Annotated in this window: 97 protein-coding genes and 9 pseudogenes (2 of these 106 running past the window's edge); 56 read left to right on the top strand and 50 right to left on the bottom strand. The window is 63.7% G+C overall.

Features of this window, described 5'->3' with window-relative positions:
* From ACSQ76_RS16490 to ACSQ76_RS16470, 5 genes are all read left to right on the top strand, one after another.
* Positions 1 to 367, top strand: the final stretch of a protein-coding gene (locus ACSQ76_RS16490; protein WP_437157446.1) for a homocysteine S-methyltransferase family protein. Its footprint begins 542 nt before the window's first position; the window shows 367 of its 909 coding nt (coding positions 543-909); the start codon falls outside the window, past its left edge; it ends in the stop codon at positions 365 to 367.
* 110 nt (positions 368 to 477) lie between these two features.
* Positions 478 to 1,080, top strand: coding sequence for a GNAT family N-acetyltransferase (locus ACSQ76_RS16485; protein WP_437157445.1), 603 nt, complete (start codon positions 478 to 480; stop codon positions 1,078 to 1,080).
* A gap of 172 nt (positions 1,081 to 1,252) precedes the next feature.
* Entirely contained in the window at positions 1,253 to 1,774 is a 522-nt protein-coding gene (locus ACSQ76_RS16480) for a GNAT family N-acetyltransferase (protein WP_437157444.1), read from the top strand.
* An 8-nt stretch (positions 1,775 to 1,782) separates the two neighbouring features.
* On the top strand, positions 1,783 to 2,460 hold the full coding sequence (locus ACSQ76_RS16475) for a GNAT family N-acetyltransferase (RefSeq protein ID WP_437157443.1): 678 nt from the start codon (positions 1,783 to 1,785) through the stop codon (positions 2,458 to 2,460).
* A 15-nt stretch (positions 2,461 to 2,475) separates the two neighbouring features.
* Positions 2,476 to 2,871 carry a hypothetical protein gene (locus ACSQ76_RS16470; protein ID WP_437157442.1) on the top strand — a complete coding sequence of 132 codons (396 nt, stop codon included), beginning with the start codon at positions 2,476 to 2,478 and terminating at the stop codon, positions 2,869 to 2,871.
* Between the two features lie 21 nt (positions 2,872 to 2,892).
* Here the strand turns inward: ACSQ76_RS16470 and ACSQ76_RS16465 are convergent, their stop codons facing one another.
* Entirely contained in the window at positions 2,893 to 3,069 is a 177-nt protein-coding gene (locus ACSQ76_RS16465) for a hypothetical protein (RefSeq protein ID WP_437158258.1), read from the bottom strand.
* Between ACSQ76_RS16465 and ACSQ76_RS16460 the strand changes: the two genes are divergently transcribed.
* Together ACSQ76_RS16460 and ACSQ76_RS16455 are read left to right on the top strand one after the other, a co-directional pair.
* Complete coding sequence (locus tag ACSQ76_RS16460; protein WP_437157441.1) at positions 3,028 to 3,171, top strand: PhzF family phenazine biosynthesis protein; 144 nt, start codon at positions 3,028 to 3,030, stop codon at positions 3,169 to 3,171. The genes ACSQ76_RS16465 and ACSQ76_RS16460 overlap by 42 nt on opposite strands.
* Positions 3,172 to 3,183: 12 nt before the next feature.
* Positions 3,184 to 3,741, top strand: coding sequence for a DUF5946 family protein (locus ACSQ76_RS16455; RefSeq protein ID WP_437157440.1), 558 nt, complete (start codon positions 3,184 to 3,186; stop codon positions 3,739 to 3,741).
* A gap of 180 nt (positions 3,742 to 3,921) precedes the next feature.
* Here the strand turns inward: ACSQ76_RS16455 and ACSQ76_RS16450 are convergent, their stop codons facing one another.
* Entirely contained in the window at positions 3,922 to 4,647 is a 726-nt protein-coding gene (locus tag ACSQ76_RS16450) for an NAD(P)H-dependent oxidoreductase (RefSeq protein WP_437157439.1), read from the bottom strand.
* 76 nt (positions 4,648 to 4,723) lie between these two features.
* Between ACSQ76_RS16450 and ACSQ76_RS16445 the strand changes: the two genes are divergently transcribed.
* Positions 4,724 to 5,638: a LysR family transcriptional regulator gene (locus ACSQ76_RS16445; RefSeq protein ID WP_437157438.1), complete on the top strand. Its 915-nt coding sequence runs from the start codon at positions 4,724 to 4,726 to the stop codon at positions 5,636 to 5,638.
* Between the two features lie 340 nt (positions 5,639 to 5,978).
* Here the strand turns inward: ACSQ76_RS16445 and ACSQ76_RS16440 are convergent, their stop codons facing one another.
* The 4 genes from ACSQ76_RS16440 to ACSQ76_RS16425 form a co-directional block, all read right to left on the bottom strand.
* Positions 5,979 to 6,140, bottom strand: a complete 162-nt coding sequence (locus ACSQ76_RS16440) for a hypothetical protein (RefSeq protein ID WP_437157437.1) — start codon at positions 6,138 to 6,140, stop codon at positions 5,979 to 5,981.
* 315 nt (positions 6,141 to 6,455) lie between these two features.
* The gene (locus ACSQ76_RS16435; protein WP_306127802.1) at positions 6,456 to 6,692 is read right to left on the bottom strand and encodes a hypothetical protein; all 237 of its coding nucleotides are present in this window, start codon (positions 6,690 to 6,692) and stop codon (positions 6,456 to 6,458) included.
* On the bottom strand, positions 6,689 to 6,895 hold the full coding sequence (locus ACSQ76_RS16430; protein WP_306127803.1) for a cold-shock protein: 207 nt from the start codon (positions 6,893 to 6,895) through the stop codon (positions 6,689 to 6,691). The genes ACSQ76_RS16435 and ACSQ76_RS16430 overlap by 4 nt, the downstream gene beginning before the upstream one ends.
* 311 nt (positions 6,896 to 7,206) lie before the next feature.
* Positions 7,207 to 7,791, bottom strand: a complete 585-nt coding sequence (locus tag ACSQ76_RS16425; RefSeq protein WP_437157436.1) for a TetR/AcrR family transcriptional regulator — start codon at positions 7,789 to 7,791, stop codon at positions 7,207 to 7,209.
* 173 nt (positions 7,792 to 7,964) lie between these two features.
* On the opposite strand from ACSQ76_RS16425, the gene ACSQ76_RS16420 reads away from it, so the two are divergent.
* The 5 genes and pseudogenes from ACSQ76_RS16420 (at position 7,965) to ACSQ76_RS16400 (ending at position 11,282) form a co-directional block, all read left to right on the top strand.
* On the top strand, positions 7,965 to 8,513 hold the full coding sequence (locus ACSQ76_RS16420) for a carboxymuconolactone decarboxylase family protein (RefSeq protein WP_437157435.1): 549 nt from the start codon (positions 7,965 to 7,967) through the stop codon (positions 8,511 to 8,513).
* 86 nt (positions 8,514 to 8,599) lie between these two features.
* Complete coding sequence (locus ACSQ76_RS16415) at positions 8,600 to 9,064, top strand: DUF1348 family protein (RefSeq protein WP_437157434.1); 465 nt, start codon at positions 8,600 to 8,602, stop codon at positions 9,062 to 9,064.
* A gap of 86 nt (positions 9,065 to 9,150) precedes the next feature.
* Positions 9,151 to 9,423 (top strand): hypothetical protein, encoded by a 273-nt coding sequence (locus ACSQ76_RS16410; RefSeq protein WP_437157433.1) that lies wholly within the window; start codon positions 9,151 to 9,153, stop codon positions 9,421 to 9,423.
* 222 nt (positions 9,424 to 9,645) lie between these two features.
* Positions 9,646 to 9,990: pseudogene (locus tag ACSQ76_RS16405) on the top strand (aldehyde dehydrogenase family protein); the annotation flags it as partial.
* Complete coding sequence (locus ACSQ76_RS16400; RefSeq protein WP_437157432.1) at positions 9,987 to 11,282, top strand: NAD(P)/FAD-dependent oxidoreductase; 1,296 nt, start codon at positions 9,987 to 9,989, stop codon at positions 11,280 to 11,282. The pseudogene ACSQ76_RS16405 and the gene ACSQ76_RS16400, both read left to right, overlap by 4 nt.
* Before the next feature lie 72 nt (positions 11,283 to 11,354).
* On the opposite strand, the pseudogene ACSQ76_RS16395 reads toward ACSQ76_RS16400, so the two are convergent.
* The 5 genes and pseudogenes from ACSQ76_RS16395 to ACSQ76_RS16375 all read right to left on the bottom strand — a co-directional run.
* A pseudogene (locus tag ACSQ76_RS16395) lies at positions 11,355 to 12,041 on the bottom strand (SDR family NAD(P)-dependent oxidoreductase); the annotation flags it as partial.
* A gap of 385 nt (positions 12,042 to 12,426) precedes the next feature.
* Complete coding sequence (locus tag ACSQ76_RS16390) at positions 12,427 to 14,022, bottom strand: hypothetical protein (protein WP_437157431.1); 1,596 nt, start codon at positions 14,020 to 14,022, stop codon at positions 12,427 to 12,429.
* Positions 14,023 to 14,026: 4 nt separating this feature from the next.
* The gene (locus ACSQ76_RS16385) at positions 14,027 to 14,962 is read right to left on the bottom strand and encodes a hypothetical protein (protein WP_437157430.1); all 936 of its coding nucleotides are present in this window, start codon (positions 14,960 to 14,962) and stop codon (positions 14,027 to 14,029) included.
* Positions 14,959 to 15,696 carry a class I SAM-dependent methyltransferase gene (locus ACSQ76_RS16380; RefSeq protein ID WP_437157429.1) on the bottom strand — a complete coding sequence of 246 codons (738 nt, stop codon included), beginning with the start codon at positions 15,694 to 15,696 and terminating at the stop codon, positions 14,959 to 14,961. The genes ACSQ76_RS16385 and ACSQ76_RS16380 overlap by 4 nt, the downstream gene beginning before the upstream one ends.
* Positions 15,680 to 16,702, bottom strand: a complete 1,023-nt coding sequence (locus tag ACSQ76_RS16375) for a glycosyltransferase family 2 protein (RefSeq protein WP_437157428.1) — start codon at positions 16,700 to 16,702, stop codon at positions 15,680 to 15,682. Before ACSQ76_RS16375 ends, ACSQ76_RS16380 begins: the two co-directional genes overlap by 17 nt.
* A gap of 266 nt (positions 16,703 to 16,968) precedes the next feature.
* Here ACSQ76_RS16375 and ACSQ76_RS16370 point away from each other — a divergent pair.
* The 3 genes and pseudogenes from ACSQ76_RS16370 to ACSQ76_RS16360 all read left to right on the top strand — a co-directional run.
* A pseudogene (locus ACSQ76_RS16370) lies at positions 16,969 to 17,217 on the top strand (hypothetical protein); the annotation flags it as partial.
* A gap of 358 nt (positions 17,218 to 17,575) precedes the next feature.
* Complete coding sequence (locus ACSQ76_RS16365) at positions 17,576 to 18,475, top strand: ParB N-terminal domain-containing protein (RefSeq protein ID WP_437157427.1); 900 nt, start codon at positions 17,576 to 17,578, stop codon at positions 18,473 to 18,475.
* Between the two features lie 26 nt (positions 18,476 to 18,501).
* Positions 18,502 to 19,691, top strand: a protein-coding gene (locus tag ACSQ76_RS16360; RefSeq protein WP_437155805.1) for an IS3 family transposase whose coding sequence is annotated in 2 segments (ribosomal slippage) — positions 18,502 to 18,763 and positions 18,763 to 19,691 — 1,191 coding nt in all. Because the reading frame shifts where the segments join, the coding sequence is not laid out codon by codon here.
* A 220-nt stretch (positions 19,692 to 19,911) separates the two neighbouring features.
* Here the strand turns inward: ACSQ76_RS16360 and ACSQ76_RS16355 are convergent.
* The 5 genes and pseudogenes from ACSQ76_RS16355 to ACSQ76_RS16335 all read right to left on the bottom strand — a co-directional run bounded on the left by ACSQ76_RS16355 (position 19,912) and on the right by ACSQ76_RS16335 (position 25,931).
* The gene (locus ACSQ76_RS16355; RefSeq protein ID WP_306130225.1) at positions 19,912 to 21,267 is read right to left on the bottom strand and encodes a TRAP transporter large permease; all 1,356 of its coding nucleotides are present in this window, start codon (positions 21,265 to 21,267) and stop codon (positions 19,912 to 19,914) included.
* A 5-nt stretch (positions 21,268 to 21,272) separates the two neighbouring features.
* Positions 21,273 to 22,583 (bottom strand): TRAP transporter small permease subunit, encoded by a 1,311-nt coding sequence (locus tag ACSQ76_RS16350; RefSeq protein ID WP_437157426.1) that lies wholly within the window; start codon positions 22,581 to 22,583, stop codon positions 21,273 to 21,275.
* Between the two features lie 79 nt (positions 22,584 to 22,662).
* Positions 22,663 to 23,763 carry a TRAP transporter substrate-binding protein DctP gene (gene dctP / locus ACSQ76_RS16345; protein WP_437157425.1) on the bottom strand — a complete coding sequence of 367 codons (1,101 nt, stop codon included), beginning with the start codon at positions 23,761 to 23,763 and terminating at the stop codon, positions 22,663 to 22,665.
* Positions 23,764 to 23,975: 212 nt separating this feature from the next.
* Positions 23,976 to 24,939 (bottom strand): annotated as a pseudogene (locus ACSQ76_RS16340) (ABC transporter ATP-binding protein).
* Positions 24,936 to 25,931, bottom strand: coding sequence for an ABC transporter ATP-binding protein (locus tag ACSQ76_RS16335; RefSeq protein ID WP_437157424.1), 996 nt, complete (start codon positions 25,929 to 25,931; stop codon positions 24,936 to 24,938). The pseudogene ACSQ76_RS16340 and the gene ACSQ76_RS16335 overlap by 4 nt, the downstream one beginning before the upstream one ends.
* A gap of 158 nt (positions 25,932 to 26,089) precedes the next feature.
* Here ACSQ76_RS16335 and ACSQ76_RS16330 point away from each other — a divergent pair, with 158 nt between their 5' ends.
* A complete protein-coding gene (locus ACSQ76_RS16330; protein WP_306130221.1) occupies positions 26,090 to 26,257 on the top strand; it encodes a hypothetical protein in 168 nt (55 codons plus the stop codon).
* 38 nt (positions 26,258 to 26,295) lie between these two features.
* On the opposite strand, the pseudogene ACSQ76_RS16325 reads toward ACSQ76_RS16330, so the two are convergent.
* The 3 genes and pseudogenes from ACSQ76_RS16325 to ACSQ76_RS16315 all read right to left on the bottom strand — a co-directional run bounded on the left by ACSQ76_RS16325 (position 26,296) and on the right by ACSQ76_RS16315 (position 29,908).
* Positions 26,296 to 27,253 (bottom strand): annotated as a pseudogene (locus ACSQ76_RS16325) (ABC transporter permease).
* Positions 27,253 to 28,239, bottom strand: coding sequence for an ABC transporter permease (locus ACSQ76_RS16320; RefSeq protein ID WP_306130219.1), 987 nt, complete (start codon positions 28,237 to 28,239; stop codon positions 27,253 to 27,255). Before ACSQ76_RS16320 ends, ACSQ76_RS16325 begins: the two are co-directional and overlap by 1 nt.
* 88 nt (positions 28,240 to 28,327) lie before the next feature.
* Positions 28,328 to 29,908, bottom strand: coding sequence for an ABC transporter substrate-binding protein (locus tag ACSQ76_RS16315; protein WP_306130218.1), 1,581 nt, complete (start codon positions 29,906 to 29,908; stop codon positions 28,328 to 28,330).
* Between the two features lie 186 nt (positions 29,909 to 30,094).
* Between ACSQ76_RS16315 and ACSQ76_RS16310 the strand changes: the two genes are divergently transcribed.
* Positions 30,095 to 30,274 carry a DUF2256 domain-containing protein gene (locus ACSQ76_RS16310; RefSeq protein WP_437157423.1) on the top strand — a complete coding sequence of 60 codons (180 nt, stop codon included), beginning with the start codon at positions 30,095 to 30,097 and terminating at the stop codon, positions 30,272 to 30,274.
* On the opposite strand, the gene ACSQ76_RS16305 is transcribed toward ACSQ76_RS16310, so the two are convergent.
* From ACSQ76_RS16305 to katG, 4 genes are all read right to left on the bottom strand, one after another.
* On the bottom strand, positions 30,271 to 31,599 hold the full coding sequence (locus ACSQ76_RS16305) for an ABC1 kinase family protein (protein ID WP_437157422.1): 1,329 nt from the start codon (positions 31,597 to 31,599) through the stop codon (positions 30,271 to 30,273). The genes ACSQ76_RS16310 and ACSQ76_RS16305 overlap by 4 nt on opposite strands.
* Positions 31,596 to 31,994, bottom strand: a complete 399-nt coding sequence (locus ACSQ76_RS16300) for a thiol-disulfide oxidoreductase DCC family protein (protein WP_437157421.1) — start codon at positions 31,992 to 31,994, stop codon at positions 31,596 to 31,598. Before ACSQ76_RS16300 ends, ACSQ76_RS16305 begins: the two co-directional genes overlap by 4 nt.
* Position 31,995: 1 nt before the next feature.
* Positions 31,996 to 32,550, bottom strand: a complete 555-nt coding sequence (locus ACSQ76_RS16295; RefSeq protein ID WP_437157420.1) for a response regulator transcription factor — start codon at positions 32,548 to 32,550, stop codon at positions 31,996 to 31,998.
* Positions 32,551 to 32,703: 153 nt separating this feature from the next.
* Complete coding sequence (katG, locus tag ACSQ76_RS16290) at positions 32,704 to 34,923, bottom strand: catalase/peroxidase HPI (protein WP_437157419.1); 2,220 nt, start codon at positions 34,921 to 34,923, stop codon at positions 32,704 to 32,706.
* A gap of 187 nt (positions 34,924 to 35,110) precedes the next feature.
* Here katG and ACSQ76_RS16285 point away from each other — a divergent pair, with 187 nt between their 5' ends.
* On the top strand, positions 35,111 to 36,010 hold the full coding sequence (locus tag ACSQ76_RS16285; RefSeq protein WP_437157418.1) for a LysR substrate-binding domain-containing protein: 900 nt from the start codon (positions 35,111 to 35,113) through the stop codon (positions 36,008 to 36,010).
* Here the strand turns inward: ACSQ76_RS16285 and ACSQ76_RS16280 are convergent.
* Both ACSQ76_RS16280 and ACSQ76_RS16275 read right to left on the bottom strand, forming a co-directional pair.
* Positions 36,004 to 37,032: a translocation/assembly module TamB domain-containing protein gene (locus ACSQ76_RS16280; protein ID WP_437157417.1), complete on the bottom strand. Its 1,029-nt coding sequence runs from the start codon at positions 37,030 to 37,032 to the stop codon at positions 36,004 to 36,006. The two genes, ACSQ76_RS16285 and ACSQ76_RS16280, sit on opposite strands and share 7 nt — an antisense overlap.
* 3,222 nt (positions 37,033 to 40,254) lie before the next feature.
* Complete coding sequence (locus tag ACSQ76_RS16275; RefSeq protein WP_437157416.1) at positions 40,255 to 42,048, bottom strand: autotransporter assembly complex protein TamA; 1,794 nt, start codon at positions 42,046 to 42,048, stop codon at positions 40,255 to 40,257.
* Positions 42,049 to 42,420: 372 nt separating this feature from the next.
* Here ACSQ76_RS16275 and ACSQ76_RS16270 point away from each other — a divergent pair, with 372 nt between their 5' ends.
* On the top strand, positions 42,421 to 43,491 hold the full coding sequence (locus ACSQ76_RS16270) for an AI-2E family transporter (protein ID WP_306130209.1): 1,071 nt from the start codon (positions 42,421 to 42,423) through the stop codon (positions 43,489 to 43,491).
* Between the two features lie 33 nt (positions 43,492 to 43,524).
* Here the strand turns inward: ACSQ76_RS16270 and ACSQ76_RS16265 are convergent, their stop codons facing one another.
* Positions 43,525 to 44,451 (bottom strand): isoaspartyl peptidase/L-asparaginase family protein, encoded by a 927-nt coding sequence (locus ACSQ76_RS16265; RefSeq protein ID WP_437157415.1) that lies wholly within the window; start codon positions 44,449 to 44,451, stop codon positions 43,525 to 43,527.
* Between the two features lie 189 nt (positions 44,452 to 44,640).
* On the opposite strand from ACSQ76_RS16265, the gene ACSQ76_RS16260 reads away from it, so the two are divergent.
* The 5 genes and pseudogenes from ACSQ76_RS16260 to ACSQ76_RS16240 form a co-directional block, all read left to right on the top strand.
* Positions 44,641 to 45,501, top strand: coding sequence for a cyanophycinase (locus tag ACSQ76_RS16260; protein ID WP_437157414.1), 861 nt, complete (start codon positions 44,641 to 44,643; stop codon positions 45,499 to 45,501).
* A complete protein-coding gene (gene cphA / locus ACSQ76_RS16255) occupies positions 45,488 to 48,130 on the top strand; it encodes a cyanophycin synthetase (protein ID WP_437157413.1) in 2,643 nt (880 codons plus the stop codon). The genes ACSQ76_RS16260 and cphA overlap by 14 nt, the downstream gene beginning before the upstream one ends.
* A gap of 65 nt (positions 48,131 to 48,195) precedes the next feature.
* Positions 48,196 to 49,494: an ATP-grasp domain-containing protein gene (locus ACSQ76_RS16250; protein WP_437157412.1), complete on the top strand. Its 1,299-nt coding sequence runs from the start codon at positions 48,196 to 48,198 to the stop codon at positions 49,492 to 49,494.
* Positions 49,495 to 49,677: 183 nt separating this feature from the next.
* Positions 49,678 to 51,690 (top strand): CocE/NonD family hydrolase, encoded by a 2,013-nt coding sequence (locus ACSQ76_RS16245; protein WP_437157411.1) that lies wholly within the window; start codon positions 49,678 to 49,680, stop codon positions 51,688 to 51,690.
* Positions 51,691 to 52,232: 542 nt separating this feature from the next.
* Positions 52,233 to 54,740 (top strand): annotated as a pseudogene (locus ACSQ76_RS16240) (phosphoenolpyruvate carboxylase); the annotation flags it as partial.
* A gap of 132 nt (positions 54,741 to 54,872) precedes the next feature.
* Here the strand turns inward: ACSQ76_RS16240 and ACSQ76_RS16235 are convergent.
* Positions 54,873 to 55,703 carry a LysR family transcriptional regulator gene (locus tag ACSQ76_RS16235; RefSeq protein ID WP_437158223.1) on the bottom strand — a complete coding sequence of 277 codons (831 nt, stop codon included), beginning with the start codon at positions 55,701 to 55,703 and terminating at the stop codon, positions 54,873 to 54,875.
* A 106-nt stretch (positions 55,704 to 55,809) separates the two neighbouring features.
* On the opposite strand from ACSQ76_RS16235, the gene ACSQ76_RS16230 reads away from it, so the two are divergent.
* From ACSQ76_RS16230 to ACSQ76_RS16150, 17 genes and pseudogenes are all read left to right on the top strand, one after another.
* Positions 55,810 to 56,409: an amino acid synthesis family protein gene (locus ACSQ76_RS16230; protein WP_437157410.1), complete on the top strand. Its 600-nt coding sequence runs from the start codon at positions 55,810 to 55,812 to the stop codon at positions 56,407 to 56,409.
* Positions 56,381 to 57,169 (top strand): alpha/beta fold hydrolase, encoded by a 789-nt coding sequence (locus ACSQ76_RS16225; RefSeq protein WP_437157409.1) that lies wholly within the window; start codon positions 56,381 to 56,383, stop codon positions 57,167 to 57,169. Before ACSQ76_RS16230 ends, ACSQ76_RS16225 begins: the two co-directional genes overlap by 29 nt.
* Entirely contained in the window at positions 57,166 to 58,080 is a 915-nt protein-coding gene (locus ACSQ76_RS16220) for a flavin reductase family protein (protein ID WP_437157408.1), read from the top strand. Before ACSQ76_RS16225 ends, ACSQ76_RS16220 begins: the two co-directional genes overlap by 4 nt.
* A gap of 2 nt (positions 58,081 to 58,082) precedes the next feature.
* Positions 58,083 to 59,117 (top strand): LLM class flavin-dependent oxidoreductase, encoded by a 1,035-nt coding sequence (locus tag ACSQ76_RS16215; RefSeq protein ID WP_437157407.1) that lies wholly within the window; start codon positions 58,083 to 58,085, stop codon positions 59,115 to 59,117.
* 8 nt (positions 59,118 to 59,125) lie between these two features.
* A pseudogene (locus tag ACSQ76_RS16210) lies at positions 59,126 to 60,603 on the top strand (aldehyde dehydrogenase).
* 111 nt (positions 60,604 to 60,714) lie between these two features.
* Positions 60,715 to 61,632, top strand: a complete 918-nt coding sequence (locus ACSQ76_RS16205; RefSeq protein ID WP_306130196.1) for a diacylglycerol/lipid kinase family protein — start codon at positions 60,715 to 60,717, stop codon at positions 61,630 to 61,632.
* Positions 61,629 to 62,453, top strand: a complete 825-nt coding sequence (locus ACSQ76_RS16200; RefSeq protein ID WP_437157406.1) for a metallophosphoesterase family protein — start codon at positions 61,629 to 61,631, stop codon at positions 62,451 to 62,453. Before ACSQ76_RS16205 ends, ACSQ76_RS16200 begins: the two co-directional genes overlap by 4 nt.
* 324 nt (positions 62,454 to 62,777) lie before the next feature.
* The gene (locus tag ACSQ76_RS16195) at positions 62,778 to 63,950 is read left to right on the top strand and encodes an ABC transporter substrate-binding protein (RefSeq protein ID WP_437157405.1); all 1,173 of its coding nucleotides are present in this window, start codon (positions 62,778 to 62,780) and stop codon (positions 63,948 to 63,950) included.
* Positions 63,951 to 64,042: 92 nt separating this feature from the next.
* The gene (locus ACSQ76_RS16190; RefSeq protein ID WP_306130193.1) at positions 64,043 to 64,825 is read left to right on the top strand and encodes an ABC transporter ATP-binding protein; all 783 of its coding nucleotides are present in this window, start codon (positions 64,043 to 64,045) and stop codon (positions 64,823 to 64,825) included.
* A complete protein-coding gene (locus ACSQ76_RS16185) occupies positions 64,822 to 65,529 on the top strand; it encodes an ABC transporter ATP-binding protein (RefSeq protein ID WP_437157404.1) in 708 nt (235 codons plus the stop codon). The genes ACSQ76_RS16190 and ACSQ76_RS16185 overlap by 4 nt, the downstream gene beginning before the upstream one ends.
* Positions 65,530 to 66,540 (top strand): branched-chain amino acid ABC transporter permease, encoded by a 1,011-nt coding sequence (locus ACSQ76_RS16180; RefSeq protein WP_437157403.1) that lies wholly within the window; start codon positions 65,530 to 65,532, stop codon positions 66,538 to 66,540. It begins immediately after the preceding gene.
* The gene (locus ACSQ76_RS16175; protein ID WP_437157402.1) at positions 66,537 to 67,835 is read left to right on the top strand and encodes a branched-chain amino acid ABC transporter permease; all 1,299 of its coding nucleotides are present in this window, start codon (positions 66,537 to 66,539) and stop codon (positions 67,833 to 67,835) included. Before ACSQ76_RS16180 ends, ACSQ76_RS16175 begins: the two co-directional genes overlap by 4 nt.
* A gap of 267 nt (positions 67,836 to 68,102) precedes the next feature.
* Positions 68,103 to 68,900 (top strand): sterol desaturase family protein, encoded by a 798-nt coding sequence (locus tag ACSQ76_RS16170; protein WP_437157401.1) that lies wholly within the window; start codon positions 68,103 to 68,105, stop codon positions 68,898 to 68,900.
* A 74-nt stretch (positions 68,901 to 68,974) separates the two neighbouring features.
* The gene (locus tag ACSQ76_RS16165; protein WP_306130188.1) at positions 68,975 to 69,346 is read left to right on the top strand and encodes a hypothetical protein; all 372 of its coding nucleotides are present in this window, start codon (positions 68,975 to 68,977) and stop codon (positions 69,344 to 69,346) included.
* A 58-nt stretch (positions 69,347 to 69,404) separates the two neighbouring features.
* Entirely contained in the window at positions 69,405 to 69,599 is a 195-nt protein-coding gene (locus ACSQ76_RS16160) for a hypothetical protein (RefSeq protein ID WP_306130187.1), read from the top strand.
* The gene (locus ACSQ76_RS16155; RefSeq protein ID WP_437157400.1) at positions 69,596 to 69,901 is read left to right on the top strand and encodes a DUF6166 domain-containing protein; all 306 of its coding nucleotides are present in this window, start codon (positions 69,596 to 69,598) and stop codon (positions 69,899 to 69,901) included. Before ACSQ76_RS16160 ends, ACSQ76_RS16155 begins: the two co-directional genes overlap by 4 nt.
* Positions 69,902 to 70,188: 287 nt before the next feature.
* A complete protein-coding gene (locus tag ACSQ76_RS16150; protein WP_437157399.1) occupies positions 70,189 to 70,878 on the top strand; it encodes a GntR family transcriptional regulator in 690 nt (229 codons plus the stop codon).
* Here ACSQ76_RS16150 and ACSQ76_RS16145 read toward each other — a convergent pair.
* The 9 genes from ACSQ76_RS16145 to ACSQ76_RS16105 all read right to left on the bottom strand — a co-directional run bounded on the left by ACSQ76_RS16145 (position 70,859) and on the right by ACSQ76_RS16105 (position 80,654).
* Complete coding sequence (locus ACSQ76_RS16145; protein WP_437157398.1) at positions 70,859 to 72,001, bottom strand: NAD(P)/FAD-dependent oxidoreductase; 1,143 nt, start codon at positions 71,999 to 72,001, stop codon at positions 70,859 to 70,861. The genes ACSQ76_RS16150 and ACSQ76_RS16145 overlap by 20 nt on opposite strands.
* Entirely contained in the window at positions 71,991 to 73,307 is a 1,317-nt protein-coding gene (locus ACSQ76_RS16140; protein WP_306130183.1) for a TRAP transporter large permease, read from the bottom strand. Before ACSQ76_RS16140 ends, ACSQ76_RS16145 begins: the two co-directional genes overlap by 11 nt.
* A 3-nt stretch (positions 73,308 to 73,310) precedes the next feature.
* Positions 73,311 to 73,826, bottom strand: coding sequence for a TRAP transporter small permease subunit (locus ACSQ76_RS16135; RefSeq protein WP_437157397.1), 516 nt, complete (start codon positions 73,824 to 73,826; stop codon positions 73,311 to 73,313).
* 76 nt (positions 73,827 to 73,902) lie between these two features.
* Positions 73,903 to 74,982 (bottom strand): TRAP transporter substrate-binding protein DctP, encoded by a 1,080-nt coding sequence (gene dctP, locus ACSQ76_RS16130; RefSeq protein ID WP_437157396.1) that lies wholly within the window; start codon positions 74,980 to 74,982, stop codon positions 73,903 to 73,905.
* A 328-nt stretch (positions 74,983 to 75,310) separates the two neighbouring features.
* Entirely contained in the window at positions 75,311 to 76,594 is a 1,284-nt protein-coding gene (locus tag ACSQ76_RS16125; protein WP_437157395.1) for a TRAP transporter large permease, read from the bottom strand.
* A complete protein-coding gene (locus ACSQ76_RS16120) occupies positions 76,587 to 77,114 on the bottom strand; it encodes a TRAP transporter small permease (protein WP_437157394.1) in 528 nt (175 codons plus the stop codon). The genes ACSQ76_RS16125 and ACSQ76_RS16120 overlap by 8 nt, the downstream gene beginning before the upstream one ends.
* 52 nt (positions 77,115 to 77,166) lie before the next feature.
* The gene (locus ACSQ76_RS16115; protein ID WP_437157393.1) at positions 77,167 to 78,147 is read right to left on the bottom strand and encodes a TRAP transporter substrate-binding protein; all 981 of its coding nucleotides are present in this window, start codon (positions 78,145 to 78,147) and stop codon (positions 77,167 to 77,169) included.
* A gap of 89 nt (positions 78,148 to 78,236) precedes the next feature.
* Positions 78,237 to 79,118 carry an NAD(P)-dependent oxidoreductase gene (locus ACSQ76_RS16110; RefSeq protein WP_437157392.1) on the bottom strand — a complete coding sequence of 294 codons (882 nt, stop codon included), beginning with the start codon at positions 79,116 to 79,118 and terminating at the stop codon, positions 78,237 to 78,239.
* 48 nt (positions 79,119 to 79,166) lie between these two features.
* Positions 79,167 to 80,654, bottom strand: a complete 1,488-nt coding sequence (locus ACSQ76_RS16105) for an aldehyde dehydrogenase family protein (RefSeq protein WP_437157391.1) — start codon at positions 80,652 to 80,654, stop codon at positions 79,167 to 79,169.
* A 390-nt stretch (positions 80,655 to 81,044) separates the two neighbouring features.
* Between ACSQ76_RS16105 and ACSQ76_RS16100 the strand changes: the two genes are divergently transcribed.
* Positions 81,045 to 82,049 carry an AraC family transcriptional regulator gene (locus ACSQ76_RS16100; RefSeq protein ID WP_437157390.1) on the top strand — a complete coding sequence of 335 codons (1,005 nt, stop codon included), beginning with the start codon at positions 81,045 to 81,047 and terminating at the stop codon, positions 82,047 to 82,049.
* A 108-nt stretch (positions 82,050 to 82,157) separates the two neighbouring features.
* A complete protein-coding gene (locus tag ACSQ76_RS16095; protein WP_437157389.1) occupies positions 82,158 to 82,985 on the top strand; it encodes an NAD(P)H-binding protein in 828 nt (275 codons plus the stop codon).
* A gap of 331 nt (positions 82,986 to 83,316) precedes the next feature.
* On the opposite strand, the gene ACSQ76_RS16090 is transcribed toward ACSQ76_RS16095, so the two are convergent.
* Complete coding sequence (locus ACSQ76_RS16090) at positions 83,317 to 83,571, bottom strand: hypothetical protein (protein ID WP_437157388.1); 255 nt, start codon at positions 83,569 to 83,571, stop codon at positions 83,317 to 83,319.
* Between the two features lie 34 nt (positions 83,572 to 83,605).
* Positions 83,606 to 84,214, bottom strand: coding sequence for a 2Fe-2S iron-sulfur cluster-binding protein (locus tag ACSQ76_RS16085; protein ID WP_437157387.1), 609 nt, complete (start codon positions 84,212 to 84,214; stop codon positions 83,606 to 83,608).
* 75 nt (positions 84,215 to 84,289) lie between these two features.
* On the opposite strand from ACSQ76_RS16085, the gene ACSQ76_RS16080 reads away from it, so the two are divergent.
* Positions 84,290 to 84,478 (top strand): hypothetical protein, encoded by a 189-nt coding sequence (locus ACSQ76_RS16080; protein ID WP_437157386.1) that lies wholly within the window; start codon positions 84,290 to 84,292, stop codon positions 84,476 to 84,478.
* A gap of 40 nt (positions 84,479 to 84,518) precedes the next feature.
* Here ACSQ76_RS16080 and ACSQ76_RS16075 read toward each other — a convergent pair whose 3' ends face one another.
* From ACSQ76_RS16075 to ACSQ76_RS16055, 5 genes are all read right to left on the bottom strand, one after another.
* Complete coding sequence (locus tag ACSQ76_RS16075) at positions 84,519 to 85,553, bottom strand: siderophore-interacting protein (protein WP_437157385.1); 1,035 nt, start codon at positions 85,551 to 85,553, stop codon at positions 84,519 to 84,521.
* Positions 85,550 to 86,371 carry an ABC transporter ATP-binding protein gene (locus ACSQ76_RS16070; protein ID WP_437157384.1) on the bottom strand — a complete coding sequence of 274 codons (822 nt, stop codon included), beginning with the start codon at positions 86,369 to 86,371 and terminating at the stop codon, positions 85,550 to 85,552. Before ACSQ76_RS16070 ends, ACSQ76_RS16075 begins: the two co-directional genes overlap by 4 nt.
* Positions 86,368 to 87,324, bottom strand: coding sequence for a FecCD family ABC transporter permease (locus ACSQ76_RS16065; RefSeq protein ID WP_437158222.1), 957 nt, complete (start codon positions 87,322 to 87,324; stop codon positions 86,368 to 86,370). Before ACSQ76_RS16065 ends, ACSQ76_RS16070 begins: the two co-directional genes overlap by 4 nt.
* Positions 87,325 to 87,410: 86 nt before the next feature.
* Positions 87,411 to 88,451 (bottom strand): FecCD family ABC transporter permease, encoded by a 1,041-nt coding sequence (locus tag ACSQ76_RS16060; protein ID WP_437157383.1) that lies wholly within the window; start codon positions 88,449 to 88,451, stop codon positions 87,411 to 87,413.
* Entirely contained in the window at positions 88,448 to 89,425 is a 978-nt protein-coding gene (locus ACSQ76_RS16055) for an iron-siderophore ABC transporter substrate-binding protein (protein ID WP_437157382.1), read from the bottom strand. The genes ACSQ76_RS16060 and ACSQ76_RS16055 overlap by 4 nt, the downstream gene beginning before the upstream one ends.
* Positions 89,426 to 89,830: 405 nt before the next feature.
* Between ACSQ76_RS16055 and ACSQ76_RS16050 the strand changes: the two genes are divergently transcribed.
* A complete protein-coding gene (locus ACSQ76_RS16050) occupies positions 89,831 to 91,909 on the top strand; it encodes a TonB-dependent siderophore receptor (protein ID WP_437157381.1) in 2,079 nt (692 codons plus the stop codon).
* 56 nt (positions 91,910 to 91,965) lie between these two features.
* Here ACSQ76_RS16050 and ACSQ76_RS16045 read toward each other — a convergent pair whose 3' ends face one another.
* Positions 91,966 to 92,841, bottom strand: a complete 876-nt coding sequence (locus ACSQ76_RS16045) for a helix-turn-helix domain-containing protein (RefSeq protein WP_437157380.1) — start codon at positions 92,839 to 92,841, stop codon at positions 91,966 to 91,968.
* Positions 92,842 to 93,148: 307 nt separating this feature from the next.
* On the opposite strand from ACSQ76_RS16045, the pseudogene ACSQ76_RS16040 reads away from it, so the two are divergent.
* From ACSQ76_RS16040 to ACSQ76_RS16010, 7 genes and pseudogenes are all read left to right on the top strand, one after another.
* Positions 93,149 to 94,848 (top strand): annotated as a pseudogene (locus tag ACSQ76_RS16040) (ABC transporter ATP-binding protein).
* Positions 94,849 to 95,157: 309 nt separating this feature from the next.
* Entirely contained in the window at positions 95,158 to 96,189 is a 1,032-nt protein-coding gene (locus tag ACSQ76_RS16035; RefSeq protein WP_437157379.1) for a BMP family protein, read from the top strand.
* The gene (locus ACSQ76_RS16030; protein WP_437157378.1) at positions 96,190 to 97,737 is read left to right on the top strand and encodes an ABC transporter ATP-binding protein; all 1,548 of its coding nucleotides are present in this window, start codon (positions 96,190 to 96,192) and stop codon (positions 97,735 to 97,737) included.
* Positions 97,727 to 98,776 (top strand): ABC transporter permease, encoded by a 1,050-nt coding sequence (locus ACSQ76_RS16025; protein ID WP_437157377.1) that lies wholly within the window; start codon positions 97,727 to 97,729, stop codon positions 98,774 to 98,776. The genes ACSQ76_RS16030 and ACSQ76_RS16025 overlap by 11 nt, the downstream gene beginning before the upstream one ends.
* A gap of 3 nt (positions 98,777 to 98,779) precedes the next feature.
* Positions 98,780 to 99,723 (top strand): annotated as a pseudogene (locus ACSQ76_RS16020) (ABC transporter permease).
* The gene (locus ACSQ76_RS16015; RefSeq protein ID WP_437157376.1) at positions 99,723 to 101,003 is read left to right on the top strand and encodes an amidohydrolase family protein; all 1,281 of its coding nucleotides are present in this window, start codon (positions 99,723 to 99,725) and stop codon (positions 101,001 to 101,003) included. Before ACSQ76_RS16020 ends, ACSQ76_RS16015 begins: the two are co-directional and overlap by 1 nt.
* Positions 101,004 to 101,320: 317 nt before the next feature.
* Positions 101,321 to 103,357 (top strand): metallophosphoesterase family protein, encoded by a 2,037-nt coding sequence (locus ACSQ76_RS16010; protein ID WP_437157375.1) that lies wholly within the window; start codon positions 101,321 to 101,323, stop codon positions 103,355 to 103,357.
* Between the two features lie 96 nt (positions 103,358 to 103,453).
* Here ACSQ76_RS16010 and ACSQ76_RS16005 read toward each other — a convergent pair whose 3' ends face one another.
* Genes ACSQ76_RS16005 through ACSQ76_RS15980 form a run of 6 tightly spaced genes read right to left on the bottom strand, consistent with a single transcriptional unit; the run spans position 103,454 to position 111,740 of the window.
* Complete coding sequence (locus ACSQ76_RS16005; RefSeq protein ID WP_437157374.1) at positions 103,454 to 105,553, bottom strand: acetate--CoA ligase family protein; 2,100 nt, start codon at positions 105,551 to 105,553, stop codon at positions 103,454 to 103,456.
* A gap of 13 nt (positions 105,554 to 105,566) precedes the next feature.
* The gene (gene sauS, locus ACSQ76_RS16000; protein ID WP_437157373.1) at positions 105,567 to 106,970 is read right to left on the bottom strand and encodes an acylating sulfoacetaldehyde dehydrogenase; all 1,404 of its coding nucleotides are present in this window, start codon (positions 106,968 to 106,970) and stop codon (positions 105,567 to 105,569) included.
* Between the two features lie 20 nt (positions 106,971 to 106,990).
* Positions 106,991 to 108,175, bottom strand: a complete 1,185-nt coding sequence (locus ACSQ76_RS15995) for an acyl-CoA dehydrogenase (protein ID WP_437157372.1) — start codon at positions 108,173 to 108,175, stop codon at positions 106,991 to 106,993.
* Positions 108,175 to 109,377: an acetyl-CoA C-acyltransferase gene (locus ACSQ76_RS15990; protein WP_437157371.1), complete on the bottom strand. Its 1,203-nt coding sequence runs from the start codon at positions 109,375 to 109,377 to the stop codon at positions 108,175 to 108,177. Before ACSQ76_RS15990 ends, ACSQ76_RS15995 begins: the two co-directional genes overlap by 1 nt.
* 60 nt (positions 109,378 to 109,437) lie before the next feature.
* Positions 109,438 to 110,964, bottom strand: coding sequence for a 3-hydroxyacyl-CoA dehydrogenase (locus ACSQ76_RS15985; protein ID WP_437157370.1), 1,527 nt, complete (start codon positions 110,962 to 110,964; stop codon positions 109,438 to 109,440).
* Between the two features lie 2 nt (positions 110,965 to 110,966).
* Positions 110,967 to 111,740, bottom strand: a complete 774-nt coding sequence (locus ACSQ76_RS15980; protein WP_437157369.1) for an enoyl-CoA hydratase-related protein — start codon at positions 111,738 to 111,740, stop codon at positions 110,967 to 110,969.
* Positions 111,741 to 111,910: 170 nt separating this feature from the next.
* Between ACSQ76_RS15980 and ACSQ76_RS15975 the strand changes: the two genes are divergently transcribed.
* From ACSQ76_RS15975 to ACSQ76_RS15965, 3 genes are all read left to right on the top strand, one after another.
* Positions 111,911 to 112,669: a GntR family transcriptional regulator gene (locus tag ACSQ76_RS15975; RefSeq protein ID WP_437157368.1), complete on the top strand. Its 759-nt coding sequence runs from the start codon at positions 111,911 to 111,913 to the stop codon at positions 112,667 to 112,669.
* Between the two features lie 71 nt (positions 112,670 to 112,740).
* The gene (locus tag ACSQ76_RS15970; RefSeq protein ID WP_306130433.1) at positions 112,741 to 113,724 is read left to right on the top strand and encodes a Bug family tripartite tricarboxylate transporter substrate binding protein; all 984 of its coding nucleotides are present in this window, start codon (positions 112,741 to 112,743) and stop codon (positions 113,722 to 113,724) included.
* 4 nt (positions 113,725 to 113,728) lie between these two features.
* Positions 113,729 to 113,910 carry the 5' portion of a tripartite tricarboxylate transporter TctB family protein gene (locus ACSQ76_RS15965; RefSeq protein ID WP_306130432.1) on the top strand. It continues 397 nt past the right edge of the window, so 182 of the gene's 579 nt are visible here — the first part of the coding sequence; it begins with the start codon at positions 113,729 to 113,731; its stop codon lies off the right edge, out of view.

Genomic DNA, 113,910 nt, shown 5'->3' with positions numbered 1-113,910 from the left:
CGGCCGTCTGCCCGACGGCACCCCGTTGGGCCGCGCCTTCGAGGAAACGGACGCGCGTACCGACTGCGCCGCCGCCTACTTCATGGTCAACTGCGCCCATCCCGACCATTTCCGCGGGGCGCTGGAGGCCGGCTCCGGCTGGCTGAAGCGGATCGGTGGCGTGCGCGCCAATGCCTCTCGTCTCAGCCATGCGGAGCTGGACGAGGCCGAGGAACTCGACGCCGGCAATCCGGCCGAGCTGGGTCGCGACTATGCACGGCTGCGTCGCCTGCTGCCCAACCTCACGGTTCTGGGCGGCTGCTGCGGGACCGATCACCGTCATGTCGAGGCGATGGCCGATTGCTGCGTGGGGATCCACGCCGCCTGACCCGAACCTGACCGCGCTTCACCCTGAACCGCCTCTGATGATATGGGGTGCCGGCACCTGCCGGCACCTTCAACCGCCAAAGGGCCGCAACGCGGTCATAGGACAGGACAATGATACAGACGACACTGGCGCCGCACGCCATCTCGGCCACGCCCGGCGACCAAGCGCTTTCCATCATCCAAAGCGCATTTGAACAGGACCCGCCTGTGCGATGGCTCTACCCCGATGACGCGGATTACCTACGGTACTTTCCCGACTTCGCCGCCGCCCTTGGCGCGCCCGCCTTCGCGGAGGGAACCTTGACCCTTAACACGGCCGCCGCGGCGCTTTGGGTTCGGCCCGGCTCCGAACCGGACGAGGCAGCCTTGGGCGCGCTTGTCGAACGATCCATTCCGGCGCATCGTCAAGCAGACGTTTTCGCCGTGATCGAGGAAATGGGCGCACATCATCCGGAAGAGCCGCACTGGTATCTGCCCGTCTTCGGCACGCGACCCGAGATGCAGGGCAGGGGACATGGCACGGCGCTACTGCGTCCCGTGCTCGAGGTCTGCGACCGCACCGGCGTGCTTGCCTATCTCGAGGCGACGACCGAGCGCAATCGCGCACTCTATGCCCGCCACGGGTTCGAGGCGACGGCAGAAATCAGGATAGTCGATTGCCCACCACTGACGGCGATGGTCCGCAAACCCCCGGTAAAAGGAGCACTGCCATGACCGTCTTACACGCTCTGCAGTATCTTGGCCGGGCGGGCCACCGTGACAAACCTCGCCTGCCACGAAGGGGCTGCTGGCCGATCGCGCCCGGGCGCGTTCCTGAAAGCCGGAACGCCGGCACGGGCCCCCTGGCGGGGTGTCCGCCGATCCACCCGGCGGTGAGGCAACCGCGATGACATCAGGACTGACGCTGCGGCCCTACGAAAGCTCCGACGCGGAAGCCCTCGCCGCAATCTATTGCAAGGCCGTGCTTCACCTGGGGCCGCGCGCCTATGGGGTTGACCAGGTCGCGGCGTGGCTGTCCATCGCGCCGGACGCCACCACGTTGCACCAGCTCTACACCGACGGTCGGCACGCCATTGTCGCGGTCAATGGGGCGAATGAGCCGATCGGGTTCGGAGATCTGGCCGACACCGGTCACATCCGGTTTGTCTATGTGGATCCCGAGCACGCGGGTCGCGGCATCGGCTCTGCGCTTGTCGCAACGCTGTTGAAACACGCACGGGAGGCCGGAATTCCCAACGTGTTTTCCGACGCCAGTGAATTGGCGCGTCCCGTGTTCGAGAAGGCCGGCTTCACCTGCGTCTCACGCCAAGAGCACGAGATTGGCGGCTCCCGGATCCACAATTTTCACATGCGCATCAGAGTGTCGCGCGACATACCCTCGCCATCGCGGTCACGGGATCAAGGTTAGGCAGACTCATGGAGACAAACACGCAATTCGAGATCCGGCAGGCCGAACAACGCGATGCCGCCGAGATCGCCCGGCTCTTTCTCATCTCGTCGGGCGGGCTGGCGACATATATCTGGCGCAGGCTGGCCGGAAAAGGCACGACGCTCGAAGCGGTCGGTGCCGCCCGCTATGCCCGTACCGGAACCGCCTTTTCCTATCAGAACTGCCTGCTTGCGACTCTGGGCGAACAGATCGCCGGAATGGTCCACGCCTTCGAGATGCCGGAAACGGACGCAGAGGAACCGGAAACGGACCCGGTGCTCGCTCCCTACGCGGCGCTGGAAGATCCGGGCTCGCTCTACATTTCCGGCCTTGCCGTGCATGCTCCGTTCCGATCTCACGGGATCGGAGTCGCCCTTCTCGACTGTGTCGAGGCCCTGGCTTTCACCCGCGCCCTGCCGCGCCTGTCACTCATCTGCTTCGAGCGAAACACGCGCGCAGTCGACTTTTACCAGCGCGTCGGTTTCCGCGTCGCGGATCGGCGGCCCATCGTTCCGCACCCGGATTTGCACTACGCGGAAGGTGACGCGCTTCTCATGACCCGAAGCATCACAGGGGTGCGAGCCGACGGTGGGTCGGTTCACCGCCGCGATGTGGCTGACAGTCAAGTCGGCAGCACCGACACGCAAATTACTGCCGAAGACTGAACAAGGAATAACCCGATGACCTCCAGAACGCTGCAAATCTGTCTTGCCGCGATTTTTCTTTTCCTGGGCGCGTGGTGCCTTTTGTTTCCGGGCATGGTGGTGCGCGTCACCTTCCGCCCCGAGCTCGCGACCGCGACCGAACAAGCGCGTTTCCTAATGGGCTGTTTCGGCGCGCAGGCGGTGCTGTGCGGCACGATCATTGCCACCGCCCGATTTACTCCCACGACTTTCCTCGTCTTCGGGCTGGTCGGTTCGGTCCCCTTCTTTGCCTTCAATATCTGGTTCTGGCTGATCGAGCCGGTTCTGAACACTTGGATGCTTTTGGACCTTGCGGGAAATGTCGGAATTTTCGTGACCGGCATTTGGGGATGGCGTCTTTCGCGAAGAGAACAGGCATGCGCATCCGATTGACATCCCGGCTTTTCGACACACTCACAAAGGATCAATTCCTATGAAACTTACTGAAAAACGATCGACGCCTTCGACGGCCAGTTCGACCCGCTTTCCGCGATCGGGCGTTATGCGGCATTCTCTCTTGGTGAAACCGGTGGCAACCCCGCCGGCGTGATGATCGCGGATGCATTGCCCGCGGATGCCGAAATGCAGCATCTCGCGGCCCAGGTCGGCTACTCCGAAACCGTCTTTGCCGCCCGGCAGGGCGACGGCCGGTGGAGGGTGCGCTACTTCTCGCCCGAGGCCGAGGTTCCCTGAAAGGCGGCCAAGATGAGCAGGCACACCGACACCTCGCGTTGCCCCGGTTGCGGCGCAGTCCTCAGGGACATCGATGGTCCGGTTCATGCCTACATGACATCCTCGCCGGCCTGTTTCGAACGTTTCAACCGCATTCTTGCGCCGGAGTATAGCCAGCCGTCACTTCGTGACACGCATCGCCTGACCGTCGATACCTACGCGGTTCAGCACCCGGGAGAGGGCAGTGACAGACGCCGGATCCAATCCGTCGGTCTGCACCTTGCACGTCTGTGCCTGCAACTCGCCGATCCGCGCCCCCCTCGTGAGACGAACGACGTGATGCTCGGCCTCTCGAAGTACAAGGAGACCCTGAAACAATTGCAGCCGCCGGCCCGCTTCACCGAGACCGCTGCGGATGTTGCGCCATTCGCCGGCTCAGCGCATCACGCCGGGAAGGTCCGCGATTGGGCTGCCGCGACGTGGAACGACTGGGCCGAGCACCACGAGTACATTCGAGAATGGATTGCCGAGAGAAGAGGGGATTTGAAGCCTCGGGCCAAGCGTCTGCCCTCGACGAGACGGAAGAACTGACGCCATTCGAGGAAGGTCATCGTAGATTCTTCGAAGAAGAGCTGGCGCGTTGGAATCAGCGCCTGAACCATACGCGGAACATCGCCGTGTTATGTGTCTGCGCGGAAAGTGGTGGCATGAACCGATACGCCGCATTTGATCGAAATCACTTCCAGCCTACGGACCCGGCGATGGGCGTCCCTAACCGGTTGCGCTGCCGTCCTCGTTCCAGTCGGGCCAGTCAGGGAAGCAAAGCGGTTCGACGTCCCCCAGATATGTGAGGTGTGAAGACCAGGCTGCGAGGTTTCCCCTCAGCCTCTCTTCCAGGCTGCTTTGGTCTTCGTAGCTGTAGCCATGCCCCTGCACTCCATAGGAAATGAACGGCGGCAGAACCGAGAAGCCCATGTAGTGCAACGAATACTGCACTGGCCAGAGCATCGTTTCGAAATCTCCGCCCCGGCTTGCTGGGCCGAAGGCGGCGCGCGGCGCGCCGGTGGTCACGGATACAAGGGCGCGTCGTCCCTTGAAGTAGCCCGTGCCGTAGCGCATCCGGCTGGTGTAGAGCCCTCCACTCACGAAGACGCGGTCCATCCACCCTTTGAGAATCGCAGGCGGGCCATGCCACCAGAGCGGGAACTGAAGGATGACGAGATCCGCGCGTTCGAGATGGCCGATCTCCTTCAGGATGTCTTCGGGCAAGCTGTCGGCGTGCCAGGCGTGGCGTTGCTCGGCAAGGGGCGCGAACCGGTCCGATTGCACGCGGTCCGCGTAGTGCTGCGCGCTCTCGACCGGGTCGAAGCCCGATCCGTGAAGGTCACTTGTCGTGACGGTGGCGCCCTGATTTTCGAGCGTGGTCTCGGCCACTCGCGTGAGGGCGCCGTTGTATGAGGCCGGCTCGGGATGAGCATGAACGATATGGGTGTGCATCTGCGTGTCTTCCTTGATCCTTTTCGGAGCTTGACCTGACACTGGGCTTTCATTTCTGCTATGTCACCTAAAGATATTGCATATCGGGATTTCACAGATGAACAATCGGCTCGACTGGAACGACTACCAGACCGTACTCCGGATCGCGGAAGCGGGCTCGCTTTCAGGCGCGGCGCATCGGGCCGGGTCGAGCCATCCGACCATGTTCCGCAGGATCAACGCGGTCGAGGAGAAGCTTGGCGTGCGGCTCTTTGAGCGATTTCGCACGGGGTATCGCCTGACGGCCGCAGGGGAAGAAGTCGCGAAGACCGCGCGCGAGATGGAAGACCTCGCCATCGTGACCGAGCGTCGCGTGGCGGGCCGCGACCTGAGGCCCTCGGGTATCGTGCGCCTGGCGACGACCGACACGCTGCTACACGGCCTGCTGGCACCTCAGATTGCCCGTTTGCGGCATTCGGAACCCGAGATCGTGCTCGAGGTCGCTGTATCGAACGAGATTGCCGATCTCTCCGTCCGGGAGGCGGATATTGCAATCCGGCCCGCGGCGTCGCCCGAGGAGCACTTGGTCGGACGCCGCCTCGGCCGAATCCGGCAAGCCATCTACGGGGCGCGGTCGCTTGGCCTCGGCGAGGTTGATCGACGGGAATTGTCAGGCCTGCCTTGGATCGGCCCGAGCACGTCGATGGCCTATCCTCAGCTTCACCTATGGATGCGAAAGCGCGGGTGTGAACGATCTTGCATCTGCAGGATGGATAGCGTCCTGGGTATGCATGCTGCGGTCCGTGCCGGCATCGGCGTCGCGCTGCTGCCGTACTATTTGGCCGAACCGGATGCTGACCTGCAACGCCTTATGGAGGTCGACGACCTCGCCGCGGACCTTTGGATGCTGACCCATCCCGACCTTCGCTATACCGCCCGCATTCGCGCCGTGCTCGATTTCTTCGGCACCGCACGGGCAGACTTGGTTGAAACGATTGACGGCTCCGAGTAGCGGCCGTTCCCTGCTGTCCAGGGAACGGGCAAGACGGGCTCAAAGCCGTCACGCGGCGTCGCAGCAGGTCGGACATCCGGCAGGCAGCAGCGGACGTCGCTCAGGGCCCATTCCGGTCCTTCGCTCTATCATCAAGATGCTTCGGTCGCAGCCTGCATTGCTGCATTGGCAGCTTTTCTCGGGTCTAAGCGGTGGGAAGCGTTTGAACCGAGACCGAGGCAAAGGCGCACAAAAACACCGGGCGCTGTCCGTCGCGAGGGTTGTCCTGCATCGCTGTCAGAACTCCTTGATGAACGCGGAAATGCGCCAGTCGCTGCCGCTAACGGCAGACGTGCGGGCCTCAGCTTTCGGTGGAGTCGGTCTGCGCCGGGCGGCTTTTGGACCCTGTTCCGGGCTTGATCGGCGCGCTGCGCATGCCGAACTTTCGGAAAGGCAACTTCTTGGCCGGCTCGCTCAGAAATTCCTTCAGGTCCAGTTGTTTCTTCGGGGTCGAATATCCCATTTTTTCTACTTTCATTTGAATGCGTTGAAGCCGCCCGGGTTCGCATGGGAACCGGAGCTGCCGTGCCTGGTCTTCGCGGCGCAGCGTGCGGCGCGTTTTGTCGAATTTTCTGACAACGCGTCCCGATCACGCCCCGCGTCGAGGCCGTGATCCCGGTCTTCGGCAAAGGACTCGGTGAGGCCAAACCAGCAGCCGGTGCGTTGTCAGTGGCAGAGGCTGCTCCGATTGCGGTGTGTTCGCCGCTCCCGACCATCGCGTGAGCCGGTCGGAAGCGTTTCTGGCACGATCAGGGGACGCGCGACCGCGGGCGATCCCTTACCGGGAAAGCCCTGCGTCGCGTGCCTCTCGGGCTAGTTTGAGCTTGGCGCTCTTTTCCACCCGTTCGTTGGCCTCGGCTTCCAGTATCTCTCTGGCCGCCGCTGTGGTCTTGTCCAGCCGGGTGACTGGCGCAACTGGCGCGTTCTTGAAAACGCTGGAAGGCGTCAGGTGCCGCCCGCCATTGCCGGTTTGCGGCGGGACCTCCTTGAAGACGTCCTCGAGGGAAAAGCTCATGCGATTTCCAGCGCGCTGGCGGACTCGCGCCCGTCACGGCCGGTCTCGGTCTCGAACTTGACCTTCTGGCCGTCATCCAGACCGCGGATGCCAGCGCGCTCCAGCTCGGAGATGTGAACGAACACGTCCTTGCCGCCGCTCTCCGGCTGAATGAATCCGAAACCTTTGGTTGAGTTGAACCATTTCACGGTGCCATTGGCCATATCCGTGTACTCCTGTTTGGGTGCTGCCCACAGGATGCGGCAGCCCGGCATAGTCAGACTGAATCGATCAACTGAGAGCCGGGTAAACGGAAGCAGCGGTTCGAGAGAACAACATAAGCATCTTACAAGTAAGCCTGCGACGCATGAAATACAAGCCGCATTGGGCTGGCCGCCCCTCTATTCGCCAGTTGATGCTGCCATCTTGGGTATTGCGGTCACCGACCAGTATCTCGGGGTTGAGCTCGAGGACGCTCTGGAAATCTTTGAAAGTGTAGAAATCTAAAAGCCAGGGCTGCCTTCACAGGCGGCAACTATGCCTCGGCGAGGGCTGCATCGATCATCCGCGCGGCCATTTCCTTGGCGATCTGCGCCGCGTCGGGCATGCCGCGCACATGGGCGGTGGCGATGGCACCCTCCTTGAGCAGGGCCAATTGCTCGGCCAGCTTTACCGGGTCCGGGGCTCCGGCGCTGGCACACTGCCGTTCGAGATATTCCAGGATGCTGCGCTTGTGCTCGGCGGCGACGCGATGGGCGGGATGTGACTGATCGCTGAATTCGCCGGATACGTTGATGAAGGCGCAGCCGTGAAAGCCCATCCCCCTGAACGCGCGTCCCTCGAACCAGGTCTCCAACGCGTCGAACATTGCCAGCAGACGCGCGCGCGGCTCGGGCGAGGCCTTTTCCATCTCGCCCATGAGCCAATTGCGAAACTGTTCGTCACGCCGGTGCAGCACCGCGAGAATCAGTTCGTCCTTGGATCGGAAATGGTTGTACAGCGTCATCTTCGCGACGCCGGATTCCTCCAGGATCTTGTCGATCCCGGTGGCATTGAAGCCGCCCGCGTAAAAAAGTTTCAGGGCAGTTTCTACAAGATCGTCGCGACGAGACTTTGCCATAATAACCTAACATATTCAGACTGTTCTGTATATATGTGGCAGGGATTTCTGTGCTTTACAAGCCCTGGAGCGGTGACGCGTCAACAAATCCGACGCTATTTCGAGGCTTGAAATAAACAGACCGGTCTGTATGTAATTTGAACATTCGAACCAGAATAGAGTGAGACAACCACATGACCCGTATCGCACTTCCCGCTTCGATCGAAACCGCTCCGGCCGCAGCACAACCGCTTCTCGAAGCCGTCAAGAAAATGCTCGGCAGCGTGCCGAACCTCTTCCGCATTACCGCCAACAGCCCTGCCGCGCTCGAAGGCTATCTCGGCCTCAACGGCGCGCTCGCCAAGGGCAGCCTCGATGCCCGAACCCGCGAGGGTATCGCGCTGGCCGTGGCGCAGATCAACGGCTGCGACTACTGCCTTGCCGCCCATACCTATCTCGCCACTCACGTGGCCAAGCTCGACGAGGCGGAGATCGCCGCGAACCGGGCCGGCGGGTCTGAGGATGAAAAGGCCGATGCCGCCATCCGCTTTGCCACCGCCCTCGTGAACGCGCGCGGCCATGTCTCCGAGAACGGTGTCTCGGCCATCAAGGCCGCGGGATACTCGGAGGCTGAAATCGTCGAGATCGTGGCTCATGTCGCGCTCAACACGCTGACCAATTACCTGAATTCGGCGCTCGACACGCCGATCGACTTCCCGGTCGTCAACGCCAAGGTGGCCTGACCCCGGAGGCGCCCCGGCATCCTTCCCCCGGATCCCTACCTGCCCCCTGTCGGGGCGCCAGAATTCCATCGTAACGGAGATAGTCCATGACCCGTCCTCCTCTTCCGCCCTTCGACGAAAGGGCCGCCATCACCAAGGTCCGCATGGCCGAAGATGGCTGGAACAGCCGCGACCCGGAAAAGGTCGCGCTGGCCTACACGCCCGACTGTCAATGGCGCAACCGTGCCGAGATCTTTCAGGGCCGCGAGCGCATCACGGAGTTTCTGACCCGCAAATGGGCAAGCGAACTGGGGTATCGGCTGATCAAGGAACTCTGGGCCCATCAGGGCAACCGGATCGCCGTGCGCTTCGCCTATGAATACCGCGATGACAGCGGATCTTGGTTCCGCGCCTATGGCAACGAGAACTGGGACTTCGCTCCGGACGGCCTGATGCAACGGCGCATCGCCTCGATCAACGAATTGCCCATCACCGAGGACGCACGGCTGTTTCACTGGCCGCTCGGACGGCGGCCCGACGATCATCCGGGTCTTTCGGACCTGGGACTCTGAGACAAGCGCGGTGTCATGCGTTGTTCACGGCATCGCCGCGCCAGCCGGGCCGCAACCATAATTTTAAGCCATAAGGTCTTAGTAGAATGAAAACCACTTACATGCTTCGCATTTCCACCCTGGCCCTGGCGATTGCCGCCAGCAGCCTTGCGGTCCCGCCAGCCCTCACCGAGGCCGGTCCGGCCCTCGTGGAACGCGCCGCCCAAACCGTCGCCGATAGCCCCGAGACCATTAGAGCCGCCTGCGCGCTGTCATTGGCCGATTTTCCGACCGACTGTCCGTTTCCGGAAGCGCCCCCGCGCCGCCTGCGCCGCCTGGCCCCAAGGAACGCGGACATCGCACTCTCCTGCGCGGCGTGACCCCGTGCCGTGAACGGCTGATCTGTGTCTTTTGACGCGACAGAGGCGATCCCGCTGCCCGAAATCTTCCTGTTTCCAGCAGACCCGATGCGTAACCTCATCGCGTCTCACGTAGGAGGGCCTGTGCTTGATGCCGCATGTCGCGTTCTACAGCGCGTGAGTGTCGGAGCAGGCCGTTTTCATGCCATCCGCCCTCTTTGGGCGCTCGGGGTGGCGTCCAGCGACGACGCGCTGGCCCGCGAGGAGATCTTCGGGCCGGTCCTTTCGGTCATCACCGTCGGCAGCTTCGACGAGGCGATCCGGGTGGCCAACGATACCGACTACGGGCTCGCCGCCTCGCTCTTCACGGCCAATGCAAAGCGGGCGATCCGGGGGGCACGGATGCTGCGGGCCGGGACCGTGACCGTGAACAGCTTCGGCGAGGGCGACATCTCCACCCCCTTCGGCGGCTTCAAGCAGTCGGGCTTCGGCGGGCGGGACAACTCCATTCACGCGCATGACCAATACACGCAACTGAAAACGATCTGGATCGACCTCTCCGACGACGAAGACGAGGCCGTCGATTGATCGCCCATCGCGCCCGGCGTCTGCCGGTCCAGCTCGGGCCGGCGGCGTGGAACACGATCCTCGGGCCGCAGCCCCCGGCTCGTATGCTGGAGGGCGACCGCACCGCTGATTTCGTCGTGGTCGGCGCAGGCTTCGCCGGTCTTTCGGCGGCCCGGCGCCTCTTGCAGCTTCAACCCGGTGCGCGGATCGTGATGCTCGAAGCCGGGCGCGTTGCCGAAGGTGCTGCGGGCCGGAACTCCGGCTTCATGATCGACCTGCCGCATGACCTTCAGTCCGATGACTACGCGGGCGAGGGAGATGACCGGGTGATGATCGACCTCAACCGTCACGCGATCCGGTTCGCGGGCGAGGCGGTCGAGGAATACGGGATCGACCGGAACTTCTTTGACCGGGCAGGGAAGGTGAACGGCGCGGTGAGCGTGGCCGCCGAAGCCCATAACGCCAGCTATGCAAGCCATCTTCGCACGCTCGGCGAAAGCTGCGAGATGCTCGACGCACAGGCCATGCGCGAGATGACCGGGTCCGGCCACTACCGCTCCGGCCTCTATTCGCCCGGCACGGTAATGCTCCAACCCGCCGGCTACATCCGCGGCCTGGCGGCGGGCCTGCGTGAACAGGGCGTGGACCTCTGCGAAGAAACGCCCTGCACCGGGTTCGAGCGCGCCGGGTCAGACTGGCGCGTGCGGACACCCCGTGGCACGATCACCGCTCCGCGGGTGATCCTGACGGTCAACGGCCATCTCGAAAGCTTCGGGTTCGCGACCGGACGGCTCATGCAGCTTTTCCTCTACGCCGTGATGACGAAGGAGCTGGACGAAGCGGCGCTGAAGCGCCTCGGCGGGAAGGAAAGATGGGGGATCACGCCGGCAGACCCGATGGGCACGACGGTGCGCCGGATCGACGTCGGACAGGGCGGCAACCGCATCGTGGTGCGCACCTGCGCGACGCTGCGCCCGAACATGCGGCCGACAAGCGCCGACCTCGCCCGTGCCGCCCGGACCATGCGCCGCAAGTTCGATCAGCGGTTTCCGCAACTCGCCGGGATGAAGATGGAACATGCCTGGGCCGGACATCTCTGCCTCATCCTGAACGGCGTCTCCGTGACGCGACAGCTTGAGGAAGGCATCTACTCGGGCTGTGTCCAGAATGGCCTTGGCACGACCCGCGGCACTCTCACCGGCATTGCAGCGGCAGAAATGTCGGTGGGGCAGACAAGCTTTGTCACTGAGCATTTCGGAGCCGAGGAGCGGCCGAGACGCCTCCCCCACAGCCGTTTCGGCAGATCGGGGTGAACGCGGTGCTGCGGCTGAAAGAGTGGCGCGCGCGGGAGGAGTGAGGGCGATGCTACCCACCGTGTAACGGATTCACGGCAGACTCAATTGCACCATTCGTCCCCCGTCCACCGTGTAGACCTGCCCAGTGATGAACCCGCTTTCCTCTGCCGCAAGGAAGGCGACGAGGGCTGCAACCTCCTCGGGACGCCCCGTCCGTCCCACGGGATGGATGCGCCCCAGCCCCGCACGGAAGGCCTCCGCATCGCCGGCGGCACCGACCATCCCCGCATTCAGCTCCGTCTCGATCCAGCCCGGGGCCACGGCGTTGCAGCGGATGCCCTCGGCCCCGTGATCCACAGCGACTGACCGGGTCAGTCCGTGCAGCCCGGCCTTGGAGGCGGAATAGGCGGCGTGGTTCGGGTTGCTCCCCAGCCCCTCGATGGAACCGACATTGACGATGGCGCCACGGGTCGACCGAAGATGCGGAAGCGCGGCACGGATCGTCACGAAGGGTGCGGTCAGGTTGACCGTGAGGGTGCGCTGCCAGTCCTCGACAGACATATCCTCGACCCGCGCCTCTTGCATCATGCCGGCGCTGTTGACCAGCACGTCGAGGCGCCCTGCGCGCGCTATTACCTCTTCGACCGCCGCGGCCGGGCCTTGCGGGTCCAGAAGGTCCATCGCGACAGAGTCGAACTCAGGATCGTCGCGCCGTTGTGCCGTGAAGACTTTTGCGCCTTCCTCGGCCAGGCGCCGGGCGATGGCCTGCCCGATACCACTGCGCGCTGCAGGAACCTCACAACCGGATACTGACCGGGCCTTTTGCTGGGGTGGTGCGCGAAACGGGTCGCCGTGGTGGAACTTGAAGCTACGCTACCTGCGTTAATGACTTCGCTTTCTGGGTCGTCATATCCCCATGACCATCTCTTCGATATCGACCCGCGCGCCGCGTACCGGCCATACACTCGGACCTATTCACGTCGCATCCGAAAATAGTCTTCATCGCACTTGGCGCTTTTGTAGTGATCACCAGGTCCCGACTGGGATCATGCCGGAATTGGTCACATTGGTCAGTTCTCGCGACGCTGAGACCGCTTAGGCGCGGCGCTTCCAGATTCCGTTCTGTCGGCCCGCCCAGTTACCACCGCGTTCTCGACGGTCTCTACCAATCGCCCGATGAGATCTCGAAAAGGCGGAACATCTTATTGCTGGCAACCAGGTTCAACTGCGGGAAACCCGGCCCTGGTCCGCCCGGTTCCGTGAACCAGAGCAGCGCGTCGAATTTCTGCGGCCACCCGTGGTAGAAGTCATCTTGGATGCCATCCGACGTGGCGGTCGTCGGCGGATCGTGGCGAGCCCCATGCACAAGCTGGTTTCGGTCGAGCGGCCAGGCTTGGGGCCGGTGCGGCGGCATCGTGCGCGCGTTGACGCCGACAGGCGAGGTGTTGGTGAACAGGTTAGCTACGTAACCATCGGTCTCGATCACGACCAAGGCTGGCGCATGCTGCAGGCGATAGACGTCCCGCGTTAAGGAATCCCTTCCGATGAGCACGCGCGCGCCCTCCGGCAGTTCGGAAACCGCCGCCCGGATCTCTCCTTGCGTGCGGTCGAGATCAGCCATTCTGTCATGGACGAAGACTTGCTGGAGCGCAAAGAGGCCCAAGAAGGCCGCGAACAAGGGGACCGCGCGAGACCGTCCGGCCGGGGTCAGGGAAGCGCCGGCCAGCAGGATCGCCACCGGAATTGCCCCGAATCGGATATGCAGGAACGAGATCCCCAGAAAGGCCGCAGGGACTGCCAAGACGAGCACGACGCTTGCAAGGAAGACAGGCCGCAGCGCGGGCGCCAACGTCATCCAGCCTCGGCGGAACGCAATCACCAGCAGCAGGCCGACGCAGACGAACAGCGATTTCCCCTCGACCGAGACATGCGAGCTGTCGTAATCGAAAGGCGCCACGAATGCCTCCAGGCGACTCTGCAAGCCACCGAAGCCGGCGATCTCCGTGTCCAGGCCCGTCAGCCGGTCCGGAAAGCTCGCCGCGAACAGCACGAGCGGTACAACGGCGATCAGCCCGTCGCGCAAGATCAAGCGGGTGGCGAACTGCGAAAGTCGCCCGCGCGCGCTGGCCGCGAACTGGCCAATCTCATAGGCCAGCATCAGGAAGCCGAACAGCAAGAAGCCAAGGATATGGCTGAAGAAAAGCACGGGCATCAGGAGCACGAATAGCGCGGTGCGGCGCCATCCCGGGCGCAGCCAGATCCACAGGGCGAGCAGGCAAAGGGCCAGCCCGGACGAAAAGACGAAGTTGATGAAGCCCCACGCCAGCGGTTTGCCGTAGATCAGCAGGACAGCTGCTGCCACGGGAAGGCCGACGCGTCCCGTAGTCACTAACGAAAGGAGCGCCACACCGAGCGGCAGCATCGCTACGGACAGGACGTTGAACAGCGCCCCCGCAGAATAGGGATCCATCACCGCCATGAGGGGGCGCATGAAGAGATCCATAGCCAGATCGGGATAGATGCCCCATTCGACCGTGAAATGCTCCTGCAAGGCCGCAGATCCGGCGAGGCGGTGCTCGATGTAAACGCGCGCCAGATGGTTTGGGTAATCGCCGGAAATGCCCAGCGAGTACAGAAGCATCGGCGATAGCGCCGCAACCAGTACGGCGAGCAGAAAGATCGGCCGGATCCAAGCGGATACGAGCATCGCGGGCATGTAGCCTCCAGGGCCGACGCGGAATGTTTCGGACACGTTCATCGATCTATCCTCCATTCCGGATCGCGGTGCCGGGCAGGTCCGATGCATTCGCCAGAAGAGAGAACCACAGATCACCTAGCGTGGTCACCAGACGCGTGAGAAGCGCGAGGGCCAGGGCGGTTGGTGCCGCAACCGTTGCAGCCACGAGATACAGAAAAACTGCTTCGCGCACGCCGATTCCGCCGGGGGCGCCGGGAACCAGGAAGCCGGCGATCCAGCCCACGAGGTAGGCTGCGGCGATAACGGGCAGGTCGGCCGGCCCGGTGGCGTTCATCGCCGCCGCCATCCCAGCGACCAGGGCAGCGCTCGCCGCGAAGAATGCGATTTCGAGCGCGGCCATCGCAGTGAGCGACGTCGCCGCAACGCCCAGACGACGGGCCACCGCCACGATCACCGCCGCCGCAAAGCCGGCGAGGATGAGCCCCAGCGCCGCTGCGGCTGGCGTCAATTCGACAGTTCCAAGCGCGCCGAATAGGTCGCGGGAGAGGTCGCCGGACCCATACGGGCCCGACAGCGCTAAGGCGATCAGGGCGACGCCCCCAGCCGCTAGCGGCAGCGCCACAATCTCCACCGCCGTAGCCACAAGGGCGATGCGATGGCTCCATCCCGCCCGGCGCGCCATCAACTGCCGCCCGCCGAAGTGGAAGACGTTTCCAGGCAGGTATTTCAGGACGTTGCAACGGGCGTAGATGATCACGGCCGTCCTGGAGACGAACGCTGCGTCGTCACCCTCGCGAAGCACACAGCTCCACGCTGCGGCCGGCAGAGTCAGAAGGACGGCATAGCCGAGGGATGCGCCAAGCGCGAGCGCCAGCTGGCCTGGCTCGGCCGCGATCTGCAGGGCTTCCGGGCCGAACAGCATCAGTTCCCGCAGCAGAAGGCAGAAAGAAAGCACGACCAACCCTGCGCCGAGCCAGCGAAGCCACGTCCGCACGCTCATGCGGCGAACCTGTGGTTTGCTTGCCCGGGACGGCACAGGAGAGCGGTGCCATCGCGATAGGGCAGGCACGGCTTCAGGCCGCGCAGATGCCTAACGTCGAGGTTGCAAGACGCGAGCGCGGCGCGGTACCGGGCGCGGTGGGGGTCGTCGAACACGATGAGGCCATCAGGTGCTAGGCGATCGTGGGCATGGTCGAGGCAGGCCGCCCGGCTGCGACCGTCGATCACGATAAGGTCGAATGTCCCAGTCACCTCGTCTATTTCGCGGACGTAGTCGGCAAAGTCCACGGCGGCATAGCCGCGGCGGCCGGAAGGCGCCTCGGCGATCGCGGCGTGGCGCGGCGTCGGCGGGATGGCGCGCAGGCGAACATTGGGAACGTCGGCCAACTGCATGCGCATAACCTCAGCCCAGGACAGGTCGTGCTCGACTGAATGAACCTCGGCGGCACGTCGCGCGAGCCAGACGGTGCTCGCGCCGCTGCCATACTCGAACACCCGAGCTCCTGGCCGTGCAGCCAGATGGGCTGCAACGGCGTCCTGAGCAGCGAACGTCCACCAGCACAAATCCAAAGCGACGAGACCCTCGACCCGGTAGATTTCGAACAGCGTCCTCAGCCAGAGCGCGCGGTGATGCTCTCGACCACGAGCCTCGAGCCAATTGAGGAGCCCAAGCCTCTCGGCGAGGGGCCGCGCACTGTGGAGGGTGTGCGTGTAGGCTTCAGCAAGCAGTTGCATTGTTCTCTTCTTCCCGATGGGCGACTGCGCGGCGTTCGTCGAGCACGTAGGGGGCGTCCTGATGCCCTTTGGAGACAACGACCAGTTCGCCAATGAGGCCGACCCCGATCAATTGAAGCCCCGCCAGCGTCGAAAGGATACTGAACAGCAAGAGAGGCCTATCCCCGATCGGCCCCAGCCCGAGGAACCACAGCGCCGTCAAATAGACGAGGCCCAGAACGCCTAGGGCGCCGAAACCCAAACCAATCCCGCCGAAGAAATGCAGCGGACGCGAGCGGTAGCGCGTAAGCAGGACCACCGTAAGCAGGTCGAGCAGACCTCGCATCAGCCGCCCCGAGCCGAACTTCGAGTGGCCGAACCGCCGGGGCTCGTGCTTGACCGGAAGCTCCGTGATACGGAAGCCCGCGCTGTGCAGTAGCGCTGGGGTGAAGCGATGCAGATCGCCATATAAGCGACGTTGCAGATAATTCGCCGCCTCGCGCGTGTATGCTTTGAAGCCGCAGTTGAAGTCATGCAGCCGCAGCGAGAAGGCTCTGGACAGCACGAAGTTGAAGACTTTGGAAGGCAAGGTCTTGGAGAGCGGATCATGGCGCTTGCGCTTCCAGCCGCTGACCACGTCGAAGCCTGCGTCGATTTCCGCGAGGAAGCCGGGCAGTTCCTCGGGCAGGTCCTGCAGGTCCGCGTCCATAGTCACGATAACGTCTCCGCGAGCCGCCGACAGCCCGGCCGACAGCGCGGCTGCCTTGCCGAAATTCCGTTTCAGCGTGATCAGGCAAACGGGCGGGCACCGCCGCTCCAACTCCGCAGCCTCAACCCCGCTGCCGTCGGTACTTCCGTCATCGACGAGGATAATCTCGAATGCCTCGCCTTGGGTCCGGAGCACATCTGATACACGGGCAACGAGTGTCTTGAGCGTGTCGCGCTCGTTTAGGAACGGGACCACGACGCTGATCACGCGCCTGCGCGCGTCCTCACCCAGCAGGCTCGGTACGAAAGTTGCGTTCATTGCGCCGCGCCTCCGACGGTCGGAAGTGACTGCGACCAGGCGCAGAACCATTTTGAGTGGGCATTGGGTTGAGCATTGACCACGGTCGTCTCCCTAATTCTTTACTGTTTCCAAAGTACCCGGGAAATGTGGACACCTTTTGTCTGCGAGGTGTTTCAAATACGACCGCTAACGATTTCTTGGAATGCGCCCTGGAGCAATAGCCGCTGAGGTTCTCATGTACCTGAACGTGAGCCGCGTGATGCGGGTGCAACGCAAGCGTTGAGTATTGGCATTTCTTGCTTGGTGGTCATGAGGTTGTCAGATCGAACGGGATCCTGACTGAAAGTCTTCATCCCGGAGATGTCGCTTTGAGCAGCATGGCTCGCGCGTCTCGCTCGGAATTGTTGGGGATTTTGAGCTGTCAAAAGTCGGCGTATCTGGCACAAGGGCGAAGTACCGTTACCTTCGAAGGTTCGAAGCAGAGGTGCTTTTCCACTTGGGCGCATTTGGGCGTTCACCTGCACAGGCAATAATCAACTGAGTTCCGAGAGCATCCTTTTTGCGAGAGCTTTGACGATTGCCAGATCAGACCCAGCAAAGTGACTTTAACCCAGGGTCCGCTTCCGAACACGTCATTGAAAAGTCCGGCACAGTTCTTCTGCCGGATCAAGGCTGGAGACGCTGGGCCGCGCCCACTGAGGCGCTAAAGTCGGGTGGACTGCAATATACCTTCATCGACTGGCGTCACACAAAAGAGTTGTCTGCGGCGCTCGAACGGATCGGACTGGAGCAGATCCAGCTTTGTGTCTGGGTCAAGGACCATCCCGGCATGGGGTCGTTCTACCGGTCTCAGCATGAACTTGTTTACATCGCGAACTCCGTAATGATTTGTTGCCAAATGTCATTGTGGAAACGATACCAATTTCAAAGCTCGTCTCCGCGAAGCAGCGTGTCAGGAAGGTAAGCAAGCGGCAGATTGCTCGGGCGGCTCGGTCAATCAGTTCCTTCGGATTTTGCGACCCGCCGCTGATTGGCAAGGAACGCGAGATCATTGATGGGCATATCCGTGTTGAGGCCGCACGGTCGCTCGGGCTCAAGGAGATCCTCTGCATCATCGCGGAAGATCTGTCCGACGAGGAAATCCGTCTTCTTCGGATCGCGGTAAACCGGATACAAGAACGTGGCGAGTGGGACGAACCGGCCCTTAAGCTTCAAATCGCATATCTTCTGGAACTTGAAACGGACCTGACGGTGACTGGTTTCGAGGCTCCCGAGATTGACCGGCTCGTCGTGCTGGACGACGTAGGCTCCGACGAGGCAAATCCTCTCGACAAACTGTCGGACCTTCCAGACCCTGATGCGCAGGCTGTCACCCGACCGGGCGATTTGTACCATCTTGGCGTGCATCGCGTTCTTTGCGGCAATGCCCGCAATGTCGATGATATTTGCCGAGCCACAGCAGGGCTTGAAACCGCCGTGGTGTTTACCGACCCCCCTTACAATCTTTCCATCAAGAAGGACATCACAGTCGGCGCAGGCAAGTTCTCCGAATTCGCTGAAGGGTCAGGGGAGATGTCTGACACTGCGCATGAGGACTTCCTCAAGCTCACGACGGGCAACATGGCTAAGGCTCTCAAACAAGGCGGCGTCCTCTTTCTTTGCATCGACTGGCGCCATGCCGAGGTCTTGATGCGTGTTGTGAGGACGTTGGGTCTGCAGCTGATCAACACCTGTGTCTGGGCAAAAGACAAGCCTGACCTGCCACGGGATTTTTCCTCCATTTGGAATTAGAGTCCGCCCCAACGAAGGGACGGACAATGAAGCGAACGAGATACAGCGAAGAACAGATCATCGGCATCCTTACCGAGCATGAGGCAGGCGCGAAGTGCGCCGATCTGTGCCGCAAGCACGGGATGTCGGAAGGCACCTTTTATGCCTGGAAAGCCAAGTTTGGTGGGATGACGGTTTCGGACGCCAAACGACTGAAGGCGCTGGAGGACGAGAACGCCAAGCTGAAGAAGTTGCTGGCGGAGCAGATGCTCGACGCTGCGGCGATGAAGGAACTGCTCTCAAAAAAATGGTGAGGCCCGCCGTGAAGCGCGAAGCCGTTGCGCATCTGCGGGCCAGGCTTGGCCTGTCGGAACGGCGGGCCTGTCAGATTGTTGGAGCGGACCGCAAGATGATCCGCTACCGGTCCGCGCGACCGCCCGAGACCGGGCTGCGCCAGCGGCTTCGGGATCTGGCCAATGAACGCCGCCGGTTCGGTTATCGGCGGCTATTTGTGCTGCTGCGCCGGGAGGGAGAACCCTCCGGGATCAACCGTATCTACCGGCTGTATCGAGAAGAAGGTCTGGCGGTGCGCAAACGCCGGGCCAGGCGCAAGGCGGTAGGAACCCGGGCACCGATCCTGGTCGAGGCCCGGCCCAATGCGCGCTGGTCGCTGGATTTTGTCCATGACCAGCTCGCCTGTGGCCGGCGGTTCCGCATCCTGAACGTGGTCGATGACGTGACGAGGGAATGCCTGGCGGCCGTTCCGGACACATCGATCTCGGGGCGGCGTGTCGCGCGGGAATTGGCGGCCCTGATCGAACGGCGTGGAAAGCCCGGCATGATTGTCTCGGACAACGGCACCGAACTGACCAGTAACGCGATCTTAACCTTCGCTACCGCGCAGGGGATCGAATGGCATTACATCGCCCCGGGCAAGCCGATGCAGAACGGGTTTGTGGAGAGTTTCAACGGGCGCATGCGCGATGAACTCCTCAACGAAACCATGTTCCGCAACATGCCCCATGCGCGCGCCGTGATCCGTGCCTGGGCAGCAGATTACAACGAGGAGCGCCCACATTCGGCGCTTGGCTATCAGACGCCCAAGGCGTTCGCCGAGCGCCTGTTCACCGCAACCGACACCCGCGCTGCGCCATCTGAAAGCTCCGCGCGGATGTCGGTTGCTCCACCTGCGCCAATCGGCGTATCAACCCGAAGGGCTCTGGTTCCGGATGGGTGAAAGTTCAGTGGCAGGTCATTACCCCTTGATTTGCTGGGGAGTGCCTGTAACGGGAACTGAACGAGGCAAGACCTCCGCCCCCGGGCACCACTATTTCCAGATTTGACGGAGTGATACGCTCGTTGAACGCGTCGCGTGGCAATTGGCGTTTCATGGATGCGAAAACGGCCCCCGCAGTGCGGAGGCCGTTTGAGAGGGCCAGCCGAGTTTCGGCCCAGTATCAGCCGTAGATTAGCCTTGGCAGCCAGGTGATGATCTGCGGAAAGACCATGCAGAGCACCAGCCCGACGATTTGCAGGAAGAGGAAGGGCAGGGCGGACTTGAAGATGTCCGTCATCGGGATTTCCGGCGGCGCCACACCGCGCAGGTAGAAGAGCGCGTAGCCGAAGGGTGGCGACAGGAAGCTCATCTGCATGTTCACAAGGTAGAGCACGCCGAACCACAGCACCAGGTCCTCGGGGCTGTCGAGGCCGAAGGCTGCCGCGCCAAGCGCCTTGATGATCGGCACGAAGATCGGCACGCAGAGCAGCAGGATGCCGACCCAGTCGAGGAACATGCCCAGGATCACCAGCAGGATCTGCATCAGGATCAGGATGCCCCAGGGGCCGAGGCCGGTGGCCGCCAGCGCGTCCTGCACGAATTGCTGCCCGCCTTCCAGCACGTAGAGGCCGACGAAGATCGTGGCGCCGAACATGATCCAGATGACCATGGCCGAGGCCTTGAGCGTGGTGGTGCAGGCCTCGCGGATGGTGGGCCAGTCGAGCTTGCGGTGGATGGCGGCGACTATGAAGGCGCCGAAAGTGCCGATGCCCGCGGCCTCGACCGGCGTGGCGACACCCGAGAAGATGATGCCGAGGACCACGGCGACCAGCGTGATGGGGGCGGCCATCTTGCCGATCAGCTGTACCTTTTCGCGGTTCGACACACGTTCCTCGACCGGGATGGCGGGGCCAAGCGCCGGGTTGATGTAGCTGCGCATGACCACGTAGGCGATATACATGCCCGACAGCATCAGGCCGGGAATGACCGCACCGATGAAGAGCTCGCCCACAGATTGTTCCGCCACCACCGCGTAGATGATGGCGAGGATCGAGGGCGGGATCAGGATGCCCAGCGTGCCGCCGGCCATGATCGAGCCCATGGCGATCTTGGGGTCGTAATGCCGTTTCAGCATGGCGGGCAGGGCGATGATGCCCATGGTCACGACCGCCGCGCCGATCACGCCGACCATGGCAGCGAGGATCGTCGAGGCGATGATGGTCGCCGCGGCCAGCCCGCCCTTCAGCCCGCCCATGACCTTGTAGATCACGTCGAACATGTCGTTGATGATGCCTGCCCTTTCCAGCATCGCCGCCATGAAGATGAAGAGCGGGATCGCCGAAAGCTGATAGTTGGTCATCAGCGGGAAGATGCGGCTGGGCACGATGTTGAGCGCGCGTTCATCGCCGAGGATGAACAGGAATACGCAGGCCAGACCGCCGGTGACGAAGGCCAGTGGCAGGCCCGCCATCAGGAGCGCCAGAAGGCTGCCGAACATGATGAGCGTGAGCCACGCGATGTCGATTTCAATACCCATGTGACTCAGTTCCCCCGTGCGATTTCACGGATGTCTTTCGACAGTTTCGAGATGCCTTGCAGGACGAGCAGCAGCCCGCCCATGACCATGACCCATTTCATCGGCCAGAGCGGCACTTCCCATTCGTTGAAGCTGATCTCGCCCCAGCGGATGTTCGGGTTGGTCCACTGGTCGAGGCCGAAGCCCGAGACCATCTCGCCAAAGGTGATCTGGCCGCGCGCCCAGTCGGAAATGACCGCGTTGCCCGACGGCACCGCGATGGCGTCCATGGCGAAGATCCAGGAGGTGACCAGCAGCGTGCCGGCGAAGATGAAGAAGAAGATCGAGGTCAGCAGGTCGACCCACGCCTTGTTCTTTTTCCGCATCGGGGCATAGAAGATGTCCACGCGGACGTGGGTTTCGGTCAGCATCGCGTAGGCCCCGGCGATGAGGTACTGCATCCCGAACATCAGGTACATCGCCTCGTGCGCCCAGTTGGTGGGCGAGCCGAAGACATAGCGCGCCAGAACCTCGTAATAGTAGACGAAGACGGCGATCACGGCCCAGTAGGCCACGAATTCCCCGCAGAAGAGCGAGAGCCGGTCGATCCAGTTCTCGGCATAGTCGCTGTCGTGTTTGGGGCCTTCCTCCTGCTCGTGGGCGGCGAGGGCCTTTTCGGTCTCGGACACTTCCTCGGGCGGGATCTGCCGGTTCGCGCGGCGCACCAGCATGGGCATCAGCAGCAGGTCGATGGCCAGAAGGGCGAGGATGGCGTAGAAGGCGTAGCCTGCGGCGTTGTCCCACCAGGCGCGGGCGCGGAACGCCTCGACCTGTTGCGGGCGGATCTCTTCCAGCGAGGCCTGGGCCTCCTCAAGCCGGGCCGCGCCGCTGTCTAGCGTCTCCTTCGCCCGGTCCAGGCGGCGCTCGGCGGCGCGTTGGGTGAAGCTGCCTTCCTCGGCCTCGTCATAGGCGGCCTGAAGGTCGGGCAGGTCGGCACGGGCCTCTTCGACGCGGCCCTGTTCGCGGTCGATCACCCGCTGGGCCACGCGCAGCTCGTTGTCGAAGCCCGACAGGATGGTGCGGGCGTCCTGGGTCTGCGCGTTGGCGTAGAGGATGAACAGGAAGATCGGGATGAAGACCAGGCCCCACAAGCTTTTGAGATAAAAGCGGTGCAGGCCGAGGATGCCGCCGGTGACGGCGATCATGTAGGCCAGTGGCAGGGTATAGCGTTTCTCTTCGGGCTGTGGTCGGCGCGACAGGATCATCGCGATGATGGGGAAGATTATCAGTCCCACCCAGTACAGCCAATGCGGCAGCGTGAAGCTGAGCCCCGGCATTGCGGTCCTCACTCGTTGAAAGCGTTGGAAAATGCCGCCCGCGGGCACGTGGCCCCCGGGCGGCGGGTCTGTTGCGCGATCAGAGCTTGAGCTCGAGTCCCTCGGTCAGGGCCGGGTCGACATAGCCCAGCGAGCCGGACTGCATGTAATCAAGCTGAATCTTGAAGACGCGCGCGGCCTGTGGATCGCGGTTGGCGTAGTCGAACCAGATCGGCACGGCGACCTCGGTCATCAGTTCCACGTCGTCCTGGCTGAGCCGGGTAACCTCTGTGCCGTCGGCCTCGAACTTTTCCCAGGCTTCCTGGTCGGCGGCCTGGATCGCGGCGTGGTGCATGTCGGAATAGACATGGGTTTCCATCTCGACGAATTTCTTCATCTCGGGCGAGAGGGCCTCCCACGCGTCCTGACCCACGGTGATGTCCATGGTGTCGACCGGCTGGTAGAGCGACATGAAGCCCGGAGGGCCCATGACGATGTAGTCGGTGACCTGGCTGAAGCCGAGGGCGTAGTTCACCGCCGGACCCACATAGTCGGCCACGTCGATGGTGCCTTTCTCCAGCGCCGGGAAGATTTCCGAGCCGGGCAGAACGGTGGTCTCGGCGCCGATCTCGTTGAAGATCTCGGCGACCATGCCGCCGGGCAGGCGCATCTTGCGGCCGGCGAAATCGTCGATCGAGCGGATCGGAACCTTGGAGTGGATGATGTTCGGACCGTGGTGCACGGGGCCGACGAAGTGCAGGCCCTGAGCCGCGTAGAGCTCGCGCGCGATGTCGATGCCGCCCAGGCCGTAGTAGAACACGTCGAATTCATGCGGGTTGCGCATGCCGAGCGGGATGGACGTCAGGAACGTCGCCGCCGGGATGATGCCCTGGGCGTAGATGGTGAAGGGGTTCACAGCTTCCAGAACGCCGTTCTTGACCGCGTCGTAAAGCTGGAAGTCGCCGACGACATCATTGGCGCCGAAGGGCTGGAACGTCAGTTCGCCGCCGGTTTTCTCGGCGATGGTGCCACACCAGTCGCGGAAGATCTGAAGTCCGGCGCCGCCGGGCCAGCTTGTCTGGATTTTCCAGGTGGTGCCGTTGGCCTGAGCGCCTGCGACATGGGGCGCGGCCAGGGTGGCGGCACCCGCACCGGCAATCGTGCGCAGCGCGTTGCGCCGCGTGGTCAATTTGTTGGTCATGTGTTTCCTCCCATTCGTGCCGGTCCTGTATTTTCAGGTTTCCGACGCTTCCGAGCGTAATGGCAAACCGGCAAATTGGTAAAGTGATATTTCCAATATGCGGTAAAGGCGCACTATGTCCTGCCTTGAAAACAAGGTCTTGCGCGCGGGGCGGGGGGCGGACATTACGTGCACGGGCGGGGCGGCGTGGGACGCCTCGGCCTTCGCGCCGATTATTCTGCCCGGTGGCAGGCGACGCGGGTCTGGCCCAGCAGGCGCATCTCCGGGCGTTCCTTGCTGCATCTGTCGATGGCGATGGGGCAGCGCGGGTGGAAGGCGCAGCCCGACGGCGGGTTGATCGCGTCGGGAATCTCGCCCTTCGGGGGTCGACCTCGCGCCCGAAGGCATCCATGCGGGGGCCGCATCAAAGAGCATCTGCGTATAGGGATGCTTGGGGTCGGTGAAGAGCGCCTCGCGGGGCGCTTCCTCGACCAGGCGGCCCAGGTAGAGCACGCCGATGCGGTCAGCCATGTGGCGCACGACGGTCAGGTCGTGGCTGATGAAGAGATAGGTAAGGCCGAATTCCTCGCGCAGGTCGGACATGAGGTTGAGGACCTGGCTTTGGACCGAGACATCAAGCGCCGAGGTGGGCTCGTCGCAGACGATGATCTTGGGTTCGGAGGCAAGCGCGCGGGCGATGCAGATCCGCTGGCGCTGGCCGCCGGAGAATTCGTGCGGGTACTTGGAGGCGTCCGCCGCCGAAAGCCCCACCTGTTCCAGCAGGCGTTCGGCAAGGCCGGAGGTGTCGCCGCCCTTGGCCGCGACGGGTTCGGCGATGATGTCGCGCACCCGCCAGCGCGGGTTGAGCGAGGCGTAGGGATCCTGGAAGATCATCTGGATCTCGTCGCGCACCGCCTCGATCTTGGCGGCGTCGGTTTCGGTGGCCAGATCGGTGCCGTTGATCTTCACGCTGCCCTCGGAGGGGGGCGTGAGGCCGACGACGATCTTGCCGATGGTGGACTTGCCAGAGCCGCTTTCACCGACGAGGGCGTAGACGCTGTTTTCCTCGATATCGAAGGAGACGTCGGACACGGCCGTCAGATAGGCCTTGGGCAGCCGCTCGATCACGCGATTGAGCCAGGGTTTCGAGACGTCGAAGCGGCGGGTGAGGTTGCGGATGGAGATCAGGGCGCTCATGCGACGGTGTCCTCCTTTTGCGTGGTGCCGAGGGGGAACCAGCAGGCGGCGCGGCCATCGCAGGCCTGAAGGCTGGGGCCCGGATCGCGGCGGCATTTGTCCTGCGCGTATTCACAGCGGGGATGAAAGGCGCAGCCGTCGGGCAGGGCGCCCAGGCGGGGCATAGCGCCGGGGATCTGTTTCAGGCGCTTCTGGCCAACGCTGGCGAGCGGGGTCGAGGCCATGAGACCCGCGGTATAGGGGTGGTGGGCGTTGGTGATGACCTCGCGCACCGGGCCAAGTTCGGCCAGGCGGCCGGCATACATGACGGCGACGCGGTCGGCGGCCTCGGCGATCACGCCCATGTCGTGGGTGACCAGCATGACGGCGACGCCGCGTTCGCGACAGAGGCGTTTCAGCAACGAGACGATCTGGGCCTGGACCGAGACGTCGAGCGCGGTGGTGGGCTCGTCGGCGATGACCAGTTCCGGCTCGGCGCAGAGGGCGAGGGCGATGACGACGCGCTGGCGCATGCCGCCGGAAAACTCGTGCGGGTAGCTGCCGATGCGGGCGGAGGCGGCGGGGATGCCGACCTCGTCCAGCGCCGCGATGGCGCGTTTGCGGGCCTCGTCCTGGCCCACGTTCAGGTGTTCGGTGATGGTTTCGGTCAGCTGGTCGCCGATGGTCAGAAGCGGGTTGAGCGAGGTGAGCGGGTCCTGGAAGATCATGCCCATATGCTTGCCCCGGAGGCGGCGTAGCCTGGCGCGGGGGATGTCGTGGATCGGCTCGCCCTTCAAGAGCACCTCGCCGCCGGTGATGCGGGCGGGCGGGTCCAGAAGGCCGATCACGGCGTTGCCGGTCATGGATTTCCCGGCGCCGGATTCGCCCACGACGCCCAGGATCTCGCCGGCGCGGATGTCGTAGCTGACATGATCGACGGGGCGCAGGATGCCGTGGCGCGTGGGGATTTCCACGGTCAGATCGCGGACGGAGAGGATGGGGGTGTCGGTCATGCGGGGCGACCTTTCGCAGGCTTCACGGAGAGTTGCCCCGGGTTTTCGGGACATTCGGGCGGCGCACTGTATCTTAACCAGTGGGACGTGCGCGCCGTTGCATGATGGCGGAAGGCGCTGAAAGCGCCGACGAGGCGCGGGCCCGAAGGAGGTGTGTCATGTGTTTGACCAGCGAAGCGTTTGCGCTGTTTTTGACGACAATCGGTGCGAGCATATTGTCGACGGAGGCAGGCACGGTGACGGTGCACGCCACAGAGGGCGACATCGCATGGGTCGCCGTGGGCGACCGTTGGTGCATCGACGAGGCCGACGACGAGGCGGAGTGACCGCGGGGGGCGGTCATGGGTGTGCGGAGGCGAGGTCGTCATCTGAGCCTCGGGTTCAGCGCGTCACGCAGCCAGTCGCCCAGCAGGTTGATCGAGAGCGCCAGCGCCAGCAGGGTGCCGGCGGGGAAGAGCAGGATCCACCATTCGCCGGAGAACATGAACTCCTGCCCGATGCGGATGAGCGTGCCGAGCGAGGGTTTCGTGGGGGGGCGCGCCGACGCCCAAAAACGACAGCGTGGCCTCGGCGATGATGGCCAGCGCCAGCGAAATCGTGGCGATGACCAGCACCGGGTTCAGCACGTTTGGCAGGATATGCTTGAGCATGATGACGAAGGGCGAGCGTCCGATGAGGCGGGCGGCCTGGACATATTCCTTGTTCTTTTCCACCAGCGTCGTGCCGCGCACGACGCGGGCGAACTGCACCCAGTCGGAAAGGCCGATGGCGAGGATCAGTACCCAGATCGCCATCTGGTCGCGGTAGGCGGGGGGCGTGATGCCCTTGGCGATGCCGAAGATCAGCATGGCCACGAGGATGGCCGGGAAGGTCAACTGCACATCGGCGATGCGCATGATGATCGTCTCGGTCCAGCCGCCGACATAGCCGGCGAGAAGTCCAAGCGTGACGCCGATCAGCATGGCGAGGAACACCGCCGCGAAGCCCACGAAAAGCGAGATCCGCATGCCGTAGAGGATGGTGGAAAACACGTCGCGGCCCTGGTCGTCGGTGCCCAGAAAGAAGGTGTCGCCGGTAAAGGCGTTGGGCTCGCCCGGAGGGGTGAAGCCGTTCATCAGGTTCAGGGACGCGGGGTTGAACGGGTCGAAAGGCGCGATGAGCGGCGCGAAGATGGCCGAAAGGATCAGGATCAGCACGACCGCAAAGGAGGCGACGGCCACCGGCGCGTGCCGGAAGGACCAGATGAAGTCGCTTTCCCAGATGCGGCGGAAGCGGCTGTCGCGGACTTTCGGCGCCGGGGGTGTGATGGGGGTATCGGTCATCAGTGGCCTCCTGCAGCGCTACGGTCCACGCGCAGGCGCGGGTCTATGGCGAAATAGAGCATGTCGACAATGAGGTTGATGCCCACGAACATGACGGAGATCATCATCAGGTAGGCGGCCATGACGGGGATATCGACGAACTGGATCGCGTTGATGAACAAGAGCCCGACGCCGGGCCACTGGAACACCGTTTCGGTGATGATGGCGAAGGCGATGATTGAGCCCAGCTGAAGCCCGGTGATGGTGATGACGGGCACCAGCGTGTTCTTCAGCGCGTGGCGGAAGTTGATCGCGCGTTCCCGGATGCCCCGCGCGCGGGCGAAACGGATGTAGTCCATGCGCAGCACCTCGAGCATTTCGGTGCGCACGAGCCGCATGATCAGGGTCATCTGGTAGAGGCCCAGCGTGATGGCGGGCAGGATGAGTGCCTGAAGGCCGGACTTGGTGAGAAAGCCGGTGGACCAGCCGTTGACCCAGGTCACCTGCCCCCGGCCGAAGCTGGGAAGCCAGCCGAGCTCGACGGAAAAGACATAGATGAGCAGGATGCCGATCAGGAATGTCGGCAGTGACACCCCGATGAGCGAGGCGGTCATGATTACGTTGGCCGATATCCCCCGCCTTCGGATCGCAGTGTAGATGCCGAGCGCGATGCCGCCGACCAGCGCCAGCAGGCCGGACACGAAGGCGAGTTCAAGCGTGGCGGGCAGGCGTTCGATTAGGATGTCGGCCACGGGCCGCCCCTGGCGGTAGCTGAGGCCGAAATTGCCCTGCACGGCGTTGGTCAAAAACTTGTAGTACTGAACGACGAAATTCTGGTCGAGGCCGAGTTCGGAGCGCAGGCGTTCGATGTCGGCGATGGTGCGTTCCTGGCCGAGCATGTTGTCGACGGGATCGCCGACAAAGCGGAACATGGCGAAGGCCACGAGGCCCACCACGAGAAGCACGAGCACGGACTGGGCCACGCGCCGGATGATGTAAGCTAGCATGTTTCGTCCCCGAAGCGGTCGTCACGCGCGGTTGTTTTGCTGGCTGTGACGGCGGGCGGGCGGCCCCGAAAGGCCGCCCGCGATTGGCTTAGTTCATCTCGAAGAACTTGAACTTGGGATCGTCCTCGGGGCTGACCTCGGTGCCGACCGCGTCGGTCATCCCCCAGTTCAGCACCTGGTGGTGGATCGGGATGTAGAGCTGTTCGTCCTGAACCACCTGCCAGATCTCGTTGATCGTGGCGTTGCGTGCCTCGAGATCGGTCTCGGAGGCGAGGCTGACGATCTTGGCGTCGATATCGGAGTTGGAATAGCCCGTGCCGTTCCAGCTGCCGCGCTCGCCGCCACGGGTGTGGACGAGGAAGTTGAAGATGTATTCCGAGTCGTAGGTCGGAACGCCCCAGCCCAGCATGTAGAAATCCGTCTCGCCGTTCTCGATGAGCGGGAAGTGCTGGGCCTTGGGCTTGGCATCGAGGTTCACGGTGACGCCGATCTGCGCCAGCATCCCGACGGCGGCCTGGCAGATCGCCTCGTCGTTGACGTAGCGGTCGTTCGGGCAGTCGAGCTGGATGCTGAAGCCGTCGCCATAGCCGGCCTCTTCCATCAGGGCCTTGGCGCCTTCGATGTCGGTGGTGGCGCTGCTGTCCATTTCCTCGTTCCAGCCATTGACGAAGGGCGGGGCGATCATGCCCGCGGGCTGAGACTGGTCGCGCATGACGACCTGTTTGATGGCGTCGCGGTTGATGGCCATGGACATGGCCTTGCGCACCTTGGCGTCGGCCAGCGGGTTGGCGCCATCGACGTCGTCGTTTTCAATATCATCGGCGCCCATGTTCATGCCGAAGAAGATCACGCGGTTCTGCGGCGCGGTCTTGACGACAAGGCCTTCGGTGTCGCCGACGCGGCCCAGATCCTGCACGGGCACGTCCTGGATGAAATCGACCTCGCCCGACAAGAGCGCGGCCACGCGGGTAGCGGCGTTCTGGATCGGGGTGTAGACGATTTCGGTGACGTCGAGCGCGAACTCGTCCTTGCCCCAGTAGTTCTCGTTCGCTTCCAGCACGGTTTTCACGTCCGGTTCACGGCTGACGAGGGTAAAGGGGCCGGTGCCGTTGGTGTTGGAGGAGGCAAAGGTGGTTTCCCCGCCTGCCACGTCCTGCACGGCGACGGCGTCGTTTTCCTCGGCCCAGCCCTTGTCCATCATGAAGAGGTTGGTGAGGTTGGCCGGAAGGATCGGGTTGGGACCGTCGGTGACGAATTCCACGGTGTGGTCGTCAACGGCGCGGACCTCGGTGATCGAGGTCAGCAGTTCCTTCATCGCCGACGTTTCCGACTTGGCGCGGTTGATCGAGAAGACCACGTCCTCGGCGGTGAAGTCGGCGCCGTCGTGGTAGGTGACGCCCTCGCGCAGGTTGAACACCCACACGTTCGGGTCGCCTTCCTTGGGCGCCCAGTCGGTCGCCAGAGCGGCCTGAAACTCGCCCGAGTGGTCGCGGATGATCAGCGGCTCGTAGATCTGGTGCGAGAGGGTGTGCGTCGGCCCCTCGTTCTGGGCGTGGGGGTCGAGCGTGAGCGAGTCGCCCGCGCGGGCCCATCGCAGCGTTTCGGCCGAGGCACCGGTCATCGCCGTGGTGGCGAGCAGAGCGGCGGCAAGGACTGTCTTGGTTTTCATGAATATCTCCCTGGATATCGCCCGGGTTGATCCTCGGGCTGATCGGGGGATGATAACCGAGTGTTCCGGCGCTGCAAGCAAACGAATGGCAAGATGCCTTCACGTCACTTGAAAAACGGAAGGTGAAACGGCCATGACGTGCGCGTTGGGGCGTGATCGTGCCCTGTTCCGTGCTATTTGAGTGCGATGCCAAGGATCGGGAAACGTCAGGCGAACGCCATGAAAACGCGTCGAAAATCGGATCTGCCGACGAAGGTCTGCGCGGCGTGCGGCCGGCCCTTCGCGTGGCGCAAGAAGTGGGGAAAGGTCTGGGACGAGGTCCGCTATTGTTCGGAGCGGTGCAAGCGGGCGCGGGGCAAGGATTAGGCGAAGCGCGCAAGAATTGGGTCGAGATCGACCTTTGCACCCAGACGTTCGGCAAGAAGGTAGCAGCCCAGCACCTTGCGTTGCAGCAAAAGCGTGTCGGTGGGCGGCGCGTGGATGTCGACCTGTTCGTCGGCCAGAAGCAGCCCCTCGTGGCGCAGGCGGGCCAAGAGGCCGCAGGTGGCGAAATCGAGCGTGCCGCCCTGACGCAGCGGTTCGGCGGCAATTCCGAAAAGGCGCAGGATATGCGCGCGGTCGGTATCAGACGTGTCCGAATCGACGAGGCCGATGGCGATCATCGCGTCCCAGGCCGCGGCATCGTCACCGCTCAGCGCGGCGTTGAAAAGGGCGCGGTAAATGTCCACTCGGTCCGGGGCGAATTCCAGCGTGGCGCCGAAATCGAGCAGGACGATCTGGCCCGTGTCGGGCTGATAGCGGTAGTTGGCGAAGTTGGGATCGGTCTGCATGTCGCGCAGTTCGAAGAGCTCGCGCAGGGTGAGCGTGATGAGCGCCGTGGCGATGCGGTCGCGGGTAGGTTGATCCATCCCGACAGTTGATTCGATGCTGCGACCGTCGACATAGCCCATGGCCAGGATGTCGCATGTGCTGAGGTCGTCATGGACAACAGGCAGGACGAAATCGGGGTCATCCGCGAGGTGTGAGCGAAAGCGGTTCAGGGCTGCGGCCTCGCGCGCGTAGTCGGTTTCCTCGTGCAGCTGCGCGGCGGCGTCGGTCAGCAGGCGGTCCGTGTCGAAACTGGCGGGCAACATGCCGGAGCGCCGCAGAATCAGGCCGAGGTTGCGCATGTCGCTGTCAATGCTGTCGCGGATGCCGGGGTATTGCACCTTGATCGCAAGGTCGCGGCCATCGCGGGTCTGCGCCCGGTGGACCTGTCCGATGGACGCAGCGGCAATCGGGTGCACGTCGAAGCGTTTGAAATGGCGCAGGAAATCGCGGCCCCAATTGGCGGCCAGCACTTTCTTCAGCTGCGCGGGCGGCATGAACTGGGCGTCGGCGCGCAGGCGGGCGAGGATGTCGGCAAGCTCGGGCGGGAGCATGTCGGCGGTTTCCATCGACAGAAGCTGGCCCGCCTTCATCGCCGCGCCGCGCATGTTCGCCAGGTGATCGGCGACGCGGGTGACGTTGGAGGGCGTCATCAGCAGGTCCTGCAGTCGGGGTCTGCGCCCGCGCAGCAGTTCCCATCCGCCGTTTGTGACGACATTGCCGGCCAGCGCCGTCGCCATGCCGCCGGTCCGTGCCATGCGCGAAAAGCGCCCGGTGGGCACGCGGGCGGCACGTTTGCGGTCGGGCGGGTTCTGGTCGTTCATCGCGTCCCCTCGGCGCGGTTCTTCAGCCGTGGGCCAAGGTGACGGACAAGCGCCGGACGCAGGCGCAGGAAGGCGCGATAAGCCAGTTCGGCCACCGGCACGACGCCGGGGATGCGCGAGAGTTTGGCGAGGTGGCGCCAGCCGGGCAGGCGCTTCCAGACCTCGAAAAACCCCGCGGCGCCGGACACCAGCGTCCCGTCGGGGCGGCGGGTGTGGAACCGGCCCATCGCCGCCTTGCGGTCGAGATCGGGTGCCGGGGCATCGCCGCAGCGCAAGATGTCGGTGAAGTCGATGCGGTCCGCCCGGTCGCGTTTGCGGTAAAAGTTGATTTCGGCACGGCAGAGCGGGCAGGACCCGTCGTAGTACACCGTCAGCTTGTCCGGCGGTTTGGGCATGTCAGCCCGGGTCCTTGCCCAGTTCGGGTTCCCGCTTGAGGATCCGCTGAAGCGTGCGGCGGTGCATGTTGAGCAATTGCGCCGTCTTGGTAATGTTGCCGTCGGTGCGTTCCAGAAAGCGTTCGATGTGCACGCGCTTGGCCTCTTCCGGCGAAATGGGATTTTCGGGCGCGGGAGGCAGGACCCCTTCGGCGGCCAGCAAGGCGTCGACGATCTCATCCCCGTCGGCGGGCTTGGCGAGATAGTCGATCGCGCCGAGCTTGACCGCTGCGACGGCGGTGGGGGTGTTGCCGTAGCCGGTCAGCACGAGGGCGCGGGCCGATTTGCGCTGTTTCTTGAGCATCTCGATGACCTCGAGCCCGGAGCCCTCGCCGAGATGCAGGTCGATGATGGCGAAGGCGGGGGGGCGAGCCTCGATCGCGGTGGCGGCCTCGGCCAGGGTGGCGACCGGGATCGGGTCGAAACCGCGGCTGGCCATGACCTTGGACAATTGCTCGCGGAAGATATCGTCATTCTCGACGATCAGGAGCGTGGTGTCGTTGGGTAGCTTTCTCATATCATCCTCTCTGCACGGGATACGTGCGGGGGGCGTGACCGGATGACTGCCGGGGCGGGGGTGCGACAGTTTGCGCAGGGGGTGGCCCGAAACGCCGACGGCGCCCCGGGAGACCCCGGAGCGCCGCCTGTTTTCCTTTCGGATACCAACCGATCAGCCCGGCTGAACCCGGTCGGCGTCCATGACCTTGGCCCATGCCTTGACGAAGTCCTTGACGAACTTGCCGCCATTGTCGGCCTGGGCATAGACCTCGGCTTGGGCGCGCAGCTGCGAGTTGGAGCCGAAGACGAGGTCGCAACGGGTCGCGTCCCATTTCTTGTCGCCGGTCTTGCGGTCCTTGCCGATGAAGGTCATGCCCTTGTCGTCGGTGGCTTCCCAGACGGTGCGCATGTCCATCAGGTTGACGAAGAAGTCGTTGCTGAGCGTGCCGACGCGGTCGGTGAAGACACCGTGCGCGGTGCCCCCATAGTTGGTGCCCAGCATCCGCAAGCCGCCGATGAGCACGGTCATCTGCGGTGCCGACAGGCCCAAGAGGTGGGCGCGGTCGACCATCAGTTCCTCGGCCGAGACGGTGAAGTCGCCGGCGAGGTAGTTGCGGAACCCATCGGCCTGCGGCTCCATGATCTCGAAGGACGCGGCGTCGGTCATCTCGTCGGTGGCGTCGGTCCGGCCCGGGGTGAAGGGCACGGTGATGTCTTGACCGCCGGCCTTGGCCGCCGCTTCGACCGCTGCATTGCCGCCGAGGACGATCAGGTCGGCCAGCGAGATCTTCTTGCCGCCCGAGGCGGACGCGTCGAAGTCCGACTTGATGCCTTCGAGGACCTTGAGGACCTTGGCCAGTTGCTCGGGCTGGTTGACCTCCCAGTCCTTTTGCGGGGCGAGACGGATGCGCGCGCCGTTGGCACCGCCGCGCATGTCCGAGCCGCGGAAGGTCGAGGCCGAGGACCAGGCGGTGTAGGCCAGTTCGGAGACCGAAAGGCCGGAATCGCGGATCTTGGCCTTGAGGGCGGCCACGTCGGCGTCGTCGACCAGCGGATGATCGACCTCGGGGACCGGATCCTGCCAGATCAGCACTTCGTCCGGCACCTCGTTGCCGAGATACATGTTGCGCGGCCCCATGTCGCGGTGCGTCAGCTTGAACCATGCGCGGGCGAAGGCGTCGGCGAACTCGTCCGGGTTGGCATGGAAGTGGCGCGAGATCTTCTCGTATTCCGGGTCCATGCGCATCGCCATGTCGGCGGTGGTCATCATGATGTGCTGATCGCGTTTCGACGGATCCTCGGGATCGGGTGCCATGTCTTCGGGCTTCTGGTCCTTGGGCTGCCATTGCCACGCGCCGGCGGGGCTCTTGGTGAGCTCCCATTCGTAGCCGAAGAGCACGTCGAAATAGCCCATGTCCCATTTGGTGGGGTTGGGCGTCCATGCACCTTCGAGGCCGGAGGTGATGGCGTCGCGGCCCTTGCCGGAGCCGTAGGTGGAGAGCCAGCCGAAGCCCTGTGCCTCCATCGCGCCGCCCTCGGGCTCGTTGCCCACATGCGAGGGATCGCCCGCGCCGTGGGTCTTGCCGAAGGTGTGGCCGCCCGCCGTCAGTGCCACGGTTTCATAGTCGTTCATTGCCATCCGGGCGAAGGTTTCGCGGATGTCGCGGGCAGAGGCCAGCGGATCTGGCTGGCCGTCGGGGCCTTCGGGGTTCACGTAGATCAGGCCCATCTGCACGGCGGCAAGCGGGTCCTCGAGAAGGCGGTCGCCGGAATAGCGGCTGTTGGGTTTGTCGGAGGTGGCGAGCCACTCGGTTTCCGACCCCCAGTAGACGTCTTCCTCGGGCTCGAACACGTCCTTGCGGCCGCCGCCGAAGCCGAAGATCGGGCCGCCCATGTCCTCGATCGCCATGTTGCCGGCGAGGATCATCAGGTCAGCCCAGGAAATGGCGTTGCCGTATTTCTGCTTGATCGGCCAGAGCAGGCGACGGGCCTTGTCGAGGTTGCCGTTGTCGGGCCAGCTGTTGAGCGGGGCAAACCGCTGGGTGCCCGAGCGTGAGCCGCCGCGGCCGTCGGAGGTGCGGTAGGTGCCCGCCGAGTGCCACGCCATGCGGATGAAGAAGCCGCCGTAATGGCCGTAGTCGGCGGGCCACCAGTCCTGGCTGTCGGTCATCAGCGCCTTGAGGTCTTTTTTCAGCGCGTCCATGTCGAGGCCCTTGAAGGCTTCGGCATAGCTGAAATCCGGGCCCATCGGGTCGGATTCAGGGGTGTTCTGATGCAGGATCTTGAGGTTCAGCTGGTTCGGCCACCAATCGCGGTTGGACCGGACGCTGAACCGGGTCGCACCATGCATGACCGGGCATTTGCCGGAGTTTTCGAGATCGTTGCCGTCCATTGAGTCTCTCCCAGATATTGCTGTCTGACTGCGCCCGATGCCTGTGAGGCGGGCGGATTGCTGCGTGAGAAGACGTAAGCATTGCCGCGCGTGATGCAACGCGGGAATCGTTTCTCCGCACAGATCATATCAAGGGATTTCAATGAGAATAAGTTGCATTTATTCATCGGATTGATAAATTAATTTTATGAAAAACCTTTCGCTGAAACAGTTGCGTTATTTCGAGGTGCTGGCCCGGGTGGGGCATTTCGGGCAGGCCGCCGAGATCTGCGCTGTCACCCAGCCGGCGTTGTCGGTTCAGATCAAGGCGCTGGAGGCGGCGGCGGGGGCGGCGCTGTTCGAGCGTACGACGCGGGAGGTGCGGCTGACAGGGTTCGGGGTGGAGTTCGCCGCGCGGGTGCGCGAGATCCTGCGGTCGGTGGACGAATTGTCGGATCTTGCGCGCAAGGCCCAGGAGGGGCTGGGCGGGCGGCTGAGGCTGGGGGTGATTCCGACGATCGCGCCCTATCTTCTGCCGCGCTTTCTGACCCGGCTGAACGCGGCGTTTCCCGATCTGGACGTGCAGGTGCGCGAGAGCATCACGCCGCGCCTGATCGCGGAGCTGGGCGAGGGCGGGCTGGATCTGGCGATCGTGGCGCTGCCTGTTTCGGAGCGGTCGCTGGAAGAATGCCCGGTCTTCGAGGAGCCGATGGTCCTGGTGCGGCCCGAGGCCGAGGCAGAGGCGCCGGTGCCGGAGGTGACGGCCCTGCACACCCGGCGGCTGTTGCTGCTGGAGGAAGGGCATTGTTTTCGCGACCAGGCGCTGGCCTTTTGCAATATCCCCGGCGGCGGGCCGCGCGACGGGCTGGAAGGCACATCGCTGTCGACATTGGTGCAGATGGTGGGCGCGGGAATGGGGATCACCCTGATCCCCGAAATGGCGGTGCAGGTGGAAACCCGGTCGGCCCCGGTGTCGGTGGCGCGGTTCCGCGACCCGCAGCCGATGCGGCAGGTCGGCATGGTCTGGCGCAGGACCAGCCCGCTGGCCGAACGGTTCCGGGTCGTCGCTGATCTGCTGGCGCCGGAGGCGCCCGCGCTGGCTCAGTAGTCCTTTTCGAAGAAGATGCCGACGCCGGTGTTGCCGGTGGTGCTGGTCGAGCCCTTGACGGTCAGGTTGCGCCCGATGTCGAGGTTCAGGTTGATCTCCTGGTTGCCTTCGCTGTCGGCGGTGACCTCGGAATAGAGGTTTTCCGACAGGTAGGCGCCGGCGGTGACCTGGGTCGCACCGTCCTCGGAGGTCGACACGTCGAGGTCGCTGAGACCGAGAGCGCCGCGAATGTCCAGACCGCCGGAGCGCTGGCCCGACAGGGTGGCGGCGGCGGCGACGAGCTGGGCCGCCTGGAAGGCCGAGATGTCGTCGAGCCCGCGCCCGAAGAGCAGCCGCGCGACGGCCTCGTCCTGGGGCAGGTCGGGGACGGATTCGAAGGTCACGGAGGGCGAGCTTGCCAGCCCCTCGATGATGGTGCGCACGAGGATGCCGTCATTTTCGGTTTCGGCCACGAAGCGCAGGTAAGGGTCGAGCGCGCCGCGCAGGTCGATCACGCCTTCGGTCAGCTCGATGCGGCGGCCCAAGATGTCGAGCCGGCCCCGGATCAGTTCGAAAAGGCCGCTGGGCACGACATCGGCCGTGGTCCCCTGAAGCCGGACGCGGCCACCGAGTTCGGCGTCGAGGCCGCGGCCGCGCACGAAGATGCGGTTCGGCGCGTTGATGACCAGGTCGAGCGGGAAGGCGACGGGGGCGCTGCTTTCCTGGCCGATGATCCCGGCGCGGGCCCGGGTCCGGCGCACGTCGGCCGGTTCGCCCACATGGGTGATCTCGGGAATGTCGCCCGGGGTGCGGGTGCCGCTGCCCGAGGGCACGCGCAGTTCGGTCCGGCCCAGGTTGACCGTGCCGCCGATGGTGGCGCCGCCGGTGAGCGGGCCGTTGATGCCGACCTGGCCGGAGACGGTCGTGGTGTAAAGGTCCGGGTCGGTGACGACGAGGTCGTTGAGCGCGGCTTGGAGATTGGCGTTGAAGGGAGGCGACAACGTGATCGGCCCGCGCACGCGGAAATTGCCGCCGGTGCCCATCGAGGCGGTGATGTCGGTCTCGGCCCGGCCCGAGGCAAGGCGGACGGCGCCGTTGATGCCCGTGATGGCGGTCGAGAGGCCTCGGCAGGGCGAATCGACCGTCGGAGATGTTGATCACGCCCGACAGCGACCCCAACGCCGGCGGTCCGTTCACGCTGAGGTCGAAGTTGGCGAGACCCGCGATGGAGCGGGGCGCGAGGAACGGGTTGGCCAGGGCAAGCGGCGCGGAGCCGTTTACGTCGAGATCGAGGCTGTTGCCGTATCCGTTGATCGAGCCGTTGACGCGGGCATTGGTGCCGCCGGGGCCGGTGGCGTCGAGCGATACGCGGATCTGCTCGCCACGGCGGTCGACGATTGTGACCGTGCCGTTGGCCGAGACCGCGCCCGGGAAGGCGGGCACGAAGATGCCGAGGTCGGCCAGCCGGGCCGACACGTTTACAGGCGCGCCGGGACCGCTGCCTTCGGCATCGACCGTGAGGCGGGGCGTCTGGATGTCGATGTAGCGGATGCCCGGGGCGTCCTCGCCCAGAGCGACGGAGGCGCGGGCGTCGATGCTGCCGGCGATCAGCTGATCGAGTTGAGCGATGCCGGTGCGCAGGTTGGAGCCGTCGATATCGGTGGTGATGTCGAGCGTGCGACCGCGCACCTGTCCGGAGCCTTCGAGTGTCATGTCGAGCGTGCCGGTGAGCGGGCGATCCAGCAGCGGCGCGAGGCGCGACAGGTCGCTGGCGTTGAGGGTCATCTGACCTTCGACCGGCAGAAGCGTATCCTCGGGGTAGACCGTGCCGGAGGCCGAGAGCGTCGTACCCGCGCCCGAGGCGTCGAGTTGCGATATGGTGACGGGACCGCCTTTTTCCCAGGTGGCGGCGGCGTCGAGCGTGGCGGGGCCGGACATGCGCGGTTCGATCCGGGCGAGATCGGCGATGGCCGCCTTCACTGCCAGTTCGCCATCATCGGAATCGAGCCGGCCCGAGGCGTCGGCCTCGAGCGCCGGGGTGCGGACCGAGAAGCGTTCGAGCACGGTGCCGTCGGTGTCGCGCTGCGCGGCGATGGACACTGTGCCTGCGCCTTGCATCAGGGCATCGACGCGCGGCTCACCGATTTCGATATCGTTGGTTTCGGCGTCGAGCACGATGTCGAACGCGCCGCCGCGGATGCGGCCGGAGCCTTCGAGCACCACTGTCGCGGCGCCGTCGAGGTCACGGCCGGCAAGCTGGGCGAAGCGCGAGAGGTCCTGCGCGGCGAGCGTCACCTTGCCCTCGGCGGGAAGGTTGGGGTCTTCGGGAAAGACCGCGCCGCTGCCGGTCAGTGTGGCATCCGCCAGGGTGGCCTCGAGCGCGGAGATGTTGAGCGCGTCGCCTGTGCTCCAGTTGACGGATGTCGTGAGCGTGGCAGGGCCGGAAAGTGTCGGCTCGACCTGGGCCACGTTGTCCAGCCGTGCCTCGATATCCAGCAGACCTTCCTCTGCGTCGAGCCGGCCCGACGCGTTCGCGGCAAGGGCCTGTGTCTGGATCGTGAGGCGTTCGAGCACGGTGCCGGTGGTGTCGCGCCGCGCGGCGAGCGACAGGGTGCCCTGGCCGGTCATCAGTGGATCAAGGCGCGGCTGGCCGATGGCCAGATCGTTGGTTTCGGCCTCGAGCTCGATATCGAAGGATCCGCCCAGAAGCGTGCCGGTGCCCTCCAGCGTGGCATTGGCGGCGCCGGAGATATCCTGGTTCGAGATGGCTGCAAAGCGCGAGAGGTCGGCGGCGTTTAGCGTTGCGTTGCCAGTGAAGGGAAAGCCGTCTTCGAGACTTTCCAGTTCGCCGGTGGCAGTGAGGGTGACATTGCCGCTTTCCACCTCAAACGCCTCGATGACCAGGGGCTGGTCCTGCTGCCAGTCGAGGGTCATGGTGCCGGAAGGCGCGGTGCCGATGGCCTCGGCCAGCGCGGGATCGGAATGGTCCACGCTTTCGGCGTTGAAGGTGATGTCGCCGGAGAAGGACCTGTCGGGAGCGTCGGTGATCTGACCCGTCCCGGAGAGCGTGGCGCGCTCGACGCTGAGCCCGTCTTGCAAAAGGTCGACGATCTGGACTTCGGCTTGCCAGGCATCGTCCTGCGCGGCGTCGAAGCTGGCCTTGAGCCGGGCATTCTGCAGGGTCGTGGGCGAACCGGAGACGGGCAGGCGCACGACCTCGCCGTCGTCGCTGCCGATACGGCCCTGCAGTTGCAGCGTCTCGGGCCAGCCGGAGGCCGACAATGCCAGGTTGCCCTCAAGCTCCAGCGCCTCGGACTGGATCGCAAGCTGATCGAGCACGAGACGTCCGCTGGCCTGGGTCTGGCCGGCGACTTCGAGGCTGGTGGTTTCGCCGAAGAAGGGTTGGAACTGTTCCTCAAAGAGCGGGCGCAGGTCGCCGTCGAGGTCGGCGGAGAAGGTGTAGCCTTGCGTGTCGTCACCGTCGATGGCGCCGACATTCACGGCGCCGCCAAATCGCCGCTGGCCGTCGGAGCTGAGCGCTATACGTGCGGTATAATCGGACAGGGGCGCCTCGCCCGTCACCTGCAGGCGCAGGGCCGGGGTGTCGGGGATGCCGAGGAGCGTGGCCACGATACCGTCACGGCCCTCCTGGAAGTCGAGGTCGAGGGAGAGAACGCGGGTTTCGTTGGAAAACGCGCCTTCGAACGTCAGGCTGTCGTTGCGGTCGAGGCGCTGGATGGCGAGATTGGCGGCGCCCTCGCCGTCGGCGAGGGTGACGTTGCCTTCGAGCGAGAGCTGGGCAGGCTCGCCCAGAACGGACTCGCCCAACTCGATGCGCTCGATCTCGACCAGTTCGACATTCACGGACACGGGGAGTTCGGGCAGGGCGAACTGTGTCGCCTCGGCGTCATCGGGGCTGACGCCTTCGCCGCCGGCGGGAAGGCGTTCAAGGATGATCTCGGCCGCGGTGAGTTCCTCGACCTCGAGCCGGCCACCGAGGAGGGCGGAGCGGGACCACACGAGCGAGGCGTCGCGCATGGTCAGCCATGTGCCGTCCTCGTCGGCGATGGTCAGGCTTTCCAGTGTGGCGTTGGAGGACAATGCGCCGCTGAAGCCGGTGACCGTCACGTTGCGGCCCGCGCTGGAGAGATTGTCCTGAAGCCAGTTCTCGATGAACGACTTGTCCTCTTCCTCCTGGTCCTGAGCCAGCAGGGGCGCGGAGAGACCGAAGGTGAAGATCAGAAGAAGGGAAAGCAGTCGGCGCATCAGAATGCCTGTCCAATACCTATGTAGAACTCGTAATCCTCGCCCGCGTCGCCGTCGAGCGGAGTGGCCACGTCAAGGCGGATCGGGCCGATACCGGTGTCGTAGCGGATGCCGAAGCCGGCGCCGGAATGCCAGTCACCGTCTCCGCCGCCGAAGCTGTCGCGGCCGACAAAGCCGGTGTCGGCAAAGCCCACCACCTGCCAGGAATCGGCCACCCGGGCACGGACCTCGCCCGAGAGCGCGAGGAAGGACCGCCCGCCGCTGGTGTTGCCGCCGCCCAGATCGACGCCGAGCGACTGGTAGGGCTGGCCGCGCACGGTGTTGGAGCCGCCCGAGAAGAACAGCATCTCGGGGGGGACGTCGAGCAGGGACGCACCTGTGACCGAGCCGATCTGGGTGCGCCCGGCCAGCACGATCGTGTCGTTTTCGCCGAAGCCCACATAGGTCCGGGCGTCGGCATAAAGGCGGAAAGCCGGGTCGCCTGCATCGAGCGCGAGGAACGGCGTGGCCTCGAGGCCGACATAGAACCCTTCGGTGGCGTCGAGCGGTTCGTCGCGGTTGTCGAAGGTCAGCTTGCCCGGCAAGAGCAGGAGTTGATTGGTGCGCGAGCCGAGGTCGTCGTCGATTTCGGCATACTGGTATGTGATGCCGATCTCGCCTTCGAGTTCGTCGGAGAAGATGTGTGACACGCCGCCGCCGACCTCGAAGGTGCGCTGGCGGTAGTCCTCTTCGTCCACTTCCTCGGCGCGGGCCTGGAGGAACGCGGTGGTGTCGGGCGTGAAGGTTGCGGGACGCTCGAAGCGGGCGGAGAGGCGATAGTCGATGCCGCCCGAGTCGCCGCCTATGCCGCCGACCTCGCCCTCGATCCGCAGGCGTTCGGCGCCGCCCAGAAGGTTGCGGTGAAGCCAGAAGCCGCTGAGGGTGAGACCTTCGAGCGAGGCGATCTCGGCGCCGAAGCCGATGCGTCGGGGCTTGGCGTCGATCACCTCGGCCTGGATGTCGAGCGTGCCGTCGGGATTGGGCACGGCGGCCTCGTTCAGCACGACCGAGCGGAAGGCGCCGGTGCGGCGCAGGCGCTGGCTGGCGTCTTCGAGTTCCTCGGGAGAGAAGACCTTGCCCGAGGGCAGGCCGGCGATGGCGCGGATGCGGTTGGCGCGCACGGCGCTGGGCCGGGTGATCACCAGGTCTCCGAAGCGCAGGCGGGGGCCGGGCGCCAGGCGGATCTCGGACGCGACGGTGGCGTTGCGATGGTCGGCGGTGATCGACTGGCCGTCGAGTTCGGCCTTGGCGTGTCCGGCCTCGCGCCAGCCGGTGACGCCGGCCTCTGCCGTGTCACGTATGACACTGGCGGAGGCGCGCTGGCCGCGGGCGTAGCCTTCGGGCAGTTCGGATTCGGGCGCGACCGGGCCGATTGCGGCGCGAGAAAACGTGAAGGGCGAGCCGGGCTGGACGATAACGACGACGCGGTTCACACGGCTGGGCCCGGCGATGGGCGAGATATCCGCCGCCTCGCGCCCGTCGACGCGGATGCTGACCACACCGCCATAGAACCCAGCGTCGTAAAGTGCGCCGACCATCCGGGCATAATCGGCTCTGGCCGCGGCAAGGATGTCCTGGGTGGTCGCGTCCTCGTCCTCGGCGGTTTCGACGGTGAGGGAGGATTTGCTGAGATACTCGGCCATTTCCGGCGGAGCGCCCCGGACCTGGACCGTCGCCTCGACCGCCAGGACCGGACGGGTCAGCAGCAGGGACAGGATGAAGAACCAGGGCGCGACGCGACGACACTTGAACAACAGGGCAGCTCCGTTTCCGGGGCCCGCGGCGGGCCCAAGGCGTGAAGATGAAGACCGCAAGCGTCGGCGACCATTCGTCGCCACAGGCAACCCCCATCACGAGCCAAACTAGAGCGAGCAGTCCGGTATTCCCAGCAGGAAAGTTCATTTGTAGGGCGATTGGCCGCAATGAATTGCGCGATTGGCGAGATTCTTCCGAACCGGTGTTGACGCGGCCCTGTGGCTGACGCCCTTCTATGTTCGGGCGAAGTCGCGCAGGGGGAACGATTGCCCATGGCCGCGAGAGGGAATATGACGTCAGGCAAGATAAGGGATTTCGACGCGTTGAAGGGGCACGTGGGGGACTCGCAGAAATATTCTCAGGTCCGGACGGTGGCGTTGGTTATCATTGCCTTCGCCGTGGTTCTGTTTCTGTTGGTACAGGCCCGGTTCATCCTGATCTCGCTGGCGGTGGCGGTGATCCTGTTCACGCTGACCTCGGACGTGATCCGGCTGATCGCGCGGCAGAGAATCGGGCGGTTCCGCATTCCCAGCTGGCTGGCCTCGATCGTGGCGCTTCTGCTTATCTCGACCGCGCTGCTGCTCTTGTCGTCGATCCTGCTGGCGCAATTGAACACCGTTCTGGGCACGACGTTGTCCTATGCCGAGCGGGCGCCGTCGGCGATGGCGTCGCTGTTCGCATGGATGGGCGAGGACGTGGAGCGCGCCGTTCTGAACTCGCTCAACAGCGTCGAGGTCTCGGGCTATGTTCGGGCCGTGGCGGGGCAGGCGGGCAGCCTGATGCAGGGCACGGTGCTGGTGATCCTGTTCTTCGGGTTCCTGTTTGCCGAGCGGATCTGGTTCGGCACCAAGATGTTGAACTTCTTCGATGATCCGGCGCAGGCGGAGCGGGCGAACCGGATCTTCAACTCGATCATCCACCGGGTGAATTATTACCTGCTGATCAAGACGCTGGTCAGCGTGATCACAGGGGCGATGGTCTACGTGGTGGCGATGCTCTTTGACATCGAACTGGCGCTGTCGCTGGGCATCCTGACATTCATTCTGAACTACATACCCAATATCGGCTCGATCGTGGCAACCGGCATGGTTGCGCTGGTGGGCTATGTCGAGACCGGCGAGGCGTCGGTGACGGCGGGGTTGTTCGTGATCACCGGGGTGATCCAGTTCGTCAACGGCAACGTGATCGACCCGTGGCTGATGGGGCGGGCGCTGCGGTTGTCGTCGTTCGGGATCATCATCAGCCTGGCGTTCTGGGGCGCGGTCTGGGGCATTCCGGGCATGTTCCTTTCGGTGCCGATCATGGTGATGCTGCTGGTGATCTGCAGCCATGTGCCGGATCTGCGGAAAGTGGCGGTGCTGCTGTCGCGGGAAGGTCTTCCCGAGGACGACCGCGAACTCGACCGCCTGAACGAGGAGATCGAGAGCCGCAGGGCATCCTGACCGCGCCGGGGCGCCGGTGCCGACGGCCGGGCGTCAGTAGATGAAGGTTTGCGGTGCCTGTCCCTCGATGCTCTGGCCGCGATACATGCCTTCGCAGTTGAAGGGCATGGTGACGGTGCCGTCCGCGCCGATGGCGATGAGGCCGCCGGAGCCGCCGATGGCCACCAGATCCTGCATCACCACCCGCGCGGCCGCGTCGGTCACGTTCTGAGCTGCCAGCCGGATACGGGCGTCGATCTCGTGCGCGACGGAGAGACGGATGAACGCCTCGCCATCGCCGGTGGCCGAGACGGCGCAGCTGTCATTGGCGGCGAAAGTGCCGGCACCGATCAGGGGGCTGTCCCCTATGCGCCCAGCGCTTTTGGCGGTCATGCCGCCCGTGGAGGTGGCGGCGGCGAGGTTGCCGGCGCGGTCGCGGGCCACGGCCCCGACGGTACCGTGACGGCGCGAGGGGTCGTCGTCGAGCGTGCCGTCGGCTTCCATGCGCAAGGTTTCCTGAAGCGCGTCCCAACGCTCTTGCGTGAAGAAATAGCCGGTCTCCTCGAACGCGAGGCCGGCGTCGCGCGCGATGCCGAGCGCGCCTTCACCGGCCATCAGGACATGCGACGTGCGCTCCATCACGGCGCGGGCCGCCTCTATGGGGTTGCGCGGGCCGCAAATGCCGGCGACGGCCCCGGCGCGACGGTCGCGCCCACCCATGAGAGCGGCGTCCATCTCATGCGTGCCCGCCCGGGTGAAGACCGCGCCGCGACCGGCATTGAAGAGCGGCTCGTCCTCGAGCGCCCGCACAGCGGCGGTGACCGCGTCGAGAGCGGTCCCGTCGGCGGCAAGCACCGCGTCGCCCGCCGCCAGCACGCGCGCGAGGGCCGCGTGGCAGGCCGCTTCACGCGCCTCGCTCATCTCCGACCGGGGCAGGACCCCGGCGCCACCGTGAATCGCCAGTGCGAATCCGTCGCTCATCTCTCGCTCCTGCCTTGTTTTGCGCCGTTTTGGCGGGTTCTGGTTGCCAAGAATCCCACATAGCGCGGGATTCGTGACGTTGCGACCGCTTTTGCTGTTGCGAGCCGTGGTTTACGTGACATTCTTGTGAACGGGATGGTAATGTCTACTACATATAGATAGTAGTCCAGTGATGAACGGAGCAATTCGATGGACATGTCGGTGAAGCCCAGCCCCCGGGGTAAACTCGTCGCGATTGGCGGCGCCGAGGATAAGTCCGCCAAGGCGGCGATTTTGGGGCGCGTGTTGAAACTCTCGAACAGGGAAGCACCGGTGGTCGGCATGATCACCACGGCCAGCAGCATCCCCGACGAGGTCTTCCCCGCCTACAAAGAGGCCTTCGACGCGCTGGGCGCGTCCGAGGTGCTGGATATTCGCATCCGCGAGCGGTCCGACGCCGGCGACTCCAAGATGGTCGAGATGATCCGCAAGAGCGACGTTCTGTTCATCTCCGGCGGCGACCAGATGCGCCTGACCAGCATCTTCGGCGCATCGAAGGCGCTGGAGGCGATTCGTTCGATTTATCACGAGGGCGCGGTTATCGCGGGTACCAGCGCGGGGGCGGCCTGCCAGTCCTCCACGATGGTCTATGGCGGCAGCGCGATCGACAGCCTGCGCAAGGGCGCGGTCAAGATGAGCGCCGGGTTCGGCCTGATCGAGGGGGTCATCATCGACACCCATTTCCTGGAGCGCGGGCGGTTCTCGCGGCTGATGGAAGTGGGGGCGACCAACCCCGAATATCTGGGCATCGGGCTGGGCGAGGACGCCGCCGTATTGTTCGAGAACGGTGTAATCAAGGCCTTTGGACCCGGTCATGTAATCCTCGTTGACAGTTCGAGGATATCCAGTTGCAATGTATTCGACTTGTCAGACGGTGAGGCGGTGAGCGTCCACAATGTCGTGATGCATGCGCTGGTCGAGGGTGATGGATACAACCTGGCGGACCGGCGGGTCCTGAGTGCCAAACAGCTTGGGGCCGAGAGTCTGGAGCTGAAGGATGCGTATACTTGAACACCGTGCGCTGCGCGGACCCAACTATTACAGCCGCTACCAAGCGATCTACATGCGGCTGGACATCGAGGAACTGGAAGACCGGCCGAGCGACAAGGTCGACGGCATTGCCCAGAACCTTGCAAGGCTGATCCCGACCATACAGGAACACCGCTGCTCGGTGGGCGTGCCCGGCGGGTTCTTGCAACGTGTCGAGGCCGGCACATGGGCCGGCCACATGGTCGAGCACGTGGCGATCGAGTTGCAGAACATGATCGGGTTCTCGGTGGGCTACGGCAAGACCGTCGACAGCTATGACAAGGGTGTCTACCACGTCGTCTATCGCTATCGCGACGAGGCCACGGGGCTGGCCTGCGGCGAAGAGGCGGTGGAGATCGTCCAGGCGCTTTACGATGGCAAGGACGTGGACCTGGAGCCGGTGATCGACCGGCTGAAGGAAGTGCGGGACGCCAACGCGTTGGGCCCGTCGACCGGGTCGATCGTGAACGCCGCGAAGGCGCGGAACATTCCGTGGTACAACCTGACCGAGGGTACCAGCTATACGCAGTTGGGCCACGGCGTGAAGCAGCGAAAGTTCCAGGCGACGGTGACGGACGCATCGGGGATCATCGGTCACTCGATCGCCGACGACAAGGAATGGACCAAGCAGGTGCTGGCCGACGCCGGCGTGGCCGTGCCGAAAGGCTATATCGGCTATAGCTGGGAAGAGGTGAGAGACGCCGCGGAGTGGATCGGCTGGCCGGTCGTGACAAAGCCCCTGTCGGGCAATCACGGGCGCGGCGTGACCACCGACATCACCAATGAGGAAGAGTTGAAATCGGGCTACGAGGCCGCGCTGGCGCGCTGCCGGGACGATTACAACGCGGTCATCGTGGAAAGCTACATCAAGGGCGAGGACCACCGCATCCTGGTGATCGACGGCAAGCTGGTCGCCGCCGCCCGGCGGCGCCCGGCGCATGTAGAGGGTGACGGGACCTCGACGATCCAGCAACTGATCGACGAGGAAAACAAGGACCCGCGCCGGGGCGTGGGCCACGAGAACCTGCTGACCCAGATCCACGTGGACGAGCAGACATTGCGCCTGCTGGAGCAGGCGGAGCTGACGCTGGACTCGGTGCCGGAGAAGGGCGAGATCATCTATCTGAAATCCACCGCCAACATCTCGACCGGCGGCACGGCGACGGACCTGACCGACGAGGTGCACCCCGAGATCAAGTTCTCGATGGAACGCATCGGGCGGCTGGTGGGCCTTGATATCATCGGGATCGACATGCTGGCCGAGACCCTGACCAAGCCGCTGGACCAGCAATCGGCGGGCGTGGTCGAGGTAAACGCCGGGCCCGGTTTCCGGATGCACATGGCGCCCACCCACGGCAAGCCGCGTGCAGTGGGCGAGGCGGTGGTCAACATGCTGTTCCCCGATCCCACGGATGACGGGCGTATCCCGATCACGGCGATCACCGGCACCAACGGCAAGACCACCACGACGCGCCTGATCACCCATATCCTGCGGCAGGCGGGCAATTCGGTGGGCATGGGCTGTACCGGGACGATCGAGATCGATAATCACGTGATCCTCAAGGGCGACTATTCCGGACCTGCCGCCGCTCATGCGGTACTGCGTGAGCCCACGGTCGAACATGCGGTGCTGGAGGTGGCCCGCGGCGGGATCATGCGCCGGGGCCTCGGCTTTGACGAATGCGATGTGGGTGTTCTGCTGAACATCGCGTCGGACCACCTGGGCGAGCGCGATATCCATACGCTGGAAGAACTCGCGCGGTGCAAGACCGTTGTGGTCGACGCGGTGAAAAAGATCGGCGGGTTCTGCGTGCTGAATGCCGACGATCCGCTGGTGATGGACCAGGGCACCTACTGGGCGCGGGGCGAGATCATCTATTTCACGATGAATCCCGACAATCCGGACCTGAAGGAACATCTTGCCGACCACAAGATGGTCATTACCGTGCGCCAGGGTCGGATCGTGCTGTTGCGCGGTCAGGTCGAGGTCGAGGTGGCGGCGGTCAACGATGTGCCGATCTCCTTTGAGGGGCACGCGCCGTTCAACGTGCAGAATGCCATGGCGGCCACCGCCGCCGCGCTGGCGCACGGGCTGGAGATCGACGATATCCGCGCGGGGCTGCTGAGCTTCCACCCGACGCCGGCGCAGATGCCCGGGCGGACCAACTATTTCGAGGCCGACGGCGTGAAATGCCTGATCGACTATGGCCACAACGTGCCCGCGCTGGAGGCGTTGGAACCGCTGGTCAACGGCCTTGGGCAGCAGCGCAAGATTGCGGTTGCCACGGCGCCGGGCAACCGCCGGGACGAGGACCTTTCGGCGCTGGGCGCGCAACTGGCGAAGATGTGCGATGCCGTCTACGTCTACGAGACCGACGCGCGTGGCCGCAGCGAAGGCGAGACCGCCGGGCTGATCGAGAAGGGCGCGAAAGACGCGGGCTCGGCCGGGACTGTCGAGATCATCATGGATGAGCAGGCGGCGATCGACCGGGCCATAAGCGAGGCGAAGCCGGGCGACTTCCTGTTGCTGCTGGTCGATGACATCGAAGGTGCGACCGAGCGCCTGAAGGGCCGCAGCTATGGGGCGCAATCGGACCTTGGTCAGACCTGAGCCGCGTGCGCGCAATTGACGGGGAACAACGCCGCCGAATTGGCGTTGAGCGCTGAGGGAGTGATATGACAAAAAACGTTTTCGTCGTCGGAATGAACGAATTGAATGCGGCGCGACTGAAGCGCCTTCGAGGCGTCGAGGACGTGTCTTTTCACCCGCTTCTGACCTCTGCCGAGGTCTCTGACACGCAAATTTTCGACATTCCCGATATGCTGCGCCGGGCCGAGGAGACGCTGGACGCCTTCGACGGGTCGATCGACGCGATCGTGGGCTATATCGATTTTCCCGTGTCCACCATGCTGCCGCTTTTGTGCGAGAAATACGGTGTGCGGAACGCGTCGCTGGAATCGCTGCTGAAATGCGAGCACAAATACTGGTCGCGCAAGGTGATGGCCGAGGTCATCCCAGATCACGTGCCGAACTTCACCGCCTTCGATCCGTTCGACGACGAGGCACTGTCGGAGATCGGCGAAGCCGGCCTGCGGTTTCCGTTTTTCGTGAAGCCGATCAAGTCGTCGGGCTCTCGGCTGGGGTTCCGCATCGACAGCCCCGAGGATTTCGCCTACGCCACCGAGGCCTTCCGCGCCGAGATCAACGAAATTTCCGAGCCGTTCAACTATATCCTGAACAAGGCGAACCTGCCCGAGGACGTGAAGGCCGTTGAAGGCCATTACTGCATGGCCGAGCGCGTCATTGGCGGCCGGCAATGTACCGTCGAGGGATATGTGCACGAAGGCGAGGTGGTGCCCTACGGCGTGGTAGACTCGATCCGCTATCCGCAGGTGCTGAGCTTTTTCTACTATCTCTACCCGTCCACCCTGCCGCCGCGCATCCAGGAGCAGATGGCCGAGATCACCAAGACGGTGATGAAGCATATCGGCTATGACAATGCCGGGTTCAACATCGAGTATTACTGGGACGAGGTGCAGAACCAGATCTGGCTGCTGGAGATCAACACGCGCATCGCGCAATCCCATTGTGACCTGTTCGAGATGGTCGATGGGGTCAGTCATCAGCAGGTGACGGTGGACCTCGGCCTGGGCCGTAAGCCGGACATGCCCAAGGGCGAAGGGCCGGAGAGCGTTGCGGCGGAGTTCTTCTACCGCGTGTTCTTCAACGACGCGACCGTGGCGCGCGCGCCATCCCGCGCGGAGGTGGAAGTTGCCGCCGAGCAGGTCGAGGGGACGCGGATCACCTCTTATGTCAGCAAGGGCTCGAAGCTGTCGGAGCTGCCGGAGCAGGACGCCTACAGCTATGCGGTGGCGTCGGTCTGGATGGGCGCGCAGAAACAGTCGAAGCTGCTTTGGAATTACGAGCAGGTGATGAAGAAGCTGAACTACGAATTCACGGATATCGTGGAGTAGGGCGGCGGCGCGCGGGATATTTGGCCTGGCGCGCCGGCGAGATGGTTCCGGCAGTTCCGTAACGTCGAGATCCCGGGTCTAGGCCCGGGATGGAAAGTGCACGTGGCATCGGCTGGACATCCGGTGGCGTGGGCGATACCCGGACGCCCGAGTGCCCATTCTCCTGATACCCGAGCCGTTTTCATGAAAATCGACCACCCGCTGCCGCAGACCATCCGCGAGATCGAACACCTGGAAATCCCCCTGCCGGACGGCACGCGGCTGGCCGCGCGGGTCTGGATGCCGGAAGGTGCCGAGGCGCGGCCGGTACCGGCAATTCTGGAATACATCCCCTACCGCAAGAACGACAAGACGCTGGAGCGCGACCATGCCCGTGCGCCCTGGATGGCCGCACAGGGCTATGCCTATGTTCGGGTCGACCTGAGGGGGACCGGCGAATCCGAAGGCCTGATGACGGACGAGTACACCGAGACCGAGCTGCAGGACGGCTGTGACTTGATCGCGTGGATCGCCGCGCAGGGCTGGTGCGACGGCGGCGTGGGCATCGTCGGTATTTCGTGGGGTGGTTTCAACGGGTTACAGCTTGCCGCTTTGCGCCCGCCGGCGCTAAAGGCGGTGGTGACGATCTGCTCGACCGACGACCGCTATGCCGATGACATCCATTACATGGGTGGCACGGTGCTGGGCGATCACCTTTCCTGGGCCTCGGTCATGTTCGGGATCAATACCCTGCCGCCGGACCCCGCGCATGTGGGAGACCGCTGGCGCGCGATGTGGGAAGAGCGTCTGGACCGATCGGGCCTGTGGCTGGAGAACTGGATGCAGCACCAGACCCGGGACGATTTCTGGAAGCATGGATCAGTCTGCGAGGATTTCTCGGATATCGAGGTGCCGGTCTATGCCGTCAGCGGCTGGGCCGATGGGTATTGCCGGGCGGTGTTCCGGCTGGTGGAGCACCTGAAAGGCCCGGTCAAGGGGCTGGTGGGGCCGTGGGCGCACCGCTATCCGCATCTGGGCGAGCCGGGGCCGGCCATCGATTGGCTGAGCGAGGAAGTGCGCTGGTGGGACCAGTGGATGAAGGGCCGCGACACAGGGATCGCCGACGAGCCGCCGTTGCGCGTGTTTCTGCAGGATCACGCCAGGCCGCAGACGCATTACGACAGCCGGGAGGGTGCGTGGATCGACCTGCTAGCCTGGCCCTCGCCCGAAATCACGCGGGAGGCGTTTGCGCTGGACGCGGAGGGTGGACTTGGAAAAGGCGGCAAGGACGGTATCCTGGATGTATGCTCGCCGCTTTGGGTCGGTCGGCATGGGGGAAAGTGGTGCTCTTACGGGCATCCAGGCGACCAGCCCGGGGACCAGCGGCGAGAGGATGCCGGAAGCCTGACCTTCGAGACCGCGCCGCTGGACGCGGACCGTCACATGGTGGGCGATGCGAACCTGGTGCTGACCTTCAAGGTCGACCGGCCCGTCGCGCAGGTGGCGGCACGGTTGATGGACGTGGCGCCGTGCGGTGCGGCGACGCGGGTGAGCTATGGCCTGCTGAACCTGACGCATCGCGGCAGTCATGAACAACCCGAGACGCTGGTGCCGGGGCAGTCCTATACCGTCACGGTACCGCTGAAGCACGTGGCGCAGACCTTTCGCACGGGGCACCGCATCCGGCTGGGGCTGTCGACCAGCTATTTCCCCATCGCCTGGCCTGCGCCCGAGCCCGTAACGCTGAGCGTGGTGACGCCAGAGAGCTGGCTTGAGCTTCCGTTGTGCGATGCGGTGCCGGAGGCGGTCGAGGCGGCCTTTGGTCCGGCGCGGGCCGCGGAGCCGCTGGCACTGGACGTGGCGCGGGCGCCGGGCGCGACCTGGCAGCTTTACGAGGATGTCGACACCGGGCGTCTGGGCATCGAGGTGACGGACGACGAAGGCGCCGCGACGATCGTCCGGCAGGATTTCTTTCACGGCGCAAGAGGGCAGGAGCGATATTCGATCCTGCCCGACGACCCGCTCTCGGCCGAAGGCGAGACAAGCTGGACTCACGAGATGCGGCGCGACGACTGGAGCGTGAAGACGGTCACCCGGACGCGCATGACCTGTACCGCCACGGATTACCTCGTGACGGCGCGGCTGGAGGCGTTTCTGAACGGTGAATGCATCCGCGACCTTGATTGGAATGTTCGGATACCGCGCAATCATAACTGAGGATGGTGGGACCGGGGCCACCTTGACCGGCGGATGTCGGGAACGGCCGCGGTGCGCTGCCACGTAGGGATCAACGCGCCTTCCGAGACGACCGGGCCCGGGCTTTCATCGACGCCTTGACCTTATGAGGTCCACCGCGGCACGGGCGGCGGTTTCGATGCATTCACTGGTCAGGCGCCAGTGTTGGAAGGGACTTGCCTTAGGTCGATTCCGTGGCGGGGGGGCGTTGGTGTCGCGTCCACGTCTCTGCCTACCCGGTTGGGGAGGACTTCAAACTCAAGTGTAGGTAGTCAGCCTGGGGCGTGCTGTGGCACTTTGCCGGCTTGGGTCATCCTGCGAGGCGGGTGGATTCACGGTGTGTTCTGTCGCAATTCCGAAGTCCGGCGCCGGACAGGATTGGTAGGATCGCGACAAGAAGGGAGGGAAATCATGTTCGAGGGATGTGCCAGAAGGTGCTGTGACCGAAGAGATAAGCGCCTGGGCGAACATCTTGCCGGCAGGCCCACTGAGGATTCCGGTCGAGTGACGCGGGGTGATCCTTGATGCCCTCCGCGCTGTTGAACGCGGCCTGTGACGTTGCGGATGGCGAGAGCTATGCCGCCGATCTGCGGCGTGAGCTTTTCACGCTTTGGGGCCAGGTGTTGAAACGGCGCGCGCCGCATGTGGCGGAGTGGGCGCAAAGCGATACCGAGCATGTCATTCCAGCGGGGCCCGGCGCGGTGCCCTATCTTCAGGCGCTGAACATCTGGTTCCAGCTTTTGCGCATCATCGAGGAGAACGCCGCGATCCGGGACCGGCGCCAGATCGAGACGCAAAGCGGGGCGGAGGCCGTTCCCAGCAGTTTCGCACAGGCGTTGGCGCGCGAGGACTTAACGCCCGAACGCTTTGCCGAAATATCTCAGAGCCTGTCCGTCGGTCCGACCCTGACGGCGCATCCGACGGAAGCCAAGCGCGTCACGGTGCTGGAGATTCACCGCCGGATATATCGCAACCTCGTCTCGTTGGAGGCGCAACGCTGGACCAGCCGGGAACGCGCCGGGATCTTGTCGGATATCGAGGGCGAGATCGACCTTTTGTGGATGACGGGGGAGTTGCGGCTGGAGCGCCCCGACCTCAGCGACGAGATCGAGTGGGGGCTTCAGTTCTTTCGCGACGGAATTTTCGATGCAGTGCCACAGGTGTTCGAACAGTTCGAGCAGGCGGCCGCGCGCAGGTTCGGTACGTGCGATGCGCTTTCCCCGTGCATCCGCTTTCATTCCTGGATCGGCGGCGACCGCGACGGCAATCCGAACGTGACCGCCGACAGCACCGCCCATGCGCTGAAGCGGGCGCGCGATGCGGTGATGGACATGTACAAGGAGCACCTGCGGATTGCGGTTGAACGCTTGAGCATCAGCAACAGGATCGTGCCGCTTGACCCGGAGGTGCAGGGCGAGATGGAACGTCTGGCTTCGTTGTCGCCGAGCCGGGAGCGCAACCCCAACGAGCTGTTCCGGCAGGCGATATCGGCGATTTTGCATCGTCTGGAGACGTATCGGCACATCAGCCATTTCACCGCCGACCTCGAAGTCGTGGAAAAGGCGCTTGCCTCGGTCGACGCCGTGCGACTGGCGCGCCGCTACATCCGTCCGATCCGGTGGCGGGCCACGGTGTTCGGCTTCAGCATTTTCACGCTGGATATTCGCCAGAACTCCACGGTGACCACGGACACCATCGCCGAGATCTGGCGAGGCCGGGACAGCGGCGAGGTGCCGGAATATGGTGATCCCGCTTGGTCGAAGCGGTTGCGGGCGGAGTTGGCCGAACCGAAATTGCCCGAGCCCGACCCGAATGCGCTGTCAGATCAGGCCGTTGAGCTTCTCAAGCTGTTGAACCTGATGTCAAAGCGCCAGTACGGCCCGGATCCCGCCGCGATCGGCCCGTTCATCCTGTCGATGACCCGTTCCTCGGACGACCTGTTGGGGGTTTTCCTGCTGGCCCGTTACGCGGGCTTCGGCGCCGAGACGCTGGAGTTGAAGGTCGTGCCGTTGTTCGAGACCATCGACGACCTGAGGGCGGGACCGGAAATCCTTGTCGATCTGTTGAAGGTTCCCCTCGCGAAACGCAGCCTGACGCGGGACGGGCCCGCGATCGAAGTCATGCTGGGGTATTCCGACAGCAACAAGGACGGCGGCTTTGTCTGCTCGACCTGCGAACTGGACCAGGCGCAGCGCAAGATCACGCGGGTTCTGGCGTCGCAGGGCCTGAAGCCTGTCTTCTTTCACGGGCGCGGCGGGTCGGTCAGCCGGGGCGGCGCACCGATGGACCGCGCCATTGCGGCCCAGCCGACGGATACCGTGAACGGCAGAATGCGCCTGACGGAGCAGGGCGAGGTCGTATCGGCCAACTACGCCAACCGCGGGACCGCGGCGGCGCATCTGGAGCTTCTTGCCTCGAGCGTGCTGAAGCATACGGCGGATTCAAACGATCCGCCCCGGGCGCCGGAATTCAACGACGCGCTGGATGCCCTGTCTGGCCTGTCGCAAACGGCTTATTCCACGCTGCTGCACATGCCCGGCTTCATCGACTATTTCCAGCAGGCCAGCCCGGTGGAGGAACTGGCCATGCTCAAGATCGGTTCGCGGCCCGCGCGGCGGTTCGGGGCGGCGTCGCTGGATGACCTGCGGGCCATTCCATGGGTTTTCGCGTGGTCGCAGAACCGGCACCTGATCACGGGCTGGTACGGTTTCGGCTCTGCCATGGAATCCTTTCGCAAATTCCAGGGCACGCGCGGGGAAGAGACACTTTTGGCGATGTTCGGGAAGACCAAGCTGTTCCGGCTGATCGTGGACGAGGTGGAGAAATCGCTGTTTCAGACCGATCTGGACATCGCGTCGGATTATGCGTCGCTGGTGACGGACGAGGACATCCGGCAGCGTGTGACCGAGGCCGTTCGCAGGGAATACGAGCTTGCCTGTGAGGGGATCATGTTCCTGACCGGGGAAAAGACCATTGCGGCGCGGTTTCCGCGCATGAGGGCCCGCTTCGACCGGATACGCCCGGGTCTGGACCGGATCAATGCGCTTCAGGTGGCGTTGCTGCGCGATGTGCGGTCGCGGAGAGGAACCGAACCGGGTTTCCATTCCACTGCTGCAATCCATGAACTCGATCTCTTCGGGCCTGGGCTGGACCGGCTAGGCCGGTCAGTGCAGCAGAGATTCGCGCAACGCCGCGGCCTGCCATTTGTCGCTGGTTATGGACAGGTGGTAACCTTCCTGGCTGGGGACCGACGCTGGATGCGCCTGGGTGACAAGCCCGGTTTCCAGCGCGTGCCGCGCCAGCCATGCATTCACCAGGGCCACGCCGTTGCCGTGGGCCGCGAGGTGGAGCGCCATGCCGTAGGTGTCGGTGTAGATGGACGCGCCCGGGACGGTCTCGATCTGTCTCGACCAGGCCTGCCAGCCGGCGGAGGTGCCGACGGTTTCGATAAGCGGCAGGTCCTGCACGCCGCCCTCCAGCGTCGGGGCCTTCACGGCGATGAGGTGATCGGGCAGGATCGCCTCGGCCTCGGGACCGGCCTGTTGCGCAGAGCCGAAGCGTATTTCGACATCGGCGCGGGTGGAGTGAAAGTCATCCGGCCAGATTGCGCTGAGGATCCTGACCTCTGTTTGCGGGAAGCGGTTTCGGAATTCCGTCAGGCGAGGGGCGATCTTCCAATGCGCGACGCTGATAGAGGCGGCTATCGTAAGCAGGTTGCGGGCAGGGCGCGTGTCCATCCCGACCATGGCGCGTGACAAGGCCTGAAGCGGCGCGTCGACCTCTGGCAGGAGGCGGCGGCCCGCATCCGTCAGGGCCAGTCCTCGTGCGTGGCGAATGAAAAGCTGCACACCCAGCCGGGTTTCCAGCGACTTGATCTGCTGGCTGACCGCCGACTGGGTCAAGCCGATTTCCTCGGCCGCCGTGGTGAAGCTGAGGTGGCGTGCCGCGGCCTCGAACGAGCGCAGCCAGTTGAGGGGAGGAAGGGATTTCGTCATTGGATTAGCCAGCCATAAGTAATGTTAATGGCTATGGGCATAATCCCTTTGTTTGTCAAAAATTTCCTGTCTTCCTACCGTGTGTCAGGAAGAAAAGGATGAGGCGATGTCCCCCGAAATCAGGAAAATTGTGACGTTTGATGAAGAGGTGCTTGTCGAAGGATACCGCCCCGCCAGCACGCCCTGGCGCATGTTCGCGGTCGCGGTCGTGTTGCGCAATCCTTGGGCGGGCCGCTTTGTCGAAGACCTCGGTCCGGAAGTTCGCGCGTACGGCCCCTCCCTTGGCAAGATGATGACCGACCGGATGATCGGCCTTGCCGGCAGCGGCGCGGCGATCGAGGCCTATGGAAAGGCGGCTGTCGTGGGGCTCGATGGCGAGATCGAGCACGCGTCGGGGCTGATCCACACCCTGCGGTTCGGCAATTTCTACCGCGAAGCGGTCGAGGCCAAATCCTACCTTGCATTCACCAACACGCGTGGTCCGGCCAATGCGCCGATCATGGTGCCGCTGATGGACAAGAACGACGCCGGGCGGCGCTCGCATTACCTGACCATTCAATTCGCGATCGCCGATGCGCCGCGCGATGACGAGGTTGTCGTCGTTCTTGGCGCCGCCTTGTCCGGTCGGCCGCACCATCGGATCGGGGACCGCTACCAGGATCTGAAGGATCTGGGCCATGACATCGACAACCCTGCATCGGTCTGAGATTGCGGGCCTGTCCGTGCTGGAGGCAGGCAAGGGGCGCCCTGTGGTGCTGTTGCATGGCGTAGGTCTGAATGCCCTGGCGTGGGGTGGGCAGATCGACGGTCTGAGCCGTGAGTATCGCGTGATCGCGCCCGATATGCCCGGCCATGGGCAAAGCGCCTGCCTGAGCGCCCCGGTCACGTTATCGAATTATGTGGAGGCGGTTCTGCCGCTGCTCGAGGGTTTGTCCGAGCCTGCGGTGGTCGCGGGCCATTCAATGGGGGCGCTGATCGCGCTGGAGATTGCGGATCATTCACCGTCCAGCGTTTGCGCGGTTGCCGCGCTGAACGGGGTCTTCGAGCGTGCGCCGGAAGCTGCCGCGGCGGTGCAGGCACGCGCCGGCAGCCTGGACGGCGTGCGGAACCCGGACCCGGTCCCGACGCTTGGACGGTGGTTCGGCACGCAAGGTTCGCCCGAGCGGACCGCTTGCGACACGTGGCTTCGCGCGGTGGATCCCAAAGGGTACAAGATGGCCTACACTGCCTTTGCCTGCGCCGAGGGTCCGAGCCGCGGGACACTGCGTGGTCTGGCCTGTCCGGCGCTTTTTGCCACGGGCGGGCGGGACCCGAATTCGACACCGGCGATGTCGCGGGCGATGGCGGAGCTTGCGGCGGATGGACGCGCGCTGATCGTTGAAGATGCAGCACACATGATGCCGATGACACATGCTGCGGAGGTGACGACGGCGCTGGCCGTTCTTGCGCGGGAGGTGTGGTCATGACCGATCTGGACACACATGCGCTACGCCGTGCCTTTGGCAGTTTCATGACCGGCGTAACTGTCGTGACGAGCCGGAACGCGGCGGGGGGACCCGTGGGGTTCACGGCCAATTCCTTTGCGTCGGTGTCGCTCGATCCGCCGTTGTTGCTGGTGTGTCCGGGCAGATTCCTGTCGTCCTATGAGAGTTTTGCAACCTGTGGGCATTTCGCCGTGAACGTGCTTGCCGAAGGGCAGGAGGACGTTGCGAATACGTTTGCCAGCTTCAAGGGCGACCGCTTTGCGCGGGTTGCGCATCGAGAGGACGCGCTTGGCAATGTGCTTGTCGACGGTACGGTTTCGCAATTTTCGTGCCGGACGCATGAGGTGGTCGAGGCCGGGGATCATGCGATCCTAATCGGCGAGGTGAAGGCGTTCAGCCATGAGCCCGGGCGCGGCCTTGGCTATGCGGACGGCCGTTTCTTCAGTCTGGGCCTTGAGCGTGCTGCGCTGGAGCCGTCGGGACATACGGCGCTTTATGGCGCGATCATTGCCCAGGGCGGCAACGTGCTGCTTGAAGCGACCGACGCCGGGTTTCGACCGCCGCAGGTCGTCGCGGAGGATCTTGTGAACACGCGCGAGCGCCTGGTGCAGGACCTGGGGCGTAGGGGACAGGCAGTATCTCTCGGGCCGGCCTATTCGGTGTTCGACGACGACAAGGCTCAGTGCTCGTACTTCCTGGCGAGGGCCACGGGCGGGGACGGCGCCGGTTTCACGAGATGTGCTGTCGCCGACATTCCGGATCTGAAATTCGCGTCATCCGCGATCCGCGACATGATGATGCGATACGCGGTCGAGACGCGGACGCGCAGCTTTGGCCTTTACATCGGCGATGCGCGGCGTGGCGACGTGCACCAGACACAAGAAAGGATCTGAGTATGGACTTTTCGCTATTCGTGCACATGGAGCGGCTGACGGAGGATCAATCGCACAAGCAACTTCATGACGAGATGATCGACCTGTGCAAGATGGCGGATGACGCGGGAATGCGCGCTGTCTGGACGGGCGAGCATCATGGCATGGAATTCACGATCGCGCCGAACCCACTGATGTCGCTGGTGGATATCGCGCATCACACGAGGAACGTGAAGCTGGGGACCGGAACGGTGGTCGCGCCTTTCTGGCATCCGATCAAGCTGGCCGGTGAGGCCGCGGCTGCGGACCTGATGACAGACGGACGCATTGAACTGGGGATCGCGCGAGGGGCCTATTCCTATGAATACGAACGCCTGATGCCGGGCCTGGAAGCGTGGGAGGCGGGACAGAGGATGCGCGAGCTTGCGCCGCTGCTGCCGCGGCTGTGGGCCGGTGATTGCGCCCATGAGGGTGCGTATTTCAGCTTTCCGGCCACGACCGCCGCGCCGAAGCCGGTGCAGGAGGGCGGTCCGCCGATCTGGATCGCGGCCCGCGACCCCAACAGCCACGAATTCGGCGTGCATAACGGGTTCAACATCCAGGTGACGCCGCTGTGGCAGGGGCTGGACGAGATCGTCACGCTGAAGCAGCGGTTTGATGCGGCCTGCGACAGCCATGATGGCCCGCGACCCAAGATCATGCTGCTGCATCACACCTATGTCGGGTCCGACGCGGATGACGTCGCGCTGGCGGCGCGGGAGTTGTCCCGGTTCTACTGCTATTTCGGCGCATGGTTTCAGAACAAGCGCCCGGTCGAGAAAGGTCTGCTCGCGCCGCTCACGGAGGAGGAGATGGCGGCCAACACGTTGATGAGCGCCGAGAACATGGCGCGTGACCTGACCATTGGAACGGCGGATGATGTGATTGAGAAAATCAGGAAATACGAAGATCTTGGGTATGATGAATACTCGTTCTGGATAGACAGCGGGATGAGCTTCGACCGCAAGCGAGCCTCGCTCGAGCGGTTCATCGAAGACGTCATCCCGGCCTTCAGTTGAGGTGCAAAATGCAAAGCAAACCACATTTCCAGCTGTTCATCGACGGGACGTGGGCCGAGGGTTCTGACGGCCAGACCATGGTATCTCAAAATCCTGCGAACGGGGAGAATTGGGCCACGTTTGCCTGTGCCTCCGCGGAGGATGTGGATCGTTCCGTGAACGCGGCGCGACGGGCGCTTGAAGACCCGGCGTGGCGCGACGTGACCCAGACGCAGCGGGGCAAGCTTCTTTACCGGCTGGCGGACCTGATCGAAGAGCACGCGCCGGAGCTTGGCCGGATCGAGACGACCGATAGCGGGAAGCTGCTGGCGGAAACCGCGAGTCAGTCCGCCTATGTGGGCGACTACTACCGCTACTACGCCGGATTGGCGGACAAGATCGAGGGTGCGGTTCTGCCGATCGACAAGCCGGACATGCATGTCTTTACCCGCCGCGAGCCAATTGGCGTCGTTGCTGCGATCGTGCCCTGGAACGCGCAGATGTTCCTGACCGCGACGAAACTCGGACCTGCGCTTGCCGCCGGTTGCACTGTCGTCCTGAAGGCGTCCGAGATCGCGCCTGCGCCGATGCTGGAATTTGCCCGGCTGATCGAGAAGGCGGGGTTTCCCAAGGGGTTGTCAGCATCATCACGGGAGATGCCGAGAACTGCGCCATACCGCTGACGCGCCATCCGGACGTGGACCGCATCGCGTTTACCGGCGGTCCGGATGCAGCGCGGCACGTGGTGCGCAACTCGGCCGAGAATTTCGCGGTCACGACGCTGGAACTGGGGGGCAAATCGCCCATCCTGGTGTTCGAGGACGCCGATCTTGAAGGGGCGGCGAACGGTTTGATCGCAGGCAATTTCGGAGCGTCGGGGCAAAGCTGCGTGGCCGGAACGCGCGGGCTGGTGCATCGGTCGGTGCTGGACGAGGTGGCGGCACGGATCGAGGACAAGATGAAAGATGTGGTTGTCGGCGATCCGCTTGATCCGGGAACGCAGATCGGTCCGCTTTGCACCGGCGACCAGCTGCGCAAGATCGAGGCGACGCTGGCCGCCGCCGTTTCCGGCGGCGCGAAGATCCGTTTCGGGGGTGCGCCGCTCGATTGTCCTGGAAACTACATGGCGCCGACGCTGGTCGAGTGCACTGACGCCGATACGGAAACGCTCAGGGTCGAGATGTTCGGCCCCGTCATGTCACTCTTGCCGTTCGACACGGAGGAGGAAGCCATCGCGCTTGCCAACGGCACGCCTTACGGTCTGGGCTCGGGCGTGTTCACGGAGAACCTGGCCCGGGCGCATCGCGTTTCGGAGCGCCTGAAGGCCGGCATTTGCTGGGTGAACACCTATCGCGCCGTCTCTCCGATTGCGCCCTTTGGCGGGTTCAACCAGTCGGGCTATGGCCGCGAAGCCGGGCTGGATGCGATCCGCGATTATACCTGCACGAAAACCGTCTGGATCAATACGTCGGACGCGCCGATGGCCAATCCGTTCGTGATGCGGTGAGATATCCGCCTTCGCAGGAACAGATACCGGTGTTGCGCAGTTGTGTGTTCTGAGGCCCCGTGGAAATGACAGGGGCGGAATGAAGCGTTCCGGGAACCTGCGAAAGCCCTTATGTCATATGTAGTTATTCTCAATTCCGATTCCGGGAAGGGCGGCCGCAAACCGGGCGCCGAGGATATCCGATCCCTTTTCGAGGCGCATGGCGTGTCGGTGACGATCATAGACGTCAAAGGTGGCGACGATATCCCGGCAAAGGTCGCGTCGGCGATCGAACAGCCCGGCATCGAGTGCGTCGTGGCGGCGGGCGGTGACGGGACGATCTGCGCCGTGGCCGGGGCGCTGGCCGACAAGCGGGTCGACCTTGGTGTTCTGCCCTTGGGTACGTTCAACTATTTCGCGCGGCGTTTCGGCATTCCCGAAGATGTCGAGGAGGCGGTCGACGCGGTGTGCCGCGGACGAAAGGAGACCATCAACCTTGGCTGCGTCAACGGGCGCGTCTTCATCAACAATGCCAGCATAGGTTTGTACCCAGCCATATTGAAGCAGCGGGAAAGTATCTATCGCCGCTGGGGTCGTTCGCGGCTCGCGGCCTATTGGTCGGTCGTTGTGGCCATGATCACGGTCTATCGTCCGCTGACCATGCGCATCGAGGTCGATGGCAAGCTGCGCAGCGCGAAGGCGCCCACGGTGTTCGTCGGGATGAGCGCGTATCAGCTGGATGAATTCGAGATCGAGGGAGCGGACGCCGTCAGGGAAGGCAAGTTTGCGATATTGCTTGCGCCCGATTGTGGTCGCTACATGCTGATCTGGAAAGCATTGCTCGTCGCCCTGCGGGACGTTCGGAAAGGCAGGGATTTCACGTTGTTGACCGGTGAGAGAGCGACAGTCGAAACCAGACGATCCACGCGAGACGTCGCCCTGGACGGAGAGCGCCGGCGGATGAAGGGCCCGTTCGAGTTCAGCATCCTGAAGGACGCGCTCCAGGTCCGCCTGCCTGACGCCGCCAGCCGATCGGACGCCGCGGAATGATCCGCCTGGTGCAGATCAGCGACCTGCATTTCGGCAGGGAAGACCCCGACCTTTTAGGCCCGCTCAGAGAGGCCGTTCAGGACGCGGCACCGGACCTTGTCGTCATGGCCGGCGATTTCGTCCAGCGGGCCAGGGCATCGCAATTCCGGCCGGCGGCGGAATTCATGGAGACACTCGGCCATACATGGTTGGGCGTGCCGGGGAACCACGACATTCCGCTCTACAATCTGTTCCTGAGGGCAGTGGACCCGTTTCGGCGGTACCGACGCTGGATTTGCGAAGAGCTCGAGCCGAGCGTCGACTTCGGGGACGTCAAGGTCGTCGGGGTGAACACGACCGACCCTTTCGCGCATCAGCGCGGGCGCATAGATTCAAGCGACGTGCAGAGAGTGGGCGATGTGATTTCATCCCGCCAGGGACGTCTGACCGTTGTCGCCGCGCATCATCCGTTTCACCATACCGCGGACATCGAGAAAAAGCTCATGGTCGGTGCCTCGGAGGCATTGGAGCACTGGGCCGATTGCGGGCCTCATATCATCATGTCGGGTCATCTTCACCAGTGGCTCGTCGAACCCTTCGTGCGTCGAAAAGGGGCCAACATGACGTTGCAATTGCACTGCGGCACAGGCCTTTCGACACGGCGGCGCGGACATCCGAACGATTTCGCGGTTCTGGATTGCGATGCCGAAGATGTCACCGTGACGCGGATGGTGGCCGAGGACGGCAAGTTTCTGATGTCCGGGCGCACCAGATACGAGGTTGGCGACCACGGCTGGGCACGACGGGGCGCGCAGATCGAGCGAAGGGTGGCCGAGGTCTAGCGGTGGACGCCGCTCGCCGGAATCCGCACCGTGAGGACGTTCGTTTCTGCAAGTGAAGCTGTGCAACCGGGCCTTCAGGATGGCCTCGTAAGCCGAAGCCCGTTGCGGCCTTATGGATGTTGCGGGAGACGGCGGCGTTGCGGATCCGCAAGAGCGAAAATCACGCTTGGGAGTTGCGGTTAACGGTCCGTGGCGGCAACGTCGCGTCATCGAATTCAGTGTGGGTGGAATCATCTGCTGTGATATGCATACTCACAGAACGAGATATTTCTGACCAGCAAACACAGGGAAGGTCAAACAATGAGAAAACTGTCTGCCATATTAATGTCGGCCGCATTCTCGGCGGCCGTCGCAACAGGCGCTTCCGCGCAGGAGCCGGTAAAGATCGGTATGCTTCAAGGTTTCACCGGCCCGACCGAATCTCTCGTCAAACCGATGGCTCTGGGGGGCGAGATGGCTATTCAGGAGGTCTCGGACAGCGGCATTTTCCTCGGAGGCCGTGAGGTGGTCTCGGTGCGCGGCGACAGTACCTGCATCGATGCCGCCGCAGCCACAACTGCGGCCGAACGCCTGGTCACGTCCGAGGGCGTTCACGGGATCAACGGCGCTACCTGTTCAGGTGCGACCACGGCGGTTCTCAACAACGTCGTGCGGGCGAATGGCATTGTCATGGTCTCGCCGTCGGCGACCTCGCCGGCGCTCTCGACGATCGAAGATGACGGCTATTTCTTCCGTACCGCTCCGTCGGATGCGCGCCAGGGCCAGATCATCGCCGATATCCTCGAGCGCCGCGGCATAAGCTCGGCCGCGATGACCTACACCAACAACGACTATGGCAAAGGCCTTGCGGAAGCCATCCAGGCGGCGTTCGAGGCCAATGGTGGTGAAATCACCGCCGTCGCGGCGCACGAGGACGGCAAGGCCGACTACTCGGCCGAGGTCGGTACGCTGGCATCGGCCGGAGGCGAAGTGCTGATCGTGGCAGGATACCTCGACCAGGGCGGCAAGGGCATGATTCAGGCCTCGCTCGACACGGGTGCCTTCAACAAGTTCGTGCTCCCGGACGGGATGGTCGGCGAAGCGCTGACCGCTCACTTCGGCGACGCGCTGGACGGCTCGATCGGGACCAATCCCGGCACCGACAGCCCCGGCGCCTCGATGCTGGCCGAACTGGCCGAAGGCAAGGACTTCCAGGGCGACGATCCCTACGTCCCGGAGGCATACGACGCCTCGGCGTTGATCCTGCTCGCGATGCAGGCGGCCGATTCCACCGATAGCGCGGTCTACAAGGACAAGATCACCGAGGTGGCGAATGCTCCGGGCGAAAAGATCTTTCCGGGTGAACTCGCGAAAGGTCTTCAGATTCTCGCCGATGGTGGTGACATCGACTATGTCGGCGGCACCGCGCTGGAGCTTATCGAGCCGGGCGAGTCCGCCGGCAGCTTCCGAGAAACCGAAGTCAAGGATGGGAAGTTCGAAACCGTGCAATACCACTGACGGTACTGCACAGGGTCTTCCGCTTTCTCCTGAACGGTTGGGGATATTGATCCCCAACCGTTCAATCTTTGCCCGCAATCTGGAATGATCGAATGATCAAGGTCGAAAACGTCGCCAAGAACTTTGGCGGCATCCGAGCTGTCGATGGCGTCTCGCTGTCGATCGAGAAGGGGTCAATCACTGGCCTGATCGGGCCGAACGGTGCCGGCAAGACGACGCTTTTCAACATCATCGCAGGGGTCTTTCCGCCATCCTCGGGCAACATCTACCTCGATGGCGAGGACGTCACGAACCTGCAGCCGCACGAGCTTTTCCACAAGGGCTTGTTGCGCACCTTCCAGATCGCGCACGAGTTTTCGACGCTGACCGTCCTGGAGAACCTGCTCGTCGTCCCCGGTGAGCAACCCGGCGAGCAGTTGCGGCACAGCTGGTTCAATTTCAGTCGGGTGAAGGAAGTCGAGGCGAAGAACCGCGAGCGCGCGCTGGAGGTGGTCGAGTTCCTTGAAATCGCCCATCTGAAAGACGAACTGGCCGGCAACCTGTCGGGGGGGCAGAAAAAACTTCTGGAGCTGGGCCGCACAATGATGGTGGACGCAAAGATCGTCTTTCTTGACGAGGTAGGCGCCGGGGTGAACCGCACCTTGCTGAATACCATCGCCAAGTCGATCCAGCGGCTCAACGAGGAGCGCGGCTATACGTTCTGCCTGATCGAGCACGACATGGATTTCATCGCCCGACTGTGCGATCCGGTCATCGTCATGGCCGAGGGAAAACTCCTTGCCCAGGGCACGATCGACGAGGTGAAGAACAACGAGGAGGTCATCGAGGCCTATCTCGGTACGGGCCGCAAGCACGAGCGGAAGGCGCCAGCATGAGTTTCCTGAGCGCGACCGGAATGACGGGCGGATACGGCGGCGCCGATATCATTCACGACTGCACCATCACGGTGGAACGGGGCGAGGTCGCTGTCGTCGTGGGCCCGAATGGCGCCGGAAAGTCGACGGCGATGAAGGCAGTCTTCGGCATGCTCGACCTGCGCGAAGGCAAAGTCACGCTGGACGGCAAGGACATCACCGGCCTCGCCCCGCAGGACCGGGTGCCCCAAGGGATGGCGTTTGTTCCGCAGAACCGGAACGTGTTCGTTTCGTTGACCGTGGAAGAGAATCTCGACATGGGGGCGTTCATCCGCGAAGACGGCGAGATCGCGCAGACCAAGGAGCAAGTTTTCGACCTGTTCCCGATCCTGGCCGAAAAGCGGAGTCAGCCGGCGGGCGAACTGTCGGGCGGGCAGCGCCAACAGGTGGCCGTCGGCCGCGCTCTGATGACGCGCCCTGATCTTCTGATGCTCGACGAACCGACCGCCGGTGTGTCGCCTATCGTGATGGACGAGCTGTTCGACAAGATCCTGGAGATCGCCAAGACCGGCGTCGCGATCCTGATGGTCGAACAAAACGCGCGCCAGGCATTGGAGATCGCCGACCACGGCTTTGTCCTCGTCCAAGGCCGCAACCGATTTACCGATACCGGCGAAGCGCTTCTTGCCAACGAGGAAGTGCGCCGGTCCTTCCTGGGAGGTTGAATGGAGATATTCAACGCGCTCGCACTGTTCGCCAACTTCGTCGTCGTTCCGGCGACGGCCTATGGTGCACAGCTTGCCCTTGGAGCGCTTGGCGTCACGATCATCTTCGGAATTCTGAAGTTCGCCAATTTTTCGCACGGGGAGTTGATGTCGTTCGGGACGATGATCACCATCCTCGTCACGTGGTTTCTTCAGGACATGGGGGTCGGGATCGCGCCTTTTCCGACCGCGCTGCTTGCGCTGCCTGTCGGCATACTGGCGGCGATTGCCATGGCGTTGCTGGCGGATCGAATGGTGTTTCGTTTCTATCGACGGCAGCGTTCTAACCCCATCGTGTTCGCCATCGTATCGGTGGGCGTGATGTTCGTTCTGGCCGGGCTGATCCGCATCATCATCGGGCCTGCCGATCAGAGCTTCGCCGACGGGCAACGTTTCATCATCGGGGCTTTCGAGTCGCGCGAGATGCTTGGTATCGACGAAGGCATCGCCATCAAGCAGAGCCAAGTCATAACTGTCGTCGTCGCCTTCATCGTCGTCGTCTGGCTGTTCTGGTTCCTGCAGAAGACACGCTCGGGAAAGGCCATGCGTGCCTACTCCGACGACGAGGATCTGGCGCTGCTGTGCGGCATCAATCCCGAGCGCGTGGTCATGATCGCGTGGATCATCGCCGCTGCTCTCGCCGCTATCGCCGGCACGCTCTATGGCCTGGACAAAACCTACAAGCCTTTCATCTTCCTGCAGATCCTGCTGCCGATTTTCGCCGCGACGATTTTGGGCGGGATCGGGCAGCCTGTGGGGGCGATCCTGGGGGCCTTCATCGTCGCCTTTTCCGAGGTGATGGTGACATATGCCTTCAAGAAGTTCCTGGCCTATCTCGGCCCGGCTGACTGGGCGCCGGAGGGGCTCGTGCAGCTGTTGTCGACCGATTACAAGTTCGCAGTCTCCTTCATCATTCTGGTCGCGGTCCTGTTGATCCGACCGACCGGCATCATCCGGGGGAAAGTGATATGACCCAAAGGGTTGCAGTGCTCTACAGCCTCATGGGGCTGGTTTTGATCTTCGTCGGCTTCTACCAGAGCTGGAACGTCGCCTTCGGCATCTTCAATCTCTGCGTCATCTCTGCGGTCATGGCGCTTGGCGTCAACATGCAGTGGGGCTACGCGGGTCTCTTCAATGTGGGTGTCATGGGCTTCACCGCCCTGGGCGGGCTGACTGCGGTGCTGATTTCCATGCCGCCCGTCACCGAAGCCTGGGCCGTCGCGGGCGGTGACATCGCGCTGTCGCTGCTGAGCCTGGTCGGCACGGTGGCGGCGATCATTTTTGCACGCCGCGCTGTCTCATCGGTTCTCAGGTTGCCTGTGACGCTGGTGCTGCTGGTGGCCGGCTACTTCGTCATCGGGCATTTCTTTGGTCCGGCGACCGACGCGATCGAGTCGATCGATCCCGCACTGAGCGGATATCTTGGAGGCGCAGGTCTGCCGGTTGTCCTGGCCTGGCCGATCGGCGGCCTGGCCGCAGCCGGTGCAGGCTGGTTCATCGGCCGTATCGCGCTGGGTTTGCGCGCCGACTACCTGGCGATTGCCACGCTTGGCATCGCCGAGATTATCATCGCCATCATCAAGTACGAGGAATGGCTGTCCCGTGGGGTCAAGAACGTCACCGGCATCCCGCGGCCCGTTCCCTACGAGGTCGATCTGGTTCAGCAGGAGTGGTTTATCGGACTCGCCGACTTTTTTGGCGCTGCTGATGTCGCCGACGCCGCAGGGCTTTTCGTCAAGCTGTGTTACGCCGCGCTGTTCGTGACCGTGCTCGCGATCATCATGTGGTTCGCGGAACGTGCGCTACACTCTCCGTGGGGGCGCATGATGCGCGCCATTCGGGACAACCGCGATGCCGCAGCGGCAATGGGAAAAGACGTCAAGGCGCGACACCTGCAGACCTTCGTACTTGGCTGTTTCACCTGCGGGGTCGCTGGTGCGATGCTTACGACGCTGGATGGGCAGTTCACACCGACGAGCTATATCCCGTTGCGATTTACCTTTCTGGTCTGGGTCATGGTGATCCTTGGCGGCTCCGGAAACAACTGGGGCGCCGTTCTTGGAGGGTTCATAATCTGGTTCCTGTGGGTTCAGGCCGAGCCGTTCGGAAACTGGTTCATGGCGACGGTCACCTGGCCGTTGGGAGACAATTCCGAACTTGCGCAGCATTTGATCGGTGGGGCGGCCTATATGCGGTATCTGATGATGGGCGCTATTCTGCTCATCGTCATGAGGTTCGCACCACGGGGCCTCATACCTGAAAAGTAGCGCTGACGCGTTGAAGCTGCGCCCCGGTGCCGTTTTGTCACCGCCCTGGCATGTCGCGCATGCCGGGGCCAATCTGAGCCTGCAGTGGCTTTGCTAGAAACATTTTTGAAATCCGCGTCGTCCGCCAGCCAATTCCGGTGATGCGACGGTCTCGGCCCCCTCGTATCTGAGCGGTCGTACGATTGCGCAGCGGGCAGAAGACTGCCGTTGACATAAACATATTTCTAATATATCAGACATAGCGAGATGGTATATCGGAGGCTGAACATGGAACTTCAAGACACCAACATGACTGAACGCCAGCGCCAGTACCGGGCCAACTATCGGCAGCGCGTTGCGGGCTGGTACAACGGTTTCCTGCATATCGTGATCATCTATACGATCGGGCTGACCGCGCTTTATATCTATACCGCCAACCTCAACGAGGTGACGCCTTTGGAATGGCTGACGGTGCCGCTGGTCTTTTTGTTCTGCAACTTCTTCGAATGGTGGCTGCACCGCTACGTGATGCACCGGCCGTCCAAGAACCCGGTCGCGCGGGCGGTCTACAATCGGCATACCCTGCAACATCACCAGTTTTTCACCGAGGTGGAAATGCGGTTCGCGGACCAGAAGGACTATCGCGTGACGTTCTTTCCGCCCTATGCGCTGGCGGCGTTCACGCTGATCTCCATCCCCGGCGCGATCGTGATGGGCTGGCTGTTCACGGCCAATGTAGGCTGGCTGTTCATCGCCACCACGACCTCGATCTACATGATCTACGAGTTCATGCATTTCTGCTGTCACGTCGAGGAAAACTGGTTCGTGCGCAACATGCCGTTCATCAACACCAACCGCCGCCACCACACGGCGCATCACGACCAGTCGCTGATGATGGAGCGGAACATGAACCTGACGTTCCCGATCATGGACTGGCTGTTCGGCACGTCGGACCTGAACCGCGGCCTGATCGGGCACCTGTTCAACGGCTATGACACCAGGCACGTCCGCAAAGACATGCGCAAGGTGTCCCGCACGCCGGTGCGCGGTAAGAACGAGGCGACCCCCGCGACACCCGCCGAGTAGACGGCCCCTGTCCGGCCCCCGAGCGTGGGGGCCGGGCGGCGCCTAGACACCCCCGGACAAAACGGAGCATTTACATGGCCAATATCGAGCCGAATATCACCGCAGCCTTCATCTTTGCGCTGTTCGCCTGCGTGACCAGCCTCGCCGCCATCGTACTGACCGGGGTTTTCCCGCTGTCGACGCGGCCCGAGTTGAAGCGACCTTTGGGCTTTGCGCTGGTGGTGGCGAACTGCGTGCTGCTGGGCGCGGTACTGTACCTGACCTTTGGCTTTGGCCTGACCGAGCTGCGCTGGACCAGCGTGGTCATCATCGCCGGGTTCGCCCTGCTGTTCATGCCTGGCCTGTTCAACGTGTGGCCGAGCCGCTGGCGCGACGGGACCGTGGGCCTGACGGTGGTCATGGCCGGCCTGGGCGCCTCGGCCTGGGCGCTGGCCGGCATGGCCTGAGCCGAGATCGCGGGTCGGGGCAGGCCCCGGCAAACACTATCAGAAGGAGGAGGCTGAGATGCCCGTCATGATCAAGATCGCGCTGTCCACGCTGGTGGCGCTCGCGGCCATCGGGGGATGGTTCTATATGGGACACCTGGGGCAGACCGGGCCGCAATGGGCCATTGTCTTTCTCGGGCCGTTCAGCGTCGGGTCGCTCTGGATCTTTCCGGAAGTGATGCGGTCCAAGGCCGATGCGCGGAGGAAATCATGAAGACATATCTGGGAGACCGGACAATCGACGGCGTTGTCGTGACCGTGGACGGGCAGGACCTGCCGGATTACGCCGAGGTCTGCAAGTTCACCAACGCGGGTTTCGAATGGAGCTTCGAGGGAGTGGCGGCGACGCAGTTGGCCTTTGCGCTGATCTACGACGTGACCGGCGATGCGGGGCTGGCCAAGCGCCTGGCCGAGCCGTTCATGCGCGAGGTCACCGCGAATTTCGGCAACGACTGGGAAATGACCGAAGCGGATGTCCGCGCCGCGGTGATCCAGGTGCAGCCGGAGCAGGCGTGATGGCGCCACTGGAAAGCTCGAAGGCGGGACGTTACGGCGTATGACCCCGCAGCGTGCTGAACATTTCATTCCGCCAGGCGGCGCGCGCCGTGCTGCGCGATGATGAACGCGGATGCGAAGGTCGGCTCGGCCGCGGCGCGATCGTCAAGGTCCGCGCCGCGGTGGCGTTGTGACCCGCCGGGAGTGCGCCCAAGCCTTGCGGCATGGGGCGAAGCACCGTAGATTTTCATATAGCGATAAAACATCCACCGCCGACCGCGACGGTCAAGGCCAGAGACAGGCAGAGTATGAACAAAGATTCCGAGAACGTGTTGGAGAAAGGCTCTCCTGGCGCGCGCAAGATCGACGCCATGACGCTGACTGACCGTGCCTACGAGATGATCGAGACACGGATCGTGGCGTTGGACCTGGAGCCGGGGCAGGTGCTGTCTGAATCCCAACTGGTCGACGAACTGGGCATCGGGCGCACCCCGGTGCGCGAGGCTTTGCAGCGATTGGCGGCCGAGGGTCTGGTCGTGGTGATGCCCCGGCGTGGCGTCATGGTGTCCGAGATCAACATCGCCAAGCAGTTGCAGCTGCTGGAGTTACGGCGCGAAGTGGAGCGGCTTTGTGCCTGCAAGGCGGCACAGAGGGCCACCGAGGCAGAACGTGCGCAATTCGAGGCCCTTGCCGACAAGCTGGCCGCTTCGGCGGAGGCAAGAGATTACGATGCCTTCATGCAGCTTGACCTGGAGTTCAACCGGGCCGTCCTGGCCGCTTGTCGCAACGAGTTCATCGAACGGTCGATGCGGCGGATGCAGGGACTGTCACGGCGGTTCTGGTTCCAGAATTACCGCGTGGCGCTTGACCTCGAACGCTGTGCGAACCTTCACGCGGACGTTGCGCGCAAGATCTCCGAGGGGGATCAGGCGGCGGCGGGCGAGGCGTCGGACAGGCTGATCGACTATATCTACGAGTTCACCCGCGCGACCCTTTGAGGCGTGGCGCGCGGAGCAGTCTGCGGTATTTCCCGACAAAGAGGTCACGGCCCTTTGCCAGACGTGTCAGCACGTCGCCTGGGCCGCGCATGGTGCCGGCCCAGACCAACGGGCCGGGCAGGGGCAGATGGCTGGCGCCAAGGCGTGAGCCGGTGGGCACCAGCATCGGGGCATCGCGCCAGGGCGTGTAGGGTGCCAGGGTGTCGAAATGCGTGCCCCTGGCGGCCGCACGCAGGGTTTTCGACAGGTACGGCGTTTGGCGAAGCGTACCGACGATGGTCATCGCGTCGCCGGTGGCGGCCATGTCGCCGCCCGTGAACAGCCCCGGCAGGGCGCCTGGCGCGGGCCGCAGCCACGCGTCGGTCACCACGCGGCCTGCGCCATCAAGGCACACCGAGGGCAGGGCGGTGAGGAGGTCGGTTCGAGGCATTGCGCCGAGCGCGGGAAGCACGAGGTCTGCCGCCACGACCCGCCCGTCAGAGAGCGCCAAGGGACCGTCCTGTGCTCCTTGACCCGGCGCGATGCCGGGAGCGGTGCTGTGCGTAACGACCTCCACCCCCAGCCGATGCAGTCGGCTCAGGAGCGCGCGACCCAGCCGCTCCGGCTGGTCAGGCATCGGGTGCGGACCGGCGGCAATCAGGGTGATCTGGGCGTCGGGCCGGGCCGCCGCGATTTCTCCGGCGAGTTCGGTGCCGACCGGGCCCGCGCCGACAATGGCGAAATGCCGGGCCCCGGCGATGCGGGCCGCGAGCGTCCGGTGTGCGGCGAGAAAGGCGTCGAGATCTTCCGCCGAGGATTTAAAGGGCAGGGCATAGGACGAGCCGGTGGCCACAAGGGTGAAGTCGCTCGTTACCTCTGAGCCGTCCTCGAGGCTCGCGCCTTCGGAATGAAGTGTTGAGACGCGGCCCCGGATGACGCGCCCTTCGCGTAGCAGCTTGTCATAGGGGATCGTAGCGGCCACCAGAAGGTCGGGTGCGACCAGGGCACGGATCATGGCGGGGGAATGCAGGAAGGCCGGTTTCGGCTCGACCAGGGTGACGTCCATCACCCGGTCGAGCCGGCGGGCCACGTCGCAGCCGACATATCCGCCGCCCACGACAAGGAGCTTTCGCCTAGAAGCCAAGGACTTTCTCCGGCAGCCAGAGCACCATCTGAGGGAAGGCCATTACCAATGCCAGCGTGAAGAGCTGAAGGATGATGAAGGGCACGACCCCCTTGAACATGTCGGGCATGGTGATCTCCGGCGGTGCGATGCCGCGCAGGTAGAAGATGGCCGGGGCCATCGGCGGCGACAGGTAGCTTGTTTGTATCACGATCAGGAAGAGGATGCAGAACCAGACCGGATCAAAGCCGAGCTGCGTGACGATCGGGATGAAGACCGGCAGGAAGATCAGAAGGATCGAGATCCATTCCAGCGCAAAGCCGGCGATGAAGACGATGACCAGGAACACAGCCAGCGTGGCCCAGGGGCTGAGATCGGAGGCGGCGATCAATTCGGTCGTGACGCGGGTGCCGCCGGCGCCGACGAAGACGCCCGAGAACATCGAGCCGGCCAGCAGGATCATGAGGATCATCGACGTGACCTTGACCGTGTTCAACAGCGCGAGACGCAGGGTGCTCCAGCTCAGCGTGCGGTAGACTGCCGCCAGGATCACCGCTCCGAAGGCGCCCATCGCGGCCGCTTCTGTCGGGGAGGCGAGCCCGAGCATGATCGAGCCCAGCACCGCGAAGATCATCAGTGCCGCCGGCAGGAAGGCCGTCAGCGTGATCCAGAGCCGTTCCCCCAGCGTCGGCAGATACTCGTCGTCCGAGACCAGCGAGCCGTCCTGCGGCCGCAGGTAGCAGCGGCCCATGATGTAGAGGATGTAGAGCGTCGCCATGGTCAGGCCCGGGATGATCATGCCGATGAAGAGGTCGCCGACCGATACGTCGGCGATCGGCCCCATGATGATGACGACAACGGAGGGCGGGATGATGGTGCCCAACGAGCCGCCGGCGCAGATCGTGCCGGAGATGAGGCCCTTGTTGTAGCTGTGTTTCATCATGACCGGAATGGCCAGCAGGCCGACCACGGTCTCTGTCGCGCCGATCACGCCGGTGGAGGCGGCGAAGATCACGCACATGAAGATCGTGCCGACCCCCAGCCCGCCGGGCAGGCGGCGGGTCCAGATGTGGACCGCGTCGAAGAGGCGTTCGGCGATGCCGGATTTTTCCAGCATGGTGCCCATGAAGACGAAGAGCGGCACGGCGGCGAGCACGAAGTTGCCCGCGACCTCGTCGATCTTGTCGATGAACTGGTAGATGACGGTGTCGCCGAAGGTGATGTAGCCGAAGATCGTGGCGACGCCCATCAGGGAGAAGGCGATCGGAAAGCCGGTCAGCAGGATCAGTAGCAGGACCGGGAACATCCAGAGTGCGAGGTATTCCATGGCTCAGGCCTCCTTCGCTTCGGGGGCAAACAGGACCTGAAGGCAGCCGAGCGCCTCGGCGATGGCCTGAAGCACCATCGCGACGAAGGCCGTGAAGAACACCAGGTGGTAGGGCCAGACGACGGGATTCCAGGCGCTTTCGCCGGAGCGTTCGCCCCATTGGTAGGCCTCGATCGTGTAGTGATAAAGCGCGATGGTCAGCCAGATGCCGATGGGCAGAAACAGCAGAAGGTATCCCGCCAGGTCCAGGGCCGCCTTGAGGCGCGGCGAGAAGCGGCAGGCGACAACGTCGATGCGCACGTGCTGGCCGTCGCGCAGGGCGTAGGCGGAACCCAGCAGGAATGAGGCGCCCATCGCCATGTAGCCGATCTCGTAGGCCCAGATGGTCGGCTGGTTGAAGACATAGCGCGAGACGACCTCGTAGACCGAGGCGAGGATCAGGGGCACGAGGATCAGGGCCGAGAAATAGCCCAGGACACCACTGATCGCTCCGATGAAGCGGCGAATGGATGAAATCATGTCAGAGTTTCCTGTGGGACGGCGTGGCAGCCCCGGACCCTCGGCGGGTCGGGGCTGCGGCTGTCCGGTCGGGCGTTCAGTTGGACGAGCTGTCCTGCGGCGGCAGGGCCATCTTGCGATAGCTGTCGGCCTCGGACCAGCTGGATTCGAACTCGCGCTGGGAGGTGAGCACGCGCTCGAACCACTCATTGCCTTCGGCCTGCTGGTCGGCCCATTCCATGCCGAGACGCTTGGCGGCGTCCTTGACTTCGTCTTCCAGGACGATGACCTCGTTGCCGTTCTCGCGGTAGAACTTCAACGCCTTGGCATCCTCGTTGCCGAGGCGCATCCAGCTTTCGAAGGTGACCAGTTCGGCGGCCAGCCTGACCATTTCCTGATCCTGCTCCGACAGCGCCTCCCAGGCGGCGTCGTTGATCACCAGTTCATAGGGCGCGACGGGCTGGTGCACGCCGGGTACGACCACATACTTGGCAATCTGGTAGAAGCCGGGGGACACGTTTTCATAGAGCGAGCCCCACTCGGTCGCGTCGATGGTTCCGCGTTCAAGCGACGTGTAGACCTCGCCACCGGCCATGGTGACGGGCGAGGCGCCCAGCTCGCTGGAAATCTCCAGCCAGGCTCCGGCGGTGCGCATCTTGAGGCCTTGCAGGTCCTCCAGCGTCGAGACGGGTTTCTTGGAATGCAGGAAAACCTCGGCCGGCCGCATGAAGAGGGGCATGGAAACGAGACCGAAGCGATCCTGGCGGAATTCGGTCCAAAGCTCCTGTCCGCCGCCCTGATAGAGCCAGTGCAGCATGCGTTCGCTGTCCATCGAGCCGGCGAAACCGCCGAAGAGCACGGTGGTCTTGTCTTTGCCCCAGTCGTACCCCATCCAGGTGTGGCCGACCTCGGCGACACCGCGTTTCACGGTGGTGGACACGTCGAGCGCCTTGCCCAGCGTGCCGGCAGGGAAGACCTCGATCTCGACGCGGCCTTCGGTCATTTGCGAAACGCGCTCGGCAAAGGCCTCGGCGCCCAGTTCCATCAGCGGACCGCCGGTGACCGTGGTGGCCATTTTCCATTCGTGCTCGGCGGCGAGCGCGGCGCAAGCCATCAGGCCGCCCGTCATGCTGGCGGCCAGCGCGATGGTCGCGATGCCTTTCTTAAACGGTGACATTGGTTCTCCTCCCTATCTGGTTTCTTGCAGGCTCTGCCCTTCCATACCCTTTGTTTCCCTAGGAACCGTCGATGATGACGAACGCCTGCCGGCGCCGGGGAGCTGCACCGGGGACTCGTAAACGACTTTTGGTCGACGGTCAATATGCAATTAATACGTAACTAATATGTCAGTTGAGAAGCGGGCGGTTTTTGAAAAGCGATATACTGAGTTGTGCAATTAAATACTGCGACCGATGTCAGTGCCCTTGCAGACTCTGGCGGCACGCCTGTCGGTGGAACGCCTGACGAATTGCAGGCCCACTAAGATACACAGCCGTCGACCGACGTCAGAAGCCGCTTGCCTTCGGTAGCCAGGCGGACAGGAAAGGCAGGAATGTGATCAACAGCAACGCCACGGCGTGGGCGATGAAGAAAGGCGGCATCTCGCGGATCAAGGTCGACGGCTTGAGCCCGACTGTCGAGGACACGACGAAGATCAGGCTGCCGACCGGAGGCGTCGTCAAGCCCAGTGTCAGGTTGACGATCACGACGATGGCGAAATGATTGGGGTCGATCCCCAGCGCGAAGCTGATGGGTGCGAGAATGGGAACCAGGATCATGACGCCGGGCAAAGGATCCATGAAGAGGCCGAAGACCAACAGCAGAAGGTTGACCGCCAAAAGGAAAACGACCGGTGCAAGCTCCCATGCGATGATCGTTTCCGCGAGGAATTGCGGGATGCTTTCGATGATCAGCACCCAGGCAAAAGCCCGTGCCGCCCCGAGGATGAGCAGCACCGCGCCTGATGTCAGCGCTGCGCGCAGCACGATGGCGGGCAGGTCGCGCAGGCGCAGTGAACGGTAAACGAACATGCCGACGAAGAGCGCATAGAAGACCGCAATGACAGACGCCTCGGTCGGGGTGAAGACCCCGAAACGAATACCGCCCACGATCAGTACGATCAGAATGAGTGCGGGCAGGGCGAACAGCGCGATCCGAGCGATCTCGGCGACGGAGGGCATCGGCTCGCCGGAGGCATAGTTGCGCTTGCGGCTAACGCGGGCATTTGCCCAAAGGACCATGAGGGTGATGACCAGCCCGGGCAGGATACCTGCCATGAAAAGCGAGCCGACCGAAACGTTCTGGTCCTGCATCGCATAGATGATCATGGTGATCGAGGGCGGGATGATTGGCCCCACGACGGCGCTGGCTATGGTGAGCGCGCTGGCATAAGGGCGGTCGTATCCGCCGTTTTCCATCATTCGGATCATCATCGTTCCGGGACCGGCGGCATCAGCCAGAGCGCTGCCGGAAATGCCGGCGAACATCGCGGAACTGACCACGTTGGCATGTCCAAGCCCGCCGCGCAGGTGCCCGACCAGGGATTGCGCAAGCCGCAGGATAGCCAGCGTCACCGCGCCGCCGGTCATGATCTCCGAGGCCAGAATGAAGAAGGGCACAGCCAGCAGCGGGAAACTGTCGAGGCCCGAGAACATTTCCTTCACCACTACGAGCGGCTGGTAGCTCGAGGCCAGGGTGATCGCCGCGAAAACCGAGATCGCCATCGCGAAGGCGACCGGCAATCCAAGTATCAGAAGCAGGAAGAGCGCGGGGAACAGTATCTCAGCCATTGGCACCGCCGGTGACGGTTTCGTCATCGACACCGCGGGCGTCGAGGCTTTTGTAGGCGCCCGCGGTGATGAGTGGGCGGGCGATAAGCAGCAAATGGACGATCAGCAATGCGAAACCGACAGGCATGGCCGCATAGACGTAAAGGAAAGGCAGTCGCAGGGCTGGAGTGACCTGAAATTGCATCCGCTGGGCGTACTGCCATCCGACATAAACCATGTATCCGAAAAATGCCAAAAGTATCAGGACGATCAGCGCACGAAGTATCTTCTGTCCGGCTGACGGCAGACTGTCCTGCAGGTTCGTTATCGCGACATGGCCGCCAATGCGCAGGATCAGCCCTGCGCCTGTGAATGTCAGCCAGATCATCAGGTAGCGCGCGACCTCATCGGCCCAGGGCAGAGAATGCGCGGTGAAATAGCGCAGCGAGATATTCGCGCCCACGACCAGCGCCATTCCCGACAGCATTAGAATGAGAGCCCAGCCGTTCAGCACGACGAATATATGTTCGAGCCGTTTCAAAAAGGCGCCCCCGGAACGTGCGTCGGCGCCGAGAGGCGCCGACGCGGTATCATCATTCGAAGTCTACGATCGAGTCGACCAACTCTTTTCCGTAGGTCTCGTAGTAGCCTTCATAGGCGGATGCGATGGACTCCTGGAAGGCTGCCTTTTGTTCGGCCGACAACTCGTTCACCTTCATGCCGCGCTCTTTGAGCGTTTCGACGCCGGTGGTTTCGACGTTGTCCACGTAGCCGCGCATGGCGGTCACGGCCTCTGCCGCGGCCTTCTCGAAAGCGGCTTTCTGGTCGTCGTCAAGACCGTCCCAGAACGGTTTGGACACGAGCAGCATGGCGGGTGAATAAACGTGACCGGACAGGGTCAGATATTCCTGCACTTCGTCGAGCTTGACCGATACAATGACGGACAACGGGTTTTCCTGACCGTCGATCACGCCCTGCTGCAGCGACGAGACCACCTCCGGCCATGCCATCGGCGTCGGTGCGGCCCCCATCGCGTTGAAAGCCGCGAGGTGCACGGGGTTTTCCATCGTGCGGATCTTCAGGCTTTCGACATCGGCCGGGGTTTCGATGGCATTCCGATTGTTGGTGATGTGGCGGAAGCCTTGTTCGCCCCAGGCCAGACCGTGCAGGCCGACATTGTCGAATTTGGCGAGGATTTCCTGGCCGATCGGACCATCCAGCACGGCACGGGCATGATCGAGATCGCGGAACAGGAACGGGATGTCGAAGACGCCGGTATCAGGCACGAAGTTGGCCAGAGTGCCGGACGAAACGATGGTGGCTTCGATGGTGCCGAGTTGCAGCCCCTCGATGACTTCACGCTCGCCTCCGAGGCCGGAGGAGGGGAAATGGTTGAATTCGAACGCGTCGCCGGTTTCGGCCTTGACGACCTCTTCGAACTTCTGCGCCGCGACGCCGTAATGGCTGTCGGGGGCCAAGGCGTAGCCGATCTTGACTTCGGTCTGTGCGAGTGCCGGAAGCCCCATTGCAAAGAAGATGCCGGTCGAGACCAGCCCGCGGGTAATGAACGTCATGGTTTTCCTCCCGTTTAACGTTTACTTTAGCTACACACGTATTTTTAAGGTGACAACCCCGTCTCAGAGCGCTGCGCGCGGCGGGCTTATCAGCCGCCTTGTTGCTTTCTGAAAAGGCGAACCAGTTCCGGCACGTAGGCATCGGCAGGACCGGTTTCGACCGTCGCTGCCAAGGCGGCTGACACGCCATCGGCGACTGTCATGCGCGCACCGGCAGCTTCGGACATGCTGCGGTAATAGTCTATGTCCTTCCGAGCGTTCGAAACGAAAAAGGGCAGGGCGTCGCGATCCTGCGATATGATGTATGGGGCGAGCCGATCCAGCGCGGCGCTCGCGCCGCCGCCCCCCGCCAGGACATCGACGAAAACCTTCGGGTCGATGCCGGTATCGGCGGCCTGGGCGGCGGCCTCGGCCAGCAGGGTCATGAAGCCGACCGAGACGTAATTGTGCAGAAGCTTCAGCCGGTGACCGTGGCCGAGCGGGCCGACGTGATCTACATTCTCGGTGAACGCGGCAAGAACGGGTCGCACCTTGTCCAGCGTCTCGCCCGCACCGCCGACCAGAAGGTTCAAGGTCCCTTCGTGGGCATGTATCGCGGTGCGTGTCATGGGAGCATCAAGATAATCACCGCCCGCCTTTCGAATGAGGGCTGCCATTTGCAGGGTCGACTCGGGCAGCGCTGTCGAGCAGTCAACCACGATCGTGCCCGGGCGTAATGAGTCGGCAAGGCCGTTCGAAGAACTGACAATCGTTTCGATCTGGGGGGAGCCGGTTACGCAAAGTATCACGACGTTAGAGGCCGCGGCGACCTCGGATGTTGTCGTACAGGCATTGGCCCCGAGCGCGACCAGGTCATCGGTGGGCTGGTTGCCGGGGTGATCGAGAAAGCTGAGCGCAAAGTCGCTTTGCATCAGGATGTTGCGGGCGATGCCGTGGCCCATGAGCCCGACGCCAATGATGCCGACTTGCATGTGCTTGCCTTTCAGGTTGCGATTATACAGAGGGCGTCCGGACGCGGCCTAGTCCGCGTTGATCCAGATCGCCTTTGTATCGAGATATTCTTCCATGTGCTCGGTCCCGCCCTCACGACCGTAGCCCGACATCTTGACGCCGCCGAAGGGCACGGCCGGGTCGATGGCATGGTACATGTTGACCCAGACCGATCCGGCCTTCAGTCGATGCGCCAGCTTGTGCGCCGTGCCGAGATGGGTCGAGAAGACGCCTGCTGCCAGGCCGTAGGGTGTGGCGTTGGCGCGGGTTACGACCTCTTCCAGATCATCGAACGGCAGGGCCGAGATGACGGGGCCGAAAATTTCTTCTCGCGCGACGCTCATTGTATCGGTGACGCCGCCAAAAACGGTCGGTTGGAAAAAGTGCCCGGCCGCAAGCTCCGGCCCCTCGGCCCGTGCGCCGCCGGTGATCACGTCGGCACCTTCGCGCGGTCCCGCATCGAGGTAGCCCGCGATACGCTCGGCCTGACGGGCCGAGATGATCGGGCCGATCTCGGTTTCCTCGTGTATACCGTGGCCGATGCGCAGACCAGCGGCATAGTCGGCCACGCGGCGCACGAATTCATCATGAATTTCGCGCGCCACGAACAGGCGCGACCCGGCAATGCAGATTTGTCCGGAATTGGCGAAGACGGCCATGGCGGCGACGGGAACCGCCTTTTCGATATCGGCGTCCCGGCACACGATGACGGGCGACTTGCCCCCCAGTTCCAGCGAGACACGCTTCAGGTTGCCGGTCGCGGCCCGGGCAATGGCCTGGCCGGTGGCGGTCGAGCCGGTGAAGACGATCTTGTCGACGCCATCGTGTTCGGCCAGCGCGGCGCCGGCCTCTTTGCCCAGGCCCGTGACGATGTTCAACACACCGTCGGGCAGGCCGGCCTCCTGCATGATCCGGGCGATCATCAGGACGGTCAGAGACGCCTCTTCGGACGGTTTCAGGACGACTGTGCAGCCAGTTGCGATGGCTGGCGCGATCTTCCAGACCGAGCCGGCGATCGGGGCATTCCACGGTATTATCGCGCCGACGACGCCGATGGGGTCGCGCACCGTCTGAGAGTAGATGTCACCGGGAAAAGAATTGGGGATTGTAGAGCCGTGGATCGCCACGGCCTGACCTGCGTAGAAGCGCAGCATCCCCAGCACCCGCCGGCTGTTGGCGAGCGTGCGCTGGATCGGCATTCCCATATCGAGCGTATCGGAAAGACAGAGGTTATCCCATTCCTTCTCGAAGCGGTCAGCTATTCGCAGGAGCAGCGCCTGACGTTCGAACGGCGTCCATTTCGACCACGGGCCTTCGAACGCCGCGCGTGCCGCCTTGACGGCCGCATCGACATCCGCCGGGCCGCCCTTGGGCACGGTGCCCAGCAGGGCGCCGTCAGCCGGATTACGGGCCTCGATGGTCTCGCCCGAATGGGCATCGCACCATTTCCCGTCAATCAACATCGGGCGGTGCCCGCCGTCATAAAGAGCGGCTGCCGCTGCGCTCCAGTCCTTCATGGCGCCCTCGCCTTGCGTGATTGTATTGTCCGTCGAAACCAACGGTATGTTCCCGCAGCCGACTATGCCGCTGTTTACACCAGCGGGTTTCCGAATGACCAGCGGATAACGGCTTCTTGTTTCAGGAGGCACATTAAACGACCGGATCCGATCGACAAGATCCTGGAGGATTCCGGCGTCGCGAAGATGACGCTGTACAACCATGGGCCGATCAATTGGCCCCGCTCAAGGAGGGTGTCATCGCAACCGCCCATGGCGCGGCATGCCCGATATGGCGGCCCGGATGATGATGCAGCCCTCGCCGAGGCATAGTTGCCTGCGCCGGTCCGTCTCGCGCCCGGATACAGCACAAGGTTGGTCGCTTCCCGCGCGTGTCGTAGAATGCGGGTCATGGGGTACGTGACATCTCTTTTCGCGCGTAAGGTGCTCGCCGCGGCTGGCGACGGAATCGACGCGGCCGAGATGCTGTCTTTGGTCGAGATCGATATCGATTGCCCTTGGAATACCAAGCAGATGATCCCGGCCGAGCGTTACTACGACATGCTTGAAAGGATCGCCGACCAGATCGATGCGACCGACCTGCCGGTGCGCACGGGGGCCTCGATGCGGCTTGACGAATACGGCGCGCTCGGGCTGGCGTTCAAGGCGGCGACGACGCTTGGCGCGTCCTATGCGCGGGTGGAACGCTATGCGCGCCTATGGACCAGCGTCGCGGAATATGAGCTGCGGCCCACGGTCGGGGGCACGCTTTTTGTCCTGCACCGTACGGGCGAACGGCGACTCGGAATGCGGCTGTCGAACGAGGCTACTCTCGCGAGCGCGGTGTCCATCGCAAGGCAAGTCTGCCCGGAGCCGCTCACGCCCGTGGAAGTGCTGGTCCGGCATCCCGCACCGCGCCGGATCACCGCGCACGAAAAGTGGTTCGGCTGCCCGGTGCGCTTTGGCGCCGAACTGGACGCAATCCTCTATGCCGAGGAAACGCTGGCACGCCCCAACATCCTGGGGGACGAGGGGATCTCGAAATACCTCACCATGCATCTGGACGCCGAGCTGTCCGAGATCACCCGGGAGCCGGCGCTGGTTACACAGGCAAAAGCATCCATTGCCCAAGCCCTGAGCGAGGGCGCGCCGAGGATGGCCGAGATCGCAAGTGGCCTCGGACTCAGTGCGCGGTCGTTTCACAGGCGGCTCTCCGAGCATGGACTGAACTTTCAGACCCTGACCGAGCAAACCCGCCGCGACCTCGCCGAGGGACTCTTGCAAGACGACAGCCGCTCATTGGCCGAAATCGCGTTCCTCACCGGCTTCTCCGAGCAGAGCGCCTTTACCCGGGCGTTCAAACGCTGGGTCGGCACGACGCCAGCGGCCTTTCGCAAGGATATGGCCCGCCGCTGACAGGCGCATTGGCGGCGGTGGTCAATAGGCTGGCATCGCCGGTCAATACCGGACCGCATCAGGGCGCCTATTCCGTGGCTGTCGAAACCGAAGCCAAGGAGAAACCCGATGCAAGACCACCCGATCCTCGTTATTGGTGCGACCGGCAAGACCGGCCACCGCGTCGCCAGCCGCCTCGAGGCGCGTGGCCTTCCCGTGCGCCGCGGCGCGCGCAGGTCCGCAACGCCTTTCGACTGGGAGGCGCCGGAGACCTGGGCATCGGCCCTGCGCGGGGTTCGCGCAGCCTATGTCACCTACTTTCCCGATCTTGCCTTTCCGGGGGCCTTGGAAAAGCTCGAGTCGCTGTGCGAGACAGCCCGCGATGTGAAGGTCGAGCACCTCGTACTGCTCTCTGGTCGTGGCGAGCACCATGCGCGGTCGGGTGAAGACGTGGTGCGCAGTTCAGGCCTTGACTTCACCATTTTCCGGGCCGCCTGGTTCGCGCAGAACTTCTCTGAAGGGTACCTGCGTGATCCTGTTTTGGCGGGTGTCCTGCCGATGCCCGGCGGCGATGTCGCCGAGCCCATCATCGACATCGACGATATTGCCGACGTCGTGGTTACGGCGCTGACCGAAGACGGGCACAGGGGCGAACTTTACGAGGTGACCGGCCCACGTCTGATGTCATTCGCGGACATGGCGGCCGAGCTGTCCCGGGCGACCGGGCGCGAGATCCGGCATATCCCGATCAGCTTCGAGGAATTCCACGGCAATATTGCTGAAGCTGGCGGCACCTTCGTCGCCGACGTCTTCACAGCCATCGCGCGCGAAACCCTGGACGGGCGCAACGCCCATACCACGGACGGCGTGACGCGCGCGCTTGGCCGCGCTCCCCGCGATTTTGCAGATTTCGCCCGGGACGCGGCGCGAACCGGGGCCTGGACCAGCGCCGCCTGACGCCGTGCCGAGAAAGAAGGATGGCATGAGACGTAAAGTCGAGAAGGTGCTGTCAGACCAATTCGACCTCGTCTTTCCCTTGAGCAGTGAGGCTGTTCTTTAATGCCGCGCCGAGTTGGCGGTTCGTCATCCGTCGCGATGATACCGACCGAGACGATGATCGCCTCGGTCGGCTACCCCTTGATCGGATGGGAACACGATGGCGTCGTTGCCATAAAATCGAGATTGCGGTGTACGGGGCGCCATCCCGAACGCAAGGTCGGACGCGCGGAGGCATTCGGTTGCCTGCGGTTTCCTGCTGGCCGACATGCGCCGGCCAGTAGGTTGAAATTCAACTGGAAACCAGCCCCGACATGCGGATCGGCAAGGACGTGAAGCGCTGGCCGGTCGCGTGGTAGACCGCGTTGCCGATCGCGGCGGCGGTGCCGACAATCCCCATCTCGCCGATCCCCTTGACACCGAGCGGGTTCACGTAGTCGTCCTGCTCTTCCAGCATCTCGACACGCACCTCGCGGATGTCCGCGTTCACCGGAATCAAGTATTCCGCGATATTGGCGTTCAGAAACCGCGAACGCGCCTTGTCCACTTCGGTCGCCTCGTGAAGCGCGGAGCTGATGATCTCACCCTTCCTGCTGGTCGCGAACCTGCTCGATGGCAGCCACGATGTTCGGGTAGGCGCCGCAGCGGCAGAGGTTGCCGCTCATGTATTCGCGGATCTCGGCGGCGTCCGACGCATGGCCTTCCTCGATGCACGCTATGGCCGACAGGATCTGTCCGGGTGTGCAATATCCGCACTGGAACGCGTCATTCTCGGCAAAGGCGGTCTGCATCGGATGCAGATCACCGGTCGGATCGGCGAGACCTTCTACCGTCACGATCTCTGCGCCCTCGGCCGTGACCGTCAGGGTGAGGCAGGAGTTTACGCGGGCGCCGTCGAGCAGAATGGTGCAGGCCCCGCACTGACCCTGGTTGCAGCCGATCTTGGTCCCTGTCAGCCCGAGATTGTCGCGCAGTGCCTCTACGAGCGTCGTCCGTGGTTCGACGCTGACGTGCCGGGTCTTGCCGTTGACCGTCATCTCGATTGTGCGCGCGTCGGCACTTGCTTCGGCTTCTTGGGCCTTGGCGGCGCCGACGGCCATGCCAAGAGAACTCGCAACTGCGGAACTGCCTTTCAGGAAGCCACGCCGGGACACTCCGGGTTGGCGAATATCAGGGGGAGTACTGGACATATGGGGAGCTTTCGTTACTGCCGGTACGGCTGGCAGCTAACTTGCGGTCGCCCTCCGGCAAGGGGCCTCTAGAGCTTGAAATTCCTGATGGATTTTGTCGCAGAGCTTAAGCACAGGGCGGGCCTGCTAAAATCAGAAGGGGAATGTCCTGAATCTTTTTTGCGCTTGAATCAAAGAACAAACGTCTCGGGCAAGCCTATGGCGATCGTAATTCGCGCCGTGACATTGACGACTGCGGGGCTGTATCGCGGTCTCGTCGGCTGAACCACGGTGCGCAGTCGGCCAGCCTTTGCGGAACAGCGGTTCACGCCTCCCAGTAGTAGGCAAAATAACCTTCGGACAGACCAAGACGCAGCGTTTGCCGGAACCGGGCTTTCGCATTTCGGACAACGGTCTTCTCGGCCGCGACCCAGACAAAGCGATCAGGTCCCTGTGGTAAAGGAGCCTCCGACAGGCGATCCCACAGCGACTCTCCTCGGTTCCGTACGCACCAGCTCAGATCGACGCCGTCGGGCCGAGAGAGGTCACAGATATCCGCCTCGGTGCCTACCTCCAGCAGGGCGTGACCACGCCGGTCGGGCGCAGACGTCTGAAGGATTCGGCGGATAGCGGGGATTGCGGTTTCATCCCCGGCGATCAGGATATTCTGGCCGGGCGGGAACCCGCCGCTGCCCGGCCCGCTGATGCCGACAAGGTCGCCGCGCTGCGCCGTTCTCGCCCAAGTCGTGGTACGACCGCCTTCATGTTCGAAGACGTCGAAGGTGAAGCGCTCGCGTTCGGGATCAAGCTCGACGAATGTATAGGCCGCGCGATGCAGGCTATCGGCGCCGAGGGGCATCACGGTCCGGCCGTTATCATCAAGGCGAGGCCAGACGGGCATACGACCGTCGGGTGGCAACAGGAGTGAGAAATGCATGCCCCGTTCTGCCGACAGGCGCCGTGTATCGGAACATGCCAGTTCGACGCGCAGGAAATTGGGGCCGACGCGGCGGATGCCGTGCACAGTCGCGGTCGTGAAGTTGAGGGGTGCACGATTCCGCAGGATATCCCCCTGCCATTCCGCGCCGGAGGTCAACCCGGGCGCGACATGGTCGAGAGTATAGTGCAAATAGTCTCGGATATTCTGAAGCGCGGCCGCATCGACGGCGTCGATGTCGACCTGCAGGGTTGCACGGCTGGCCTCGAGCGAAACCGTTGCGAGCGGCACGGTGACGATCAGGCCGCTGCGGGTCTCTTCCACGAGCAATTCAGCGTCTCGGGCATGAGCGGAGATGTGGGTGATGAGGTCTTCCGGCAAGACGCCATGAAAGACCGCCGATGCGTGCAATGTCTTGCTCACGATGCGATCTCTTTCCTCGTGGGCGCAGGTTCTGAGAAATGTCGGCCTATGGGCAACATGACTGGTTTTCCGGAAGTGGGATCCGGGACAATGCGGCAGGCCACACCGAAAACTTCTTGCACCATGTGTTCGGTCAGAACCAGTTCGGGCGCGCCGGACGCATGTACCTTGCCGCGCCGGAGTGCAACAAGGTGGTCGGCATAACGCGCGGCAAGATTGAGGTCGTGCAGGACCATGACGATGGTCGTGCCACGCGCTCGGTTAAGATCGACCAGCAGATCCAGAATTTCGACCTGGTGCGCGATATCCAGGAAGGTCGTCGGTTCGTCGAGCAGCAGGATATCCGTTTCCTGCGCCAGGGCCATGGCGATCCAGACCCGCTGGCGCTGTCCGCCGGACAGCTGGTCGACCTCGCGGTCGGCAATGTCGGTGGTTCGGGTCGCCTCCAACGCCGCGGCAATCGCGACGTCATCGGCACGGGTCCAGCGCGACAGAATACCCTGATGCGGATGGCGGCCGTGACTGACGAGGTCCGCCACGGTAATCCCGTCCGGGGCGATGGGCGATTGCGGCAAAAGACCCATCCGGCGGGCCAGCTCGCGTGTCGGGATCTCGCGCACCGAGCGGCCATCGAGCACGACCTGCCCGGCGCTCGGCCGCAACAGCCGCGCGAAGCACCGCAGCAGGGTGGATTTGCCGCAAGCATTGGCCCCCACAATCGCGGATATGGCCCCCGGCGGCACCGTGACATCGAGACCGGTCAGGATCTTTCGCGTGCCGTATCCGGCCTCCAATGATTCGACGTGCAGTATGCTCATGACGCGCCCCCGCTTCTGTGGGATCGAATGATCAGATAGATGAGGTATGGCGCCCCGAGGGCCCCGGTAATGACGCCCACGGGGTAGCGCCCCGCCAGAAGGTGCTGACCTGCGTAATCGCCCAGCAGGACAAGCAATGCCCCCACCAGGGCGGAGGCCAGCAAGGGTGTCCGGCCGGTGCCGGCAATTCTCGCGGCAATCGGCCCCGAAAGAAACGCGACGAAGGCGACCGGGCCGGAAACCGCCGTCGCCACCGAGATCAGCCCGACGGCGGCCATGACCAGCACGAGCTTTTCGAAACGCAGCGGCACGCCGAGGGCGGCGGCGGCGTCATCGCCAAGCCGCATCGCCTCCAGATTGTCGCGCCGGGCCAAAAGCGGTCCGCCCAGCAGGACCAGCGACAGCAGAACGGGGAGCGCCTCGGGCAAGGTTGCGCCGTTGACGCTTCCGGTCAGCCAGCGCAAGGCGTCCTGCAGCGACCACGCCGGGGCACGCGACAGGACATAGGCTATCATGCTGTCGAGCATGGCAGAAATCCCGATGCCGATCAGGATCAATCGTGCGCCGGACACTCCGTCACGCCAGGCCAGCAGGTAGATCAGCAGGGCCACCATCATCCCGGCAACGATCGCGGCGACCGAGACGGCCAGCCCGCTCCATCCCAGGACGACGATGGCGAACACGGCCGCCGCGCTGGCCCCGGCGCTGATGCCGATGATGTCGGGGCTGGCAAGTGGATTGCGCAGCAGTGTCTGGAAGATTACGCCGCCAAGACCGAAGCTCATTCCGGCAAAAATCGACAGCGTCGCGCGGGGCAGGCGCAGTTCCAGGATGCTGAAACTTGCGCCGGGCACATCGTGCCCGGACAGCACGCGCAGAAGGTCCGATGGCTGGGTCATGGTCGGGCCGGTGACCAGCGTCAACCCGACGCCCGCGACGAGGAGGCCCGTCATGAGGGCGACAAGCTGCAAGCGGGCCCTTCGTCGCGACAGGCGTAGCGCAGCGATCCACGTGGTCGCGTCTTTATGCGCAAGATCGCTCACAGGTCGCGAACCCGCCGTTTGCGCACGATCCAGATGAAGACCGGCGCGCCGATAAAGGCCGTGACGATCCCCACATCCATCTCGGAGGGACGCGCGACGATGCGCCCAAGTACGTCCGCGCCGATCAGAAGGATCGCACCCGTCAGAGCCGCAAACGGCAGGAGCCAGCGGTGGTCCACGCCCACAAGCAGTCGGCAGACGTGCGGCACGACCAGCCCGACGAAACCGATCGGCCCGCAGATGGCCGTGGTCGCCCCGCAAAGCAACACAGCCCCCAGCGCCGCGCTGGCCCGCGCCACTACCACGTTCGCGCCCAGCCCGGCCGCCGCATCGTCGCCCAGAGCCAGCAGGTTCAGGCTGCGGGCGGACAGCAGGCACAGGATCAGACCGGCCAGCAGGATGGGCAGGCACGGCAGGATGGCGTCGAAACTGGCACCGCCGATCCCGCCGACCTGCCAGGATCGCACACCCCCGGCGATATCGTTGCGCGGCAGGATGATCGCGATTGTGAACGAGGATGTTGCAATGGCCGTCGCCGCCCCGGCCAGCGCCAGTTTCAGCGGTGTCGCGCCGCCCCGACCGAGCGACCCCATTGCATAGACGAAACAGGAGGCCAGTCCGGCCCCGAGGATCGCGGTCCAGAGAAACGCGTCGAGCGTCTGCATTCCGAACCACGCGATGCCAATCACCACGGCCATCGCCGCACCCGCATTGACACCCAGTATGCCGGGATCGGCCAGCGGGTTGCGGGTGACACCCTGCATGACGGCTCCGGCCAGCCCAAGCGCGGCCCCTGCGAGGACCGCAAGCACCGTGCGGGGTACGCGCACGGCGACCACCGCCTGCGCAATCGTTTCTGTCGAGCCGGTCGCACCTGCCAGTATATCGGCCCATCCCACCGATCGCGTGCCCAGGCTGACCGACACGATGCAGGCCATGCCAAGAACCACCAGGACGACGATCAACCAGGCAAGCCGGCTGCTCCGGGTGCGCCACATGGCCGCAAACCCCGTCTCAGTGGGGACAGCGTCGGTCATTCTGCCTTGCGCGCCGCGTCCGCCAGCCTTGCGACGTAGTCTTCAAGCACGAAGGGGATCGACAGGGGGGTGGGGTTGGCGGCTGTGCCCACCGGATCGTTTCCCAACAGCACGACCGCCCCGGTCTTGACGGTCTTCATCCGCGAGGTCAGCGGGTTTTCCGCGACCCGCTCCATCAGTGTCTCGCCGCCATAGGTCACAACGATATCGACGTCATCAAAAACGTCGATCTTCTCGGCGCTCACTTCTCCCGCATAACGCCCTGGTTCGGTGGCGTCCGTGACGGCCTGCGGCGAGGTCAGGCCGAGATCTTCGAGAAAGCGGACACGCGGATCGTTGGCGGAATAGAAGCGGATCACGCTCAGATCCCGGACATCGAGATGCGTGACGAACATCGCGCTCTTCCCGGCGATTTCGGGGTGGCGCGCGGACATCGCGGCGATCTGCGACTCGATATCGGCCACGAGGGCGTCGCCTTCGGTCGCCATGCCAAGCCCGGCGGCATTCAGGCGGATCATCTCGCGCCAGCCGGTCGACCAGGGCCCGTCCGTGTAGGCAATCGTCGGGGCGATCCTGCTCAGGATGTCATACTCGGATTGCGACAGGCCGGAATAGGCCGCGAGGATGATGTCGGGACGAGTGGCCGCCACCGCCTCGAAGTCGATGCCGTCGCCTTCGTCGAACAACACCGGCGTTTCGGCACCCAGCGCCTCCAAGCGTTCGGCGACCCAAGGGAGGATCCCGTCACCGTCGTCGTCTCCGAAATTGGCCCGTGCAAATCCGACCGGCACGATCCCTAACGCCAGTGGCACCTCGTGGTTGGCCCAAGCGACAGTCGCCACGCGTTCCGGTCGCGACGGCACCGTCGTGGTGCCGAAGGCATGATTGATCGTAAGCGGAAATTCCTGTGCGGTCGCGGGTGCCACGAGCGCTGCGCCGAGCCAAAGAACAAGGACGGCGACGCACGTTTCCATAAATTTGAACACTGGTTTCCAAAGCCTCCGTTCGCTGCGGGGACAAGAACTGCCTCCGGCTAGTCGTTTCCGCTTCGCGCCGTCAAGCAGGGCAAGGGGTCCGAACCGCCATATCCGACAAAATTTATCAATTTTAAAGAGAATCCGACAAAAACAATCGGAATATACAATACATCTTCGCATGATCCTGCGCTATGTCCCGTCGACGCCAGACCCGACCGGACGCATCCGGGCAGGGATTTGGCAACGAACAGCCAGCGGGAATCCGAGCACGACGGCGGGTGCCTGCAGCACCATCGCGATGTCGCAGCGCAAAGCACGCAGAAAACGTCAGAAGAATGGACGCATTTTATGGGGGCACTCTTGAGAACAAATCGATCACCTTTTCCACGCTCGGTCAGCCCGGTGGCGGCGCTTTTTGGCTGCACGGCACTGGTGGCCCTTCCGTTGACCGCCGCGGCTCAGGACGGCACTGGCGGAGAACCCTACCGCCTTGGAACGATCTTCGTCGATGCCGGCGCCGAGGCGGATGACGACGCCAATTCGACCATCGCCAAGGAGCTTTGGACCGGCGGCAAGGTCGCGACCAGCGTTCTTGACACGCCCGCGTCGGTGTCGGTCATCACGCAGAAGGAATTTGAAGAGCGGAACGTCGACAAGGTGGAAGACCTGCTGGAATACACGCCCGGCATCGTCACCGACTATTTCGGGACCGACGATCGCAACGACTACTACCTCGTGCGAGGGTTTCAAGCCTCGACCTATCGCGACGGCTTGACCTTGGGGTCGATGCGCGGCGTGCGCGAGGAACCATATGCGTTCGAACGGGTCGAGGTGATGAAGGGCGGCAACTCTACCCTTTTTGGAACGTCCGATCCCGGCGGCACACTCAATTTCGTGACCAAGACGCCGAAATTCGAACGGTTCGGCGAGGTTTACGGCTCTTACGGCACCAACAATCACACCGAACTGGGCTTCGACTTCGGCGATGTCCTGAACGAGGACCGGACGCTGGCCTACCGTTTCGTGGGAAAGGTGCAGGATTCAGAGCTGGACTATGATTTCTCTCGGGACGACGAGACGTTCCTGCTCGGATCCTTCGCATGGTCGCCCAGCGAGGATACCAAGCTGACCTTCACGGTGGATTATCTCGACCGCGACTCCACACCGAACAGCGGCGGTTACCCGATAGACCGGGAATACGACCGCAGCCAGTTCTTCGGTGAGCCGGGTTTCAATTATCACGATGTCGAGCGACTGACCGTGTCGGCCGGGTTCCAGCACGATTTCCGCAATGGTCTGCGGCTGAACGCGAACCTTCGTTACAGCGATCTCACCGACGACTTCGCCTATGTCTACATCTCCGACAACGCGGCCCGCGTCGGGACGATGGTCGACCGTTTCTACTTCGGGACCGACAGCACCGCCGAAGAGGTGATCGGCAACGTGATCCTGCAATACGACACCAGCTTCGGCAGTGTCGACAGCAGCACGCTGGCCGGGCTGGAATTTCGTGACGCGTCGACCACCAGTGCGTCGATCTTCGGGGCCTACACGCCGATCGATGTCGACAACCCGGTCTATACCGGCGCGCCCACCGGGCTCGTACCCTACAGCGTGCAGGCCAATGACTTTGCCACGCAATCGATCTTTCTGCAGCAGAACCTGTCTTTCGCGGACCGGTTCATCGTGACGGCGGGCGTGCGGCACGACTGGCTGGACATCACCAACACCGATCGACTTGCGGCTACGACGACAAGCGCCGATTTCTCGGAAACCTCATGGCGGGGTGCGTTGACCTACAAAGTCACGGACGAAATCTCGACTTATGCCAGTTATGTCCAGTCGGTCGCGCCACCCTCGATCGGCACCGATCCTGAACGCGGCGAGCAATACGAGATCGGCCTCAAGTATCAGCCCCAGAGCATCAACGCGCTGTTCACCGCGTCGCTTTTTGATCTTACCAAAAAGAACGTCGTGGTGCCGGTTGTCCTGCCCAGCGGTGTGATCGAGCGACAGACCATCGGTGAATCCCGCGTTCGCGGCCTGGAACTGGAAGCGCGCGCCGAACTGGCCCGGGGTCTGACCCTTTCCGGCGGCTACAGCTACCAGGATTCCGAGTTCGTTCGCGGCAATGTCCGAGGCGTGACGGTGGACGGAAACCAGTTTGCGTCGGTGCCCGAGCACATGGCCTCGCTGTGGCTGACCTATGACCTGCCGACCGCCGGATCGCTGGGAGACATGTCCGTGGGCCTCGGTGCGCGTTATGTCGGCAGCTATTACTACAACGCCTACAACAACAATGGCAAAAGCCCGGACCAGTTCCTGTTCGACGCGTCTTTCTCGTACGAGTTGGCCGAGAACACGGAACTGCAGGTCAATCTCAGCAATATCTTTGATGAGCAGTATGTCGTGGGACGGGGAACGGCGGATTACTACAATCAGGGCCGGACAATCACGGCCTCCCTGCGCCGCAGTTGGTAACCAGTCAGGCCCATCGGCGGCAGGGGCAATCTCGCTGCCGCGGCCCCCTGTGCCCGTCAGCCCCTCCCCTGGTCTCGCCGCCAGGTTCCGGGCGTTTTGCCGACAAGCTGGCGAAACGCGCGAGTCAGGTGGGCCTGGTCGGAAAAGCCCAACCGGTCCGCGATGTCCGCCACGCTAAGATCGGTCTCCGTCAGAAGGTTCCGCGCTTGTTCAAGCCGCTTGTTCAAATGCCACTGGTGCGGCGACATGCCGGTCGTATTCTTGAACACCAGCGAGAACCAGCTTTCCGAAAGGTTCACCGCCTCGGCCATCTGCGCGATGCTGAGCCTGTGACCGCGCGCTTCTTCCACGCGCAGTGCGACCCGACGCATCTGCGCGGCGGTCAAGCGGGCGTTGCCGGTTTCCGTGCTTTGCTGGTCCATGTCCAGCAAGGCCGTAATCAGGCAATTCACAAGGCTTTCGACGAAGAGCGCGTGCCTGGTGGGGTTCGCTATTTCCTTGACCAGCAGTCGCGCCAGCGGCTCGATATCCGTGACGTCGTCGCGCTCGACCGGGTTTTCCAATACCTCGACCGCGCTGGAGCGGGGGATCGCGCCGGACAGGAACTGGATCGCCCACGCGTAATCCATGTGAATGTCGACATGGGTGAACCTGAGCGGTTTGGAAAATCGGGTGCGAAGCTCCATGCCCGCCGGCACGAAGATGGCGCGGGCCAATCTGCCGGTGCCGGTCCCGGTCGTGGCCGAAATCGAGCTCATATCGTCAAAGAAGATGCTCAACCTTGGATTGGCCGAGACATACTGCCCCGTCGCGCCACGATCGCCGCTGGCTTCCCAATGCGCCACCAGAGCATTGTCGAACTGGCGCCACTGGACGGGCCGGATGCAGTGCAGCTTTTCTGTTTGACCGGAAAAGTCGTGACTATAGCCCATTCGGGTCAGGCTCCGCATGAAAGGTGTCGGGATTTGGCTATCCGGCGTGTGACGGACGGGGCCGGCGCACATTCCAGAATGGCTTGGGCCAGCAGTATGACGCCTAAACTGCGCGATAACAAGTCGGGACGGACTGCTCGCGACCGGTGCGGCTCGCCAAACTCCGCGCGCCTAAGGCGCTTTCGCTGGCCCATCTGGAGCGCTGAACCTGCAATGCTGGACGGCGGTGGAAGCCTCTCCTAAACGGTGGCGGCGGGGAACACCTGCCGGTCCGATCATCAGTATCCCCGGTCGTGAAGGAAGTCACATGCTGCGTCAGTTTTTCGAGTATTACCGCCCGCATATGGGCCTCTTTTGGCTGGATTTCGGCTGCGCGGTGATCTCGGGCTTGCTGGAGCTGGCCTTTCCGCTGGCCGTGGCGGGGTTCATCGACCATCTGCTTCCGCGCGGTGAGTGGGCGCTGACCATGTGGGCCGCCGTCGGTCTGGTGGTGGTGTATCTGATCAACGCAGGCCTCATGGCGGTGGTGATCTACTGGGGTCACAAGCTGGGCATCAATATCGAGACGGAGATGCGGGCGAAGGCCTTCGACCACCTGACACGGCTGAACTGGGGCTGGTTCGACAAAGCCGAGACCGGCAAGCTGGTGGCGCGGGTGACCCGTGACCTGGAAGAGATCGGCGAGGTGGCGCATCACGGCCCCGAGGACCTGTTCATCGCCATCATGACGTTCATCGGGGCCTTCGCCCTGATGCTGTGGCTGCACGTGCCGCTGGCGTTGATGACAGCCGTGATCGTGCCGGTGATGGTCGTGCTTCTGGCCGTCTATGGGGGGCGTATGACCCGGGCATGGCAGGCGATCTATGGCCGGGTGGGCCAGTTCAACGTGCGGCTGGAGGAAACGCTGGGCGGCATTCGCGTGGTGCAGGCCTTTACCAACGAGGCGCATGAACGCGAACTTTTCGCGGATGCCAACCGCGGCTATCGCAAGACCAAGCTGGAGGCCTACCGCATCATGGCGGCGCTGACGACGCTGCATTATATGGGGCTGCGCTCGGTCCAGGTGATCGTGATGGTGGCGGGCGCGGGCTATGTCTTTTCCGGCTCGCTGTCGACCGGCAGCTTCGTGGCCTTCCTGCTGCTGGTGGGCGTGTTCTTCCGTCCGTTGGAGAAGATCGCGGCGGTGGTCGAGACCTATCCGCGCGGCATCGCCGGGTTCCAGCGGTTCCAGGCGCTGCTGGCAGAGCGCGCCGAGATCGCCGACGCGCCGGACGCCAGGCCAGCGCCGGACCTGACCGGACGGATCGAGTTTGACGACGTTGCCTTTACCTACGATGGCGCGCGAGGTGTATTGCACGGCGTGTCTCTTGCCGTCGAGCCGGGCCAGACGGTTGCACTGGTAGGTCCGTCCGGCGCGGGCAAAAGTACGTTGATGGCCTTGCTTCCACGGTTTTATGCACCGACGTCGGGCGAGGTTCGGATTGACGGCCAGTCCGTCGCGGACATGACCCTCGACAGCCTGCGGCGGCAGGTGGGATTGGTATCGCAGGACGTCTTCCTGTTCGGAGGCACCCTGCGCGAAAACATCGCCTATGGGCGGCTTGACGCATCGGACGAGGAGATACTGCACGCCGTTCAGCAGGCACAGTTGTCCGAGATGGTGTCGGAGTTGCCCGATGGTCTCGACACGATGGTGGGCGAACGGGGCGTCATGTTGTCAGGCGGACAGAAACAGCGCGTCGCCATTGCACGTGTCTTCCTGCGCGACCCCCGATCCTGCTTCTGGACGAGGCCACTTCGGCGTTGGATAGGGGCACGGAGCGCAAGGTGCAGGCGGCGCTGGATACGTTGTCGAAGGGGCGCACGACGCTCGTCATCGCCCACCGCCTACAGACCGTTCGCCACGCCGACCGGATCGTGGTTCTCGATGAAGGCCGGATTGTGGAGGCGGGCACGCATGAAGAACTGGTGGATCGGCAGGCGAATTACTTCTCGATGATGGACTGAGACGCCGAAATCATAAAAAATGGCAGGATCCGCTTTCGCTGCCAGGCCTTTAGATGCGGAAAGATGCGTTGCATTTCTCGAGGCCGCGTCCGCGCCATCACTGCCCGCCCTATTCTACGGGTATCGGGCGATCCTCATGACCGAGCTTCCGCCTGTTAATGCAGCAGGCTTCAGCGCGGTGCGCAAAAACTTGGCGTTCACTCTGGACTTTGCGTGCCGCACATCTTTCTATTGGCCGGCACCCGGGTTCTTTTTATCATTTGGTCAAACATTCTGGGCACGCCACATTCCAACAGGGGGATAAGTTCCATGACGCAACACAGAAAAACCAGCCCGACCGGCCTTTCGCGCCGGAGGTTCCTGAGCACCACAGCCGGCACCGCGCTGCTTGTGGCGGCGGGCGTGCCGGGGGCGCTGAAGGCCGACGAGCCGCTCAAGGTCGCGGGCATCTACACCGTGCCGGTCGAGCAGCAATGGGTCAGCCGCATCCACAAGGCCGCCAACACCGCGCAGGAGCGGGGCGATATCGACTATGTCTTTTCCGAGAACGTGTCGAACACCGACTATGCCCGGGTCATGCGGGAATATGCCGAGCAGGGTTATGAGCTGATCATCGGCGAGGTCTTTGCCGTCGAACAGGAGGCGCGCGAGGTCGCGGCGGAATATCCCGATATCGCCTTCCTGATGGGCTCGAGCTTCAAGCAGGATGAGGCGCTGCCGAACTTCGCGGTCTTCGACAACTACATCCAGGATGCGTCCTATCTGACGGGGATCATCGCGGGGGCGATGACCGAGACCGGCAATATCGGCATGGTCGGCGGCTTTCCGATTCCGGAGGTCAACCGCCTGATGCATGCCTTCATGGCGGGCGCGCGCGAGATGAACCCCGACATCACCTTTCAGGTCAGCTTTATCGGCAGCTGGTTCGATCCGCCCAAGGCCAAGGAAACGGCCTTCGCCATGATCGAGAATGGGGCTGACATGCTTTATGCGGAACGGTTCGGCGTGTCGGACGCGGCAAAGGAAAAGGGCGTTCTGGCCATCGGCAACGTGATCGACACGCAGGCCGAATATCCTGAGACGGTCGTGGCCTCGGCCCTCTGGCACTTCGAGCCGACGCTGGACAAGGCGATTGCCGAGGTGAAGGCCGGCACGTTCACCGCCGCTGATTACGGTGTCTATTCCTTCATGCAGGAGGGCGGATCGTCCCTTGCGCCCTTGGGCACGTTCGAGGGCGAGGTCCCGCAGGAGGCGCTGGACCTTGTCGAGCAGCGCAAGCAGGAGATCATGTCCGGCGAATACACGGTCGAGATCAACGACGAAGAACCCAAGTCCTCTTAAATGGCAAGCGACGACGCGGCGCAGGTGGTCCTGCGCCTCGATTCCATCACCAAGCGTTTCGGCAAGCTGGTCGCGAATGACGCGGTCAGCTTGTCGCTGCGTGAGGGCGAGGTGATCGCCCTGCTGGGCGAGAACGGCGCGGGCAAGACCACGCTGATGAACATCCTGTTCGGACAGTACACCGCCGATGAAGGCAATGTGGAGGTCTTCGGCCAACCGCTGCCGCCGGGCAATCCGCGTGCGGCGCTCGATTCCGGGGTGGGCATGGTGCACCAGCATTTCACGCTGGCCGACAACATGACGGTGCTGGAGAATGTCATCCTGGGCACCCAGCCGCTTTTGTCGCCGCGCCTCGACCGGGGGGCGGCGCGCGCCAAGCTGGAAAAGCTGGCGCAGGATTTCGGGCTGCAGGTCCATCCCGATGCCAAGGTGGGCAGCCTGACGGTGGGCGAACGCCAGCGGGTCGAGATCCTGAAGGCGCTGTACCGCGATGCGCGCATCCTGATCCTGGACGAGCCGACCGCCGTTCTGACCCCGCAGGAGACCGAGGACCTTTTCGCCACCCTGCGCAAGGCGATCAAGCTGGGCCTGTCGGTGGTCTTCATTTCCCACAAGCTGCACGAGGTGATGGCGATTTCGGATCGCGTGCTTATCCTGCGGCATGGGCGGCTGGTGGCCGAACGGCCGATTGCCGAGGTCAACAAGGAAACGCTGGCCTCGCTGATGGTGGGGGCGGACGTCGCCGCGCCCAAGGTCGCGCCGGGACAGCCCGGCGAGGTGCTGATGCGGATGGACGCGGTCACGACGCCCGCGCGCGGCAATGCGCCGGGGCTGGCGGATGTGTCGCTGGCGCTGCACGCGGGGCAGATCGTGGGGCTGGCGGGGGTCTCGGGCAACGGTCAGGGGGCGCTGGCGGACCTGATCGGCGGGCTGATCGCGCCGGCAGAGGGACGGATGGAACTGGACGGCGCGCCGCTGGACACATGGTCGCCGCGCGCAGCGGTGCAATCGGGCATCGCCCGCATCCCCGAGGACCGGCACAAGACCGGCACCATCGCCGAGTTCGACCTGACAGAGAATGCCATTCTCGAGACCTATGCCCAGCCGCCCTACAGCCGGTCTGGCCTGATGAACTGGGGCCGCGCCGAGGCCTTTACCCGCGAGATCATCGAGACCTATGACGTGCGCTGTCCCGGGCCGGGCACACGCATCCGGCTGCTTTCGGGGGGCAACATGCAAAAACTGATCCTGGGCCGCGTGCTGGAGGCCGGACCGCGCATCATCCTGGCCAACCAGCCGGTGCGGGGGCTGGATATCGGCGCGGTCAATTACGTGCATGGGCAGTTGCTGGCGGCGCGGGACAGGGGCGCGGCCGTGCTGCTGATCTCGGAGGACCTTGACGAGATCATGGCGCTGTCGGACGTGATCCACGTGATTTCCGAAGGCCGCCTGTCACCGGGATTCGCGCGCGGGTCGGTGACGCCCGCCGAACTGGGCGTCTGGATGGCGGGTCAGGGGTTCGAGAAGGAGGCCGAACATGCGTCTTGAACCGGTCGCGAACCCGTCGCTTTGGCGAGCCACCGTGCCGCCCGCGATTGCCATCGGCTCGACCGTGGTGATTGCGTCATTGCTGGCGATGGCGGCAGGGGCCAACCCGTTTTCAGTGATCGGCCTGATCCTCAAGGGTGCGTTCGGGTCGAAATTCGCCCTGCTGGAGACGTTGAACCGGGCGACGCCGCTGATCTTCACGGGCCTTGCGGTGGCGGTCGCCTTCCGGGCGCGGCTGTGGAACATCGGGGCCGAGGCGCAGCTTTACGCAGGCGCCTTGATGACCGTCGTTCTGGGCACCGGCATGTTGCAATGGGGGGCTTTTGCCCTGCTGCCCGCGCTGGCGCTCGCGTCGATGGTGGCCGGGGCGCTGGTGCTGCTGGTGCCCGCACTGCTGAAGGTGCGGTTCGGCGTTGACGAGGTTGTGACGACACTGCTGTTCAATTTCATCTTCCTGCTGTTCATTTCGATGCTGCTGGAAGGGCCGCTGAAGGACCCGATGGGCATGGGCTGGCCCAAGTCCGAGCGTCTGGTGGCCGAGGCGCGGCTGCCGCGTATCGTCGAAGGGCTGCGCCTGCACTGGGGGTTCGCGCTGGCGCTGATCGCGGCGGTGGTGGTCTGGGTGATCGAACGGCGCACCACGCTGGGCTACGAGATGCGCGCCGTGGGCCTGAACCGCGAGGCGGCAGGATTTGCGGGCATCCCGGTCAACGCCGTGCTGATCAAGACGGCGCTTCTGTCGGGCGGGCTGGCGGCGCTTGCGGGGTTTTCCGAGGTCGCGGGACTGAAGGGGAACCTGACGCTCGACCTTAGCCCGGGCTATGGCTACACCGGCATCGTGGTGGCGATGCTGGCCCTGCTGAACCCGTTGGCGGTGGTGGCGGCGGCGCTGTTCGTGGCGGGCATCTTCGTCGGGGCGGACAGCATGAGCCGCGCGGTGGGGGTGCCAAGCTACCTGGCGGATATCATGCTGGCCACGGCGCTCTTGCTGATGGTGGTGGCGATCCTGCTGACCCGGTTCCGCGTGGTGAGGGAGTAGGCCATGGACATCTTTGAAATCCTGCTTTCCGCCAGCTTCTGGACCGCCGCGATCCGCATCGCGAGCCCGCTGATCTTTGCCACGCTGGGCGAATTGATTTGCGAACGCGCGGGCGTGCTGAACCTCGGGATCGAGGGAATCATGGTGGCGGGCGCCTTTGCGGGCTGGATGGCGGTCTATTCCGGTACCGGGCTGTGGATGGGCGTGGCCGTGGCAATGGTGGTGGGGATGCTCTTCGGGCTGATCCACAGCCTGCTGACGGTGCCATTCGGCCTGTCGCAGCATGTTGTGGGGCTGGGCGTCACGCTGTTGGCGACGTCGCTGACTTACTATGCCTATCGTCTGGCGCTGCCCGAAGTGACAAGCCCGCCCAAGATCGACGCCTTCCAGCCTTTCGAGATCCCGCTGTTGTCCGACATCCCGCTGATCGGTCCGGCGTTCTTCGCGCAGACGCCGCTGACCTACCTGGCGTTCATCCTGGTGGGCGTCGTGGCGCTGGTGCTCTATCGCACGCCGCTGGGCCTTGCCTTGCGCGCGGCGGGGAAAACCCGTCGGCCGTGGCGGCACAGGGCCTGTCGGTGACGGGCATTCGAATGGGCGCGGTGATCGTGGGCAGCGGGTTGATGGCCGTGGGCGGCGCGTTCCTGACCATGTCGGCCTTCGACAGTTTCTTTTTCGAGATGGTCAACGGGCGCGGCTGGATCTGCATCGCGCTGGTGGTGTTCGGCGCGTGGAAGCCGGGCAAGGCATTGCTGGGCGCGATCCTCTTTGCCGCGTTCGACGCGCTGCAGATCCGGGTGCAGCAGACGCCGCTGGGGGCCGACATCCCGTACCAGGTGTTCCTGATGATGCCCTATTTTCTGTCCATCCTGGCACTGATCGTCATGTCGCGCCGGGCCGAGGTGCCGGCGGCGCTGATGGTGCCGTTCAACAAGGGGGAACGCTGATGTTCGATCTTATCGTCAGGGGCGGCACGCTGCCCGACGGGCGCGTGGCGGATATCGGGATCGAGGGCGACAGGATAAAGGCGGTCGAGGACCTGTCGGACGCGCAAGCCCGCGAGGTGATCGCGGCGGAGGGCGATCTGGTCAGCCCGCCTTTCGTCGATCCGCATTTCCACATGGACGCGACCCTGTCCTACGGGCTGCCCCGGATCAACGCGTCGGGCACGCTGCTGGAAGGCATCGGGCTTTGGGGAGAGTTGAAGCAGGTCGTCACCCAGGACGAGATGGTGACGCGCGCGCTGGACTATTGCGACTGGGCGGTCAGCCAGGGATTGCTGGCGATCCGAAGCCATGTCGACACCTGCGATGACCGCCTCTTGGGCGTCGAGGCGATGCTGGAGGTACGCGCGCGGGTGCGCAACTATATCGACCTGCAGCTGGTGGCCTTCCCGCAGGACGGCTTTTACCGCGATCCGACGGCACGGGAAAACACGATCCGCGCGATCGACATGGGTGTCGACGTGGTGGGCGGCATTCCGCATTTCGAGCGCTCCATGTCCGATGGCGCGGCCTCGGTGCGCGAGCTGTGCGAGATCGCCGCGGACCGCGGCCTGATGGTCGACCTGCATTGCGACGAGACGGACGACCCGATGAGCCGCCACATCGAGTCGCTGGCCTATGAGGCGCAGCGGCTGGGGTTGCAGGGCCGCGTGGCGGGCAGTCACCTGACATCGATGCATTCGATGGACAATTACTATGTCTCGAAACTGCTACCGCTGATGGCCGAGGCCGGGGTCGCCGCCGTCCCGAACCCGCTGATCAACATCACGCTGCAGGGGCGGCACGACAGTTTCCCCAAGCGGCGAGGCCTGACCCGGGTAAAGGAGATGCATGCGCATGGGATCACCGTGGGCTGGGGGCAGGATTGCGTGCTCGATCCGTGGTACTCGCTGGGGACAGCGGACATGCTGGACGTCGCCTTCATGGGATTGCACGTGGCGCAGATGACCAGCCCCGAAGAGATGGCGCGGTGTTTCGACATGGTCACGCACCAGAACGCCCAAATCATGGGGCTGGAGGGGTATGGCATCGCGCCCGGCAAACGCGCCTCATTGGTCGTGCTGGATGCCGCATCGCCGATCGAGGCGCTGCGCCTTCGGCCCGCCCGTCTCGCCGTGGTCTCGAACGGCAGGCTGGTCAGCCGGATGCCGCGCGAGGATGCGGCGCTTTCCCTTCCGGGGCGCGCGTCGACGGTGCGCCGGCGGCATGATCCCGGCGGGTGACGGCGACGGACCCTGCATATGCAGTGCCGTGACTGGCCGCAAAGGTCTCGCTAGGTTGCTTTCGGCCGAATACGAGTGGGCCCATGCCGACGCTGCGCGTGGCGCCAGAACTCAGAGCGGCATTTTCAGTCTTCGCTGCACGTATGAACAATGGTTCTCGGAAGAGCACCTTAATAGCTTCAGGAAGGGTTCGGCGCCTGGCTGTTCTCGGTCACGCCTATCCGAGTGACAAGTTACTGGCAAAGCCAAAAGCTACAGTTCGGATCGTTTCCTAAACATAGCGGCGGACCCAGTCAGATGGGGAGCCTCTCCGCCCGTTGGTCGTTGATCCCGAACACATATCCTTCTATCATTCTAATAATATGACATTTGCGGTTTGCACTAAAGTTCCAGGAAACGAAATGACCCACCCTCTCGGCAAAACTCTCTTCAAAGTCGCGATCGTGTCCGACACCCATGTCAACGAAAAAGAGGATTTCTCCGCTTCACCCTACCCGGCCAATGCCGAGGCCAACCCACGGGCAAGGCACGTTTTTTCTCAGGTTAACCAGATCGATCCGGTGCTGACGATCCATCTTGGAGATATGGTAAACCCTGTCCCAGAGCTCGGAAGCTATGGCCCTGCCGCCGACAACTTTCATGCCATCGCCGCTAACCTGAAGGCGCCGATACACCTTGTGCCGGGCAACCATGATATTGGTGACAAGCCGGTAAAATGGATGCCCGCCGGCATGGTCAACGCCGAATTCACCGCGCTATATCGCAAACATTTCGGCAAGGATTATTATGCGGTAACCCATCAGGGCTGTCACTTCGTCGTGATCAACGCACCGCTGATGAACTCCGGCGACCCCGCCGAGGCCGAGCAAGCCGAGTGGCTAAAAGAATATCTTGCCAGCCATTCGGGTGAGCGCGTGTTCGTTTTTTCGCACTACCCGCCCTATATCAGCGATCCGGCCGAGCCCGGCAGCTATGACAATATCGAGGAACCGGCGCGTAGCTGGTTCCTGGACCTTGTCCGCACCCACAAGCCCGAAGCTCTGTTCTGCGCACACGTGCATAATTTCTGGTACGACCGTATCGGCGACACGGAATATTACATCACCCCATCGACTTGCTTCGTGCGGCACGACTATTCCGAGATGTACCGCATCGACGGCGGCGATCAGAAGGGGCGTAACGATGCCGCCAAGCTGGGCTTTCTGACGCTGGAACTGCGCGAGAACGGTCACATTGCGCACTATCACCGCACCTATGGCGCCACCCTTGCGGAAGGCGCGGGCATGGCCCCGCCAGTGGCCCCGCGCCCGCATGTGAAAGCCGGTGGGCTGGCCGGAGTTTTCGTTGATATGCGCCACGCTTGGGCAGAGGAACTTGCCGTTGCCCCTTCGGGCGCCGTGGATGAGTTCCGACGCAAACGGGCGCGCAACGACTACCCGGTCATGGCACTCTGGGAGATGGGCCTGCAAGGTCTGCGTGTTCCGATACAGGATTTATGCGATCCGCGCGTCCGCCGCCGTATGGAATTGATGTCCCGGCTCGGCCACCGTTTTCAGGTCTATCTCTACGGCATGCCGGACGCCGCCGAGCGGGAGGCGCTGGCTGACCACGCCGCACTGGTGGACCGGCTGGAACTTGTCCTGAATTGGGAGGAATTCGACGACCTGATCTCGCAGATCGAGGCGCTGAAGGCGGACACGGGGCTACAGATCATCCTGTCGAGAGTTAACCGCAAGGATGGAGCGAAGCATATCGGATCACGTTTCAACCATTTGATAAGTCACGGTTTCACACTGGCCGAGATGGATGAGTTGCAAGCCTTCATGACGCGCCATCCGGACCTGATCGACGGTGCCCAATTCACCATCCCGCGCAGCGCGTCACCGTGGCAGTCGGCCCGCCGCCTCGCGACGTTCGCAAAGGACACTCGCACCGCGCCTGTGCTCTACGTGAAATCCACCGAAGCGAGTCCGGCCGAGATCTATGAGGATGAGGTCGCCAACGCGCAGCGTTTCGCCGAGGCGGCGATGGCCGCGATCGGATTCGGCCTCGACGTGGTGCTTGACACGATGGACGATGCCGATCGCGGCTATTTCACCCGCACCGGGCTTGTCGACCGTCGCTTCAATCCCCGGCTCGCAGGCGAGTTGCTGTCAGTGCTTGCGCTGGAAACATCCCGAGGCGTATGGAGTGCCGCGTCGAGTGATGAGGCGACACTCGAACGGGACGGTCAGACGCTCAGGATTGTACCCGCGAACGAGGCCGGGCAGGGCGGCTGGATCTGCCCGCGCAGTGGCCAACGCGGGGATGTGGGCGACACGCCCGACACCGCGCTGGTGATACAAATCCGCTGAGCTTGCCGCGCAGTCCTGTGACTTTTCTCCAAAACGACTGACGGTCGCACCCTCTGCAAGGGGCGCGGCCGTTGTTTCGTGGGCATTGAACCCGAATTACTTGTCCGAAATCAGCAGGCAATCCACCGCGATCACGCCATCCGGCCCGGCCAGAACCGGGTTCAGGTCCAGTTCCTCCAGCCAATCCTCGGAGGCCACGGCAAAGCGCGACACTGCGCTGATCATCTTGCAAAGTGCCGCGCGATCTACCGGCGGTGCGCCCCGAACGCCGTCCAACATCACCTTTCCCTTCAGGCTGTTCAGCATCCGCCCCGCCTCGGCCTCGGTCACCGGGGCGCGATGGAATACCACATCCTTCTGCACCTCGATCAGGATGCCGCCCATGCCAACCATCACAACGGGGCCGAACACCGGATCGCGGCGAAGGCCGATCACCATCTCAACAGTCCCGCCGCCCATCTGCTGCACAGTCACACCGTCCAGCCTGGCCTCGGGCGCGGCTTTGGCGGCCTTTTCCCTGATCCGCGCGTAGGCGGAGCGCAGGGCATCGACATCCTTCAGCCCGATCTCGACGCCGCCCACCTCGGTCTTGTGCAGGATGTCAGCAGATTCGATCTTCAGAGCCACGGGCCAGCCTATATCCTCGGCCAGCGCCGCGGCCTCATCGGCAGAGGTCGCCAATCCCACGCGCGCAACGGGCACGCCGGCATCCGCCAGCATCTTGGCGGTGCGGACAGTCGGCACCGGGCCTGCGCCAGGGGCGGGCAGGACGCTTGGCGGCATCGCGTCGCCTTTGTCGGCCAGCCAGGCCTGCCGCGCCTCGTTCCAGTGAACCAGAGCCGCGATGGCGTCGATAGTGGGCTCGGCCCCGCGCAGGGCGCAGATGCCCAGATCGCGCAGCGCTTGCAGGCCTTCCTCGGGCGCAGCCACCCACGACACGACGAAGGGCTTGGTGGTTTCTTCCTTCAGTTGCCGGAACGTCTCGGTCAGCGTATCGACGAACCCGTCCATCAGCTGCAGCCAGACGGCGGCCACGTGCACCTTGGGATCGTCCAGCACCGCCTTGACGCTTTCCTTCAGCATCGACGGATCGGCGATGAACTGCGCCGTCACGTCCACAGGGTTTCCGGCAGCACCGAAGGCGGGCAAGATCTCGCGCAGCCGCCCCACCGTTGGCTCGGATAACTGCGGCACGTTCAGGCCGACTTCTTCGGCCCGGTCGCTCATCAGCACGCCGGCGCCGCCCGATTGCGTCACGATGCCAACCCCGCGCCCCTCGGGGCAGGCGGTGGTGGTGGACATATCGACGATATCCAGCATGTGTTCCTCGTTACGGGCGCGGATCACGCCGAACTGTCTTGTGATCCCGTCGAATACCGCGTCCTCACCGGCCAGCGCCCCGGTATGGGACGACGCGGCCCGAGCGCCGCTTTCGGTGCGGCCCACCTTGGTCACGGTCAGGGGCTTGCCCAATTCCATCGCCCGGCGCGCCGTGCGGATCAGCCCCGCGCCGTCGGTGACCCCCTCTATATAGCCTGCCAGAGTGAAAATTCGCGGATCCTCGACAATCTTGCCCAGGCAGTCGGCAAAAGTCACATCCGTCTCGTTGCCGGTATTGGCGAAATAGCCGAGCCCCAGCCCCCGCTTGCGCGCCAGCGCCGCGATGGCGGTGCCGAATGCGCCCGACTGGGTGACGAAGCCAACCGGCCCGGGGCTGGTCTTGCCCATACCGTACTGGGTGAAGGTGGCGAACGCCCCGTCGAAGGCATTGATGATGCCCAAGGTGTTTGGTCCGCAGAGGCGCATGTCATAACGCGCGGCGATCTCGACCACCTCGCGCTCCTTCTCGCGGCCTTCCTCGCCCATCTCGCCAAACCCCGAACTGAAAACGATGGCCGCGCGCACGCCAGCCTCTCCGGCGGCGGCCAGTTGCTCCGGCACCAGCTTGGCGGGGACGGAGATGACGGCCAGGTCCGGTGTTTCAGCGATCTCGCCGATCCCACTGTAGCAGCGGTGCCCGCCGACCTCGTCATACTTGGGATTCACCGGAAAGATCTGTCCGGTATAACCCTTATCCAGCAGGAACTTCATGACTCGGCCGTTCAACTTGTTGAAATCGTTCGACACGCCGATGATCGCGATGGATTGCGGCGAGAGCAGGCAGTCGAGGGCGTCGCGCCCGGTCAGGTCTTTCATGTCGGTATGCCCCTTATTTTCCATGCCGTTTCCAATGCGTTCCGAAAAGCTCTTCCTCGGATGGTTTGTCCGTCGGGATGGTCCGCACGAGATGAGTGATATTCATGAAATGCCGCGCATTGAGGTTCTCGGTGATCGAGTTGCCGGCCCAGGTGCCGCCACCCATGGACAAGGTGAATTCCAGCGCGTTTTCGAAACTGCCTCCATTGCCCATGGTGTGCGCCTGGTTAACCAATACGCGCACCACGTCGATCCGCTCGGCCAGCATCTGCGCGTGTTCCGGCGTGGCGGTGTGGATGCCCACCGAATGCCCCTTGCCGCAGACATCGAGGATGCTGCTTAGCTGATCCACCGCGTCCTCCATGTCGGTGATCCGATAGACCGTCAGCACCAGCGACAGTTTCTCGTCCGTAAACAGGCTGTCGGGATCAGGGCGGCCCTCCTCGACCATAAAAAATCGTGCGCCTTTGGCCGCGTCGTCCAGTTCGAAGACCTCGCACAGGGTTTCCGCATCCTTGGCGATCACCCGGCGGTTCAGACTGCCGTTCGTCCAAAGCCTTTCGCGCGCACGCTCCTTTTCCTCAGCCGAGCAGACATAGCCACCCGCGCGGGCCAGTGCCGCGATGGCCTCGTCATAAACCGCGTCATGGATCAGCACCGAGTTTTCCGAGGAACAGGATGTGGCATTGTCGAAGGTCTTTGACTGGCAGATCTTGGCCGCCGCATCATCGAGATCGGCGCTTTCGTCGATCACCACCGGCACATTGCCCGCGCCCACGCCGATCGCCGGGGTGCCCGAGGAATAGGCGCGGCGCACGTTGTTCTGCGACCCGGTGACGACCACGAGGTCCGCCTGCTCCATCAACTCCTGCGTCAGGGCCTTGTTAACCGGCTTGGGCAGGATCTGAACCAGGTCGGCCGGGAAGCCGCATTTTTCCAACTCCGCCCGCATGTGCCCGACCGCGGCGTTGGTGGCGCCCCAAGCCGAGGGGGAGGGTGCGATGATAACCGCGTTTCGGCTTTTGACCGCGAACATCGCCTTGTTCACCGGCGTCGCAGTGGGGTTGGTCGAAGGCGTCACGGCTGCCACGACGCCCACGGGCTTGGCATATTTCACCATCCCGCGGTCGGGGTCGTCCTTGATCACGCCCACGCTTTTGACACGGGAAAGGTCACGCAGGCAGCCGAAGGTCTTGCGCTGGTTCTTGATGACCTTGCTTTCGATGTCGCCGAGGCCGGTCTGCTCCACCGCCAGTTCGGCCAGCGCGCGGGCGCGACGCGGTTCGTAGATGGCCCAGGCCAGCGCGGTGACGGCGGCGTCGGCGTCATCCTGAGTGGCGTTTGCGAACTTTGCCATGGCGTCGCGGGCCTTGGCGACAAGGCCGTCGATGATCGTTCCTGGATCGGATGCGTCCATTCTCTCCGTCCTCCTGATTATCACGCGAAGGCGCGGATGCCGGTCTGCGCGGCCCCCAGCACCAGCGAGTGTATGTCATAGGTGCCTTCCAGAGTGTTCTCGACCTCAAGATTCAGCATGTGGCGCACCACGTGGTACTCGTCGGATATGCCGTTGCCGCCATGCATGTCCCGCGCCGTTCGGCATATCTCCAGCGCCTTGCGCGCCGCGTTGCGCTTGACCAGCGAGAACATCTCGGGCGTGGCGCGCCCCTCGTCCTGCAGCCGCGACAGGCGCAGGGTGGCGTGCAGCGACAGGGCGATCTCGCTCTGCATGTCCGCGAGCTTGGCCTGCACCAGCTGGCTTGCCGCCAGCGAGCGGCCGAATTGCTGGCGCTGCATCACGTAGTCGCGCGAGGCCTGCCAGCAGAATTCGGCGGCCCCCATCGACCCCCAGCAGATCGCCAGCCGCGCCCGGTTAAGGCAGGTGAGCGGCGCCGACAGGCCCTTGGCATGGGGCAGCATCTGGTGCGTCGGAACGAACACCTCGTCCATCGAAATCTCGCCCGTGGGCGACGCCCGGACCGAGAACTTTCCCTCGATCTTGCGCGTCTCCAGGCCCTTGGCACCCTTTTCCAGGATGAAGCCGCGCACCACGTCTTCGTCATCGCGCGCCCAGACCACCAGCACATCGGCGATCGAAGCGTGCGTGATCCACACCTTGTTGCCCGACAGGCGGTAACCACCATCGACGGGCCGGGCCCGCGCCCGCATCCGCGATGGGTCCGAGCCGGCGTCGGGTTCGGTCAGGCCGAAACAGCCGATCAACTCGCCCCGCGCCATGGGCGGCAGGTACTTTTCCTTTTGTTCGTCACTGCCGAAGCGGTGGATCGGCGTCATCGCCAGCCCGCCCTGCACCCCACACGCCGAACGAAAGGCGGCATCGACCCGCTCCAACTCCCGCGCGACTAGGCCGTAGGCGGTGTAGCTTGCACCGGCACAGCCGTAGCCGTCGATCTGCATACCCAGGAACCCCATCTCGCCCAGTTCGCGCATGATCGCGGGATCGAAGGTCTCGTGCCGGTGCCAGTCGCGAATGAGAGGCATCAGGCGTTCCTGCGCGAAGTCATGGGCGGAATCGCGGATCATCCGCTCTTCCTCGCTCAGCAGGTCCTCGATCAGCAGCGGGTCGCGCCACTCGAAATGGGGTTTGCCGCCATCCGCCATCACAGCACTTCCATGACGATCGCGATACCCTGGCCCATGCCGATGCACATCGACGCCAACGCGTATTTCGCGCCGCGCCGCCTGGCCTCGTGAATGGCGGTCAGCGCGATACGGGGGCCGGATGCGCCGAGCGGGTGGCCGATGGCAATCGCGCCGCCGTTGGGGTTCACCCGGTCGTCGTCTGCCGACAGGCCCATGCCCTTCATGCAGGCCAGCGCCTGCGCGGCGAAGGCCTCGTTGATTTCAATGACGCCCATGTCGTCCATGCCGAGGCCCGCACGCTTCAGCGCCAGTTCCGAGGCCGGAACGGGGCCATAGCCCATCGTGCGCGGCGGCACGCCAGCAACACCGCTGGCTAGGATGCGGGCAATCGGGTCGCGCCCGATTTTCTCGCCCGCTGCCTTGTTACCCATCATTAGCGCCACGGCGCCGTCATTGAGGCCCGAGGCGCTGCCCGCCGTGGTCACGCCGTCCGTGTGGATGGCCCGCAGCTTGGCCAGCCCTTCCATATCGGTCTTGGGGCGGGGGTGCTCGTCGGTCTCGACCGTGACGTCCTCGCGCCCACGTCCGCCGGGCACGGTGATCGGTGTGATTTCCGAGGCAAAGAAGCCGTGCGCGTGCGCATTGGCCCAACCTTGTTGCGAGCGCAGGGCATAGGCGTCGCTGTCCTCGCGGCTGATGTCATGCTCCTTGGCCAGGTTGTCGGCGGTCTTGGGCATGGAATCGTTGCCGAATTCCTTTTCCAGCTGCGGGTTGGGAAAGCGCGCACCCACCGCGCTGTCGAACCATTCGAGGTTGCGGGCAAAGGGGCGGGCGTGCTTGCCCACTACGAAGGGCGAGCGGCTCATGCTTTCGACACCACCCGAGATCAGCACTTCGCCCTCGCCACATGTCAAAGCATGAGCGGCCGAGACCATCGCGCCAAGGCCGCTGCCGCAGTTCCGCTGGATCACCGTGCCCGGCACCGTTTCCGGCAGTCCAGCGCGAAGCAGGGCGTGGCGCGCAACACAGCGGCTGTCCTCGCCCGCCTGGTTGCCGCAGCCGACGATGACGTCATCGATGGCGGCGCCGTCAATGTCGGCACGCTCCATCAGCGGCTTGATCACCTCGGCCAGCAGGTCATCTGGCCGGATGCCGGACAGCGCGCCGCCCGAGCGTCCGAAGGGGCTGCGCAGACCGTCATAGATATAGGCATCGAGCATCGTGGAGTTCCTTTCGAATGTCTTCTTTGTCTTGTCTGTTCGTCAGGGGCGCAGGGCGGCTCAGCCCCGCGCCGGTGTCTCTTCGGTCGTTGCTGACATGCTGAGTGCGGCCCGGCGGCGCAGCCATGGACCGACGCGGTGGCGCGGGTCGCCCGAGCATTCGGCCATCCCGTCGAGAATCTGCACGATCCGCGACACGCCCAGCACATCGGCGAATTCCAGCGGGCCGTTGGGATAGTTGAGGCCCAGCTTCACCGCGCGGTCGACATCTCCGGGCGTGGCGATCCTGTTCTGCGCCACACTGGCGCCGATGGCGCAGATCATTGCGAGGATCCGCTGCGCGACAAAGCCGGGGCTGTCCTGGATGCGAGTGACAGGTGTGCCGTCTTTGGCCAGCATGGCATGCGCCTTGCGCATCGGCTCGGCGCCGGTGACGATGGTTTTCATCACCGTCCGGCGGCCCTTGAAGTCGAAAATGGGATCGACGGCGACAGTGCGCGCGGCGTCCAGTCCGGCCCGCGCTGCGTGAGTTGTGGCATCAAGGCCGAGGGGCATGATCAGAATGACCGCGTCCGCGCCGGGGCTGTCGCCGGTTTCCAACTCGGCGCCCGATGCAGTGACGATCTCTTTCAGGGCGTCGGCATCCTCTCCGGGTTCTACCCAGAAGGTGCCGCCCTCGAACTTCGGCGCGGCGGGTTCTTCGGGGCGTTGCTGTTTGCCGTCCTCGTAGACATAGTGACCCTGCTTGGTCTTGCGGCCCAAAAGGCCCGCCTGCATCCGCTGCCCCATCAGCATCGCGGGGCGGAAGCGCGGTTCGTGATAGGATTGCTCGTAGATCTCGACCGTCGCTGGGTGAGTCACGTCGAGCGCGGTCAGGTCCAGCAGTTCGAATGGCCCCATGCGAAAGCCTGCGGCGTCGCGCATGATGGCGTCCACGTCGGCGAAGGTCGACACGCCCTCGTCCACCAGGTTCGTGGCCTCCAGCGTGTAGCCTCGCCCCACCTGGTTGACCAGGAACCCCGGCGCATCGGCCACGCGAACAGGTGTGCGGCCCATGACCTTGCCCAGTTCGACCAATCGGTCGATGATGGCGGGCTCGGTGCGGATGCCCGCGATGACCTCGACCAGCGGCATCAGCGGCACCGGGTTGAAGAAGTGAAAGCCCGCAACCCTGTCGGGCCGGTCGCAGGCCGCTGCCAGCCGGGTGATCGACAAGGACGACGTGTTGCTGGCCAGGATGCAGTCGGGGCGCGTGGCCTTTTCCAACGCCGCAAAGACCCCAGATTTCAGTTCCATGTCCTCGCTGACCGCCTCGATCACCACGTCGGCCTCGGAGAAATCCGTCATGTCCCTGGCCGGCATCAGCCGGTCCTTTGCGGCGCCGGCCTCATCGGCGGTCATGCGCTCTTTCTTTATGGCGCGGTCCAGCATTCCGTTAATGAACTCGATCGCCTCGGTGGTGGCTTCGGCTCTCGCATCGTAAAGGATCACGCGGCAACCGCCAGTCGCCGCCACCTGTGCGATGCCGCGCCCCATGGCGCCTGCGCCGACGACGCCCACGGTTTGGCTTTCGCTGTCTGCTGCCATGGTCATTTTCCTTTGAAGTTCGGTTTGCGTTTTTCGATGAAGGCGTTCATGCCCTCTTCCTTGTCCTCTGTGTCAAACAGAGTGTCGAAGGTGCGCCGTTCCAGCATAAGCCCTGCGTCGAGCGACGTATCCTGACCGGCCAGCACGACCTCCTTGATGCGGCGTGCGGCCAGCGGGGGCAGGGCGGCGATCTGCTCGGCCAACTCCATCGCGCGGTCCAGTACCGCGTCATCGGCCACGCATTCGCTGGCCAACCCCATACCGAACGCCTCGCGCCCCGTTATGGGGTCGCCCGTCAGCATCATCTTCATGGCTTTGAACTTGCCGACCGCGCGGGTAAGGCGCTGGGTGCCACCACCGCCGGGCATGATGCCGACCTTGATCTCGGGTTGCCCGAACTTGGCACCTTCGCCCGCGACGATGATGTCCGCGTGCATGGCCAGTTCGCAACCGCCGCCCAAGGCAACGCCACGCACCGCAGCGATGAAGGGGATAGGGCAGTGCCCGATTACCTGCCACATCCGCCGGACGTTAGAGCGGGTAATCTCGGCCGTGCCCATGCGGGCCATGTCCTTCAAATCGGCCCCGGCGACGAATGCCTTGTCATCGCCCGTCACCACGACACAGCGGGCATCAGGATCGTCGTACAGTGCCGCGAATCGGTCGGTCAGGGCCTTCCGAAGATCCGGGCTCAGGGCGTTCCGGCTTTCCGGTTTGTTCAATGTCAGCAGGATCACGCCGCTGTCGCGGCGCTCTTCCAGGATCAGGTCCGGCATCAGTCTCCTCCCCCAAGGCCAGCGTAATCGGGTTAAATTCATACTATGATTGGAATGACATAAAAACAATCACAATTTTCTGGACGGATCCATTCTTTGTTTGCTAGCCTGAAGGAAGAGTCATTCCGACGGTGTGCCGGAGCGGCGCGACGAAACAGGGGATCGACAGCATGGACGTTCTGCGGAAAAGTCCCGGCAAGCTTTACCTTCACGTGGCGGATATCTTGCGCCAGCGGTTGCGCTCCGGCGAGTTGTCCCCGGGCGACAGGCTCAAACCGATTTCCGAATTGGCCGAAGAATTCAAGGTGGCCACTGTCACCATCCGTCAGGCGGTCGCTATTCTCGAGGATGAAGGCCGTCTGATGCGCCAACAGGGTGCAGGGACCTTTGTCACCGAGAGCGTGGGGGCCGAGGATACGTTTGCAGTCGGGCTAGATTGGCCGGAGCTCTTGGATATGGTTACCAAGACCGACCCGCGGCTCATTGAAAAGCGCGAGAACGTGGAGCTGAAGGCGGGCGACCTCAAGGGAGGAAGCGCTGCCGACTCGTATGTCTTCCTGCGGCGTGTGAACGCTCTGAAGGGGCTCGATTGCCTCGTGGCCGATGCCTACATCGCCTCGGATCTCTACGCGCAATGCCCTGAGCGGTTCGATCACGAGACGATCATCCCGGTGATCGAATCGCTGCCCGGCGTGACCATCGCCAAGTGCCACCAGACCCTGACCATCGGGCAGGCGGACATGGACAAGGCGTCGCTTCTGGGCTTGCCGCTCAGCTCTCCGCTTGGCGACATCCGCCGGATCCTGACGGACCCTTTGGGCCGCGTCCTTTACTTCAACGATGTCTCCTATCGCGGCGACATGGTGAAATTCGAGATCAGTCTCGATTTGACCGCAGGCAAGGCGGAGGAGCCGAACCGGCGGTCCTGACGGCACGCGCCTCTGGCGGGTGTCGACGAACGGGCGAAAACGCCCACGACAAATGTATTGGGAGGATACACATGACCAAGACCAGACTTCTTGCCGGGGTGGCCATAGCGACCGTGGCCGCATTGCCAGCGGTGGCGCAAGACTACCCGTCGCAGCCCGTGCAACTGACCGCACCTTACGGGCCGGGCGGCGCATCGGATCTCGCGGCGCGTAACCTTGCCAACGTGGCACCCGACTATGTGGGACAGCCTGTGCTAGTTACGAACCGTGCGGGCGCAGGCGGGGCTACCGGCTCGGCCTATGTCAAGAATTCCGACCCCGACGGATACAATCTGCTGTTGGCGCGTATCGGCTCGCACAGCATCTCGCCGGCGCTGAAGACGTCGATGCCCTACAACTGGGACGATTTTACCTATCTCAGCCTGCTCGAGGTCAACCCGGCGGCCTGCGCCACGGCGACTTCGAAACCCTACGAGACCCTCGATGACCTGAAGGCGGCGATCGAGGAAAGCCCTGGCGCCATCACTTACAGCTCGGCGGGCGTGGGGACGCTGCACCACTTGGGCGGCATCATGCTGCTGGACGAGTTGGGCTTTGAGAATCCCGGCACCGATGCCACGCATATCCCGTTCCAGGGCGGCGGTGCAGCCGCGGCTGCCGCGGCCACCGGTCAGGTAGATTTCGTCTGTTCCAACGTCTCGGCCATCATCAGCCAGATCGAGGGCGGCCAACTTCGTCCGTTGCTCGTGACCACGCAGGAACGGCTGGACTCGATGCCCGATGTTCAGACCGCGTCCGAGCTGGGCATTCCGGGGATGGAAGCCCTTGTGGGTTGGTCGGGCCTCGTCGGGCCGCCGAACATGGACGAAGCGGCCGTCGAAGCCTGGACCGAGGCGCTGCCGAAGATTGGCGAGGATGAACGCTGGGTGAACCAGACCATCTCGCTGGGGTCGATCCCGAAGATGCTTTCGCCCGAGGATACGGTGGCGTTCGTCGAGAACCAGTACAACACGTTCAGCAGCCTCGTCGACAAGCTGGGCCTGCAGATCGACTGATCTATTGACCGATCCGGGCGGGGCCATCGGGCGCCCGCCCGGCAATATCCACACCCGCCCCATCCGGAGGATTCTTCCCGTGAAGACCGCTCACAAGCGCGACTTCCTGCTCGGGCTCTTTGCCTGCGCGCTGGCGTTGATCATTCTTTTGGGTATCCTGCCCTGGGCCGTCAAGTCGCCAAAGGT

The organism is Roseovarius sp. B08 (assembly GCF_051417955.1).
Lineage (GTDB): Bacteria > Pseudomonadota > Alphaproteobacteria > Rhodobacterales > Rhodobacteraceae > Roseovarius.
Note: the sequence above shows the minus strand (reverse complement) of the source record. Positions and strands in the feature narration are given on the sequence as shown.

Excerpts from the sequence above, each read along its gene's own strand:
- ACSQ76_RS16105 (WP_437157391.1), bottom strand. The coding sequence starts at position 80,654 with ATGAAGGACTGGAGCGCAGCGGCAGCCGCTCTTTATGACGGCGGGCAC.
- katG (WP_437157419.1), bottom strand. The coding sequence starts at position 34,923 with ATGGACGGCAACGATCTCGAAAACTCCGGCAAATGCCCGGTCATGCAT.
- ACSQ76_RS16100 (WP_437157390.1), top strand. The coding sequence starts at position 81,045 with ATGGGGTACGTGACATCTCTTTTCGCGCGTAAGGTGCTCGCCGCGGCT.
- ACSQ76_RS16375 (WP_437157428.1), bottom strand. The coding sequence starts at position 16,702 with ATGAACGCAACTTTCGTACCGAGCCTGCTGGGTGAGGACGCGCGCAGG.
- ACSQ76_RS15990 (WP_437157371.1), bottom strand. The coding sequence starts at position 109,377 with ATGCTCGATGCCTATATCTATGACGGTCTGCGCAGCCCCTTCGGACGC.
- ACSQ76_RS16430 (WP_306127803.1), bottom strand. The coding sequence starts at position 6,895 with ATGGCCAATGGCACCGTGAAATGGTTCAACTCAACCAAAGGTTTCGGA.
- ACSQ76_RS16420 (WP_437157435.1), top strand. The coding sequence starts at position 7,965 with ATGACCCGTATCGCACTTCCCGCTTCGATCGAAACCGCTCCGGCCGCA.
- sauS (WP_437157373.1), bottom strand. The coding sequence starts at position 106,970 with ATGGACGCATCCGATCCAGGAACGATCATCGACGGCCTTGTCGCCAAG.
- ACSQ76_RS16175 (WP_437157402.1), top strand. The coding sequence starts at position 66,537 with ATGACCCAAAGGGTTGCAGTGCTCTACAGCCTCATGGGGCTGGTTTTG.
- ACSQ76_RS16380 (WP_437157429.1), bottom strand. The coding sequence starts at position 15,696 with ATGCAACTGCTTGCTGAAGCCTACACGCACACCCTCCACAGTGCGCGG.
- ACSQ76_RS16480 (WP_437157444.1), top strand. The coding sequence starts at position 1,253 with ATGACATCAGGACTGACGCTGCGGCCCTACGAAAGCTCCGACGCGGAA.
- ACSQ76_RS16045 (WP_437157380.1), bottom strand. The coding sequence starts at position 92,841 with ATGGGCTATAGTCACGACTTTTCCGGTCAAACAGAAAAGCTGCACTGC.
- ACSQ76_RS16440 (WP_437157437.1), bottom strand. The coding sequence starts at position 6,140 with ATGGGATATTCGACCCCGAAGAAACAACTGGACCTGAAGGAATTTCTG.
- ACSQ76_RS16125 (WP_437157395.1), bottom strand. The coding sequence starts at position 76,594 with ATGGCTGAGATACTGTTCCCCGCGCTCTTCCTGCTTCTGATACTTGGA.
- ACSQ76_RS15970 (WP_306130433.1), top strand. The coding sequence starts at position 112,741 with ATGACCAAGACCAGACTTCTTGCCGGGGTGGCCATAGCGACCGTGGCC.
- ACSQ76_RS16200 (WP_437157406.1), top strand. The coding sequence starts at position 61,629 with ATGATCCGCCTGGTGCAGATCAGCGACCTGCATTTCGGCAGGGAAGAC.
- ACSQ76_RS16085 (WP_437157387.1), bottom strand. The coding sequence starts at position 84,214 with ATGTCCAGTACTCCCCCTGATATTCGCCAACCCGGAGTGTCCCGGCGT.
- ACSQ76_RS16260 (WP_437157414.1), top strand. The coding sequence starts at position 44,641 with ATGGACATGTCGGTGAAGCCCAGCCCCCGGGGTAAACTCGTCGCGATT.
- ACSQ76_RS16135 (WP_437157397.1), bottom strand. The coding sequence starts at position 73,826 with ATGATTTCATCCATTCGCCGCTTCATCGGAGCGATCAGTGGTGTCCTG.
- ACSQ76_RS16455 (WP_437157440.1), top strand. The coding sequence starts at position 3,184 with ATGAGCAGGCACACCGACACCTCGCGTTGCCCCGGTTGCGGCGCAGTC.
- ACSQ76_RS16060 (WP_437157383.1), bottom strand. The coding sequence starts at position 88,451 with ATGACCGACGCTGTCCCCACTGAGACGGGGTTTGCGGCCATGTGGCGC.
- cphA (WP_437157413.1), top strand. The coding sequence starts at position 45,488 with ATGCGTATACTTGAACACCGTGCGCTGCGCGGACCCAACTATTACAGC.
- ACSQ76_RS16355 (WP_306130225.1), bottom strand. The coding sequence starts at position 21,267 with ATGGGTATTGAAATCGACATCGCGTGGCTCACGCTCATCATGTTCGGC.
- ACSQ76_RS16245 (WP_437157411.1), top strand. The coding sequence starts at position 49,678 with ATGAAAATCGACCACCCGCTGCCGCAGACCATCCGCGAGATCGAACAC.
- ACSQ76_RS16425 (WP_437157436.1), bottom strand. The coding sequence starts at position 7,791 with ATGGCAAAGTCTCGTCGCGACGATCTTGTAGAAACTGCCCTGAAACTT.
- ACSQ76_RS16180 (WP_437157403.1), top strand. The coding sequence starts at position 65,530 with ATGGAGATATTCAACGCGCTCGCACTGTTCGCCAACTTCGTCGTCGTT.
- ACSQ76_RS16335 (WP_437157424.1), bottom strand. The coding sequence starts at position 25,931 with ATGACCGACACCCCCATCCTCTCCGTCCGCGATCTGACCGTGGAAATC.
- ACSQ76_RS16330 (WP_306130221.1), top strand. The coding sequence starts at position 26,090 with ATGTGTTTGACCAGCGAAGCGTTTGCGCTGTTTTTGACGACAATCGGT.
- ACSQ76_RS16475 (WP_437157443.1), top strand. The coding sequence starts at position 1,783 with ATGGAGACAAACACGCAATTCGAGATCCGGCAGGCCGAACAACGCGAT.
- ACSQ76_RS16215 (WP_437157407.1), top strand. The coding sequence starts at position 58,083 with ATGGACTTTTCGCTATTCGTGCACATGGAGCGGCTGACGGAGGATCAA.
- ACSQ76_RS16185 (WP_437157404.1), top strand. The coding sequence starts at position 64,822 with ATGAGTTTCCTGAGCGCGACCGGAATGACGGGCGGATACGGCGGCGCC.
- ACSQ76_RS16300 (WP_437157421.1), bottom strand. The coding sequence starts at position 31,994 with ATGCCCAAACCGCCGGACAAGCTGACGGTGTACTACGACGGGTCCTGC.
- ACSQ76_RS16220 (WP_437157408.1), top strand. The coding sequence starts at position 57,166 with ATGACCGATCTGGACACACATGCGCTACGCCGTGCCTTTGGCAGTTTC.
- ACSQ76_RS16310 (WP_437157423.1), top strand. The coding sequence starts at position 30,095 with ATGCCAAGGATCGGGAAACGTCAGGCGAACGCCATGAAAACGCGTCGA.
- ACSQ76_RS16410 (WP_437157433.1), top strand. The coding sequence starts at position 9,151 with ATGAAAACCACTTACATGCTTCGCATTTCCACCCTGGCCCTGGCGATT.
- dctP (WP_437157396.1), bottom strand. The coding sequence starts at position 74,982 with ATGTCACCGTTTAAGAAAGGCATCGCGACCATCGCGCTGGCCGCCAGC.
- ACSQ76_RS15985 (WP_437157370.1), bottom strand. The coding sequence starts at position 110,964 with ATGGCAGCAGACAGCGAAAGCCAAACCGTGGGCGTCGTCGGCGCAGGC.
- ACSQ76_RS16305 (WP_437157422.1), bottom strand. The coding sequence starts at position 31,599 with ATGAACGACCAGAACCCGCCCGACCGCAAACGTGCCGCCCGCGTGCCC.
- ACSQ76_RS16095 (WP_437157389.1), top strand. The coding sequence starts at position 82,158 with ATGCAAGACCACCCGATCCTCGTTATTGGTGCGACCGGCAAGACCGGC.
- ACSQ76_RS16235 (WP_437158223.1), bottom strand. The coding sequence starts at position 55,703 with ATGACGAAATCCCTTCCTCCCCTCAACTGGCTGCGCTCGTTCGAGGCC.
- ACSQ76_RS16280 (WP_437157417.1), bottom strand. The coding sequence starts at position 37,032 with ATGGGCACCGGCGGCAATTTCCGCGTGCGCGGGCCGATCACGTTGTCG.
- ACSQ76_RS16320 (WP_306130219.1), bottom strand. The coding sequence starts at position 28,239 with ATGCTAGCTTACATCATCCGGCGCGTGGCCCAGTCCGTGCTCGTGCTT.
- ACSQ76_RS16385 (WP_437157430.1), bottom strand. The coding sequence starts at position 14,962 with ATGAGCGTGCGGACGTGGCTTCGCTGGCTCGGCGCAGGGTTGGTCGTG.
- ACSQ76_RS16110 (WP_437157392.1), bottom strand. The coding sequence starts at position 79,118 with ATGCAAGTCGGCATCATTGGCGTCGGGCTCATGGGCCACGGCATCGCC.
- ACSQ76_RS16465 (WP_437158258.1), bottom strand. The coding sequence starts at position 3,069 with ATGCTGCATTTCGGCATCCGCGGGCAATGCATCCGCGATCATCACGCC.
- ACSQ76_RS16190 (WP_306130193.1), top strand. The coding sequence starts at position 64,043 with ATGATCAAGGTCGAAAACGTCGCCAAGAACTTTGGCGGCATCCGAGCT.
- ACSQ76_RS16165 (WP_306130188.1), top strand. The coding sequence starts at position 68,975 with ATGGCCAATATCGAGCCGAATATCACCGCAGCCTTCATCTTTGCGCTG.
- ACSQ76_RS16205 (WP_306130196.1), top strand. The coding sequence starts at position 60,715 with ATGTCATATGTAGTTATTCTCAATTCCGATTCCGGGAAGGGCGGCCGC.
- ACSQ76_RS16160 (WP_306130187.1), top strand. The coding sequence starts at position 69,405 with ATGCCCGTCATGATCAAGATCGCGCTGTCCACGCTGGTGGCGCTCGCG.
- ACSQ76_RS16115 (WP_437157393.1), bottom strand. The coding sequence starts at position 78,147 with ATGACGTTCATTACCCGCGGGCTGGTCTCGACCGGCATCTTCTTTGCA.
- ACSQ76_RS16170 (WP_437157401.1), top strand. The coding sequence starts at position 68,103 with ATGGAACTTCAAGACACCAACATGACTGAACGCCAGCGCCAGTACCGG.
- ACSQ76_RS16065 (WP_437158222.1), bottom strand. The coding sequence starts at position 87,324 with ATGACGGGCCTCCTCGTCGCGGGCGTCGGGTTGACGCTGGTCACCGGC.
- ACSQ76_RS16315 (WP_306130218.1), bottom strand. The coding sequence starts at position 29,908 with ATGAAAACCAAGACAGTCCTTGCCGCCGCTCTGCTCGCCACCACGGCG.
- ACSQ76_RS16390 (WP_437157431.1), bottom strand. The coding sequence starts at position 14,022 with ATGAACGTGTCCGAAACATTCCGCGTCGGCCCTGGAGGCTACATGCCC.
- ACSQ76_RS16195 (WP_437157405.1), top strand. The coding sequence starts at position 62,778 with ATGTCGGCCGCATTCTCGGCGGCCGTCGCAACAGGCGCTTCCGCGCAG.
- ACSQ76_RS16460 (WP_437157441.1), top strand. The coding sequence starts at position 3,028 with ATGATCGCGGATGCATTGCCCGCGGATGCCGAAATGCAGCATCTCGCG.
- ACSQ76_RS16295 (WP_437157420.1), bottom strand. The coding sequence starts at position 32,550 with ATGAGAAAGCTACCCAACGACACCACGCTCCTGATCGTCGAGAATGAC.
- ACSQ76_RS16415 (WP_437157434.1), top strand. The coding sequence starts at position 8,600 with ATGACCCGTCCTCCTCTTCCGCCCTTCGACGAAAGGGCCGCCATCACC.
- dctP (WP_437157425.1), bottom strand. The coding sequence starts at position 23,763 with ATGACCAACAAATTGACCACGCGGCGCAACGCGCTGCGCACGATTGCC.
- ACSQ76_RS16285 (WP_437157418.1), top strand. The coding sequence starts at position 35,111 with ATGAAAAACCTTTCGCTGAAACAGTTGCGTTATTTCGAGGTGCTGGCC.
- ACSQ76_RS16435 (WP_306127802.1), bottom strand. The coding sequence starts at position 6,692 with ATGAGCTTTTCCCTCGAGGACGTCTTCAAGGAGGTCCCGCCGCAAACC.
- ACSQ76_RS15995 (WP_437157372.1), bottom strand. The coding sequence starts at position 108,175 with ATGGCGGATGGCGGCAAACCCCATTTCGAGTGGCGCGACCCGCTGCTG.
- ACSQ76_RS15975 (WP_437157368.1), top strand. The coding sequence starts at position 111,911 with ATGGACGTTCTGCGGAAAAGTCCCGGCAAGCTTTACCTTCACGTGGCG.
- ACSQ76_RS16230 (WP_437157410.1), top strand. The coding sequence starts at position 55,810 with ATGTCCCCCGAAATCAGGAAAATTGTGACGTTTGATGAAGAGGTGCTT.
- ACSQ76_RS16485 (WP_437157445.1), top strand. The coding sequence starts at position 478 with ATGATACAGACGACACTGGCGCCGCACGCCATCTCGGCCACGCCCGGC.
- ACSQ76_RS16035 (WP_437157379.1), top strand. The coding sequence starts at position 95,158 with ATGACGCAACACAGAAAAACCAGCCCGACCGGCCTTTCGCGCCGGAGG.
- ACSQ76_RS16025 (WP_437157377.1), top strand. The coding sequence starts at position 97,727 with ATGCGTCTTGAACCGGTCGCGAACCCGTCGCTTTGGCGAGCCACCGTG.
- ACSQ76_RS16250 (WP_437157412.1), top strand. The coding sequence starts at position 48,196 with ATGACAAAAAACGTTTTCGTCGTCGGAATGAACGAATTGAATGCGGCG.
- ACSQ76_RS16055 (WP_437157382.1), bottom strand. The coding sequence starts at position 89,425 with ATGGAAACGTGCGTCGCCGTCCTTGTTCTTTGGCTCGGCGCAGCGCTC.
- ACSQ76_RS16140 (WP_306130183.1), bottom strand. The coding sequence starts at position 73,307 with ATGGAATACCTCGCACTCTGGATGTTCCCGGTCCTGCTACTGATCCTG.
- ACSQ76_RS16155 (WP_437157400.1), top strand. The coding sequence starts at position 69,596 with ATGAAGACATATCTGGGAGACCGGACAATCGACGGCGTTGTCGTGACC.
- ACSQ76_RS16150 (WP_437157399.1), top strand. The coding sequence starts at position 70,189 with ATGAACAAAGATTCCGAGAACGTGTTGGAGAAAGGCTCTCCTGGCGCG.
- ACSQ76_RS16450 (WP_437157439.1), bottom strand. The coding sequence starts at position 4,647 with ATGCACACCCATATCGTTCATGCTCATCCCGAGCCGGCCTCATACAAC.
- ACSQ76_RS16005 (WP_437157374.1), bottom strand. The coding sequence starts at position 105,553 with ATGAAAGACCTGACCGGGCGCGACGCCCTCGACTGCCTGCTCTCGCCG.
- ACSQ76_RS16350 (WP_437157426.1), bottom strand. The coding sequence starts at position 22,583 with ATGCCGGGGCTCAGCTTCACGCTGCCGCATTGGCTGTACTGGGTGGGA.
- ACSQ76_RS16265 (WP_437157415.1), bottom strand. The coding sequence starts at position 44,451 with ATGAGCGACGGATTCGCACTGGCGATTCACGGTGGCGCCGGGGTCCTG.
- ACSQ76_RS16070 (WP_437157384.1), bottom strand. The coding sequence starts at position 86,371 with ATGAGCATACTGCACGTCGAATCATTGGAGGCCGGATACGGCACGCGA.
- ACSQ76_RS16225 (WP_437157409.1), top strand. The coding sequence starts at position 56,381 with ATGACATCGACAACCCTGCATCGGTCTGAGATTGCGGGCCTGTCCGTG.
- ACSQ76_RS16470 (WP_437157442.1), top strand. The coding sequence starts at position 2,476 with ATGACCTCCAGAACGCTGCAAATCTGTCTTGCCGCGATTTTTCTTTTC.
- ACSQ76_RS16015 (WP_437157376.1), top strand. The coding sequence starts at position 99,723 with ATGTTCGATCTTATCGTCAGGGGCGGCACGCTGCCCGACGGGCGCGTG.
- ACSQ76_RS15980 (WP_437157369.1), bottom strand. The coding sequence starts at position 111,740 with ATGCCGGACCTGATCCTGGAAGAGCGCCGCGACAGCGGCGTGATCCTG.
- ACSQ76_RS16030 (WP_437157378.1), top strand. The coding sequence starts at position 96,190 with ATGGCAAGCGACGACGCGGCGCAGGTGGTCCTGCGCCTCGATTCCATC.